Annotated in this window: 56 protein-coding genes, 1 tRNA gene and 1 pseudogene; 26 read left to right on the top strand and 32 right to left on the bottom strand. The window is 60.2% G+C overall.

Going from position 1 to position 80,971, the window contains the following annotated elements; genetic code table 11:
* The 4 genes from HMPREF2894_RS00995 to HMPREF2894_RS00980 form a co-directional block, all read right to left on the bottom strand.
* On the bottom strand, positions 1 to 225 hold a 225-nt coding region (locus tag HMPREF2894_RS00995), incomplete at its 3' end, for a transposase (protein WP_210399392.1).
* 650 nt (positions 226 to 875) lie between these two features.
* Positions 876 to 952: transfer RNA gene (locus HMPREF2894_RS00990), tRNA-Met, on the bottom strand.
* A gap of 370 nt (positions 953 to 1,322) precedes the next feature.
* Positions 1,323 to 4,436 (bottom strand): UPF0182 family membrane protein, encoded by a 3,114-nt coding sequence (locus HMPREF2894_RS00985; RefSeq protein WP_070677459.1) that lies wholly within the window; start codon positions 4,434 to 4,436, stop codon positions 1,323 to 1,325.
* 211 nt (positions 4,437 to 4,647) lie between these two features.
* Positions 4,648 to 5,871, bottom strand: a complete 1,224-nt coding sequence (locus HMPREF2894_RS00980) for a YlbL family protein (RefSeq protein ID WP_070677458.1) — start codon at positions 5,869 to 5,871, stop codon at positions 4,648 to 4,650.
* Between the two features lie 297 nt (positions 5,872 to 6,168).
* On the opposite strand from HMPREF2894_RS00980, the gene HMPREF2894_RS00975 reads away from it, so the two are divergent.
* Positions 6,169 to 7,632 carry a zinc-dependent metalloprotease gene (locus HMPREF2894_RS00975; RefSeq protein ID WP_070677455.1) on the top strand — a complete coding sequence of 488 codons (1,464 nt, stop codon included), beginning with the start codon at positions 6,169 to 6,171 and terminating at the stop codon, positions 7,630 to 7,632.
* Positions 7,633 to 7,811: 179 nt separating this feature from the next.
* On the opposite strand, the gene HMPREF2894_RS00970 is transcribed toward HMPREF2894_RS00975, so the two are convergent.
* The gene (locus HMPREF2894_RS00970) at positions 7,812 to 8,444 is read right to left on the bottom strand and encodes a M48 metallopeptidase family protein (RefSeq protein ID WP_049341880.1); all 633 of its coding nucleotides are present in this window, start codon (positions 8,442 to 8,444) and stop codon (positions 7,812 to 7,814) included.
* Complete coding sequence (locus tag HMPREF2894_RS00965) at positions 8,428 to 10,407, bottom strand: ATP-dependent helicase (RefSeq protein WP_070677454.1); 1,980 nt, start codon at positions 10,405 to 10,407, stop codon at positions 8,428 to 8,430. Before HMPREF2894_RS00965 ends, HMPREF2894_RS00970 begins: the two co-directional genes overlap by 17 nt.
* A 362-nt stretch (positions 10,408 to 10,769) precedes the next feature.
* Here HMPREF2894_RS00965 and HMPREF2894_RS00960 point away from each other — a divergent pair, with 362 nt between their 5' ends.
* Positions 10,770 to 11,726 (top strand): phosphotransferase, encoded by a 957-nt coding sequence (locus HMPREF2894_RS00960; protein ID WP_246826993.1) that lies wholly within the window; start codon positions 10,770 to 10,772, stop codon positions 11,724 to 11,726.
* Between the two features lie 1,016 nt (positions 11,727 to 12,742).
* Here HMPREF2894_RS00960 and HMPREF2894_RS00955 read toward each other — a convergent pair.
* The 4 genes from HMPREF2894_RS00955 to HMPREF2894_RS00945 all read right to left on the bottom strand — a co-directional run bounded on the left by HMPREF2894_RS00955 (position 12,743) and on the right by HMPREF2894_RS00945 (position 23,758).
* Positions 12,743 to 17,494, bottom strand: a complete 4,752-nt coding sequence (locus HMPREF2894_RS00955) for an ATP-dependent DNA helicase (protein ID WP_070677450.1) — start codon at positions 17,492 to 17,494, stop codon at positions 12,743 to 12,745.
* A gap of 79 nt (positions 17,495 to 17,573) precedes the next feature.
* On the bottom strand, positions 17,574 to 21,464 hold the full coding sequence (locus HMPREF2894_RS00950; protein ID WP_070677448.1) for a UrvD/REP family ATP-dependent DNA helicase: 3,891 nt from the start codon (positions 21,462 to 21,464) through the stop codon (positions 17,574 to 17,576).
* Between the two features lie 69 nt (positions 21,465 to 21,533).
* Complete coding sequence (locus HMPREF2894_RS08990) at positions 21,534 to 22,232, bottom strand: hypothetical protein (protein ID WP_141754518.1); 699 nt, start codon at positions 22,230 to 22,232, stop codon at positions 21,534 to 21,536.
* Entirely contained in the window at positions 22,229 to 23,758 is a 1,530-nt protein-coding gene (locus HMPREF2894_RS00945) for an AAA family ATPase (RefSeq protein WP_070677446.1), read from the bottom strand. Before HMPREF2894_RS00945 ends, HMPREF2894_RS08990 begins: the two co-directional genes overlap by 4 nt.
* A gap of 360 nt (positions 23,759 to 24,118) precedes the next feature.
* On the opposite strand from HMPREF2894_RS00945, the gene HMPREF2894_RS00940 reads away from it, so the two are divergent.
* The 7 genes from HMPREF2894_RS00940 (at position 24,119) to HMPREF2894_RS00910 (ending at position 33,434) form a co-directional block, all read left to right on the top strand.
* Positions 24,119 to 24,814 (top strand): 3'-5' exonuclease, encoded by a 696-nt coding sequence (locus HMPREF2894_RS00940; RefSeq protein WP_049353292.1) that lies wholly within the window; start codon positions 24,119 to 24,121, stop codon positions 24,812 to 24,814.
* Between the two features lie 151 nt (positions 24,815 to 24,965).
* On the top strand, positions 24,966 to 26,333 hold the full coding sequence (locus HMPREF2894_RS00935; protein WP_049327652.1) for a threonine/serine exporter family protein: 1,368 nt from the start codon (positions 24,966 to 24,968) through the stop codon (positions 26,331 to 26,333).
* Positions 26,334 to 26,543: 210 nt separating this feature from the next.
* Positions 26,544 to 27,893 (top strand): glutamate-1-semialdehyde 2,1-aminomutase, encoded by a 1,350-nt coding sequence (gene hemL, locus HMPREF2894_RS00930; protein ID WP_070677444.1) that lies wholly within the window; start codon positions 26,544 to 26,546, stop codon positions 27,891 to 27,893.
* Positions 27,894 to 27,924: 31 nt separating this feature from the next.
* On the top strand, positions 27,925 to 29,106 hold the full coding sequence (locus tag HMPREF2894_RS00925) for a sugar dehydrogenase (RefSeq protein ID WP_070677442.1): 1,182 nt from the start codon (positions 27,925 to 27,927) through the stop codon (positions 29,104 to 29,106).
* A 156-nt stretch (positions 29,107 to 29,262) separates the two neighbouring features.
* Positions 29,263 to 30,432 carry a transcriptional regulator gene (locus HMPREF2894_RS00920; RefSeq protein WP_246826992.1) on the top strand — a complete coding sequence of 390 codons (1,170 nt, stop codon included), beginning with the start codon at positions 29,263 to 29,265 and terminating at the stop codon, positions 30,430 to 30,432.
* Between the two features lie 196 nt (positions 30,433 to 30,628).
* Complete coding sequence (locus HMPREF2894_RS08890; RefSeq protein ID WP_168165465.1) at positions 30,629 to 32,251, top strand: ATP-dependent nuclease; 1,623 nt, start codon at positions 30,629 to 30,631, stop codon at positions 32,249 to 32,251.
* Positions 32,244 to 33,434 (top strand): hypothetical protein, encoded by a 1,191-nt coding sequence (locus HMPREF2894_RS00910; protein ID WP_168165464.1) that lies wholly within the window; start codon positions 32,244 to 32,246, stop codon positions 33,432 to 33,434. Before HMPREF2894_RS08890 ends, HMPREF2894_RS00910 begins: the two co-directional genes overlap by 8 nt.
* 229 nt (positions 33,435 to 33,663) lie before the next feature.
* Here HMPREF2894_RS00910 and hemB read toward each other — a convergent pair whose 3' ends face one another.
* The 7 genes from hemB to hemE all read right to left on the bottom strand — a co-directional run bounded on the left by hemB (position 33,664) and on the right by hemE (position 42,177).
* Positions 33,664 to 34,665 carry a porphobilinogen synthase gene (hemB, locus tag HMPREF2894_RS00905; RefSeq protein WP_070677434.1) on the bottom strand — a complete coding sequence of 334 codons (1,002 nt, stop codon included), beginning with the start codon at positions 34,663 to 34,665 and terminating at the stop codon, positions 33,664 to 33,666.
* A gap of 55 nt (positions 34,666 to 34,720) precedes the next feature.
* The gene (locus HMPREF2894_RS00900; RefSeq protein ID WP_083309896.1) at positions 34,721 to 35,602 is read right to left on the bottom strand and encodes a uroporphyrinogen-III synthase; all 882 of its coding nucleotides are present in this window, start codon (positions 35,600 to 35,602) and stop codon (positions 34,721 to 34,723) included.
* A 5-nt stretch (positions 35,603 to 35,607) separates the two neighbouring features.
* Positions 35,608 to 36,744 carry a hydroxymethylbilane synthase gene (locus HMPREF2894_RS00895; protein WP_070677432.1) on the bottom strand — a complete coding sequence of 379 codons (1,137 nt, stop codon included), beginning with the start codon at positions 36,742 to 36,744 and terminating at the stop codon, positions 35,608 to 35,610.
* Between the two features lie 143 nt (positions 36,745 to 36,887).
* Positions 36,888 to 38,336: a ferrochelatase gene (locus tag HMPREF2894_RS00890; protein ID WP_070677429.1), complete on the bottom strand. Its 1,449-nt coding sequence runs from the start codon at positions 38,334 to 38,336 to the stop codon at positions 36,888 to 36,890.
* Positions 38,333 to 39,154 (bottom strand): hydrogen peroxide-dependent heme synthase, encoded by an 822-nt coding sequence (gene hemQ, locus HMPREF2894_RS00885; RefSeq protein WP_070677426.1) that lies wholly within the window; start codon positions 39,152 to 39,154, stop codon positions 38,333 to 38,335. Before hemQ ends, HMPREF2894_RS00890 begins: the two co-directional genes overlap by 4 nt.
* A 134-nt stretch (positions 39,155 to 39,288) precedes the next feature.
* Positions 39,289 to 40,839 carry a protoporphyrinogen oxidase gene (hemG, locus tag HMPREF2894_RS00880; protein WP_049337884.1) on the bottom strand — a complete coding sequence of 517 codons (1,551 nt, stop codon included), beginning with the start codon at positions 40,837 to 40,839 and terminating at the stop codon, positions 39,289 to 39,291.
* Positions 40,840 to 40,977: 138 nt separating this feature from the next.
* Entirely contained in the window at positions 40,978 to 42,177 is a 1,200-nt protein-coding gene (gene hemE, locus HMPREF2894_RS00875; protein WP_070677424.1) for a uroporphyrinogen decarboxylase, read from the bottom strand.
* Between the two features lie 222 nt (positions 42,178 to 42,399).
* On the opposite strand from hemE, the gene HMPREF2894_RS00870 reads away from it, so the two are divergent.
* The 4 genes from HMPREF2894_RS00870 (at position 42,400) to HMPREF2894_RS00855 (ending at position 47,561) form a co-directional block, all read left to right on the top strand.
* Positions 42,400 to 43,662: a glutamyl-tRNA reductase gene (locus tag HMPREF2894_RS00870; protein ID WP_070677421.1), complete on the top strand. Its 1,263-nt coding sequence runs from the start codon at positions 42,400 to 42,402 to the stop codon at positions 43,660 to 43,662.
* A gap of 200 nt (positions 43,663 to 43,862) precedes the next feature.
* The gene (locus HMPREF2894_RS00865) at positions 43,863 to 44,090 is read left to right on the top strand and encodes a DUF3107 domain-containing protein (RefSeq protein ID WP_005505268.1); all 228 of its coding nucleotides are present in this window, start codon (positions 43,863 to 43,865) and stop codon (positions 44,088 to 44,090) included.
* 475 nt (positions 44,091 to 44,565) lie between these two features.
* A complete protein-coding gene (locus HMPREF2894_RS00860; protein ID WP_070677419.1) occupies positions 44,566 to 46,281 on the top strand; it encodes a DEAD/DEAH box helicase in 1,716 nt (571 codons plus the stop codon).
* Between the two features lie 8 nt (positions 46,282 to 46,289).
* Positions 46,290 to 47,561 (top strand): DNA-methyltransferase, encoded by a 1,272-nt coding sequence (locus HMPREF2894_RS00855; RefSeq protein WP_070675758.1) that lies wholly within the window; start codon positions 46,290 to 46,292, stop codon positions 47,559 to 47,561.
* 90 nt (positions 47,562 to 47,651) lie between these two features.
* Here HMPREF2894_RS00855 and HMPREF2894_RS00850 read toward each other — a convergent pair whose 3' ends face one another.
* Positions 47,652 to 48,620 (bottom strand): PHP domain-containing protein, encoded by a 969-nt coding sequence (locus HMPREF2894_RS00850; protein WP_083309894.1) that lies wholly within the window; start codon positions 48,618 to 48,620, stop codon positions 47,652 to 47,654.
* Between the two features lie 215 nt (positions 48,621 to 48,835).
* On the opposite strand from HMPREF2894_RS00850, the gene HMPREF2894_RS00845 reads away from it, so the two are divergent.
* Positions 48,836 to 50,365 carry an aminopeptidase P family protein gene (locus HMPREF2894_RS00845; RefSeq protein ID WP_005508501.1) on the top strand — a complete coding sequence of 510 codons (1,530 nt, stop codon included), beginning with the start codon at positions 48,836 to 48,838 and terminating at the stop codon, positions 50,363 to 50,365.
* A gap of 147 nt (positions 50,366 to 50,512) precedes the next feature.
* Here the strand turns inward: HMPREF2894_RS00845 and HMPREF2894_RS00840 are convergent, their stop codons facing one another.
* Positions 50,513 to 51,529 carry a hypothetical protein gene (locus HMPREF2894_RS00840; protein WP_005505251.1) on the bottom strand — a complete coding sequence of 339 codons (1,017 nt, stop codon included), beginning with the start codon at positions 51,527 to 51,529 and terminating at the stop codon, positions 50,513 to 50,515.
* Between the two features lie 130 nt (positions 51,530 to 51,659).
* Between HMPREF2894_RS00840 and HMPREF2894_RS00835 the strand changes: the two genes are divergently transcribed.
* From HMPREF2894_RS00835 to HMPREF2894_RS00825, 3 genes are read left to right on the top strand one after another with little or no spacing between them, the layout of a single operon-like run.
* Positions 51,660 to 52,988 (top strand): magnesium transporter MgtE N-terminal domain-containing protein, encoded by a 1,329-nt coding sequence (locus tag HMPREF2894_RS00835; RefSeq protein WP_005508498.1) that lies wholly within the window; start codon positions 51,660 to 51,662, stop codon positions 52,986 to 52,988.
* A complete protein-coding gene (locus HMPREF2894_RS00830) occupies positions 52,981 to 53,913 on the top strand; it encodes a DUF1003 domain-containing protein (RefSeq protein ID WP_070677416.1) in 933 nt (310 codons plus the stop codon). Before HMPREF2894_RS00835 ends, HMPREF2894_RS00830 begins: the two co-directional genes overlap by 8 nt.
* Complete coding sequence (locus tag HMPREF2894_RS00825; protein ID WP_070677413.1) at positions 53,903 to 55,105, top strand: P-loop NTPase; 1,203 nt, start codon at positions 53,903 to 53,905, stop codon at positions 55,103 to 55,105. The genes HMPREF2894_RS00830 and HMPREF2894_RS00825 overlap by 11 nt, the downstream gene beginning before the upstream one ends.
* A gap of 90 nt (positions 55,106 to 55,195) precedes the next feature.
* On the opposite strand, the gene HMPREF2894_RS00820 is transcribed toward HMPREF2894_RS00825, so the two are convergent.
* The 4 genes from HMPREF2894_RS00820 to dapE form a co-directional block, all read right to left on the bottom strand.
* Positions 55,196 to 55,573, bottom strand: coding sequence for a twin-arginine translocase TatA/TatE family subunit (locus tag HMPREF2894_RS00820; RefSeq protein WP_005505243.1), 378 nt, complete (start codon positions 55,571 to 55,573; stop codon positions 55,196 to 55,198).
* Between the two features lie 401 nt (positions 55,574 to 55,974).
* Entirely contained in the window at positions 55,975 to 57,345 is a 1,371-nt protein-coding gene (locus tag HMPREF2894_RS00815) for a hypothetical protein (protein ID WP_070677411.1), read from the bottom strand.
* A gap of 5 nt (positions 57,346 to 57,350) precedes the next feature.
* Positions 57,351 to 57,758: a taurine ABC transporter substrate-binding protein gene (locus tag HMPREF2894_RS00810; RefSeq protein WP_070677408.1), complete on the bottom strand. Its 408-nt coding sequence runs from the start codon at positions 57,756 to 57,758 to the stop codon at positions 57,351 to 57,353.
* A gap of 104 nt (positions 57,759 to 57,862) precedes the next feature.
* The gene (gene dapE / locus HMPREF2894_RS00805) at positions 57,863 to 59,041 is read right to left on the bottom strand and encodes a succinyl-diaminopimelate desuccinylase (RefSeq protein WP_070677406.1); all 1,179 of its coding nucleotides are present in this window, start codon (positions 59,039 to 59,041) and stop codon (positions 57,863 to 57,865) included.
* Between the two features lie 101 nt (positions 59,042 to 59,142).
* On the opposite strand from dapE, the gene dapD reads away from it, so the two are divergent.
* The 7 genes from dapD to HMPREF2894_RS00770 all read left to right on the top strand — a co-directional run bounded on the left by dapD (position 59,143) and on the right by HMPREF2894_RS00770 (position 66,111).
* The gene (dapD, locus tag HMPREF2894_RS00800; RefSeq protein WP_070677403.1) at positions 59,143 to 60,108 is read left to right on the top strand and encodes a 2,3,4,5-tetrahydropyridine-2,6-dicarboxylate N-succinyltransferase; all 966 of its coding nucleotides are present in this window, start codon (positions 59,143 to 59,145) and stop codon (positions 60,106 to 60,108) included.
* Between the two features lie 278 nt (positions 60,109 to 60,386).
* Positions 60,387 to 61,271 (top strand): DUF4253 domain-containing protein, encoded by an 885-nt coding sequence (locus HMPREF2894_RS00795; protein WP_070677400.1) that lies wholly within the window; start codon positions 60,387 to 60,389, stop codon positions 61,269 to 61,271.
* A gap of 201 nt (positions 61,272 to 61,472) precedes the next feature.
* Positions 61,473 to 62,486: a UDP-glucose 4-epimerase GalE gene (gene galE / locus HMPREF2894_RS00790; RefSeq protein ID WP_049346894.1), complete on the top strand. Its 1,014-nt coding sequence runs from the start codon at positions 61,473 to 61,475 to the stop codon at positions 62,484 to 62,486.
* Positions 62,487 to 62,861: 375 nt separating this feature from the next.
* Positions 62,862 to 63,626, top strand: a complete 765-nt coding sequence (locus tag HMPREF2894_RS00785; RefSeq protein ID WP_049337287.1) for an amino acid ABC transporter ATP-binding protein — start codon at positions 62,862 to 62,864, stop codon at positions 63,624 to 63,626.
* Positions 63,627 to 63,641: 15 nt separating this feature from the next.
* A complete protein-coding gene (locus HMPREF2894_RS00780; protein ID WP_070633829.1) occupies positions 63,642 to 64,472 on the top strand; it encodes a glutamate ABC transporter substrate-binding protein in 831 nt (276 codons plus the stop codon).
* A 20-nt stretch (positions 64,473 to 64,492) separates the two neighbouring features.
* Positions 64,493 to 65,176, top strand: coding sequence for an amino acid ABC transporter permease (locus HMPREF2894_RS00775; RefSeq protein WP_049327621.1), 684 nt, complete (start codon positions 64,493 to 64,495; stop codon positions 65,174 to 65,176).
* Complete coding sequence (locus tag HMPREF2894_RS00770; RefSeq protein WP_005508486.1) at positions 65,173 to 66,111, top strand: amino acid ABC transporter permease; 939 nt, start codon at positions 65,173 to 65,175, stop codon at positions 66,109 to 66,111. The genes HMPREF2894_RS00775 and HMPREF2894_RS00770 overlap by 4 nt, the downstream gene beginning before the upstream one ends.
* A gap of 119 nt (positions 66,112 to 66,230) precedes the next feature.
* On the opposite strand, the gene dapC is transcribed toward HMPREF2894_RS00770, so the two are convergent.
* From dapC to HMPREF2894_RS00740, 6 genes are all read right to left on the bottom strand, one after another.
* A complete protein-coding gene (gene dapC, locus HMPREF2894_RS00765; protein ID WP_070677397.1) occupies positions 66,231 to 67,370 on the bottom strand; it encodes a succinyldiaminopimelate transaminase in 1,140 nt (379 codons plus the stop codon).
* 195 nt (positions 67,371 to 67,565) lie between these two features.
* Positions 67,566 to 67,886 carry a ferredoxin gene (gene fdxA, locus HMPREF2894_RS00760; protein ID WP_005505213.1) on the bottom strand — a complete coding sequence of 107 codons (321 nt, stop codon included), beginning with the start codon at positions 67,884 to 67,886 and terminating at the stop codon, positions 67,566 to 67,568.
* Between the two features lie 500 nt (positions 67,887 to 68,386).
* Positions 68,387 to 69,736 (bottom strand): PIG-L family deacetylase, encoded by a 1,350-nt coding sequence (locus HMPREF2894_RS00755; protein WP_070677393.1) that lies wholly within the window; start codon positions 69,734 to 69,736, stop codon positions 68,387 to 68,389.
* A 341-nt stretch (positions 69,737 to 70,077) separates the two neighbouring features.
* Positions 70,078 to 71,991, bottom strand: a complete 1,914-nt coding sequence (gene typA, locus HMPREF2894_RS00750; RefSeq protein WP_070677390.1) for a translational GTPase TypA — start codon at positions 71,989 to 71,991, stop codon at positions 70,078 to 70,080.
* A gap of 210 nt (positions 71,992 to 72,201) precedes the next feature.
* A complete protein-coding gene (locus tag HMPREF2894_RS00745; protein WP_070677387.1) occupies positions 72,202 to 73,134 on the bottom strand; it encodes an NAD(+) diphosphatase in 933 nt (310 codons plus the stop codon).
* Between the two features lie 219 nt (positions 73,135 to 73,353).
* A complete protein-coding gene (locus tag HMPREF2894_RS00740) occupies positions 73,354 to 75,525 on the bottom strand; it encodes an acyltransferase family protein (RefSeq protein ID WP_070593660.1) in 2,172 nt (723 codons plus the stop codon).
* 395 nt (positions 75,526 to 75,920) lie between these two features.
* On the opposite strand from HMPREF2894_RS00740, the gene pgi reads away from it, so the two are divergent.
* Positions 75,921 to 77,597, top strand: a complete 1,677-nt coding sequence (gene pgi / locus HMPREF2894_RS00735; RefSeq protein ID WP_070677384.1) for a glucose-6-phosphate isomerase — start codon at positions 75,921 to 75,923, stop codon at positions 77,595 to 77,597.
* A 127-nt stretch (positions 77,598 to 77,724) separates the two neighbouring features.
* Here pgi and HMPREF2894_RS00730 read toward each other — a convergent pair whose 3' ends face one another.
* The 3 genes from HMPREF2894_RS00730 to HMPREF2894_RS00720 form a co-directional block, all read right to left on the bottom strand.
* Positions 77,725 to 78,429, bottom strand: a complete 705-nt coding sequence (locus tag HMPREF2894_RS00730; protein ID WP_070677381.1) for a pyroglutamyl-peptidase I — start codon at positions 78,427 to 78,429, stop codon at positions 77,725 to 77,727.
* 42 nt (positions 78,430 to 78,471) lie between these two features.
* Positions 78,472 to 79,074 carry an LOG family protein gene (locus HMPREF2894_RS00725; RefSeq protein WP_049341841.1) on the bottom strand — a complete coding sequence of 201 codons (603 nt, stop codon included), beginning with the start codon at positions 79,072 to 79,074 and terminating at the stop codon, positions 78,472 to 78,474.
* Between the two features lie 150 nt (positions 79,075 to 79,224).
* The gene (locus HMPREF2894_RS00720) at positions 79,225 to 79,773 is read right to left on the bottom strand and encodes an NUDIX hydrolase (protein WP_210399391.1); all 549 of its coding nucleotides are present in this window, start codon (positions 79,771 to 79,773) and stop codon (positions 79,225 to 79,227) included.
* Between the two features lie 251 nt (positions 79,774 to 80,024).
* Here HMPREF2894_RS00720 and HMPREF2894_RS00715 point away from each other — a divergent pair.
* A pseudogene (locus HMPREF2894_RS00715) lies at positions 80,025 to 80,971 on the top strand (hypothetical protein); the annotation flags it as partial.

Genomic DNA, 80,971 nt, shown 5'->3' with positions numbered 1-80,971 from the left:
AATGGTGCCGACCCTGGTGTCCAGGGGCCGGTAGCGATACCCGTTGCGCCTGGTGTGACGCTGCGGATCTTGTTGACCCCACTGGGCCCCGCACACCGCATCAGCGTCCGCTGATAGCAACGCGTTAATGACGTGCTGGAGCAAGGAACGCATCAAATCTGGGGATGCCTGGGACAACGCCTCGCCAAGCATGCCAGCAGGGTCGATAATATGAGGAGCGGTCATCGTTGTGCCTCCAAATCATTTCGAGTCAGAAGTAGAAGAGCTTTCTCGAAGGATCACACGGTGACCGCACCCATCACAAGCAACGGGCCGATCACCACACGGTTACACCACTATGCGGGACGCTACTCTTTCAAACCGCTTAGTTACCGCCTGTTTGAGGCTAAGCGGTATATCGAAAACGTTGGTATATCAGTCAAAACATGGTGTGTTGCCGCCTCTACCGCCTAATTTCTAAAAAGTGTACACGCGAGTGTTCATCTTCCTACATATGCGTGTGTATATATAAAAGTTTTCGGTTTTAGGCGGTGAAGGCGGTAAAGGGTTGGGATTCGGTTGAGATACGAGGGAAAATGCTATACCGCTTTTGCATTTTCAGGCGGTAAACAGCCGGTATCAACGCCGATTAGGCGGTGAAAATCCTCCTCTGCAACCTCCCTCCCACGAGATCATGCACGAGCGAAGATAGTCATACGCCCCGAAGGGGCGTTGGATGATAGTCCTCGATGTTGGGTGATAGTCCCCCCTCCCCCCACCTCGACGACGGGCCTGAGTTTGGCTGAAAGGTAGGGAATAACATAGGGATTCGGTCTCGTCAGGGCAAAACAAAACCCGGTATCTCAGCGACTTTTCGTTGAGATACCGGGTTTTTCTGGTTGCGGGGACAGGATTTGAACCTGCGACCTCCGGGTTATGAGCCCGGCGAGCTACCGAACTGCTCCACCCCGCGGCGACTCATATAACTATACAGACCCGAAACCGGGCGCGCAAGCCAAAAGCACACTTTGTAACCAAGCACACAAAAACAGGGGTTGCGGGGCCGGACTCGAGGCTTAGAAGCCGCCGGGCTTTAGAAGGTGTCGGAGTTAGAAAGCATCAGGGGGCAGAACGCGCAAGAACGGGGCGGAAGCCTAATGCTTCCACCCCGTTCCATCTGAAACAGCCGGAGGGAGGTAGCCAATACCGCAGACAGCAGGAGCCACGCCCTGCGAGCGCCTGTGCTAGTTTCCGGGTCTAGAGCGAGGACGCTAGACCCGGAAACCCGAACGACCGGTATGCGCTACTCCCCCGCTGCCTCGTGCTGCTTAGCCTTCTTAGGATTAGCGAGAAGCCGAGGCGCTAGGCTTCGCGCTTGCGGGGGCACTCGCAGAAGAGCTAGCCGCTGCGCTCGGAGCTGCAGAAGCACTCGGGGTTGCCGAGCCCTTACTCTGCGCCTCCTCAGCCTCCAGCGCCTTCTTTACGGCAGCTTCCAGGCGCTTCTGAGCCTCACCATAGGCGGCCCAGTCGCCCTTCTTCATTGCCGCATCAGCATCGGTCATTGCCTTCGAGGCATCCGTCAGAGCCTGCTTCAGTTCCGAAGACTGCGAAGCCGACGAGCCGCCGGTCGAAGAGCTAGACGAGCCGGAGGCAGACGCCGAAGGAGCCGGCGAAGCCGTAGCCGAGCCGTCCAACTTAGCACCCGAAGAGCCACCGAACACCTGGTTCAGCGCCTCCTCCAGAGTCGGAGCGAAGCCGACCTTATCGCCGAAGCTCACCAGCACACGCTGCAGACGCGGGTACTTAGCGTCACCGCTCGACTGCACGTACACCGGCTGAACGTACAGCATGCCGCCGCCCACCGGCAGAGTCAGCATATTGCCGTTAATCACCTCGGAAGAGCCGCGGCGCAGCAGGTTCAGCTGGTTCGACACCTCAGCATCAGAGTTGAAAATGTTCTGAGCCTGACCAGGGCCGGGAACCACCGAAGAACGCGGCAACTCCAGCAGACGTAGCTTGCCGTAATCGGGGCTACGCTCGCCATCCTTACCGGTACCGGCATCGCCGTTAGCCGCCAGGAAGCCGTACATCACGTTACGAGAGTTCGAATCGCTCTGCTGCGGAATGAATGTGGTCGTCAACGAGAAGTGCGCACGAGAATCGCCGGGCATCTGCAGGGACAGGTAGTAGGGCGAAATCGGCTGGTTACGATCATTGGTCGGGTCATTCGGAATCGACCAGACATCGTCACCGGCGTAGAAGCTATTCGCGTTCGTCACGTGGTACTTATTCAGCATGGTGCGCTGAATATTGAACATGTCAGTCGGGTAACGCACGTGGCTCATCAGCGAAGCGTTCATCTCACGGTAGCTCTTCACCGTGCCAGGGAAAACGCCCTGCCACGCCTTCAGCACCGGATCCTCCTCATCCCACGCGTACAGGGTCACCGAACCGTCGTACGCGTCCACGGTAGCCTTCACCGAGTTACGGATGTAGTTCACCGAGTTAGAACGCTGAGCACCCGCAGCGGTTGCCGCATCCTGGGAGCTACCCTGCGCGTAGGGGAACTGATCGCTCGTGGTGTAAGCATCCACAATCCACTGCACGCGATTATTCACAATCGCCGGGTACGGCTTAGAATCCACGCTCAGGTACGGCGCCACCTTACGCACACGATCCAGCGGGTTACGTTCGTACAGAATCTGCGAGCCCTCACGCACCGCATCCGACAGCAGAATGTCAGAGGACTGGAACTTAATCGCGTAGGACAGGCGAGCCAGCAGCGAATCAACGCGAGGACCACCGTAACCGGTGAAGGTGTACTTCGCATCGGAGGCGTTGGTTTCGTCAGCAGAAAGCGGACGGTCCAGCTCCAGGGTGTCACCCTTACCGCCCACAATCGAATACTCCGGCGAGCTCGTGCCGAAGTAAATACGCGGCTCGTAATCCTCGCTCAGGGTACCGGTCGCCTTAATACCGGACTGCAAGAACTTCGGGTTACCCGCAGAATCCACCTGGTTACCATAGGCGGCAATCACACCGTAACCGTGGGTGTACACCACGTGGCGGTTATACCAAGAATCGCCGCTGGTCTGCGCCGGGTTCAGCTCACGAGCCGCCAGCACCGTATCCTGCGTGGTGTTACCCACCGAATAGCGGTCCACCGACAGCTGCGAATCAAAACGGTAGTACGGGCGGAACTGCTGCATCTGAGCAAACGCCGAGGACACAACATTCGGATCCAACAGACGGATATTCGCAATGGTCGCGCTCGAAGAGCTCAACGCACCGGCACGGGTATCAATCGTCGCGTCATACGGAGTGGTCTCAATCTTGTCCAGACCGTACGCGTAACGGGTCGCATCAATATTGCGCTGAATAAACTTCGACTGAGCACCCTGCTCATTCGGAACCACCTGGAAACGCTGAACAATCCACGGGTACAGGCCGCCAGCAACCACGGCAACAATCACCAGCATCGCGGTGCTAATCAGCGGCAGACGCCAACGATTTATCGAAGCCGCCACCACAAACATGATCGCCACCAGCAAAGCAGAAATCGCCAAAATAGCGTTCACCGGGATCGACGAGTTCACATCCGTGTACATTGCGCCAGCCCAGCGGCCCACCTGCTGCTGAGTCGAGGAATAACGATCCAGCCAGAAGCTCACCGCACGAGTCAGCAAAAACACAGCCACCACAATCGCAGCGTGACGGCGGAATGCCGACGTGGTACTCACACCACCGGGCTGAACCTTAATACCGCCGTAGAAGTAGTGCATGAACAGACCCGCGAGCGCCGACAGCACCACAGCGGAGGTCACCAGAGTCACCACCATGCGGAAGAACGGCAACGCAAACAGGAAGAACCCGTAATCCAGACCGAACTCGGGGTCAGTCTTACCGAAGGACTGCTGGTTGAAGAACAGCGCGACGGTGCTCCACTGAGTCATCGTCGCCGAAGCAATGAACAGGCCCAGCAGTAGCGGAACCGCAATCAGCAGAACCTTACGCGCCTTATCCACGCTCTCGTGGTAGCGGCGCATGCTCTCCTCAGCACGCTGCTGACCAAATACGTCACGAAGCATCTGCTCGGCAGCATCCGTGCCGCTGGTCGGTACGCTCTGATTCGGGTTCGGCGCCTCCTGCGGCTCCTTCTCGGACGCCGGCACTACATCAGCATGACGGACCGCGTAGGACATCGAAGCCCACAGCGGCACAGCAATCACCACGGCAGCCACCACAAACACGGCTGCCTTCAACAAAATCTGGGTAGTGAACACGGTGCTATAACCCAGCTGATCAAACCACAGCCAGTCCGTGTACACCTGGGACGCACCCACAAAAGCAGCAATAAGCACCGCCACCACAGCAATCGTTGCCTTCAGGGGGCTACGGCGCTTGGGGGCAGGCTTCGTCGGCTTGGGATGCGCGGTGTTATTGGTCGACTCAGACACAATTCCTCGCTCATCATACGTTCAGAGAAAATAACTGCCTTTAAGTATCTCAGAGGTCAAGCAGAAGGGCAGAACCTCGTAGAAGCTCGGGGCGAAATACGGCAGATAAAAGAGGTAAGGAGGGCGCAGAACAGCCCCGGTACCGTAAAATACCGGGGCTGACTTCTACGTTAGATAGGGGTCTGGGAGCGCACGATTAGGAACCACGCGATTAGGAACCGCAGCGGGGCAGGGAATCATCCGGGGTGCCAGACTTAATTGCCTCGACCGTCTTCACCGCCTCATCCAGGGTCGACACCGGCACAACCACCATCGTGCCGCGCACCTGACCGGCGTGATAGTAGTTGAACAGGTCGGGGTCCTGCGCCTGCATCTTCACAATCGAATCGCAGTTCTCCTTCGGTGCCAAGAAGTAGCGCGCACCGTAACGGCCCGTCGCAAGAATCTTGTACTTAATACCGCCAATCGCGCCGACCTTACCATTCGCATCAATCGTGCCGGTACCCGAAATGTAGCTGCGGTACGGATCGCCTCCAGCGTCCTCATCGGCGAGTAGGGTACCCTCGCTCAGCTTATCCACCGTACCCAGCGCCAGCATCAGACCGGCGCTCGGGCCGCCCACACCGTCCAGGTTGTACTGCACGTGCGCCGGCAGGTCATAGCTCTGCTTCAAACCCGCGCCCAGAATCCAGCGGCTATTGTCGCTGGAACGAACCGGGGTCAGCTTAAAGGTCTGCTGCTTGCCGTCACGTTCCACGGTCACATCAATCGGCGAGCCGTTCGAAGCGTTCACCGCCTTCGGAACATCGGTGAGAGTCTCAATCTGCTTCTCCCCCACCTTCACGATGCGGTCATCAGCCTTCAGCGCGCTTGCCGCCGGGGAACCCTCCACCGTGGAAAGCACCTGAACCTTCTCGGTCACCGCCATCTTCAGCTGGCGCATCGCCGCGACCTTCGCCTGAGTCTGCGAATCAGCCATCTGCGCGCCGGTCGCCGCCGTCGCCTGCTCGTGGCTCACATGCGGGTACAGGGCATCGGTCGGCACCACGAGGCTGCGGTTACCGTCAAACGCCAACCAGCCGTAGAACGCCTCCGCACCGGACAGCTCCGTGTACGGGCCACCCGAAACCGACACCGTGGTCATGTTCATCTTGCCGAACGTCTTATAGCTCGGCGCACCCGAGACCTCAATGACGTCCTTCTCCTGATAGGTTCCGAGCACGTCAAAGAGCGGGCCGGGTCCCTCCTTCACATAGGAACTGGGCAGAACAAAAGCACCAGCCAGCAGGGCGCACGTCGCCACAGCACTCACCGAACGCAAGTTCACGCGGCGCGGCGCAAAACGCGAACGGCGCTTAGCCGCCTTCTCATTACTCTTCACGCTCGCGGAGGCGGCGTTCGGCTGCTGCTCAGCATCGGGGGTGGACTTAGTCATGGTTTCTACAGTACCGGATAAACCTGCTTTTCAACACGCGCGCGGGCACCGTCGCCCCGCTAAAAATAGAGCAACCAGGAGGCGTTCACGCTCTGACCCGCGCTGCGCTGTGTCAGCACCCGACGGTGACAGCGGCACGAAAAAGCTCCCAAACCCCGGCGACAGAGACAAGCTTGTGAGCCCTCAGCTGATTAAGCCGCATCCACAGCGGTGGCGCGGGAAATTCTCAGCAAAAATCGGTAGGCTGGACAGCGAGCGGGCCAGCTACGCCCACCCCCGGATTACGAAAGGCTTCACATGTCTGAGAACCCCACCGGCGGCGCCTCCAACGAGCGCGACCCCCTCGAAGAATTCATTAAGAAGATGCAGGAGCAGGGCTTCGACCCCTCCGCAGGGGCAACCGGCCAGGGCGGCAAGGGCACCTCCTCCAACGCACAGAACCCCTTCGGCGCGCTCTTCGGCGAAGGCGGTCAGAACCCCTTCGGCATCAGCATCGACCCCGAAGACCTGAAGAACATGGGCATGGGCTTCGACCCCGCCATGATGCAGAGCATGTTCGCGCAGGTACAGGCAATGTTCTCCGGCGCGGGCGCATCCGACAGCCCCAGCGGCGTGAACTGGGATAACGTGAAGAACCAGACCCGCCAGATGCTCGCATCCATGGGTGAAGACCCCTCCGTACCCGAAAACCTCAAGCGCGCCGTAGAAGACGCGGCGAACCTCGCCGACCTCTGGCTGGACGCGGTGACCACCGTTGAGCGCCACAACTATCCGGTGCAGGCGTGGTCCAAGGCGGAATGGGTGGAGCATTCCTTCGATTCCTGGCGCGAAATGGTCGAGCCGGTCGCAGCCGAAGTCACCCAGTCCATGGTCATGCCCGGCGCACCCGAAGACGTGCCCGAAGAGATCTCTCAGATCCTTAACAGCGGCTTCTTGAACAACATTGGTTCCGTAATTTTTGGTGCGCAGATGGCTCAGGCGCTCGCGCAGCTCGCCGGTGAAGTGTACTCATCCACCGACGTGGGCTTCCCCCTCGCACCCGGCTCCTCCGCGCTGTTGCCCAACGGCTACCAGCAGCTCGCCGACAGTATCGAGGTTCCCCCGCAGGAGGTCCTGCTCTACCTTGCCGTGCGTGAATCCGCGCTGATCCGCCTGCACAAGGCAAACCCCTGGCTGCGCGAAGACCTGGTCCAGCTCGTGGCGCGCTACGCCCGCGGCATCCGCGTGGACATGAACCGTATGCAGGACGCCGCATCCCAGGTGGACATGAGCAACCCCGACGCCGTGCAGGAAGCATTCGAAGGCGGCATGTTCAGCCCCCAGCGCACCGAAGACCAGGAACTGGCGGTACAGCGTCTGGAGGGTCTGCTCGCCCTCATCGAAGGCTGGGTATCCGTCGTAACCGAGGACGCGACCCGCAACCTGCCCAAGGCACCGCAGCTGACCGAAATCATGGCGCGCCGCCGCATCGACGGCGGCCCCAGCGAGCAGGTCTTCGAGAACCTGGTCGGCTTGGAACTGCGCCCGCGCCTGGTGCGTGAAGCACAGCAGTTCTGGCGCTGGTACGAAAACGCCCACGGCATTGAGGCACGCGACGGCCTCTGGGACACCCCGGAGACCCTGCCCACCCCCGCCGAGCTGGAAGACTTCACCGCATACGATGCGCGCATGAACGAAATCAGCCTGGACGACGTGGACTTCGACTCGGAGCTGCAGAAGCTGCTGGACGGCGGCTTCGGCGACGCGCCCGAAGAGAAGTAAAGCTGAGCAAAGTAAAGCTGAGCGAAGTAACGCTGAGCGGCAAAAGTAAATAGCTGACACCTCGAGCGGGGGTGGCTTGTGTATTCACAAGCTACCCCCGCTCGAGTGTTTCGTTTGGTTTTTGCTTCTTTGATTTTCGGGAAGCGCTTTAGCCAGCTGGATTTTAGCCGGAGAGATTTTTAGCCGGCGCTGTTTTCGCCGTGCTCGCCCCGTTCGCCCTCAGCCCGCGAGCGCCCCAGCGCGTACCCCTCCAGGTAGGCCTGCGCCCGCAGCAGCTGCGGGTAACGCGCCTCCAGGGCACGGAACGCCGCCGAATGATTCGGCTGCTGCAGGTGGCAGAGCTCGTGGTGAATCACCGAATCCAGCACGTACTCGGGCACGCCCTGCAGCTCCGAGGAGATGCGGATCTGTGTGTTCGCGTAGGTTGCCGAGCCCCAGCGCTGACGCTGGTTGCTCACCCAGCGAATCGACAGCTTCTCGAGCCTGCCCGAGGCAACCAGCTCCGGCAGGTTCTTCTGCGCCAGGTGCAGAGCGCGGGAACGCAGGTACTCGTCCGTGACCGTCAGCTGCGTGGCACGCTCACGGCGCGCGGCACGACGCTGAATGCGCGGCAGCAGGCGGGCAATATGCTCGTCAATCTCTTCGCTCGTACTCGCGGCGGGAATGAGCAGGCGGTAGGCGGGGTTGCCGTGCTCATCCACACCGTCACGCTGCATGCTGATGGTGCGGGTGCGGCGCGCCGAGCGGACCAGCTCAATCTGCGGGCGGTCCTCGGTGGCGGGCAGAATCTCACGCTTAAAACGCTGAGCCATAATCTCCTCTTCCCTTCGACGAACGGCGGGGCTGTGCGGCACGGGGCTGAGTCGAACGAGGCTGAGCCGAACGATCCTGCGCCGAGCGAGCCTGTGTTGAGCGTGCCTGGCTATACGAGGAGCCGGCGCTCTCAGCCCTGCGGCGGCGCTTCGCCGGATCAATATCGTCCAAGAAACGCGAACGCTTACGCTGACCGCGACCGCCCACGGTGCGGGTCATCGTCCAGGTCAGCCACAGGTACTTGCGGGCGCGCGTAATGCCCACGTACAGCAGGCGGCGCTCCTCATCCACCTCGTCCGGGGTGGTCGCAAAAGTGATGGGCATGAGGCCCTCGTTCAGGCCGCACAGGAACACGGCGTCCCACTCCAGGCCCTTAGCCGCGTGCAGGGAGGCGAGGGTGACGCCGTTGACCTGCGGTGCGTCATTGAATTCGCTGCGGTGGTTCAGGGTCGCCACGACCTCGTGCATGGTCAGCGGCAGCGGCTCGGGCACGCCCGGACGCGGGTTCGCGCGGTGCTCCTGAAGCTGCTCTTCACGGTTCTGCGCCATCATGTCCACCATGTGCACCAGGGCGGCGAGGGACTCCCACTTCTGGCGGGTGGCGCCTCCCGAAAGGGGGCCTTCCTCCTTATACCCGAGGCCGCCGAGCACATCGCGGGTGTAGCGGGTGACGTCCTCGGTACCGTCCGTGGACTTCGCCGAACCGCGCAGGGCAAGCATCGCCTGCTTGACCTCGGGGCGTTCAAAGAAACGCTCCGCGCCGCGCAACTGGTACGGAATATGGGCGGTAGCCAGCGCCGACTCAATCGCCGCCGATTGCGCGTTCGTGCGGAAGAGCACCGCAATCTCCGCAGGCGGCACACCGTCCTTCTCAATCAGGTCGCGGATATCCTCGGCAATACCGGCCGCCTCCTGTTCATCATCCGCGTAGCCGAACCACTCCACGTCCACGCCGGGGCCGCGCTGAGACATCAGCTCCAGCGGCGGCGCCCACGAATGAGGGCTCGAATCGGGGTGCGGGCGACGCGCCGCCAACAAACGGTTCGCCAACTCCACCACCTGCGAATGGGAGCGGTAGTCGCGGGTCAGCTTCACCGTGTGCGCGCCACGGTACCGGCGCGGAAAATCCAGCAGGTAACGGCTGGTTGCACCGGTGAAAGAGTAAATCGTCTGGGAGGCATCGCCCACCACGCAAATATCGTTGCGGCCGCCCAGCCATACATCCAGCAGGCGCTGCTGTAGCGGGGAGACGTCCTGGTACTCGTCCACCACAAAGTGGCGGTACTGGTTGCGGACGGTCGCGGCGAGCTTCTCGTTCTCCTCCAGCATGGCAATGGTCAGCAGTAGAACGTCCTCAAAGTCGATGAGGTTACGCTCATCCTTCAAATCCTCGTACGCCTGGAAAATACGTTGCATATTCTGCGGGGTAATCGCCGAGGGCAGCTGCTTCTCGCTCAGGCGCTGCATGATGGTGTCCGGGGTGAGCAGCTGGACTTTCGCCCACTCAATCAGCGACGCCAAATCACGCAGCAGGGAACGGTCCGTGCTGATGCGCAGACGGTTCGCCGCCTCCGTAATGAGCGTTGCCTTATTCTGCACGATGGACGGGAACGTACCGCCCACCACCTGCGGCCAGAAATACGCCAGCTGACGCAGCGCCGCCGAGTGGAAGGTACGCGCCTGCACGCCGTGCGCACCCAGCTGGTGCAGGCGGGTGCGCATCTCCTCCGCAGCACGCAAGGTAAAAGTCAGGGCGAGTACGCGCGGGCCCTGGTAGCGGCCAATCGCAATACCGTAGGCGATGCGGTGCGTAATCGCGCGAGTCTTACCGGTACCCGCACCCGCCAGCACGCGCATGGGGCCGTCCAGCTCGGTAGCGACCGCACGCTGATCCGGGTCAAGCCCGGCAAGAATATCGTCTGCGGAGATCATATGCTGAGGCTGCTGAGGTGTGGCGGTCATAATGCTCCATCAGTAAGGCGGGCGGTACGGGCAGGTGGCAGGCGCTCGCGCTAGCACGTGAACATACGGACGTGCGGGCGCGCGAGGCGGTGATAGCCGGTCTTCCATTGTATTCTCCCAGACCTCACCACGACCTCTTAGCTGTTGTTTCTTTCATTCAGGGCGTGAGGCGACAGGCAGATAGCGGAACCACCGGGAGCCGGACGCAGACAACCGCCACCGAGTGCATTTAGGCTTGTCCACAAGTATCTTCACCACTTGGCATAAAGATCCCAAAAACTACTAAACGGCACACATTGGTTTGGTAACCTTAACCCGTGACTTTATCTCCCCTTCAGCTAGCAGCCATTGTCTCCGCCGGAGTGCCCGGGATCTACCCCGTCGGCGCCGAACCGGTCCGCGAAGACAGCGACGACTTCGACTCGGCAATCATCGCCGACTCCACCGGTCGCCGCTGGCGAGTCTGCGCCCCGCGCCGCCCCGACGCCAGCATGCGCCTCGAAGCTGAACACCTCATCCTGCAGTCGTTCAGCCCCGGCCTGCGTGCCCGACTGCCCTTCGCCGTGCCCACCGTCGCCGGCACCGTACCGTACGCTGGCGGCAACGTGTTCGTGTACACGCATATCCCCGGCACCATCTACGACGTAGACCAGCTCGCCAAGCTGAGCCGCCGCGAAGTTGCGGCGAACCGCCCCTCCCTGGCATCCATCATCGCCAAGGACATCGCGACCCTGCACGTGATGCCCGAAGACATCATTTACGAAGCCGACCTGCCCTCCTACTCTTCGGAGCAGATTCGCCTGCGCAAGAACGCCGAGCTCGAGCGTGCCGCCGCAACCGGCAAGGTGCCCGCCGACCTGCTCGCGCACTGGCGTACCGTGCTTTCCCCCGGACCCATGTGGCAGTTCCGCCCCCGCGTGGTCCACGGCGACATGGGCACAGAGAACCTCGTACTGCACGTGACTCCTACGGAGGCGCGCATCGTGGAGGTCACCGGCTGGTCCGATGTGCACGTGGGCGACCCCGCGCAGGACTTCGCTTGGCTGTACTCCTGCCAGGACATCGACTTCACCGACGAGGCAATCGAGGTGTACCGCCAGCAGATGCCTCAGCTGCCCGACGCCTACCTGGCGCAACGCGCGAACTTCTACGCGGAGTTCGCAATCGCCCAGTGGCTCACTCACACCGTGGAGGTTGGTGACCGCGACGGCGCAACCCACGCAGTGTCCATGCTCCTGGACATTCAGGACGACCTGCGTGCCTCCGGCGAACTGCTCGGACAGGAGGAGGTCGGCCCGCTAGTCGGCCCCACCGAGTAGGTATTGGGTCGGGTAGCTGTTAGGTTGCTACTTACCGCATAGGTTTTCGGTTCAGCTAGATTTTCAGTTCAGCCCCGCAGTACTGCGCTGCGGGGCTGAACTGTATCCGCTGGGTTTTATATCCACTGGCTCGCGCCCGGCGAAATCAGCTCTACTGAGTGTCTGTCAAACCGGCGGAATGATGCTTATAAGGGCTAGTGGAGGGGCTTTTGACGGCTTTTTATCAAAATTTCTTTAAGTGTTTCCCCTCACCTTTTGAGCACCGGTTTTGCATTTTTGTGCATGAATGACTCAGATTAAGGCTGAGACTTGAAGGTGCGCTAAAGGTGCCATTCACAATATTTCCCTGGTGCAATTACACCACAAACCCACAAAAACCAACTTTTGGTTTTGAGAGTCCACAGAGCCTCAACTTCACCTTGAACTATGCTCAAAATAGTGCATTTTAGGGTAAAAACTTTGCCCGTAGATTTTTTCAAAAACTCCTGGAATACTTTTGCTGTGCCGCGAGAATACCAGCGGACACACTCCCCATAGCGCACTGACCAGCGCTGATATCGTGGCAGCGATAAATTGGGGAGACAGATTGGACGGGACCCTGACCGGTCATGTCAGACCCGAGCCGGATTCATGCACCGCGCAACCAATCACCGATGGCAGAAATCTATAGAGTTACTTTCGAGGTTGTGTTTGAGAGTAAAGACGCACGCAAACCCCACGGGGCGCCGGCGGCGCGAGTGAGGTCGCGAGAGCGGCAGTCGTTCGGCGCGATTCTTTCCCGGAGCGTGCGAGGGCACGAAGTACCTCTATAGTTCTTCAGCGGCTGAGGACGCCTCTTACCCTAATGCAGTGGGGTAACGAGGCGTCCTCTGCCGTTAACACGAAAAGTCCACACAGAAAAGCAGCTCACGAGACGTAATGCCTCCGTGAGCTGCTTTTCTATATGCGGTTAATAGCTCAAGCTAACGCGCGAGCGCATGTCTCCGCCGCCTAGCCTTGCCGCTTAGCCTTGTTGCTTAGCCCTTACGCGCCTCACGAATCACCTTCGCCAGCTGCGCCTCCGTGGGCAGGCCGCCGCGAATCTGGTGATCCCACACCTCCGCAACGCCCTTGCCGCCCAGGTACACGAACACGGTGCTGATACGCTCCGGGTCCACGCCCATGATGCGGGAGAACGCGATACGGTACAGGCCAAGCTGGAAACGTCGAGACTGCATGGTCGCCATCTTCGGGCGGGAACCGCTCTTCCAGTCCACCAGCACCCAGCGTTCGCCGTCCTCGTCCTCGGTACGGAACACCGCGTCGATACGGCCGCGCAGGCTTACACCCTCGATGTGGGTTTCGACCGGGTACTCGACCGCCCAGATGCGCTCCTTCCACTCATCGCTGCCCCACTCGCTGGTGGCGAAGCGCTCCCAGAGGCGCTGAACGGAGGCGTCCAGTTCGCTCTCGGACTCCTCGAAATCATCCTCGAAGGTGAACTCGCCTTGTTCCTGCAGGTCAGCCGGATCTACAGAATCAGCAGGCGGGGCGGAGGCGGCAGCGGAACCAGGCAGGTCAACGCCCACCGTGTCCTCCGCGTCGGGTGCCTCCAGCGGGTCGGCGCTCGGCGCCACCCCGAAGTGCTCCTCAATTAGCGCGTGCACCGCAGTACCAATCGTTGCCGCACGCGAGGGACGCTGAGGCACCGGGCGCATCAGCTGATGCACCGTGCCCTGTGGGTCCTCGCTCAGGCGAATGAACGTGGACGCGGACAGGTGTCCGGGCAGCTGATCGGTCAGCACCGGGTCGGTCTGGCCCATCATGAGCAGTAGCAGGTCGGCTTCGCGTTCCCAGTCCACCGCCTGCTGGCGCAGGGATTCGGGAATGGCGGACTCGCCGTGTACAGCGAGTACGGCGGGTGCAGGGTGGTTTGCGCTCTCCCCCGCTACATCCCCGCTCTGGTGCAGGTCATCCTCCCCCGCGCCGACAGCGAGCTCCACCGCCAGGGCGGCACGCTCCACCGCCTCGCGACGGCTCGAGGAGTTAATCGCAATCTCACGTTCCAGCTGCTCATGCTGGCCGCGGCGAAGCACCGCCTCCGTGCCCCGGTTGAGGGCATCGTCAGAAGCCCAACGCCAAATCACGGGGCGCTCCAGCGGGTCAAAAGGCCACATGGCGGTCAGCACCGCACCCAGGTTCGGGTTCCTGTCCTCGTAGTTCTTCTGGGCGAACTGGCCGCGCACCTCAATCGGCAGCGCCGCCGCCACCGTGGGCGAGAAACCGGGCTGAGGCGGTTGCGCCTCACGCCATTTCTCCCGCTCGGTGGCTGCGATAATCCATTCGGGCACCGGCAGGTTCAGGCGGGTACAGTTCTCCGCCACGGTGCGTGCTCGTGCGGAAGGAGCCGCCAGCTGCCAATCCTGCGCGAGGGCGGGAGCCATGGCCTCAACCAGCGCCCATGCGTAGCGTTGCACCTGCTCGGCGTAGGTTGCCCGAGCGTTCGCGCTCGCCTCCGCCTGTGCGGGGGTGAGCTCGTCGGCGTCTACGGGGTAGAGTTCCAGAGCCTCCAGCAGTGCCGCCTCATCGGGGGCAGGCGACAGGTTCGAGGGATCCACGACCGTACCGTGCACCAGGGTCACCGGCTCCACCAGACGGTACTTCGACTCAGCCAGCTGCTCAGCCCAGCGGCGCACATGGTTCAGGTGCACCTTCTTGCGCTTATCGGCGGGGTTCGGCATCGTGTACGACAGGCCCATACCCACCAGCTGCGGCGCCGCCCAGGGGGTATCCATCGTCTCTTCGAAACGCACAGAGGGCGCGTCTACCGTGGGGGTGCCCATGTCGAAGAGCGACTTGAAAAGCATCTCCATCAGCTCCTCCCAGAAGGGCTGCACCGGCAGGGGGAGCATAGCGGCGCTCTTCCAGCGGTAGGCGCTCAACGCCAACAGGTTGCGGGCACGGGTCATCGCCACGTACATGAGGCGGCGGTCCTCCATGCCGGCATGCTCGGCGGCATCATCCTTATGCTCGGCCAGGTAGTCTTCCAGGTCCTTCGCCTTCTCGAAGGCGGTAATCTCCTCCGGGGTCTCAAGGATCGACGGAAGGTACTCGCGGTCGCCACGCAGCGGCCAGGGCAGAGCCGTGCTAGCCGACACCTGCCACAGGTTCGGGGTCTGCCCGCCGGTCGCGCTACCGCACAGGCCCGGCAGAAGCACATGATCCCACTCCAGGCCCTTCGCCGCGTGCATGGTCATCAGCTGCACCGCGTTCGGGTCAGGTTCCACAGCGCCCAGCGCCAGGCCCTTCTCCTCGTCATCGGCACGTTCAAGCCACGCGAGGAAGCCCATCACGTAGCTCACGCCGCCCGAAGACAGCAGGAAGCGGCGCGCACCCGGGTCGCCCTCCTCCGCGCTCACGCCGTCAGAGCCGGCGTAAATCATCGCGTTAATACGCGGCGCCGACATACCGTAGGCGGCGGCAACCTCGTGAAAAGCGTCCAGGTTCGCGCGTGAACCCAGCGGGTCGGTACCCGGGCGGACCGCCAGCTCAATATCCAGCAGCATGGTCCGCTCAATTTCGTACAGAAGCGTGCCCAAATCCTCGCTCAAACCGGCACGCAACACGCGCATCTGCTCAGCAAAAGCACGCAGACGCTCCAGCGCCGCCGGGGAGAAACGGCGGCCGCGGTACTGCTCACCGTAGAGAGGTTCGCCGTCCGCGCCGTCCTGCGGTAGGTTCTCCACCGCCTCAATCAGGGAGGCGTAGCCGGAGGAATCCTCCACCGCACCCTTGAGAGTTTCGTCCAGGCGTTCCTGGGCGGCACGCAGGTGCTCTGCCTGCAGGTTGATAGCAGCAGCGTCGTCGGCGTCTTCAGCCTCCGCGAGCATACGCAACGCCATCTGCTCACGCAGGGCACGCTCACGCTCACGCACCAGCGACTGCGCCCAATCACCCAGCGCCAACATATCCGCCGCACCCAGGCGCCACCGTGCACCCGTCAGCAGGCGCGCCAGGGCATCCGAACGGTTCGGATCAGCCAGCACACGCAACGCCGACACCAAATCCACAACCTCCGGTTGGGAAAGCAAACCGCCCAAACCCACCTGCTGCACCGGAATACCCAGACGCTCACATTCCACACGAATCGGGTCCAGCTGACCGTGCACACGCGCCAACACCGCAATCTCAGGCATCTTCAGACGCGGACGCACCGAACCGTCACCGGAACGATGCGCCGCGTAGGCGCGCTCATACTCACGCACCGCCTGCGCGCGCATCGCTACAATACGCTCGGCAATAGCCACAGCCTCCTCGCGGTCAGAGTCGTGGTAGGTCAAATCCACGCGACCCACCATGCCCGCGGCAGCCTGCTCGAAGGCGGGCGAACCGGGCTCCCCCACCAGGGCGCAGCGCGGGCGCAGGTCAGGCACCTGAGCGGCGGTAATATCGCCGTCGGCGGCACGCACCCACTCGGGTACTTCCTTCAGCTTCTCCGCCACGTGGTTCGCCGCGTTCAACACCGAAATGTCGTTACGCCACGCAATGGACAGGAACAGCGGCTGCGCGTGCTCGGTCGGGAAATGACGATAGAAGCTGAACATCTGGCCGTCCGAAGCGCCACGGAAACCGTAAATCGACTGCTTCGGGTCGCCCACAGCCATCACCGGATGCGCCGGAATACCCGCCGCCTCATCGGCACCGTAAATCGAGGAGAACAAGCTCATCTGCGCGTGCGAAGTGTCCTGGAACTCGTCCAGCAGAACCACCTTGAAACGGGCACGCTCACCCTCGCGAATCGCCGGGTCAGTCTCCGCAATGCGGGCGGCAAAACGCATCAGGTCACCAAAATCCAGCACCTGCATGCGCGCCTTCACGCGGGCGTAGCTCATCGCCATGCGCGCGTACACTCGGCGGTTACGCAGCAGACGCTGAACCTTCTGAATGTCCCTCTCAGTCTTCGTCTCACGGCGAGGCTCGGGCACCGCCGCGTACGCCGCCAACTGCTCGGTGCAGAAGTCAATAACCTGTTGCGGCTCCACCAGGTGCTCCGCGCACTCGTCAGAAAGCTGCAGCATCTGGTTAATCATGGTCGCCGCAGACACCGGCACGCCGTCCTTATCGAGGGGAAGCTCTCCCTCCCAGTACTGCACAATCTGCGCGGCAAGCTGCCATTTCTGTGCATCGCCAAGCATCTGCGCGTCCTGCTCCACGCCCAGGCGCAGACCGTACTCCTTGACGAGGTTATTCGCGTAAGAGTGGTAGGTGAGCACGGTCGGGTCAGCGATGCCCTCGCGTAGCTCCTCATCACTCGGGGCGACGCGGCGGCTACGGCGCAGCGTGTTCAGACCGGCACGCATACGGCTGCGCAGCTCGGTTGCCGCCTTGCGGGTGAAGGTCACGCCAAGCACCTCTTCAGGGCGCACAAAACCGTTATCGACCAGCCAAATCACGCGGTCAACCATGGTCGCGGTCTTACCCGAGCCAGCACCGGCAATGACGAGGGTCGGGGCGGGACCCGCCTCAATCATGCGGACCTGCTCGGGGGTCGGCTTCTTACCGTCGGGACCGTTGAGCATCTCGGCAATGTCAAGGGCGCTGCGGTAGTCGGCAGGCTTCAGCGCGGGATCGTTCGCGGCGGCTTCAGCAGAGAAGAGCACGCCGTTGGGCAGCTGCCAGCTATTGTGCTCGCACCACTGGGCGGGGGTGAGCATGCCGGTGCCAGGACCGGGGTTAGTACCGGGGCGTGCGCCGGGGTGAGTAGCGCCATATGCGCCAGAGTCAGTCATGATTCCTCTTCCTCATGGATCATTCTCATGGGAGGTTCGGGGTGAGTGATATCAAAAGTAAACGTAGGGTACGCGGCTACTAGGGCTGCGTCACCTGACGGCCGCGCGTACAAATCGGGCAGATCTCCGGCAGACGGCACCCATAGCCGCCCTCACGGTGACGAGCCTGCACCTGCGAGCCAGCAATCAGCTCCGCGGCGTGCTGCACCAGCTCAGCCGCCCACGAATCGTGCTCCGTCAGGGCCGGCTGAACCTGCAGGCGAGTCTTGCTCTCGTCGTTCACGCCCGAGGCGCCCAACTGCACGAGCGCCGCGCCTGCAGAATGACCCGTGTAGCCGGTGTACTCCAGCTCCTGGGGGCGGGCATCCGGTAGCGGTTCGCCCGCCTCCAGGGCGGCGGCTTCGGCACGGTAACGCTCCTCCAGCTGCTCACCCGCGCCAGCCTCCACTGCGATCTGGTAGGCGGCAAGCTGCGGATGCGTCTCCATCTCCGAGCCGGTCGGCTTAGACTTACCTGTTTTCAGGTCAACAATGGCGTAGCGGCGGGTGCCGTCCTCCGCCGGGGCGGTACCCTCGAGACGGTCCACACGACCGGTGAGCAGCGCATCCAGCTCGCCAACCTCACCGGCGGGGTCGAAGGGTACGGGCACACGCACCGCGAAGGAGCCTTCAACACCGAGGTTCTGCCAGCCGGCGTCACCCATGTGCTGACGGTAGTAGTAGCTCAGGCGCAGAATCATGCGCTTGGCGCGCTCGTAGAGGGCGTAGGATTCCCAGGGCACGCGCTCGCGGTACTTTTCGTCGGTTTCGTCCTCCTTGCGGGCGGGCACGCCGAGGGAGCTAATGCGCTCGTCGAGGGCGGTTTGGAGCTCTTCGAGAGTGCCGGTCGGGTACTCCTCGGCGATGGCGTGAACGAGCGTACCGAGGGAGCGGGACAGGTCGGTCTGGGCCTCGGCACGGGCGGCGGAAACCAGCCAGTCCAGCGGGGAGCTGTGGATGGTTTCCAGGCGTGAGGGCGAAAGCGTAATCGTGCGGCGGCCAGGGTTTTCGGGAGGGTTTTCGGGAGGGTTTTCAGCCTGTTCTTCGCCGTCTTCACCGCGGTTTTCGTCCAGCTCAGCGTGATCTGCCGGGCGGTGCGCAAAGAGCAGCTCCGTGCTAGAAAGCGGCAGCAGACCCCACCACTCGTCGGGTGCGGCGCCGGGTGCCTGGGCGTTCGCCAGGCGCGCCAGAGTGCGGGAGGCTGCGTCGAGTCGGTACGCGGAAGCCTCCGGGGTGAGCGTATCTTCCTCCGGTGCGTTGTGCATCTGCGCGCCGTTCTGCTGTGTGTCCTCCTGCTGGGCGTCTTCGGCACGCATCGCGTTCATCGATTCCTCAACGAGGGTGCGGCGAAGCTCCGCCACGAGGGAACGCAGGGTCGCGGGGCGGCGCACGCGGGTGATGGGCACGTCCGTGGACTCGCCGACCGCGTCGGTGGGTAGCACGAAGTCGAAGAACTCGCCGGGTGCCTGATCGTCGTTGCGTACGGCGGTGAGCACGAGGCGGGTGCTGGCTCGGGTGGCGGCAACGGCGAACATGCGTAGCTCGTCGTGGCGGGTGTCGCGCACGCGTTCGGGGTAGCTGCGGATGCGGGCGGGCGGCACCGGCTGTTCCCCCGCTTGCTGCTGTGCGCGCTGGCGGATGCGCGCATCGCACAGGTCCACGAGGTCGCCGGTAGCCAGCAGGGAGCCGCGCACGGTGGTGTTGGGCCAGGTGCCTTCCTGCAGACCGCATACATATACGGTGCGCCAGGACTGACCGGCGGCAAGCGCGGGGGTGAGAATTTCGACCGCGTCTTGGCGTACGCCGCGGGCGGCGAGGGTGTCCATGGGCAGGTCCTGCGCGTCGATGAAGTCGAGGAACTGTTCGGCACCGGCGCCGCGCATCTGCTCGTCGAAGCGGTCGGCGGCTTCGAAGAGGCCGACCATGGCGTCAAGGTTGCGGTGGGCGGCATCGGCGTCGGGGCCTGCGTTACGCGTCTGGGCGACCCAGACCTTTTCGAGGCCGCTGGCTTCCCAGAGTGCCCAGAGCACTTCGGTGCTGGTGGATTCGGGGCGCGCGAGTGCCTTGCGTCCCGCGGAAAGCACGGCGGCGATGCGGTGCACGGCGCGCCCTACGCCCTCTTCGGGGAGGGTTTCGGGGTGTAGCAGGGCGCCGAGGAGCAGGTCGTCGCTGGGTCGGTGGCCGCCGCTTTGCAGTTCGATGGAGCGCAGCTGCTGGCGGAGTCGTCGCACGTCCATGCTGGATGCGCCACCGAGTCGGGAGGTGAGCAGGGTGATGGCGCTCTGCGCGCCGCCGAGGGGGTTGGCGCGGCTTTCTTCGGCGATGACGTCGTTGAGGCTTCGGCGCATGAGCTCTTCAGCTTCGGTGGCGCTGAGGGTTTCGTAACCGCCGTGTTCCCCCACCTCTGTACCTTCTCCAGCAGGCATGTGCACGGCGGGGTTCAGCGCCTTCTCGCCGCGCTTGCGGGCGTAGACGAGCAGGCTGAGCGCATCGAGGAAGGGGCGCACGGCGGGTTCGTCGCGCACCGGCACGAGCGCCGCGGAGGTGCGCGACGGAATACCGTTCGAGGAGAGCACTCGGCGGATGCGCGCCACGTCCGCACCGTTACGCACGATGATGGCGGACTCGCGGTAGGGGTGGTTGCCGTAGATGCGTTCTTCGAGCAGCATTTGGGCGATGAGGTTCGCCTCGTCCTGAGAGCTAGAGAGCGCATACTTATACACGCCGGCGGGTGCGGTGCGGTAGTGTGCGGGGTCGAGGATTTTGCCGTCGGCGCCCAGGTGCAACAGCGGTTCGTCGGCGGCGCCCCAGGTGAGGGCTTCGTCGGCGGGGGTGGTGTTGATGCGTCCAAAGGTTGCGGGCGCACCGTTCTTTACCCCTTCCAGTACACCGTTCTTCGACCCCTCCTGCGCGCCGTTCTTCGCCCTTTCCTGTTCGGCGGTGAGCGGCACGAATCGGGTGTAGCGCGGCAGGCGGCGGCGAATGTCCGCCACGAGCGGCATCATGAGTGCGGGCAGGCGGTATGAGGTGGTGAGCGTGCGGGTGCGCATGCTAGGGAAGCTTGCCTGCAGGGTGGTGACGAGGTCGGGGCGGGCGCCTCGGAAGCCCTGGACGACGGCTTCGTCGCTGTAGGTCATGACAACTTGGGGGCCTTCAGCGAAGAGGTCGGGGTGGGTTTCGGTCAGGTGCGCGGCGTCTGCGGGGGCGACTTCTGCGGCGATGAGGCGTAGCAGTCGGTAGATGGAGGGGCTGAGTTCCTGCACGTCGTCGATGAGGATCAGGTCGTAGCGGCGGCGTTCTTCGGCGAGGAATTCGGGGGCGCGCAGCAGTAGCCGGCAGGCGTCGTTGATGAGTACTGCCGGGTCGTAGGCGTTTTTGGCGCGGAGGGCTCGCACGGCACGGTATTCGGTGTGCAGTTGGGCGAGGGCGTGCCAGGCGGGCTGGTTGTGTTCGGTGGCGAGGGCGTGTACATCCTCGGCGGTGAGGTCGTATTCTGCCATGCGGTCGAAGAAGTCGCGGATTTCGTGGCGGAATCCGCGGGTTGCGAGGGCGTCGCGGAGTACGTCGGGCCAGGCGGGTCCTGGTGCGATGCCTTCGGCGTGGTTGGCGAGTAGTTCGCCGATGATGACGTCTTGTTCGGGGCCGGAGAGGAGTTTGAGGTTGCCTTCTACACCGCTGAGTAGCCCCCGGGTTTGGGCTCGTTTGAGCAGGTCGAAGGCGTATGCGGCCCAGGCGCGGGTGGGCGCTACGGAGAGGCTTCGGTCGCTGGATGCGGCGATGGTGTCTCGCATGCGGGTCGCGGCGGTGCGGGTGGGTGCGAGGATGAGCAGGCGGGCGGGGTCGTTCCCGTCGGCGAGGTAGCGCAGGGCGCGTTCGGTGAGGTGGTGGGTTTTACCGGTTCCGGGGATGCCGGTGAGAAGTTGGGTTGTCATGGTTTCAGTCTATCGGGTGGGCGGCGGGTACGCCCCGCCGCCCGTCATTATTCTCCTCTCGAGAGTCCTCTAGTTGTTATCTCCATACAAAACTTTGGTCCAATAAATCTCCACGCACTCAGAATCACTGCTCAAGAGGAGGTCTGCAGGACCAAACTTTGCAAAATTATCCGGAGTATTTTCAATATTATTAGACTTAACATTCCTATTTCGAGGAGGTCCAACTCTTCGCTTAGGAGCCCCGGCACCCACATATTTATTTTTGCCATTTATACGATTGGGAGCACCAAGACCATAAATGCAAACATATCGAATTTTATATCCATGAGATTCATATTCCTTATCACACCATCGACACGGAGAGCCGCAAGAGTCATCACTTTTACCCGAAACAAAAGTTTTAATTAAAATCTCACAATATTTCAGGAACGCCTCTCCCCCCTTCAGTTGGCTTACAATATCGGGGCGCCTCAGAGTGTTCCAGCTACCCGTTCCTTTTAGTTCAATAACGCAAGCAACGGAATTATCGGGGTCAATAATTAGATAGTCGGGGCGTTTTGCCTGCGAATGACAACTTCCAAAAATAGAATCCACATTAAAGTGTTCGTCTATCCCAATCATATATGCCCTTTTCGATATACCTCTAATCCGAAGAGTATATCCAGGGTAATCCGGACGTGCTGGCTCCTTAAGAAAAAAAATGCCATCAGCACCACTTGGCAAATTAATTACCCCTCTATCGAAAAGATTTTCAAATAGAGTAATCATTCCAATCCCCAGTAGATATAATCTTCCAATTTATTCATTTCATCTATCACATCGTTAAATGAATCCATTTTAATTCCATACTCATTAGTTTCAACCTTGAATAGAGTATTAACTTTAGTCTTCCTCTTATTTCCTGGAACAAGGACACCATTAATTCCCGTAACACAAACATTCACTTCTTTATAATTAAGCAACATGGATTGGTCATACTCTGCGACAAGATCATTATCATGATCCATCTTACCCCACACGGAACGCAGGTGAATTAGATAGTTCAACTCTCGAAGAATATACTCGCTATGAGTTGTAATAAGAACATTAATACCAGCTCGTGAAATCATAGCCAGCAGGCGCGCCATAAAACGTTGGTTCTTGGGATGTAAATTCAATTCGGGCTCATCGATAATCAGCAAATCCCCCTCTTGAGCGTAGTATCGGAGAAATAACCACAAATCTGCCAGTGCCCTGACCGAGCTGGAAACTTCATCAATACCAAACTTTTTACGCGGCATTCTAGATGAAAAATAACCAATAGATGAACCAGAATATTTATACTCACCCTCACTAATCTTCAAAAAATATTGAAGAATATTTTCATGTTCTTGCTTAATGTAGCTATTCTTTTTCACTACAGTTCCAATCTTGGTCATAAAATCAATATTAGCTTGAACCCCAGAAGCGTATTCAAAATCATATTTAGGGTCAACCAATTCATCGTCATTAAACAAGGAGTCAAACAAAACTCTATTTCTGCTATTACCGCGATTTTTTGCTTTTGAAACTATTGAAGTAACAAATTTTTGTCGAGCGAAAACTAAATCCTCCCTGAAAGTCACAATACCAGTCCTCTCGGCACTTGAAATATATGGACGAGGAAAAAGTGCACGAAGGACATGTTGAACAATCATATATGACATACTTCTATTAAACGCATCAATTAATTTTTTTTCATAATTGGAAAGGATCGGTAATCCGGCACCCGAGATGTCTCCAAAGTTAAAATAAACACCGAAATCACTCTTCCTTTTTTCAACAAGAACAGGCATAAATTGAACGCCGCTATTTTCATTATTCAGAGAGGTAGGAATACCGACGGTAAAGCTCCACTCCGAATCAAAGATTTTCTTAACATCTACTTCATCTATTTGAATAGATAGAGAGCTGTTGGCAAATTTTGATTCTTCGGCCGCATATATAGCACCCAAGTTTTTTGAATAAACATCACATAGATTATTCAAAACGTCCTGAAGAATTGTTACTCCATCCGATAACTCTCCATAGTAGAGATTCAAATCAATTTTTAATTCTTCAGACTCTATAAGATCATTTAAATTAATTGGGGTTTTCTCTACTTCAGGGTGGTGTAGCATAGATTCAAAGATTTCCTCCCACCCACTCAGGAAACCAAATAAACTATATGTAATATACGTCTTTCCAGTATTATTCATTCCACACACAACATTGAATGAATCAAGAGAATATTCAGCATATCGGATGGGCCCCATATTCTCAATAAAATATTTCACAACTTCCTCCTTGAAATAACTGCATAAATTCATATTTAAAAATACTATAAAATGAAGATTTAGTATAAGTGTTAGAGATGGAACCTTCACGTTCCAGAAGATGAGTGACTAAAGGATATAACATCCCTATGCTACATGATATTTCACTGTTATTCTCTTATATTCACCCTCTAGCCCTGTCTTCCAGTCTCAAAATGAATACAAATATTTTATGGGTTCTACCAAGAATCTGTTCTGATTCAGGTTCGTTACAGCTAAAAACGTAGCCGATATCTACGACAACGACCTCTCCTCTAACTATGGTTTAGCCGCGTGACCACCGGGCGCGCGCCTGCACCGCCGCTGGGTTAGTCTTATAGCATGACCTGGATGAACGGCCTGCGCGCCACTTTTGACCTTGAAACCACCGGTGTGGACGTCACCACCGCCCGCATCGTGACTGCTTCCCTGATCCTGCTGGACCCTCAGGGTAATGTGGTGCGCCGTGGCGAGTGGCTGGCTGACCCCGGCGTTGAGATTCCTGCCGGTGCCGCCGCCGTGCACGGTATTACGACTGAGTACGCGCGTGAGCATGGCCGTCCCGCCCGTGAGGTCGTGTGGGAGCTTGCCGGCGCGATTGGTGCGCTCAATATTGATGGTGTGCCGATTATTGCGTTCAATGCCGCCTACGATTTTTCGGTGCTGCACCACGAGATGCTGCGCCACAATATTGCCAACGGCGAGCTGCCGCCGGGTGTGGTGCTCGACCCGTATGTTCTGCATAAGCACGTGATTCCGCGTAAGCGCGGCAAGCGCACCCTTGAGGTTCTTGCCGCCGAGTACGGTGTCTCCCTGGAGAATGCGCACACGTCCGCTGATGATGCCCTGGCGGCGGAGCGTCTGCTGGTGAAGCTGACCGAGCAGTTCCCCGAGGTTCTCAACGTGGATGCGCGCCAGCTGCACGAGCAGCAGATTCAGTGGGCGGCGGAGCAGGCGGCGAGCTTCCAGGCGTGGTTGCGAACGCAGCCGGGTAAGGAATCTGAGGTCATTGACGGCCGCTGGCCGGTGCGCCGATAAAACTGCGCCGCTAAAAACCTAGGCAGCATCCCCAAACACCTCTCCTTTACTGACGGGCTGACACTATCCCCGCAGGGGCTTCTCCCCTATGCTAGAAGGTAACCGCACCTACACGAATAGCACGTGAATAGCACGACCCGGAAGGCCTCTCATGGATGATCAGCCCCGCACTACCGAGCCGTACCCTGACACTAATACGCGCAGTATTTATCTGGGGTCTACCCGTCTGGCTCATGAGCACCTGGTGGCGCAGTCGCAGGTGGTGCTCCGCCTGGGCCGCATCCTGATGAAGTCGGGTGCGAGCGCATACCGTATTAAGGCGTCGATGGCGCGTTTGGCAAAGGCTGTGGGTCTGAAGGAGCACCACGCGCAGGTGACCTTCACCGAGATTTCGACCTCTTCGTACACGGAGGGTAACTTCCGCACCGAAGTGGCCGAGCAGCGCACCATGGGCATTAACGCTCATAAGCTGGATCAGTTGGGTAAGTTCATTTCTGAGCTTCCTGAAAAGATTACTCCGGCGGAGGCGAACGCCGAGCTGGACCTTATTGATTCGGCGAAGCCTCTGTACACCCGCTGGATGTTGGCGCTGGCGTCGGCGGTGGCGTGTGCCGGGTTCGCGTTCCTGAACCGTGGCGGTCTGGTGGAGTGCACGGTGGTGTTCTTCGCGGCGGGTGCCGGCCAGTTTTTGCGTTCGACTCTGCTCAAGCGCGGGGTGAGCCATTTGGCAACGTGGATGGCGTGCGGCTTCCTGGCGGCGGGCCTGTACATTGCGCTTGTTAATGTGCTGGTCGCGGCGGGTTGGATTAGCCCGAACCATATGATTGGTTTTATTTCGTCGGTACTGTTCTTGGTGCCCGGTTTCCCGATGGTGACGGGTATGCTCGATATTTCCCGCATGGACTTTTTGGCGGGTATTTCGCGTCTAACCTATGTGGGTTTGTTGTTGCTGAGTGCGTCGTTTGCGGTGTGGGTTTTGGGTTCGCTCTTCCACCTGCCGTTGGCGGCTCCTGCGCCTCTTAACCTGGATCCGACCCTGTATTTGGTGTTGCAGGTGCTTTCCTCGGGTGTTGCGGCGGCTGGCTTCGCGATGCTTTTTGCCGCTTCCCCGGTGGCGTGTGTGTGGGGTGGCGTGATTGCTGCGGTGGCGAACCCCGTCCGTATTCATATGGTGGAGGCGGGCATGCCCGCGCATATGGCAGCGACGATTGCCGTGTTTGGTGTGGGTATTTTGGCTGAGATTGTGGCGCCGCTGCATCAGCGTAAGTACACGCGTATTTCCCTGTCGGTTCCGGCGGTGGTGACGATGGTTCCGGGTGTTCCGTTCTACCGTTCAATGTCGCATTTTGCCAGCGGTGACATGTACTCGGCGGCGAGCGGTTTCGTGCAGTCCCTGCTGATTTTCATGGCGTTGGGTATGGGCCTGGCGTTTGTGCGTCTGCTCTTTGATAAGAACTGGCTGTTCGATCAGGACACTCAGGTGCTCAACCGCCTGGATACTGACCGGCACCTGCGTTAGCGCGTTGCGCATCCTCTCTGTTCTCTAACTTGTCTGTTGTGTTTTATCGTCACCTTTCGGTACGTTCAGGTGCTTGTCACCTGCGGTTCATCTGTAGCGCCTATGATGGTTAGGGTACGGGACGTTAGTAACGTGCGGGCTCTGTCGCCTGCCGTGCGTCGTCCCTTGTAATTCTTTAGTTCGCCGTCTCGTTTGAAAGGCACCGATACGATGACTTCCTCTTCTACTCACCCGCTGCACCACGAAGCCAGCGAGAAGCTGTTTGAGCGTTCTCGCGCGGTGATTCCCGGCGGCGTGAATTCCCCGGTGCGCGCCTTCAATTCTGTGGGCGGCACTCCTGCGTTTGCGGCGAAGGCTAAGGGCGCGTACCTGTACGATGCGGACGGCAACGAGTACGTTGACCTGGTCTGCTCGTGGGGCCCGTCGATTCTGGGTCACGCGCATCCGCAGGTGGTTGAGGCGGTTCAGCAGGCGGCTGAGCGCGGCCTGTCCTTTGGTGCGGCGAGCGCGCCGGAGGCTGAGCTGGCTGAGCTGGTGGTCAACCGTATTAACGCGGTGATTCCTGGCGCGATTGATCAGGTGCGTATGGTGTCCACCGGTACTGAGGCGACCATGACTGCGATTCGTCTGGCGCGCGGTGTGACCGGTCGCGACAAGATTATTAAGTTTGCGGGCTGCTACCACGGTCACGTGGATGCTCTGCTCTCTGAGGCTGGTTCGGGTGTGGCTACCCTGGCGCTGCCGGGTTCGGCTGGCGTGACTGCCGCAACCGCCGCGGAGACCATCGTTCTGCCCTATAACGACCTGGACGCTGTGCGTGAGGCGTTCGCGAACCACGAGGGTCAGATTGCCGCGATTATTACTGAGGCGGCGCCCTGCAACATGGGTGTTGTCACCCCCGAGCCCGGTTTCAACCGTGGCCTGCACGAGATTGCGCACGCGAACGGTGCGCTCGTGATTTTTGATGAGGTGCTGACCGGTTTCCGTGTGTCTTCGGCTGGTTACTGGGGTTACGCGGCTCCCGAGGATGGCGGCTGGGTTCCCGATATTTTCACGTTCGGCAAGGTCATTGGTGGCGGTATGCCCATCGCGGCGCTGGCGGGTAAGCGTGAGGTCATGGAGCACCTGGCGCCGGTCGGCCCGGTCTACCAGGCGGGTACCCTCTCCGGTAACCCGCTGTCCGTCGCGGCGGGCATTACGACCCTGACCCTGGCTGACTCCGCCGTCTACGCGCACCTGGATTCGCGCAGCGCCCAGCTGCAGCAGGCGCTGACCGAGGCGTTCAACGCCGCCGGTGTGGACCACTCCATCCAGAACGCCGGTAACCTCTTCTCGGTCGCGTTCGGCACCTCTCAGGAGGGCGTGCACAACTACGCCGACATCAAGGCCTCGGCAACCAGCCGCTACAACGCGTTCTTCCACTCCATGCTCGAATCCGGCGTGTACCTGCCGCCGAGCGCGTTCGAGGCGTGGTTCGTTTCTGCCGCCCACAATGATGAGGCGATGGACCGTATCATCTCGGCTCTTCCGGCTGCAGCCGCTGCGGCTGCTTCCGCGTAGAGTCCGGGGGAAGTAAGGAGGTGAGCCGCTCATGGATTTGAGCGCTCTGGGACTGCCTATGGAGCAGCTACGCGACGTGTGGCTGATCGCCTTCATGGTGTACCTGGGCTTGTGCCTGCTGGTGGATATCGCCTACCCGGTGCCCATCAAGAAGGAGAAGGCAGCCGAACTGTACCTTGAGGTATCCGGTTCGCCCGTTGATGAGGCGCGCCGCGCCACCGCGGAACGCACCGCGATGGGTGCGCCGCTGAGCTCCTCCCGCAAGGGTAGCGCCACGAAGAAGGCGAAGAAGAAGCTGGATTCCATTGAGGGCGCCGGCGTGTTTGGCGGCTGGTTCCACACGGTCATGTACCTGTGGGGCTGGATTGTGGCGGTCTCCATTTTCACCCTGTACTGGGATATTGTGTACGACGGCGTTGTGCTGCCGGCGTTGCTTCTGCCGTTCCTCATGGTGTACCTGGGTGCGCGTATTGGCCGCCGTCAGTGGCGTGCAGTTCGCGGATACAGCAAAGACGACCGTGTGCTGGGCATGCCGCGCATCTACTCGGCGACGCTGGGTAAGCTGAGCGCCCCGTTCCGTGTGCGCGGCACCGTGCCGGGCGTGGAGCCGATTCGTGACGACCGCACCGTCTACTGGGTGCTCAACGGTATTGCGTTCCTGCTCGCCTCGGTCTTCCTGGTTTCGTTGGCGGGCTGGAGCATCGGTGAGGATTGGGAAGCGATTTATATTGGTAACGCGTCTTGGTTCTTGCTGGCGGCGGGCGTTCTGCTGATTATCATATTGCTGATGCGTAGCCGCGATTACGTGCTGTACAACCCGGATTCGTTCCAGGCTGGGCGTCTGCTCCTTCCGGCGAAGTCCCGCCCCTACTCTGAGGTTCGCGCATTCCGTGTGTACCCGAAGAACCCGGACGCTATCAAGCTGAACCCGAAGGACGCGAGCCAGTGGACGCTGGAGATTCTGCTCCCCGGCGGCCGCAAGCACGACTATTCGCTGAATGAGCACCAGATTGATTGTTTGGTGGCGCAGATTGCGTTCAATATTGAGCAGGGACGCTGGGCGCAGCTGGATTCGCCGGCGGACCGCGAAATGTTGGCGAAGTACTTCGTGGACGGCCGCGTAATCTGCACGACCATGGGGTACAAGCCTGCCGGTAAGCATGCGGAGGAGGCGGCACGCCGCGCGTCCTTCCAGAAGGCGCAGTACAAGTAGGCGGACTGCTCTTAACCGCTCTTATACCGCGAGAAGCCACATGTGTTTCGAGAAGCCACGTTTTATGTTGCTTTTCGAAACTCATGTGGCTTCTCAGCATCGTAGACACACCATCACCGATACCCGTAGAGAGGACAACTCATGGAGCTAAGCGCTTTGGGGATACCCCTAGAGCCGTTGCGCTACATATGGCTCATCGCCTTCCTGCTGTATCTGGTGGTGTGCGTAGCAGTCGATATCGCCTACTCCTCAACCATGAGCAAGGAAGAAGCGAGACGGCTGCACGTTTTCTACAAAGGCTCCCCCGTAGACAAAGCGATGAGGTACGCCGAACGCCACTCCCTGGACGGCGACCCGCTCCCCAAACATAAGCTGCGTTCCAACCTCACCCGCGCCAGGAAAGAACTCGATCGCATTTCTGGCGTATCCAAGTTTGAGGCGTGGATGCACGCCGTCATGTACGTGTGGGCTTGCATTATCGCGCGGTCCATCTTTCTGCTGTACAAGGACATTGCCCGTGACGGCATCCTGCTACCGGCACTAGTGTTGCCGTTCTACATGGTTTATCTGGGTGCGTGCTGGAGCCGCTTCATTTGGCGTAGCTCCCGCTACTTCAACCTCGATAACCACACCGCGGGTATGCCCCAAGTCCTGGGCGAAATGCTGAACCGTATTGACGCGTTCTTTGCTCCGCAGGACGCACATCCCCAAGCCAAACCGGTGCGTTCGACGCCTAGACTCTACCTGGGGCTCTGCGTGACCGTGGTGGTGGCGCTGGTGCTGGCGATTATCGTCTTCATCTACTCCCTGGTCGGCTGGACGATTTTGTACACCCCGCCAATGCCTATTGGTAGCGCCTCAATCATGCTGGCGGTTACTGCCTCAGCGGCGTTAGCGTTGCGTTGGCATTATTTGAAGGTCTACCTGCTGTTCAACCCCGATTCGTTCTACGTTGGGCGGCTTTTCCTGCCCGCGAAGAAGTACAGTTACCCCGACATTGAGGAGTTCTGTGTCTTCCCGAAGAACCCTGAACAAATCAAGCCGACCTTCTACGAGCCCTCGCAATGGCAGATAGAAATCAAGGTGCCGTCCAAAATCCCGCCGAACCTCGCTCAGCGCATGCCGTGGCTGCGCAGGCACATTGTGGCGGTGCACGATGAGCGGGTCGTCTGCCTGACCTCCCAGGTCGCGTTCTGCCTTGAGCAGGAACGCTGGGCGGACCTGCGCTCCCCCGCCGACCGGGAGAAACTCGCGGAATACTTCACCAACGGCAACGTTGTGTGCACCTCCCTCGGGTACAAGCCAGTCAGCGAAGAACAAGCATAAAACGGCGAGAAGCCACATGTGGCTTCTCGGCATTAAATGAGGGGAGGGGTTAGGCGTCCGCCTCACATTTTTAGAACAAAAACATGATAAAATCTATTCCGGATATAAATAATTTATCAATCTAGTAACACTTTTTAAACTAAAACAAAAAATTCACCAGATCTTTCGCATAACGATTAGTCGCAAAGGAGCCACCTTGATTACTAAAGTACACATTAACGGATATAAAAAATTTAAAGATTTTTCTTTCATCCCTAATGAAAGGATAAATATCCTTGTCGGAGCCAATGACTCAGGAAAATCTACCCTACTAGAAGCAATTAAATTATGCATTGAAAAAAAATCTGGCTCAGCAAGGGTACAGGACACTCCCAATCCATACTGGTTCAATGCAGAGGGAGTCCAAGAATTCTTTGATGAATTAAATTCTAAAGAAATTAATGATGCACTTCAGACTCTTCCTTCAATATATATAGAAGTACACTTCGATACACCTAATGGGGCTGACCAAATTTTATCCGGGATGCACAATATTAAACAAGAAGAGTCCACAGGAATTTCCTTAACAATTAAATTCAATAAAGACTACGAACAAGAAATAAAAGAATATTTTTCAAAAGATAAAGAAATCCCACCCGTAATCCCCACTGAATACTATTCAATGAGTTGGCGCGGCTTTAGCGGACGTTCTGTTGGCGGAGTAAAATTGCAAAAAATTTTAAGTATTGATTCAAGTTCGATACACTCCTCCAAAGGGCTTGACCAATACACAAAACAGGTCGTAGATGAAAACCTTAGTTTTCAGGATAAAAATGAAATAGCTTTAGAATATCGCAGACTCCATTATTCCCTTACTAGCAGCGCTTTGACTGAAATTAACAAAAGAGTATCAAAAAATTTACCTCCTAGCACGTCAAAAAAGGGCATAGTCCAACTTCAGATTATGGAGTCAGGGGCAAGTACTTGGAACTCCGTCATAGCACCAAGCATTGATAATTTACCGTTCTCCATGGCCGGTCAAGGCTCTCAGGTAATTGCAAAAGTAAGACTTCTCCTAAATAATCCATCCAATAAAAATGAATATATATTTATTGAAGAACCTGAAAATCATCTATCACATACTCATTTGCGAGAATTTTTGACGATTATAGAAGAAACGACTATTGAACGGCAAGTATTTATTACAACCCATAGTCCTTTTGTTTTAAATCGTCTAGGCCTTGATAAATTTATACTCATTAATGGAGATAATACTCAGGTTTTTGAAAACCTCAAAAAAGATACTATTCAATTTTTTAAGAAGGTGTCTGGATTTGATACACTTCGACTTATTCTCGCAGACAAAATTATTATTGTCGAAGGACCAAGCGATGAAATTATATTCAATAAAATGTTCACAGATATGACTGGAAATTCCCCTGAATCTCAAGGAATTGATGTGATGTCCATTCGTGGAGTTTCTTTTGCTAGATGTTTTGAGCTTGCTCATATAGTAAATCGGCAGCTGTTTGCACTCCGGGATAACGACGGTAAGAATGTAAACCATTGGGAAAACAAAATTAAAGAATACCTAAAGAAAGGTCTGAGAAGTATGTATGTAGGTAAGAAGAATGATGGGGTGACTCTTGAGGATCAGATTTATAAAGTCAATCGAGACATCCTCACCGCCGCAGAATACACACCAGAAAATATGAAAGCATCCAAAACAGATACAGCATTAAAATTATCTGAAATGCCTACCTTAAACCCCCCAAAGTACATTAAGGATGCAATAAATGATTTACAAAACTTGTCTAAAACAGGGGAACCGCATGCATAAATTTTTTCATGGCCCTGCTGGGTCAGGTAAAACTACAGATATTGCTAATTTTACAAAAAATTATAAATCTTACGATGAAATATCTATAATCCATTGCTCTAAGGATGGTGGCCGGGAAATCCTAAATATGTTTAATTTAGATGACTTGCGCCCTCAAGAAGACCCTCCAATTAAAAGCTGGCACAGATTCCTTGTTGATTGCATAATAAGACCTTATAGCCCAGCCATATTCCTGGAGCATATGATTTCTGGCATAGATTATCCCACAGAGGCAGAAAAAGATGAATTTAGAACAGGAAAGCATGACCTTAATTATTATAATTTTAAGGACAATGCTTTCACGCCAGAGGGAAAAGTTAAATACTTATATATTGAAATTATCACCTTGCATATCATATCAGAATTCCCGAATTCTATAGTTAACCTCAGTAAAATGTTTCAGTATATAATAATCGACGATGTGCAGTTAATGAGCAACGAGGGACTGAAAATACTTGGACTTTTACTAAATCAGCAGAATGGATGCAAAATACTTTTGTACGGAGATATTCGCCAGATAGGATTAAGAGAAGACACAAAACCATCAGACAATGAGGATATTTCGGATTTTCAATTCTCAAAATCTTGGTTTAAAAAACAACAAAATCTAGAAACCAAAAAATTTGATACAACATACCGATTCCCTCAAAGCATAGCCACTTTTTCTGACTCAATTTTTAAGCCAGATGAAAAATTTACAAATACTATCTCGGACAAAAACTCAACATTAGATCATACTGGACTATTCTATTTATCTGCAGATAATCTAGGGAAATACATTGAAAAATATGAACCCTATATCGTTAGGTATAACAGAGGCTCAAGAAAAGAGTTTGATGACCTAGAACCTGCGTCTTTCTTTGAAGTCAAGGGAAAGGAGTTCGAAAGGCTAGCAATCTTGGCCTCTGAATCGATAGAAAAATTTATATTCGACAAAAAATACCTTGGAGATAAGTCTGCTTCATTATTGTATCTAGCTGTCACAAGGTCGAAATCGTCGGTGGCTTTTGTAGTTAACAAAATACCAAAAGACTTATTATCTAATAATTACATCCGATTCCAGACTGCCCAAAATACTACTCTGCAAATCAAAAGATGGTCTCCAGAAATTTCATATAATGATGACCCTAACTGCCTATTTTAGAATATTGCACCCATTATATAAATATTCTAATCTACATCCGGGTATCATCACCCAGTCAAAGAATTATATTTTCTCTACATAAATACAGAATATTGTCAGTTATTGTGAAATTTTTTTTATTAAAAATATTTCTTTCTTCTTCCCTTAGCTGATAAAGTTATGGGTTTAAATGGCGAGAAGCCACATGCTGCTCGTACAGCATGTGGCTTCTCAGCGTCTAGAAGGGGATTTAGGCGTCCAGCTCGCGTAGCCAGCCTGCCGCCTCGGTACCGTAATAGGTCAGGATGACATCCGCACCGGCACGATGAATCGAGCGCAGCGACTCCAGCGCCACAGCCTTACGGTCAATCCAGCCGTTCGCCGCAGCAGCCTCAATCATCGCGTACTCACCCGACACCTGATACGCCGCCACCGGCACCGGCGAAAACTCCGCCACCTCACGCACAATATCCAGGTAGCTACCGGCAGGCTTCACCATCACCATATCCGCGCCCTCCTCCAGGTCAGCACGCACCTCCAGCAGCGACTCGCGGCGGTTCGCCGGATCCTGCTGGTAGGTCTTACGGTCGCCCTTGAAGGTCGACTCTACCGCGTCACGGAACGGCCCGAAGAACGCCGAAGCGTACTTCGCCGAATACGCCAGAATCGACACATCCTCAAAGCCTGCCTCGTCCAGGGCGGCACGCATCGCCGCGATCTGGCCGTCCATCATGCCCGACGGGGACACCGTGTGCGCACCCGCACGCGCCTGCGAAACCGCCATCTTGCAGTACAGCTCCACAGTCTGATCGTTATCCACCACGAGGGTGCCGTGGCCGTCATCGACCAGCACGCCGCAGTGGCCGTGGCTCGTGAACTCGTCCAGGCAGGTGTCAGCCATGACCACCAGGTCGTCGCCGAATTCCTCACGGCACACGGCAATCGCGCGGTTCAGGATGCCCTGCGGATCCCAGGCGGTCGAGCCGACCTCGTCCTTATCCTCATCGCGGGGAATACCGAACAGGTCAATGCAACGGATGCCCGCCTCGTAGGCCTCACGCACGGCGGGAATGATGCTCTCCAGGGTGTGCTGGTACTGACCGGGCATCGAACGAATCGGCTGCGGCTCGTCGATGCCGTCGCGAACGAAGAACACCTGAATCAGCTGCGCGGGGCGCAGGGTGGTCTCAGCGACGAGGGAGCGCATAGCTGCGGTGGTGCGCAGGCGGCGCGGGCGGCGGGTGAGGTTCATGATTTCTCCTGAAAATTCTTGCGAAATAATATGAGGTCTTAGATGAGGGATGCGCCTACATGAGGGACGCGGCGGCGCGCGCCAAATCCTGCGGTGACGGTGAGTCAGCCTGCACGTAGCGCAGGTTCAGGGCGCGGCATGCGGAGGCGGTACTCGCCCCAATTGCCACCACCGGCGGCACAGATTCAGGCGATAGCGCGGGTGCGCCGTCGAGTAGGGCGTGCAGGCGGGAGGGGGCGGTCACCACCAGCACATCCGGCGAGGGGGTTTCCGGGGCGGCGGCATCTACGGCATTCCCCTGTACGAGCGCGCGGGCGGTGCTGAGGCTCAGCTCGCCGGGTGCTACCTGCTCGGCGGGCACCATGTCGTAGAGCACGCAGCGGCGGCTGTCCCAGCCCAGGTTTTTGAGGCCTTCGCGCAGGGTCGGGCGGGCGTTGGAGCCTTCCAGAACCAGCACGGCGGCGGGCTCGGTTGCAGGCTTTTCAAACTCCGCGAGCATACCCACGGCACTCTGCACTTGCGGCTGAAAATCCGTGTCCAGCCCCAGTTGACTATGCACGGCGCGGGCGGTTGCCGCACCCACGCAGGCGACGCGCACTCCCCCGCTCGCGCAGGCGCGGGCAAACTCCGCACCCCACAGCTCGGCGCAGGCGCGAACCGTGTTGGCGCTCGTGAAGCTCACCCACGCGTAGCGACCGGAGGCGAGCGCCTCCAGCGCGGCGGCGTGTTCTGCGCCCGGCTTGACGGTGCGTGCCTGCTGTAGGGATGCGAAGAGTACTCGGCACTCCCCCAGGCGGTTCTGGGCACATTCCTCTGTGAGGGCGCGTGCGAAGGCGGCGCCCTGGGCGGCGGAGCGGGTCAGCAGAACCGTGCGCGGGGTATCAATTTCCGGTGACTCAGCTTGCGCGGACTCAGCTTGCGGGCTAGCGGCAGACATGACCCCTACTTCAGGTCCAAACCGGCAAGGGCGGCGGCACCCATCTGCAGCAGGTCTTCTGCCACGCGCACGCCCAGGCGTTCGGCGCCGGGCACATCTAGTTCGGCGGTTGCGGAGGTGTGTCGCAGCATGTCGGTGCCGTCCGGGGACGCCACCACAACGCTAAGCACCAGGTCGCCCTCAACCACCTGCGCGTACGCGCCGATGGGTGCGGCGCATCCGGCTTCGAGACGGCGCAGCAGGGCACGCTCTGCGCTGACGGCGAGGCGGGTTTCGTGGTGGTTCGCGGCAAGCAGGGCGCGGCCGAGGGCACGCACCGGGCGCGCCACCTCGGCGTCGGACAGCACGGCGGGGTCCGGGTTCTCGAACTCGCTTTCGCGCACTTCCAGGGCGAGCGCGCCCTGGCCGGGGGCGGGCAGCATGCGGGTGGGGTCAAGGTACTCGGTGATGAGTTCTTCCTTGCCTAGGCGCTTGAGGCCGGAGACGGCGAGCACCACGGCGTCGCAGTCGCCGCTGCGTTCGGTGCCTACGCCGTGGTCGGCGCGTTCGGAGGTTTCAGCGTTCTGGCGGAGTACGACCTGCTTGCCGGCGTGCTCTTCCAGGCCCTTGACGCGGCCGATGCGGGTGCCCACGTTACCGCGAATGTCCACGATTTCAAGGTCGGGTCGCAGTGCACGCAGCTGAGCGGCGCGGCGGGGTGAGCCGGTGCCCACGCGGGAGCCTTCCGGCAGGGTGTCGATGGTCAGGCCGTCGCGTGCCACGAGGGCGTCGCGGGGGTCTTCACGTTTGAGGGTTGCGGCGATGACCAGGCCGGGGCAGGGTGCGGAGGGCAGGTCCTTGAGGGAGTGTACTGCCATGTCCACGCGGTTTTCTTCGGAGGCGTTCTCGCCGTCGAGCAGACGCTGGCGCAGTGCCGCGGCGAAAACGCCGGTGCCGCCGAGGGTTGCCAGGGGTCCGGTGAGCACGTCGCCTTCGGTCTTGACGGTGCGCAGGATGAAGTCCACGACCTCCGCGGCATCTGCGGTACCGTGGTGCCCCTGATGTTCGGTGTAGAGGGCGGTGACGGTTTCGGCGGCGATACGGCTTTGGGTCAGGGCGAGGGCGGACCCGCGGGTGCCCAAGATGTACTCGTGATGGCTCATATCTCTCCTTGTCGGTGATGTGTGTGATAGCCCGTAGGCGTGTCTTGCCTGTAAGTGTGTGGCTTGTAGGCAGTGCGGCTCCGACCCGCCCCGCTCACCCCGGTTATGGGGCGTTGGGGCGAGCCGGAGCTACAGAGGTGGTGTTAGTGGGAGCAGCATCCGCCGGAGCCGCATCCACCGGAGCGGCTGGCGGGTGCGTTCTCAGAAGCGCTGTCCTCAGCGCCGTCAGCATCGGCTGCGTATTCGGCGATGACCGGCTTCGGGGCACCTCGGCCGGGCTTGCAGCAGCCGGGTTCGCACTCGTCGAACCAGCCGTACTGACCGCTCGCGCTCGGGGCGAGGACGCTCTCACGTTCGGGGCGCAGGTCGGCTGAAACGCCGTTCTCCACGCGCTCCTCAATGAGGCGGCGCAGCGACTCCACGTACGCCGGATGCGTGCCGGGGGTGGGGGTGCGCACGGCGACCACGCCCAGGCGTTCGCAGGTGTCCAGCGCCTCGGTGTCCAGGTCCCACTTGACTTCCATGTGGTCGGAGACGAAGCCGAGGGGCACCAGCACGACGCCTTCCACGGGGGCTTCGCCGTCCTCCGCCGGGTTGGCGGGGGTGGGCAGCGCCTCCAGGGCGTCGTTGACGTCCGGTTCCAGCCACGGCATGGACGGCGGGCCGGAACGGGACTGGTACACCAGCTCCCATTCGACGTTCTGCAGAAGCTGCGGGGCCTCATCGCGAACCAGCGAAAGCACGGCGCGAGCGACCTGCAGGTGCTTCTCCACGTAGGCGGAGCCGCCCTCGTAGTTCACGCCGCGCGGACCTGCCTCGTTCGCCGCGGAGGTCGGCACCGAGTGGGTGCAGAACATGATGCGCAGGCGCGGGTTCAACGAACCGCTATCGCGTGCGGCAAGCTGCTCACGCACCGTGGCGAGGCCGTTCTTCAGCCCGTCAGCGAAAGCGCGGGAGAAGCCGGGCACGTCAAAGAACTGACGGATCTTGCCCACGTGCACGCGACCTTCCAGGCCGAGCTGCTCGATCGCCATGCCGTAGTCCTCACGGTACTGGCGGCAGCTCGAGTAGCCGGGGTAGGCGCTGGTCGCCAGCACGAGCACGTTGCGGTGGCCGTTCTCGTAGGCTTCGGCGAGCACGTCCTTCACGTAGGGCTTCCAGTTGCGGTTCGCCCAGGTGATCGGGATGTGCGGGCCGCGTTCAGCGAGCGCCTGCTGCAACGCGGCGAGCAGGGCACGGTTCTGCTCGTTAATCGGCGAGACGCCGCCGTTGGCGCGGTAGTGGGTGGCGACCTCTTCGAGGCGCTCATCCGGGATGCCGCGGCCAGCGGTCACGTTGCGCAGGAACGGGATGACGTCCTCCTGCCCCTCGGGGCCACCGAAGGAGGAGAGAATCACCAGGTCGTAGGGGCGTGCCTCTTCGGCACGTTCACGGGTGATGCTGCGTTCGCTTCGGTAGTCGCCGAGGATCTGCTCGTTGAGCGCGGCGGGGCCGTTGGAGGCGGTGTTCGCCGGGTCGGTGCGGTTGGGTACCACGTCGTCCGGCAGGAGCGTGCCGTTGAGGGTTACGCCGTTGTTCGGCTGATGGCTCACGCCAGAACCTCTGCTACTTCGTCTGCGCCGATGCGGCGGCCGGTGTAGAAGGGGGTTTCCTCGCGCACGTGCAGGCGTGCTTCGGTGTTGCGGAAGTGGCGCATCATGTCGACGAGGTCAACGAGTTCGGGTGCTTCGAGGGCGAGAACCCACTCGTAGTCGTTCATGCCGAAGGTTGCGACGGTGTTTGCCAGAATCTGCGGGAAGTCGATTGCCTTCATGCCGTGGTTCTTGAGCATTTCTGCGCGGCGTTCGGGGTTCATGTAGTACCAGTCGTAGGAGCGTACGAAGGGGTAGACGCAGACCCATGCTTCGGGTGCCTTGCCGCGTGCGTAGGCGGGTGCATGGTTGCGGGTGAATTCTGCTTCGCGGTGTACACCCATGGTGGACCAGACGATGGTGGTGCCTGCGAAGAGCGCGGTGCGGCGGATCTTGCGGACGGCTGCCTGCAGCTTTTCGGGGGTTGCGCCGTGGGTCCAGATCATGACGTCTGCGTTGTCGCGCATTGCGGAGACGTCGTAGATGCCGCGCAGGGTCACGCCGTCTGCTGCCAGTGCTTCAACGACCTGCTCGAATTCGGCGCGTGCCTCGTCGGTGTTGGACTCTGCGGGGCGTGCGCCGGAGCGTGCGAACACGGTGTACAGGGCGTAGTGCAGGGTTTCGCCTTCTTCGCGGCCGCGGCGGTTCTCGTCAGCTGCGGAGTGCTGGACTGCGTAGCCCTTGGGTGCGCCGCCGTAGCCGTGGCCTGCGTGGGTGTAGCCGCCCTGACCTGCGCCGTGTGCGCCGCCGTGGCCGTGTGCTGCGTGATCGTGAGACATTGTGTGTTCCTTTCTTCAGCGAGGGTTCGCTGTGCTGGAGGCGCGGCTTCCGTAGCTGCGCGTTTTCTCAATTTTTTGGTCTAGTTACTGGCTGAGCTGAGTTATTGGCTGAGCTTCTGCCGCCGCTGCGCCGTCTACTTGGCGGTTGCGGCCTTGGGTGCGGTGACGCCTTCCCAGTCCTGTGCCGCGTGGTAGATGAGGCGGTCCATCTGCTCGTAGGTGTCTTTGACGGTTAAGACCAGGCCGGAGCCTGCCGCCCAGGAGCCGACGGTGCTGAGGGTTCCGAGTTCGCTAGCGCGTTCACGGAATTCCTTGACTCGGTCGCGGTGGCCGGGGGTGGAGGCGGGCAGTACGCCGCGCCAGCGTACGACGTCCGCGTCAACGAGGTTGCTGCGGGTGAGGGCTACATCCATCATGCGGGTGGCGTCGCGCAGGGCGAGGGTGATGAGCTGTTCGTCGGCGAGCGCCACTTCTGAGAAGCGGGCGTCTTCGCCGCCGCGGCCGTAGGAGAGGCGCACGACGTGGCGTCCGGGGCCTGCTGCCTCGGCGACCCACTGCCATTTGGCGGTGGCGTGGGTGAGTGCCTTGGCGCGTACGGCGGTGGCTTCTTCGGAGACGAGCAGGCCGGTGCCGCGGGGGTGCTTGTCCAGGGCGGGGGCATCAACGACGAGGGTGACGAGGGCGACTTCGGGGCCGGGTTCCAGGGCGGGTAGTGCGGTGGAGACGTGCGGTCCGATGAGTCGTGCCACGGTCGGGCCGTCGGTGGCGAGCACCAGGTAGTCGGCGTAGAGGGGGGTGTTTTCGCCGTCGGTGGTGTGGCGCTGGATGATGAACCACTGGCCGGTGGATTCGTCGCGGTCAACGGCGATGACGTCGAATCCGGTGACGATGCGAACGCCGGCGGCGTACAGGTCTTCGACGAGACGCTCGGAGAGCTGGTTCATGCCGCCCACGATACCGGCGACCTGTGAGCCTGCGGGGGCTGCCGAACGGAAAGCGTGCGCTGCGGCGGAGAGGGAGCGGTGCTTGCGGAAGGCTTCGCGCAGACCGGGGATGGTGGCGTCCACGTCGAGCTTGTCGGGGTGGGTGGAGTACACGCCGGAGACTACGGGTGCGACGAGGTTGTCGAGCACTTTCTGGCCCATGCGGATGCGCACGAGCTCACCGAGGGTCTTCGCGTTCTCGCCTGCGGAGACGGGCAGGAACTTGTCCACCTGGGCGCGGCGCAGACCGTTCTTACCGATAACGGGGATCAGCGACTTATCGTTCACATTGCCGGGGATACCCATGATGCCGGTGCTGGGGGTGCGGCGGGCGCCCTGCGGCAGGTACAGCCAGGAGCCGTAGGAGTTGGGGGTGACGATCTGGTCGCCCAGGCCGAGTTCCTTGACGAGGTCGCTGACAATGGGGCTGCGGGTTGCGAAGGATTCTGCGCCGGAGTCCAGCAGAAGGCCGCCAACTTCGTGGGCACCAACGGCACCGCCAAGGTGGTGACGCTGTTCGAGCAGGGTGACGCGCATACCGGCTGCGGCGAGGCGGCGTGCGGAGATCAGGCCGGAGGGGCCGCCGCCGATGACGATGGCGGTGGGTGCCTTCTCGTTGCGGGTGAAAGCTCGTGCGTTCTGGGGCGCGGCGGAGGAACTGACCTGTGCGGTGCGGTGCGGTGCCTGGTTGGTGTGGCCCATGGTGGTTCTCCTTTGGTCTGCGTGCAGTGGAGTTGCCCATTGCGGTAACGGGTGTGGTGGTTGGTTCGGGGTGCAGATGTTCGGTGCAGATGCCGGAGGGTGTCCAGCATCTGCGCTGTCTATTTATCGTTATTTATCCTATGCCTGCGCGGTGCGTTCGTGGATATATGCCACGAGGTCGGTGAGCACCTGCGGGTCGGTGGTCGGGGGTACGCCGTGGCCGAGGTTGACCACGTGCGAGGGGGCGGCGTTGCCTTCTGCGAGGACCTCGTCTACGTGTGCGTAGAGGTTTTCGCTGCCTGCGGCGAGCAGTGCCGGGTCGATGTTGCCCTGCAGGGGTACGGCGCCGTTGAGCAGGGTGTTCGCTGCCGAGAGCGGCAGGCGGTAGTCCACGCCGATGACGTCTGCGCCGGCTTCGTGCATGGCGGGCAGCAGGGCGGTGGTGCCGGTGCCGAAGTGGATGCGCGGCACGCCGTATTCGCGCACCATATCGAGAGCAGTTGCGGAGTGCGCCTGCACGTAGCGGCGGTAGTCGCTTTCGCCGAGGGAACCAGCCCAGGAATCAAAGAGTTGCACGGCGGATGCGCCCGCCTCGATCTGCGCACGGAGGAACTGGCCTGCGGTGCGGGCTGCCCATTCGGCGAGTTCGTGCCAGGCGGCGGGGTCGGCGTGCATCATGGTGCGCGGGCGCAGGTGGTCGCGGGAGGGGCCGCCTTCGACCATGTATGCGGCGACGGTGAAGGGGGCTCCAGCGAAGCCGATGAGCGGGGTGTCGCCGAGCATTTCGACGGTTGCGGCGACGGCTTCGCGGATGGGGTCGAGGTCGCTGTCTTTGAGTTCGGGCAGGGCGCGCACCTCGTCGAGGGTGCGTACGGGCTGGTCGAGGACCGGGCCCCTACCGGGCACGATGTCGACGTTGACGCCCGCGAGCTTCATGGGGATGACGATGTCGGAGAAGAAGATGCCGGCGTCGACCTTGTGGCGGCGGACGGGCTGCACGGTGATTTCTGCGGCGAGCTCGGGGGTGAGGCATGCGTCAAGCATGGGGATGCCTTCGCGTACCTGGCGGTATTCGGGTAGGGAGCGGCCTGCCTGGCGCATGAACCAGACGGGTCGGTGGCTGGAGGGGCGGCCGGTGAGGGCGCGGAGCATGGGCGAGTCGGCGGTAGTGCCTGCGCGCAGGGGGTGGTTGGCGGGTAGGTGTGCGAGCTGCTCGTCGGTGAGCAGGGGTCGCTGGGCGTCAGTGGGGTGTGCGGGCAGGGAAGGTGCCTGTGCGGTGCCCTGTGCCGACGCGGGGCCCTTTTCCGATGCGGGGGTGGTGTGCTGGTTTTCGCTCATAGTCTCTAGTGTGACAGGTTTATGTGGGCGTTTTTGCGACACTATGTCATGGTGACTCTTACCTAATGATGGCTTTCTTAGCGGTGAGGGACGCCTTAGTTCGTGCCTACTCTTCGTGCCCGCATCCCCCACCGCGCAGATTTTCTTGCCCCCTACGATGATGGAACTTAGGTTCTATGAGCTTTACAGGGGCTTAGTCGGCGTGGTTATGATTAGTCTCTAGTGAGTACTTATGCATTTGTGGCATCGCACCACACCGTTGATTTGACCACCGTCGCTGCGTTGAGCGCCGGTGCCTCTGGCGTACCCGATGTTCTGGCGGCGGATATCGCACGTCAACTCGGTGTTAAGGGTGCAGTAGTTCTTGCCACCTGTAACCGTCTTGAAATGTATGTTCAGCTGCACGTCTCTGCGCATGTGCACATGGTTCGTGAGCTGATTGTTAATTCGATTGCGCAAACCTCCGGCCTGGACAAGGAACTGGTCAATTCCAGCTTCGATGTGTACGCAGACGAGGAGGCGGCGCGCCACCTGCTGACGGTCGCCTCCGGCCTGGAGTCTGCCGTGGTTGGCGAGCGTGAAATCGCCGGTCAGGTACGCCGCGCCCTGGCTGCCGCGCAGGCGAAGGCTCAGGAGGAGGGCGTGGCTCTTCCCGGTGAGCTGGTGCAGCTGTTTGAGCATGCGGCGCATACGGCTCGTCAGGTAGGTCAGCACACGGCGCTTGGCGCCCAGGGCCGCTCGATTGTGTCTGTTGCCCTGGATCTTGCGGATGAGGTTGCCGAGAAGGACTGGTCGACCCGACGCGCCCTGATTTTTGGTACGGGCGCTTACGCGGGTGCAACCATTGCGGCGCTGCGCGAGCGCGGTTGCACCGATATTTGGGTCAATTCCCGTTCGGGTCGTGCCGCCGAGTTCGCGGCAAAGCGCGAGGTTTCTGCGGTGCCGGTGGACGGCATGGAGCAGGCCATGGCTTCTGCCGATGTCATTATTGGCTGCTCCGGCGGATCCGACCCGCTGCTTCCCGAGCAGATTCCGGGCGGCCACCACACGATCCTCGACCTGGCGCTTTCGCGTGACTTTGACCCCTCGGTCGCTGACCTGCCGAATGTTGAGCTGATTACCCTCGAGTCGGTGCGCCTTGCCGCCCCCGAGGAGACCGAGGAATCCGTGGCGACGGCTACGCGCATTGTGGAGTCTGAGCTGGCGGCGTTTGTGTCTCGTCAGCGTTCCCGCACGATTGACTCCGCGATTGTTGCGCTGCGTTCGCACACTATGGATGTGCTGGATTCTGAGCTGGAGAAGGTACGTAACCAGTTTGGTTGCGGTGCGGCGACGGAGCAGTTCGAGCTGGCGATGCGCCGCATGGTGAAGTCCCTGCTGCACACCCCGACGGTGCGCGCCAAGAAGCTGGCGTCGGAGGGCCGCGCAGAGGATTACGTGCAGGCGTTGGAGACTCTCTACGGTATTCAGGTGGAGGACTCTTAAGAGCTTCTTCTCCCCCGCTCTTCCCGGCGTTTTCACGTAGGTTTTCGCGCATCCGGCGGCGAGTATTTTATTAGCCCCCGGCGAAGTACCGCCCGTTCACGGTGCCGATGGGCGCATTCACGCTAGAGTAGATGCTAGATAAGACAGTTCCCCTACCCGGCGCACGTTTAGTTGCGCCGGACTATTCTGCGAGGAGACTCATGGAAATCAAGATTGGCATTCGCCACATCGCCCGCGAAATCGTTGTTGAGACCAGTGAGGCTAAGGAAATCCTCATGGAAAAGGTCTCGAAGGCTATTGAGGATGGCTCGCTGCTGCAGATTATGGATGATAAGGGCAACACCACCCTGATTTCTGGCGCTCAGATTGGCTACGTTGAGCTGGGTTCCGACGCTAAGCGTCACGTTGGTTTCGGTATCGGCGCCTAATTAGTTCGGTAGCTGTTTACCCTTTAGCTTGAGCTTTCCCCCGCATCCGTCACGATGCGTAACCGCGCTTTATGCGCCACGTGGTTACGCCGTGCCGAATGCGGGGGTTTGCGTTTTAAACCGCCCGCACAAAAACCTCGCGGTACCCGGTTTTGAGGCGGTATATCGCCCATCACGGGCGCACACCACAACCGGTCGGGGGTGCGCCGAAAGCAAATCCAGGTTAATATTGAGGGGTTAAGTGAATGACCGGTCGTACCCCTTTCAAGACCCCGAGGCTGCACCTCATCATGAATGAACCATGAGTATTAATCATGCGTGCAGGCGGCGTCTCGGTAAGAATTTCCCGTGTAAGAATTTCCCGCGGCCGGCTTTCGACGCCCGCCCGTCACCGCCTCCACCATTGGGGCGCTGGCTGGTACACCCCGTTTCGGGGAGAAACACACCCCGAGCAGGGGTAGAAAGATACGGTCCAGTGACTGAAACGAACACGCAGGAAACCACTCAGACTGCAAAGTCCTTCGCCGACTTCGGCGTTCGCCAGGATATTAGCGACGCCCTCGCGGCGGTTGGCATTACCTCCCCCTTCCCCATCCAGGAGCTGACTCTTCCCGTGGCTCTGTCTGGCCAGGACATCATTGGTCAGGCAAAGACCGGTACCGGTAAGACCCTCGGCTTCGGTCTGCCCACCATTCAGCGTGTGGTCGGCCGCGACGATGAGGGTTGGGCTGATTTGGAGTACCCCGGTGCACCTCAGGCACTGATTCTGGTTCCGACCCGTGAGCTTGCTATTCAGGTGGGTGAGGACCTGGCGATTGCCGCGAAGCTGCGCAACGCCCGCGTCGCCACCCTGTACGGTGGTGTGCCGATTGAGCCTCAGGCTGAGCTGCTGCGCCGCGGCCTGGAGGTTGCGGTGGGCACCCCCGGCCGCATTATCGACCTGTACCAGCAGGGCTTCCTGAACCTGAAGCAGGTTAAGATTGTGGTCCTCGATGAGGCAGACGAGATGCTGGATTTGGGTTTCCAGCCGTCGGTTGAGAAGATCCTCAGCTACCTGCCGGAGGACCGCCAGAGCATGCTGTTCTCCGCAACCATGCCCGGCCCGGTCATTGCAATGGCACGCCAGTACATGACCAAGCCCATGCGCATTAGCGCCGCTGACCCCGAGGACGCCTCGAAGACTAAGGCGTCGATCCGCCAGGTCGTCTACCGTGCGCACCACCTGGACAAGGACGAGATGATTGGCCGCATTCTGCGCGCTACCGGCCGCGGCCGCACCGTCATCTTCACCAAGACCAAGCGTGACGCTGCCCGCGTGGCGGAGGAGCTGGTGAACCGTGGCTTCGCTGCCGCTCCCCTGCACGGTGACCTGAACCAGGTTGCGCGTGAGCAGGCGCTGAAGGCGTTCCGCACCGGCAAGGTCGACATTCTGGTTGCGACCGACGTGGCGGCTCGCGGTATTGACGTTGAAGACGTGACCCACGTGATTAACCACCGCGTGCCCGAGGATGAGAAGACTTACCTGCACCGTACCGGCCGTACCGGTCGTGCCGGCAATGAGGGTACCGCCGTGACCCTGGTTGACTGGGATGACCTGCCGCGCTGGAAGGTCATTAACGACGCCCTGGAGCTGGGTGTTCCTGAGCCGGTTGAGACGTACTCTTCCTCTGAGCACCTGTTCCATGACCTGAACATTCCGGCTGGCACTAAGGGCCGCCTGCCGCGCGAGGAGCGTGTGGCTGAGGGTATGGGCGACGAGTTCTTTGAGAGCGCCCGTGACTCTCGTGATGGCCGTCCGGCTCGTTCTCGCGGTGGCCGCGATGGTGGCCGTTCTGGCGGTCGTGACGGTGAGAAGGGTTCGCGCCGTTCCCGCGGCGGCCGTGACGGTGGCCGTGAGGGTCGTTCCGGTGAGGGCCGCGGCGAGCGCCGTAGCCGCTCCGAGGGCCGCAAGCGCGCTGAGCGTTCTTCTGAGCGTGCGGAGCGTAACGAGCAGGGCGCATCCGAGCGTACCGAACGTTCTTCGGAGCGTTCTGAGCGTGCGCCTCGTCAGCGTCGCCGTACCCGCCGCGTTGAGGGTCAGCCCGTGGAGGGTGAGGGTCGCCGCCGTACCCGCCGCCGCTCTGAGGGCTCGCGTGCTGAGGGTTCTCGCGGTAAGGGCCGTGGCGCTGACCGTGCTGGTTCTGAAGGCTAGGGCCGGGGTTGGGTATTTCAGCATCCCCGGCGCCTGCCGTGCCCTCCCCTGCCGCTGAGGCGAACCGCACGGATTCGACGGTTTTCGATCCGCAGGGCCCCTCGCTGCTGGTGCAGGCAGATAACCTGGAGTATCTGCGTGAGCTGCCCGATGGTGCGTTCACCGTGATTTACATTGACCCGCCGTTCAATACGGGTAAGAAGCAGACGCGCCGCACGTTGAGCGCGGAGGCTTCTGAGAAGGGTGACCGCACCGGTTTTAAGGGCAAGAGCTATTCGAGCACCCTGCAGACTCTGGCGAGCTATAACGACTCGTTCGAGGATTATTGGGCGTTCCTAGCGCCGCGTATTGAGCAGGCGCATCGTCTGCTCGCGCAGGACGGCACCCTGTACCTGCACCTGGATTGGCGTGAGGTTCATTATGTGAAGATTATGTGCGACATGATTTTTGGTCGTGAGAACTTCATTAATGAGCTGATTTGGGCTTACGACTACGGTGCGAAGTCTACGCGCCGCTGGCCGACGAAGCACGACAATATTTTGGTGTACGCGAAGGATCACCGCAGCTATTACTTCAATACTGCGGAGGTTGATCGTGAACCGTATATGGCTCCCGGTTTGGTGACTGAGGAGAAGGCTTCTCGCGGTAAGCTCCCTACTGATGTGTGGTGGCATACTATTGTGTCGCCTACGGGTAAGGAGAAGACGGGTTATCCCACGCAGAAGCCTACGGGTTTGTTGCGTCGCATGATTGCGGCGAGTTCCCGCCCGGGTGATTGGGTGTTGGATTTCTTCGCTGGTTCTGGTTCTACGGGTGCGGCGGCGGCTCAGCTGGGTCGTAAGTTCGTGTGTGTGGATCAGAATCCGCCGGCTATTGAGGTGATGGCTAAGCGCCTGGGTGTGGATCCGGTGTCGTTCGCTGAGTATCGCGGTGTGCCGCGTGGGGCGAGTGTGCTGTTCACGCCGAAGCGTACGGTGGGTGTTCGTGGCGGCACAAGTCGTGATGCGTTGACGGCGGCGAGTCGTCATGCGCTAAAGGCTGTGTTGGATACGCTCACGGAGACTACGCAGCCGGTTGAGGGTGCGTCCTGCCGGTTTGTGCGTCATCGGTCGATGGATGCGGTGGATAAGAAGATGCGTATTGATGGCCGTGATGAGTTGCGTCGTCAGCGTCAGCATCAGGCGCGGGCTAAGGCTCGTGCGGCGCGGGCGGCTGCTCAGATGGATGCGGCGGCTGCGGGTGCGGTGTTGCAGCATCATGCGTCGCGTGAGAGCGTCTAGGCTGTCTTGTCTGCGCGTTCGTGAGAGCACGTGTTAAGAGTGTGGGGCGGGTTCCTTTACCGGGAACCCGCCCCACACTCTTTCGTCTTACTACTGGGCCGCCAGCTGCTCGCGGATACGCGCCACCGTCACCGCATCCGTCGTATTCTCACCCAGCAGGTTCGGCTTACCCGCACCGTGATAATCACTCGAACCCGTCACCAGCACCTCACGGCCCGCCGCACGCTGACGCTCAATGAACTCCAGCAGACGCGCCCGGTCCTCCGGGGAGTTCTCACGGTGATACACCTCCACGCCCGCCAGGCCAGCATCCACCATCAAACCCAGGTACTCCAGGCTCAACGCGGGTCCACGCATCGTACTCATCGGATGCGCAATCACCGGCACGCCCCCAGCCTCACGCACCAGACGCACCGCCTCCAACGGGTCCAGCGCATCCTGCGGCACATAGTAGGGGCTGCCCGTGTACAGCAGCTTCGCAAAAGCCTCAGAACGGTCAGCAACCACACCGGCAGCAACCAGCGCATCAGCAATATGGGGGCGGCCCACCGCCGTGTTCCCCTCCCCCACCTGCGCCAACACATCATCCCAGGTCAGCGGGTAGTCGGCGGCAAGACGGCCCACAATAGCCTGCGCACGGCCCGCACGGCTGGCGCGAATCGCCTCCACACTGCGCGCCAACTCCGAACCCACCGGGTCAAAACCATAAGCGAGCAGATGAATAGTCTTCGTGCGTGCGCGGCCCTCACCGTCGGTGTACCGGTAACGGCAAGAGAACTCGGCACCCGGCAGAAAATCCAGACCGTACTCACCCGCCAGCTGAGCAGCCTGCGCCCAACCAGCCGTCGTATCGTGATCAGTCAGCGCAAACCCAGCCAACCCGGCGCGAGCAATCAGCGGCACCAGCTCGGTCAGACTCTGCGTGCCGTCAGAAATAGCGGAGTGAATATGCAGATCGTAACGCCCGGCACGGTTCAGGTTTTCAGGCGCGCCCGATTCAGCCGGCTGCGGCGCCTGCTGCGCATTAGGTGCACTATTTCGGTGTTCTGTCTGCGTCATATTCTCTCCTTCCCCGCCCCTGCTAGTTCGTCGCCACCTCAGCGGGGTTTTAAGGCATGTCATCTACTCTTCTGATTCAACCCTACCAATATCGGCGGCGCAATATCAGGCACCCGGTCGCAGGTTAAAGATATATTCTGCCCCACCGCGCCCCTCTTATGGTCAAAAGCGCTAAAACACCTGCCCACCTGTGGTGAAGGAGATATGATTAACCCATGACTGAGAACAACGAGAAGAGCACCGAAGCTCAGAAGAACGACCACCGCAGCACCCCTAAGGCGTCTGCGTTCACCGAATTCATTGCTAAGGACTGGGCCAAGGCCGAAGATGACGGCTACACCCGCGAGCCCGTAGCAGACTACGCAGCTGAGCGCCGCGCCAAGATCTCCAAGGCATTCCCCGGCGAGCGCCTCGTCCTGCCTGCAGGCCCGCTGAAGGTCCGCTCCAACGACTGCGACTACCGCTTCCGCCCCCACTCGGCGTTTGCGCACCAGACCGGCCTGGGCATCGACCACGAGCCTGACGCCGTGCTGATCTTCGAGCCCGTCGAAGAGGGTACCGGCGACAACGGCTCCAACCACGAGGTCACCCTGTACTTCCGCCCGCTGGCTGGCCGCGACACCACCGAGTTCTACGCGGATGCACGCTACGGCGAGTTCTGGGTTGGTCCCCGCCCCACCCTGAAGGAATTCTCCGAGCGCTTCGGTCTGCGTACCCGCGACCTGTCCGAGCTTGAGGTTGCTATCACCAAGAACGCCGGTAACCAGGGCCTGGGCGGCGTGAACATCCGCCTGGTCCGCAACGTTGACCCGGCTGTTGACGCGCTGGTTGACACCTCCCGCTACAACACCGGCGTGGAGCTGGAGCAGGCTGACAAGCTGGACTCCGAGCTGGCTGTGGCTCTCTCCGAGGCTCGCCTGATTAAGGACGCTATCGAGGTTGAGAACCTGCAGCGTTCCGTTGACATGACCGTCAAGGGCTTCGAAGAGGTCATTCGTGCACTGCCGAAGGCTAAGGAGCACCACCGCGGTGAGCGCGTCGTTGAGACTGCGTTCTTCTCCGTGGCACGTACCGACGGTAACGACCTGGGCTACGACACCATCGCAGCGTGCGGTAACAACGCAACCATCCTGCACTGGATCCGTAACAACGGCACCGTCGATGACGGCAAGCTGCTGCTGCTGGACGCAGGCGTTGAGGACGACACCCTGTACACCGCAGACGTGACCCGCACCTTCCCCGTGAACGGTAAGTTCACCGAGGTTCAGGCGAAGGTCTACAACGCTGTGCTGGATGCCGCTGACGCCGCATTCGCTGTGGCTAAGCCGGGTACCAAGTTCTACGAGATTCACGAAGCTGCCATGAACGTTCTGGCGCACCGTCTGGAAGAGTGGGGCCTGCTGCCGGTTTCCGCTGATGTTTCGCTCACCGTTGAGGGCGGTCAGCACCGCCGCTGGATGCCGCACGGCACCAGCCACCACCTGGGTCTGGACGTGCACGACTGCGCGCAGGCAAAGGCTGAGCTGTACATGTGGGCTGAGCTGGAGCCGGGCATGGTCTTCACCATTGAGCCGGCCCTGTACTTCAAGGACGAGGACCTGTCGGTTCCCGAGGAGTACCGCGGTATCGGTATCCGCCTGGAGGACGACGTGCTCTGCACCGAGGACGGCAACGTGAACCTCTCCGCTGCACTGCCCCGCACCGTTGAGGGCATTGAGGAGTGGATGGCGAAGCTGGCGAAGTAACGTCTAGCTCCCAGTTACGTTAGTAACGTTTTATAGGGAAAGCCCCTCACCGATTCGTTCGGTGAGGGGCTTTCGCGTGTCTTCTAAGTGCTGTCTTCTATGCCGGTTTCCCGCCGTTGTGGGTGGCTACCGCCATTGCAGGTTCGGTTATTCGGAGTCCTGCGAGGAGTTATCGTGCGAGGACTTATCGTGCAGACCCTGCGGGCGCGGGGTCGGACGCTGCGGCTTGGGCTGAATCAGCTTCGCGTATTCTTCCGGGTCGTCCACGCGCAGACCGTACCGCTGTGCCGGGCGCTTCTGCGGCTCCGACTTCTGTGCATCCGACTTCAGGGCGGTCGCCGGTTCAGTGGTTGCCGGCTCCTGGATAGCAGGCTGAGAAGGCTGAGCGGGCTGAACGGTCTGCGTAGGCTGGGTGGGCGCGGGCATGTTCTGCGCCGCGCTCTGAGCCACCGCGTTCTGCGCGGTCGCATCACGCTCGGGCAGGTTCTGGTTCGGCGCCGGCTGGCTACCCGCCTGCGCACGGTACGAGGGAGCCTTCGGGGCGCCGGTCGGAACCGGTGCGCCATTCATCGAGACGGTACTCTGAGCGGCACGCGCCTGCGAAGCCTCCGGGGCTGCCGCCGCACGAGCAGCCGCAACCGCCGCCGAGAAGCGAGGGTGCGCACCCAGCACGCGGCGCGCATCCTGAGCGTACTCCGGCAGAGCGTACATCACGGTACGCGAGGGGATCGCCTCGGTACGCATCGGGTAACGAACACCGCGATTACGACGAAGAATATACATCTGCCACAGCACAAACACAGCCACCGACAGCGGCACGTACCTTAGCGCCACCGACGTAAAAGAGTCACCGGTCAGAGTCAACAGCACCGAAAACACCAGGCCCATCGACGCGCCCTGAATCGCCGCAGAAATCAGGGCACGACCATAACCGGGCTGTACCGGGTACTCCACCTGGCGGATACCGTCATTGACCAGGTACAGCGCCGTGACCGGGTAATCCTGCTCGCTGAGCACATCGAAAGCGGCGAGCGCATCATCGTGACGAACGAAGGAGGCGATCGCCTCACCGGCGGGCAGGGGCTTGCCCTGAGCCTGCGCCAGGCGCGAGGCCAAGTACGAAGAAGGCGGGGTCGAGGGAATATTCGGCAGGTTAGAAGTCATGGCTCCTATTCTACCGCCCGCCCTAACCCTGGACCCGGTGGGCAGTCAGCTCCTCTACAGGCGTAGCGAACACCTGTTCAATTAGGCTTCTCAAAGTGCGAATCCCCGCGGTGGAGCGTACCCTAGAGAGGTGAGCAATTCGAAGTTCAGCACCCCCAGCAAGATTTACATTGCCCGCCTTCTGGGCCTCGACGTTTTTGACCCCTTCGGTGACCGCCTCGGCCGTCTCCGAGATGTCGTCGTGCTCAAACGCGGCCTGGGCGCCTCCATTGCGGGCGCCCGCCCCGCCAAGGGCAGCGAACCCATTGTTGTCGGCATCATCGTTGAGGTGCTCGGCAAGAAACGCGTATTCATGCCTATGACCCGTGTGCGAAGTATCGACGCTTCACAGATTATTTCGACCGGCCTGGTGAACCTGCGCCGCTTTGAACAGCGCAACTCTGAGACTCTCATCGTGGGTGAGCTCTTTGACCGCCGCGTGCGTCTGCTCGACGGCAGCGGCGACGCCGTCATTGAGGACGTCGCCATTGAGCAGCGCCGCAACGGCGACTGGGGCGTGACCGAGCTGTTCGTTTCCCGCGTCAGCTCCTCCTCCAGCACGTGGCGCCGCCGCTCTAAGGAGACCCTCATCGTCGACTGGGACGAGGCGGTGCTCTCCACCGACGTGGAACCGCAGGCGGCAACCGCGTTCGTGGCGAACCACGAGAACTCCAAGCCCGCCGACCTTGCGGACGCTATCCACGAGATGAGCGATAAGCGCATGGTCGAAATCGCCGCCGAGCTGCAGGATGAACGCCTCGCGGACGTTCTGCAGGAGCTGCCCGCCGAGGACCAGGTGCAGATTCTGTCGCACCTGGACGACGAGCGTGCCGCGCAGGTCCTCGAAGAGATGGAACCGGACGACGCCGCCGACCTTCTCATCGAGCTGGACGACGCCCAGCGTGAAAAGCTGCTCGAACTCATGGAACCCGACGAAGCAGACGACGTGCGTCGACTGCTCGAATATGACGAGGGTACCGCTGGTTCGCTCATGAACCCGGTGCCGATCATCCTCTCCCCGGAGGCGACCGTTGCGGAGGCGCTCGCGCACATCCGCGCCGAGGAGATCCCTCCGGCGATGGCGGCTGCCGTCATGGTGACCCGCCCGCCCCTGGAAACGCCGACCGGCAAGTACCTGGGTCTGGTGCACATGCAGAAGTTGCTGCGTGTGCCGCCGAGTGAGCCGATTGGTCACATCCTCGATACCGACACTGAGCCTGTCTCTGACCAGGCAAGTTTGGAAGAGCTGGCACGCGTGCTGGCGACCTATGACCTGACCATCGTTCCCATTGTGAACGAATCGCACCGCCTGGTAGGCGCAGTGACCATCGACGACGTGCTCGATGCGCTCCTGCCCGAAGACTGGCGCACTTACGATGATGGAACTCCCGTACGAAAGGTAGGACGACGCTTTGCCTGATTCGAACCGCCGCGACGCAAACCGTACCGAAGAGAACCCCCGCATCGATAAGGCGCGCATCCTCAAGGACCGCCTGGAGAAGAAGTACGCTGAACGCAACCGCGAGCGCGGCGACTCCCGCCCGCAGCGTAGCGACTCGCAGCTGAGCACCCCCGGCACCCGCAAGCCGAAGCTGTTCTCAAGCCCCAACCCGGACGCTTTCGGCCGCATGACCGAGGGTTTTGCGCGCTACATGGGTACCCCGCAGTTCCTGATGTGGATGACCATTTTCTGTGGCGTGTGGCTGGCGTGGAACTCCCTGGCGCCGGAGGAGATGCAGTTCGACCCGCGTAGCCTGAACTTCACCCTGCTGACCCTGATGCTGTCCCTGCAGGCTTCTTACGCTGCTCCCCTGCTGCTGTTGGCGCAGAACCGTCAGGATGACCGCGACCGCGTGGTGGCCTCTGAGGACCGTAAGCGTGACCAGCAGAACCTGGAGGAGACCCAGTACCTGACCCGCGAGATTGCTTCGCTGCGTATTGCTCTGCGTGAGGTTGCGACCCGTGACTTCGTTCGTAGCGAGCTGCGTGACATTCTTGAGGAGCTGCAGAACATTGCGCAGGAGCAGGAGCGTCACGCCGAGCAGCTGCAGGACATCAGTGAGGACATTGAGGACCTGGAGGAGGCTATCGACGATATCGATATCTCCGAGGGCGAGGAAAAGGACGCTGAGGAGCAGGAGGCTGAGGAGCAGGGCACTGAGGGAAAGAGCTCTGAAGGCACCGAGAACGGTACCGAGAAGTCTTCTGACAAGGCTGAACGCTCTGCGAAGGACTCCCCACAGGATTCCCACCGAGGCGATTTGAGCCAGCCTCAGAGCCGCGAATCCCAGCAGGCACAGCAGCAGGCAGAGCGCACCCGTGAGGGAGGCGCCCGTGACCGCTAATTCACCCCTGCAGGATGCGCTCTACGCGGCACTCGCCCGCGTCGAGGACCCCGAACTGCGCCGCCCCATTACGGAGCTGGGCATGGTGGAGACTGCGCTCGTGCATCCTGAACTGGATGAGCACGGTGAGCCGATTCCCGGCCGTCACTGGGCTGAGGTCACGGTGCTACTCACCATTGAGGGTTGCCCGCTGAAGAACACCATCGAGCAGCAGGTTCGTGACGCCGCCGCCACCGTTGAGGGTATTGAGCGTGTGCAGCTGCAGGTGGGTGCGATGAACCCGCAGCAGCGTTCCGCCCTGCGTTCGATGCTCAAGCCGGAGCGTTCCAACCCGTTTACCGCGCCCGGTTCGCTGACCCGCGTGTTCGGCGTGGTGTCCGGTAAGGGCGGTGTGGGTAAGTCCTCCATGACCGCGAACCTTGCCGCCGCGTTCGCTTCGCGCGGGCTTGCGGTGGGCATTATTGACGCGGATGTGCACGGCTTCTCCATTCCGGGTCTGCTGGGTATTACCGACGCCCCGACCCGCCTGGATGACCTGATTCTTCCGCCGACCGTGGATGTGCCCGCCCCCGCCCAGCGTTGGGGTGAGCAGAAGGTCAGCGGCGGCTTTATTCGCGTGATTTCTATCGGTATGTTCCTCAAGGGCAACGAGCCGGTGGCGTGGCGCGGCCCCATGCTGCACCGTGCCCTGGAGCAGTTCATCATGGACGTGCACTTCGGCGCCCTGGATGTGCTGCTGCTCGATTTGCCGCCCGGCACCGGCGATATTGCCATCTCCATGGCTCAGCTGCTACCGAATGCGGAGCTGGTACTCATTTCCACCCCGCAGCACGCCGCGGTGGATGTGGCGGAGCGTGCCGGTACCCTGAGCTTGCAGACCGGTCAGAAGGTCGTGGGTGTGGTGGAGAACATGGCTGCCATGACTCTGCCGGACGGTACCGTGCTCGACATGTTCGGTTCTGGCGGCGGTCAGGTGCTCGCTGAGCGTCTTTCGGAGGCGCTCTCCTACCCGGTACCGCTGCTCGGTTCCGTCCCGCTGGATGTGAACCTGCGTACCGGCGGTGACGATGGCATGCCTGTCGTGTGGGGTTACCCCGACTCCGCCACCGCCGAAGAGATTCAGTCCATCGCCTCGCAGCTGTTGCAGTCGGGCGAGTCGCGGGCGGGTCAAAGCCTGCCGCTCTTCGTATAGAGATCTAGCCGTCTAGAAGCTGACGGCAAAAGCTGAGAACAGAAAGAACCCCGCACCATCACGGTGCGGGGTTCTTATCTATTCAAAATCTTAGGTTGCGTCCACGTCGAAGGGGGCGTATGCGCCTCGCGGAAGAGCACGGCTCTCCGACTTTTCCTTCTCCTTCAGCAGCGCCTCTTCACGTTCCTTCGCCTCACGCTCACGCTCGGCGTCATCCTCAGCGAACGCCTGCTTCACAATCACGCGCGGATCGTACTGGCGGGGGTCGTACTGGCGCCAGTTAATATCTTCCAGACCCGTCTCGCCCAGGGCTTCCTTGAAGTCGTCCTTCGCGTCGAACGCCATACGGCGCACGGTCTTGACGAATTCACGAATCTGGCGGGCGTATTCGGGCATGCGTTCGGGACCAATCACCACAAACGTGATGATGGCCAAAATAATCAACTCGGTGCCACTAATACCAAACACAGAATATAGATTATCAGTTCCGAGCCAGCACCGCCGAACCCGCGGCGCTTTCTGGACGTGTCTTTAAGCTCTGGACAAGCAGAAGGCGTACGCTACAGCACCGCGGAGGAGCATTGCGCTCACGGCTAAGAACACCACATCAGCGGTTTACGGCGGGTAGTCTCCGCCGCCGGGTTAAAACGCTACGGCTCCAACCGCAGGCACGCCCGCCTCCCGAACGCAAAAGACCGCCGGCAGCACACCGGCGGTCTCCAGTCACAATATTCGGTTTACGGCGGGTAATCTCCACCGCCGGGTTAAAACGCTGCGGCTCCAACCGCAAACACGCCCGCCTCCCGAACGCAAAAGACCGCCGGCAGCGCACCGGCGGTCTCAAACATCCGTTGAATAGATTCAGCGGTTTACGGCGGATAATCTCCACCGCCGGGTAGCTGCTTCCAATGCCACAGCCAGCCCACCCAGCCCCACTGCGCACACGCACCCGCCACCAGCAGCGCCCAACGATACGCCCGCGAACGGCTCGCCGCCGCCACCACAAGCACCAGCGGGAACAACGGCAACAACAGGCGGAACGTCGAGGACTGCGGATTCAAAAACAGAATCAAATACGCAAAATAACTCAGGCACCACAGGTTCAACGGAGCCGCCAAAACCCTACGCGCCAACGGGCTCAAACACAGAGCAATAAATCCCAAAATCAGCAGGGTCAGCAGCACCGGAGCCGCATACCCAAAGTACAGGTAACCCTGCGACAGCCACGGCTGAATCGGTGCCAAATGGGTACCGCGCCACGCCGTCTCCGTGGCGGTGTACGCATCCACACGGCCCGTAGCCCACCACACAATCGCAGGCCACACCAGCGCACACGCACACACCACCAAGGCGCTGACCAGCTGCCCCAGATGACGCACAAACGCCGTACCCATCCCCGACTGGCGGCTCGAACGCACCCAGCACGCAAACCACCACAGGCCGGCAGCCGCGCCCAGGGGTACACCCACCGGACGGGACAGACACGCCAAAGCCGCCACAGGAACCAGCAGACCGTAGCGTCCCTGAACCAGGCACAGCAGCGCACCGACAAGGAACACCAGGTTCAGCGACTCCGCATACGGAACCTGAAGCACCGGCGCCACCGGCAAGAACGACACCAACGCCACAGCCCACATAGACAGGGCAGAAGGCGACTCCTCACTCTTGAAACCGGTTGCCTTCAACGACGCCTCAAACAGCAGGTAAATCACCCACGCCGCCGCGAAACCGGCAATCAGAGCAACCGTCGCCGCTACCGGGTAGTACCCGATGCCCGTCGCACGACTAATAGCACCGGAAAGCTGCGGGAAAATCGGGTAAAAAGCCCACTGATTCTGCTGAACCACACCCGCCGCGTTCACCGGCAGCTCACTCGGGTAGCCCTGTACCGCAATCTGCTCATACCAGCCGGCATCCCAGATGCTAATGAACGACAGGTAATCCAGGTGCTGACCCCACGGGCTGCGCAGCTGCTGCTGACCGACCACGGCAAACACGATGAAACCCCACACGCGGGACAGACCGTAAATCAGCAGTACCGACAGCCACGCGGGCAGGGCACGCAGACGCTCCCCCACCCTGCGCAAACGCTCACCGGTAGCGGTATACGCCCAGGTCAGAAGCTCATCAAAGGACTCACCCTGCTCTTCCTTCGCGGAGGAGGTGCGAGGTGCCGAGTCAGCGGCGGAGTTAGCGCGGGCGGGCGGAACAGGGCTAGTGTGCGCAGAAGGAACACTCACCGGCGTTAGCTCCCTTCAGCCGGAGTAGCCGCCTGACCAGAGGAAGCCGCCGGGACGTTCTTTCGCTTCTCCACAAAGTCATGGGCGCTCAAGGTGCTCTCCGCATCATCAGCCAGCGGAACCGCGACGCGACGCACGGGCTCAGCAGCACCCTCAGCGGATTCTGCGGCTGCTTCGGCAGAAGCATCACTGGATGCTGACTCACTCGCCGACACCTTTTCGTCCTCGGGATTGCCGAAGAAACGAACCGAGGTAGTCAAATCCTCCACACGGTCGAAAGTTCCTAAACCGTCACGGCCCACGCCGCTGAAGAACGCGGCGCCGGGTACGGCACGCTCACCTCCGAGCGCCACAACGGAGAGCACCGCGATGCCCGAAATCAGCAGGGCAAGCAGAATCAGAAGAAAGTTCATGTCAATCTCATATCATGCAGGACCGTCAACCCCTGACGGTCACCTAAATTCAAATAGTAGCGCCAGCACCGACAGAATCAGCACCAACAGAGTTAGCGCCGCGGCTAGTCCTCGTCGCGGTCGCTGAGCAGCCAGGCACGCAAATCTGCGTGGCAGCGGGTCAGCTGGCTAAAGCTCACGTGTTCGTTATCGGTGTGAGCCAGCAGAGCGTCACCGGGGCCGAAGTTCACCGCGGGAATACCGATCTCGCTCAGGCGCGCCACGTCCGTCCAACCGTACTTCGGCTGAGGTTCCTGCCCCACAGCCTCAATCAGGGAAGCCGCCAGCGGGGTGTCCAGTCCGGGGCGTGCCGCCGGGGAAAGATCCACAAAGTCCAGCTCGTATCCGGCGAAGACCTCACGCACGTGGGCGACCGCCTCATCCAGGGTCTTATCCGGGGCAAACCGGTAGTTCACGTGCATTGCCGCCGCATCAGGAATCACGTTACCGGCAACGCCACCAGAAATCTGCACCGCATTCAGACCCTCACGATAGTCCAGGCCCTCCACCGCGATGGTCTTCGGCTCGTAGGAGGCGAGCGCCGCCAACGCCGGTGCCAGGGCGTGAATTGCGTTCTCGCCACGCCATGCACGCCCCGAGTGGGCGGCGAGGCCGCGGGTGCGCACGAAGAAACGCATGGTGCCGTTGCAGCCGCCCTCAATGGTGCCGTTGGTCGGTTCAAGTAGCACACCGAAGTCTGCGTCAGTGATGAGCTCGCCGTGGTTGCGGATCAGGCGCGCCAGCCCGGAGAGTTCGCTGGCGACTTCTTCGTTGTCGTAGAAGATGTAGGTCAGGTTGTAGTCGGTATCCTGCGCGGTCAGTTCGGCGGCGAGCTTCAGCTGAACCGCCACGCCGCCCTTCATATCCGTTGCGCCGCGACCGTACAGCACGCTGTGCCCGTCCTCTTCACGCACCGTGGACGGCACGGTACCCAGCGAGCCCTGAACGGTGGGCAGGGGCACGGTGTCCAGGTGACCGGCAAGAATAATGCGGGTGCGTTCCCCCTCAGCGCCGGGCAGCGGCGGGAATTCGGTGCGGGCGATAATGGCGTCCCCGTCACGGGTCAGCTGCAGGTGCGGGCAGAACGACAGCGCCGTGTGCACGGCGTCAGCAATTGGCTGCTCATTGCCGGAAACCGACTTGTAATCCAACAGGGCACGGGTCAGCTCGGGCATGGACACGTCCAGGTTCAGGGGCGGCTGCGGTACAGGGTGACGCTCAGAATTCTTGGGGGAAACGCTCATCCTTCCACCTTACAGGTTCGCCCGCGCCCACACCCACGCCCTCAACGCCGATATCGAGCATATGAGACGGTCTTGAAGGGGCTCTAACCCCCAAAACTATAATGGGAAGCATGTCTGAAAACACTCCCCGTTACGCCTCCGGCGTTGCACTGGTCAATGTTGTTGTCTCTGGCGAGCACGCCGGCACCGTCCTGGATGCATGGTTCCCCGCCCCCTCCCTCACCCAGACCCCCGACCTGTCCATCGCGGACGAGCTGGAGGACCTGGCCGTTGAGCACCCTGCGCGCAACGCCCGTACCGAGGTGCGTACCGCCTCCATCAACCTGGATGAGGCACCCGAAGACGCAGTCGACGCGTACCTGCGTCTGCACCTGCTCTCCCACACTCTGGTTCGCCCCAACGAGCTGAACCTGGACGGCCTGTTCGGCACCCTGGCGAATGTTGCGTGGACTAACCACGGCCCGGTGCTTGCCGCCGAATTCCAGAAGCTGGCGATTGGTCTGCGCAAGCTGGGCAACCTGAGCGTGAGCCACATTGATAAGTTCCCGCGCCTGGTGGATTATGTGGTTCCCGCCGGCGTGCGCATTGGCGACGGTGACCGTCTGCGCCTGGGTGCGCACCTGGCGTCCGGCACGACCGTGATGCACGAGGGCTTCGTGAACTTCAACGCCGGAACCCTGGGCACCTCCATGGTTGAGGGCCGTATTTCTCAGGGCGTTGTGGTGGGCGACGGCTCGGATGTGGGTGGCGGCGCCTCCACGATGGGTACCCTCTCCGGTGGCGGCACTCAGCGCGTGTCTATTGGTGAGCGTTCTCTGCTGGGTGCGGAGTCCGGTATCGGTATTGCCCTGGGTGATGACTGCGTGGTTGAGGCTGGCCTGTACGTGACCGCCGGTTCGCGCGTGAGTGTTCTGCTGCCCGGTCAGGAGGCGCGTGTGGTGAAGGCTGCGGAGCTGTCCGGCGTGTCGAATCTGCTGTTCCGCCGCAATTCGATCAGCGGCGCGATTGAGGTTCTGCCGCGTGCGAAGAACACCGTGGAGCTGAACGAGGCGCTGCACCTGAACTAGTCTGTAGCTGAACTAGCGCTGGTTGCCCTTGCAAACGTTGGGGGTCGGCCCGCGAACTTTAGGGATCGGCTTTAGGGGTCGGGATGTGTGAAGCATCCCGGCCCCTTTTCTGTGTCCTGTGTTCCTTCTTCTGCCGCTCTCACAGGCTGGGCTCGAATCCGCGGCGGCTACGATGACCGTTTTCAGGGCGGGATGCTCGGGCTTTCGCTAGGCTGGTAGTACCGGGTACAGCGCACCCGCCATGACTGACCACTTGTACAGTTCAGAGAGGAACTCAGATGTCTGAATCAACTAAGTCAGAGTCGACGATGAGCGAAACCTACCGGCACTTTACGCGCCTTTTCCCCTACCCGCACGAGCGTATTCCAATGGGTGCTCCTGCCGCTGATGCCATGGCTCGTTACGATGAGCTGGCTAAGCTGGGGCGCGCGCAGGGGTTCGTCCCCTTCTTCCTGAACCTGAACGATACGGTACTTGAAAGCATGGTTATCGCGGTGTCCCTTGAGCACGACATCATTGACGATGTTGAGACTCTGACCCCCGAGCAGGTGAGCGCCTACACTCGTGCCGTCCTGCAGCGTTACCGTACCGCCCGGGGTGGTGCCTCCGCCGAAGAGTATGGCAGCGCAGTCATTGCCCAGCAGCTGCGCCGGGTTGCCGACGATGGCGAAGAGACTCACGAGGACAACCCGGACGACTTCAACCTCAACGAGCTTATTGACGAGTTTATGAGCTCCGATCTTCTGCCCGATGAGGAGCCCGAAGATGACGCCCCGACTCTTTCCGCCCTGCTCTGCTACGAGCTTTTGGATGAAGAAGAGAAAGGCGAGATGCTCCTGCTGCAGATTCCGACCGATGACCCCGCCGATATTCCCGCGTACCTGCCCTTCGGCGGCTGGAATGACTGCCCAGGCGCTGAAACTCAGCTGGCGTTCACCCACTATTGGCGTGAAAAGTACGGTGCCATCCCGGCGGCTCTTGACGGTGCTGACTGCCTAGAGTTTCTGGTGGAACGCCCCGTCACCGACCCGGTGGAGGCGAAGAAGGTGGCGGTCGAACAGTTCGCGTTTTGTTCTGATCTTCCGTTCCAGGTGTTTGAGGATTTTGAGCAGCTGACGGAGTTTATTCACCAGAGCCGCCAGTGGTATTTCTGGTGGGATTAGACGCAAGCTATACAGCGAGGTGGGGGCGAGTGTCGACACACCTCAATAACGCCTCCCACGTGCTCACATCAGAGTGCACAAGCGCACAGTGTTCCGCAGTACTTACACCGCATGCACGGCTGTACCATTAGATACAGCTCAACAGCTTTTGTCCCCCATCCGGAGCACTTTTTCCGGATATATAAAGCCCGAAAGGACATCATGAAGGTACTCGTTACCGGCGGCGCCGGCTACATCGGCTCCCACACTGTACTTGAACTGCTCAAGGCAGGCCACGACGTCGTCGTCATGGATAACCTCGCGAACTCTTCCGAGGAGTCCCTCAAGCGCGTCGCTGAACTCGCTGGCCGCGCCCCCGAGTTCCACAAGGTTGACCTGCTCGACCTCGAAGGTATGAAGGCTCTCTTCAAGCAGGTTCGCCCCGACGCTGTGATTCACTTTGCGGGTCTGAAGGCTGTGGGCGAGTCCGCAGAGAAGCCGCTGTGGTACTACCAGACCAACGTGGCTGGCACCCTGAACCTGCTGTACGCAATGGATGAGGCTGACTGCCACTCCATCGTGTTCTCCTCCTCCGCTACCGTGTACGGTGAGCCCGAGTCCATGCCTCTGATTGAGAAGATGAACATGGATGCGCAGTCCTGCTACGGCCGCACCAAGGAGCACATTGAGGATATGCTGGTTGACCTGGCTGCTTCCGACTCCAAGTGGAACATTGCTCTGCTGCGTTACTTCAACCCCGTTGGTGCGCACGAGTCCGGCCGTATCGGTGAGGACCCGGCGGGCATCCCGAACAACCTGGTGCCCTTCATCGCGCAGGTTGCTGTGGGTCGCCGCGAGCACCTGAACGTCTTCGGTAACGACTACCCGACCGTTGACGGTACCGGCGTGCGCGACTACATCCACGTGGTTGACCTGGCTGACGGTCACCTGAAGGCGCTGAACTACATTACTGAGCACGGCGGCCTGCACACCTGGAACCTGGGTACCGGTAACGGCTACTCGGTTCTGCAGGTTCTGCACGCGTTCGAGGAGGCGTGCGGTAAGGAGCTGCCGTACAAGATTGTGGATCGTCGCCCCGGTGACGTTGCGGTCTCTTACGCTGATCCTTCCTCTGCTCTGGCGGATCTGGGTTGGAGCGCTAGCCGCGACATTAAGACCATGGTTCGCGACCACTGGAACTGGCAGAAGAACAACCCCAACGGTTACGAAGCCTAAGCTGTTTTAGCCCCTTGTGAGGGGTGTTGAAGAGTGCCCGATAGGTGTTATCTCACCTATCGGGCACTTTTTTGCGCTTTTTTCGAAATTTTTACCAAGTCGTGACTACCTCCCCAAAGGCGTTTGACACCTCGTGAGTGCGTAGAGAAAGGGAAGAATATATTCCCTAGTCAGAGCCTTTTGTGAAGATGGGGTGTTTTTTACCCATATTTTTACGTCAAAAATACTATAACTATGCATTCATGCTTAAAAATTCACATTGCTTACCCAGTAAAGTGAATATTTTGCAGACAGGAAACCGTCTGAGGCGTAAGCTGAAAACTCAGCATACAGACAACCCGCATCATAGACGCACCTCACGTGAAAGGGTTCAAAATGTCCGCACAGGCAGCTCCCGAAGCGCAGAAAAACCTCATCGAAATCGCCAACGTCAACAAGTACTACGGCACCAACCACGTTCTGAAGAACATCAATCTTTCCGTGGGAAAAGGTGAGGTCGTCGTCCTCCTCGGCCCCTCCGGTTCCGGCAAATCCACCCTCTGCCGAACCATCAACCGCCTCGAAACTATCACCAGCGGATCCATCACCATTGACGGACAAGAACTACCCGAAGAAGGCCGCGCACTCGCCAAGCTCCGCGCCGAAGTCGGCATGGTTTTCCAGTCCTACAACCTCTTCGCGCACAAGAACATCCTCGATAACGTAACCCTTGGGCCCCGCCGAATCCGCAAAATGTCCAAGTCAGAGGCAGAAGCAGAAGCCATGAACCTGCTCGCGAAGGTCGGTGTGGATTCCCAGGTGCACAAGATGCCCGCAGAGCTTTCCGGCGGTCAGCAGCAGCGCGTCGCCATCGCCCGTGCACTCGCCATGAAGCCCAAGGTCATGCTCTTCGACGAACCCACCAGCGCGCTCGACCCCGAAATGGTCAACGAGGTGCTCGACACCATGGTCTCCCTCGCGAGGGAAGGCATGACCATGATCGTGGTGACCCACGAGATGGGTTTTGCCCGCAAGGCGGCAGACCGCATCGTCTTCCTTGCCGACGGCGAGATCATCGAAGAGGCGCACCCGGACGAGTTCTTCACCAACCCGAAGAGCGAGCGCGCCAAGGACTTCCTGTCCAAGATCATCAACCACTAAAGCAGAGGGACCGACATGCAAAAATATTCACGTAGGCTCGCGGCACTCGCCGCAGCAGTATCCCTCGCTCTGACCGGCGTCCTCGCCGGATGCTCCAGCGCAGACAGCGACCATAAGATCCGCATCGGCATCAAAGTAGACCAGCCCGGCCTCGGTTACCAGGACGGCAACACCTACACCGGTTTCGACGTGGAGGTGGCACGCTACGTCGCCGGCAAGCTCGGCTACTCCGAAGAGCAGATTGAGTTCGTCGAATCCCCCGCCGCTAACCGCGAAAACATGCTCAACACCGGTCAGGTAGACATGATTTTTGCGACCTACTCCATCTCTGAAAGCCGCAAGAAGACCGTGGACTTCGCAGGCCCCTACTACACCGCAGGTCAGGACCTGCTCGTGCGTGCCGACAACACCGACATCAAGGGACCGGACGACCTCAACGGCAAGAACCTCTGCTCCGTCACCGGCTCCACCAGCGCCCAGAAGGTGCAGGACAAGTTCGCCAAGAACGTGAACCTGGTCAAGCAGAACAGCTACTCCGACTGCGTGGTCGCCCTCAACGGCGGCGTGGTGGACGCCGTCACCACCGACGACATTACCCTCGCCGGTCTGGCAGCCACCAAAGCGAACAAGGGCAAGCTGAGAGTGGTCGGCTCCCCCTTCACGACCGAACGCTACGGCGTGGGTCTGCCCAAGGGCACCGACAAGTGCGAAGCCGTGAACAACGCCATCAACGAGATGGTTGCCGACGGTACCTGGGAGAAACTCATCACCAAGTACACCGAAGGCACCGGCTACCACTACAACACCGAAACCAACCCGCCGCACCTGGGCACCTCCTGCGCCTAGGTCTCTAGAGAGGTTCACGAATGTCATTCTTTGACCAACTCGGCACCCTCCTGTCCAAGTACGATGTGGTTGGCGCCTTCATGACCAATATTCAGCTGACCTTCTGGGCGGCTCTTGGCTCGTTCGTTCTCGGTACTGTGCTGGCGCTCATGCGCATCAGCCCCGTCCCGTCCCTGCGCTGGGTGGGCACCGCCTATGTGCATACTGTCCGTAATACTCCGCTCACCATCATGATGACTTTCGCCATTTTGGGTGTGTGGACGCAGTTCCAGCTCTCCTTCTCGCACGATTTCGACACGAACTTCTTCGTGTACGCGGTCATTGCCCTGTCGATTTACCATTCGGCGTTTATCTGCGAGGCGATCCGTTCGGGTGTGAACACCGTGCCGAAGGGTCAGGCTGAGGCGGCACGCGCTATCGGTCTGGGTTTCTTCGACACCGCCCGCCTGGTGATTTTCCCTCAGGCTCTACGCGGCGCCATTACCCCGCTCGGCAATACTCTGATTGCGTTGACGAAGAACAGCACTGTCGCCTCGGTCGCGTCGGTGGCGGAGGCCTCCGGGCTGATGAAATCCATGATTGAGTTCGACGCGAACATGGTGCTTGCTATCTTCATCATGTTTGCGATGGGCTTTGTCATCATTGTTGTTCCCATTGGTGCGTTGACCACCTGGTCATCCCGTAAGCTGGCGGTGAAGCGATGAAAAACCCTTTTATCAGTAATGACACCCGCGCCGCTTCTTCGGTGCTTTTCGACGAGCCGGGTCCTATCGCGCAGCGTCGTATCCGCATCTTCAACATTGCTGCGGTAGTCCTTTTTGCACTATTTGCGGTGTATGTGCTGACCGTGATGGGTCAGAAGGGGCAGCTGGAGGCAGAAAAGTGGACTGACCTGTTCACCGCCCGCGCCTGGAGCTCCTACTACCTGCCGGGCCTTGCCTCGACCCTGTCGGCGGCAGCGGTTTCGGTGGTTACCTCGGTTGCGTTCGGTGTGGTCTTCGGTATTGCTCGACTCTCCCAGTACCGCGTTATCCGCTGGTTCGGCACCGTGGTGGTAGAGTTCTTCCGCGCCGTGCCGGTGCTGATCATGATGATCTTCTTCTGGCTGTTCTTGGGCAAGTACAGCGGCCTTCCGCCGGCTCAGCTGCCCTTCATCGCCGTGGTGATTGGTCTGACCCTGTACAACGGCTCGGTGATTGCTGAGCTACTGCGTTCGGGCGTGAAGCAACTTCCTCGCGGTCAGGGCGAGGCGGGTCTTGCGATTGGTCTGACCCCGACCCAGACGCTGATTCGGATCCTGCTTCCGCAGGCGTTCACCGCGATGATGCCCTCAATGCTCAGCCAGTTCGTTGTGATTCTGAAGGACACCGCCCTCGGTTACATCATCTCCTACCCCGAGCTGCTCGCTTCGGCGCGCCGCATCGGTTCCGGTGACGGCAACGTGCTGCAGACCCTGATTCTGGCGGCGGCACTCTTCGTGACGGTGAACTTCGTGCTGACGGCTGTAGCAACCGGCATTACGGACAGGCTGGCGTCGCGCACCTCCGCAAAGGTGACCCGAAACCTGATTCCGGACGCTCTGGATAACCCGAACCCGCCGACCGTTCAGATGTTCGTTCTGCCCGGCGACCGCAAGTAACCCTTCTCGTTCGGGCTCCTCAGCCAACGATTATCAGCAGATACGGCAAAGCCCCAGCACTCCCCTTTCGGGAGGGTGCGGGGGCTTTCTGCTATGCGGGCTAGTTAGACCCGTCGGGGCTACTTAGCGGCCGATGCCTTCAGACGCTCAGCAGCCTTCGCCACCGCCTCATCAGAAGCGGTCAGGGCAATACGCACGTAGCCTTCGCCGTCCTCGCCGTAGAACACGCCGGGGCCAGCAATAATACCCAGCTCCGCCAGGCGACCAATGGAATCCCAGGTGGACTCACCGAAAGTGGTCCACAGGTACAGGCCAGCCTCAGAGTCCTCAATGCGGCCACCGGCGGCGGTAATCGCCTCCTCCAGCACCTCGCGGCGGGCACGGTACAGGTCCTTCTGCGCCGCCACGTGCGCCTCATCAGCCAACGCAACCATCATCGCAGCCTGCACGGGTGCGGGCACAATCATGCCGGCGTGCTTGCGGCTATTAATCAGGTTCGGCATCAGCTCGGGGGCACCGGCAATGAACGCGGCACGGTAACCGGCGAGGTTCGACTGCTTCGACAGCGAGTACACCGCGAACAGGCCGGTGAAGTCGCCGTCGCACACACGCGGATCCAGGATGGACGGCACCGGCTGACCGCCGCGCGCCTCATCCCAAGCACCCCAGCCAAGCTCCGCATAGCATTCATCGGATGCCACCACGGCACCGATTTCACGCGCCTGCGCCACAATCTCACGCAGCTGCTCCACGGTACGGACCGTGCCGTTCGGGTTCGCCGGGGAGTTCACCCAAATCAGCTTCACACGGCTGCGGGTGTCAGCGTCCAGCTCATCCAAGCTATCGGCGGGCACAGACTCGGCGCGGGCGAAGCGGGCACCCATATCGTAGGTGGGGTACGCAACGCGCGGGTACACGACCACATCGCCCGGGCCCAGGCCCAGCAGGAACGGCAGCCACGCCACGAGCTCCTTCGAACCGACCGTGGGCATGATCGCGTCCGGGCTCAGACCGGTCACGCCGCGGCGGCGCGCAAACCACTCAGCAATAGCCTCACGCAGGGCGGGGGTGCCGTGGGTGGTCGGGTAGCCGGGAGCGTCAGAGGCAGCCGCCAGTGCCTCGCGAATGTTCTGCGGGGTCGGGTCAACCGGGGTGCCGATGGACAGGTCCACCGGGCCGTCCGGGTGGGCGGCCGCGGTTGCGCGGTAGGGGGCGAGCGCCTCCCAGGGGTATTCGGGCAGGTTCAGGCCGTAAGTCATTGTGTCACCTGGTTGCTTGGGAATAGTTTTCGTCATTTTAGTCTAGCGTCCGTGCGCTGGCGTGCCTACAGCAAGAGCCTCCATTCCAGCGCCTAGACGGTGCGTGGGCACCGGGTGCTGTGATGGAGGCTCTTGGCACCCGTTAGCGGGTGCGGTCAGTCTATGCGGTTATACCGTAATTACTCGCCGCAGGGATTACTCGCCACGAGGGGGCAGCGCCGCGATGAAGGGCACGTCCTTGCCTGTGGGGCCGAGCTTTGCTGCGCCGCCGGGGGAACCCAGGTCGTCGAAGAAGTCTGCGTTGGCGCTGACGTATTCGCTCCACTCTTCGGGGACGTCGTCTTCGTAGTAGATTGCTTCTACGGGGCAGACGGGCTCGCAGGCGCCGCAGTCCACGCACTCATCCGGGTGGATGTACAGGGTGCGTTCGCCTTCGTAGATGCAGTCGACGGGGCATTCTTCAACGCATGCGCGGTCTTTGACATCCACGCAGGGAAGCGCGATTACGTAGGTCATTGGTGTGCCTTTCTAGAAGCTGTTCGCCCCGTGCCCGCCGTTCTGCGGGTCGTCTGCTGCAGGGCAGAATCTACAGAGTAAACCGCCGAGTGGTTGGTACCCGGCGGGGAAGTCTGTGTATAGTCTATCGCGCGCTGACTGTTTAACAGTATTTTCGTGGTGTATCAGACAGTGGGTCATTGGGTTTGTGGGGGTATTTTTTAGGCTAGGCTGACCTGGTATTTATTTGCATTACGACTAGTCGGCTGGCTTTTAAAAATAGATTAAGCCAAAAATGAAATCTTCGTCACATGAATTTTTTGATGAAGTTGCCATTATTTCCACCTCCGCTAAATTCACCGAATAACGCATAAATTTTCTTCCCTATTGTCCTCTACCTGAGCCTCTATCCGGCGGGTGCAGAAGACAGCAGCGGTGCAGCGCCCAAAAACAGCAGGAGGGGCGTCCCTGCTAACCGGAACGCCCCTCCCCCACGTTATGACATAGTAATAGCCTTCAAGCTACTTCTTAGCGCGCGCACGCTGATGCGCCGCACGCGGCGAGAAATACTGCGCGTCCTTCACGCGAGCGCGCGTGTACACGAGCATGCCCAGCATCGCCGCGACCGGGGCGCCGAACCACCACAGGGCACCGTAGAAGCCAATCGCCGAATGGCCCGGGTTCACCAGAACAAACGGCGAATCGGGGCGACCGTAACCGAGCACGTACACGGTCACGAACACTGCAACAGCCACGACCGCCGCCGCGTAGCCGCGACGCAACGACAGGGCGCACCACAGGGCGGTAAAGAAAACCGTCAGGTACGCCACCAGCAGGCCCAGCGGTAGGGCGGTATCGCCCGCGTACACGACCCAGGCATGGTAAATCGAGCCGGCGATACCGGCAAAAATGCCCAGAATCGAGCCGGTCAGAACGCCCGCCACCAGACCAGCCTCCTGCGGCTTCGGGTGCACGGTCGCGGTCGGGTCACCGTCGAGCACACGGAAAGTCTCCACGGCAGAAATCTTCTGCGGCACCTTATTCGAGTACTCAAAAGTCTTCTCGTCCACCACCGTGATCTGGGTGCGGTGCGCCTCCATTGCCTTACGCTTGGCGGTGCCATCACCGTAAATAGCAGCTTGCAGACGCTGATCCGCCGTATCGAACTCCCCCTCAATGCCCCAGGTGAGAATCGGGCGGTCCTCGTCATCTTCAAGAATCTGCAGGGCGCGGTGCACGATCTCGTACACGCGCACGTGGTCGGGGTGGCCGTAGCCGCCGTCCGAATCGTAGGTGACCAGAACATCCGGGGTGAGGGCGCGGATAGCGGCAACCAGCGCCTGAGCCTGCGGTTCCAGCGGCTGCGCGGTCAACGAATCAGCCGCCGCCACCGGGTTGGCGACGGGCTTACCCTCCGGGCCCCACGCCATGCCGGAGTCACGGTATAGCGGCAACGTGCCCTCCGCAACGGCGGGTTCCTGCCCCAGGAAGAACTGCTTCTTCACGCCCAGCGCCTTGATAGCGCCGGCAAGCTCACCGGTGCGATACTCGCCCAACGCCTCACCGTTATCACGGCAGCCGGGCTTACCGACCTCCAGGTGATGTAGCTCCTCGGGGATGACCTCGCCCAGCTCGCCGCGGGTAGCGGTCAGCAGGTACACCTCCGCGCCCTTCTGCGCATAGTACGCCATGGTTGCGCCGGTCGAGGAGGTTTCGTCGTCCGGGTGTGCATGCACAAACAGGATGCGTGCCTTCTTCGCATCGTAGTTATTCGGCAGCAGGTCACGGCGCGATCCGGGGGCGATGCGCTCACCCTGCGTGGGATAGCTAGGGGTCGCAGAATCAGGCTGAGTGTTCTCGGTTTCAGACACAGGCTTTCCCTCTCATACGCAGGGTTGGGTTTCTTAGACGGTCAAAGCGCGCCGGCAATTTACATCGTTGAGTAGCAGACGTTGAGTAGCTGACGGGTGCCACCACCGTGCAGGCGCATTATTTTATCTTACACACTCGCATGCACAGCGCGGGGTGTTCGGGCTTTTCGGAGGCGGTTTTAGGCAGCGCGCAGAAGCACAATTCCGCCCCCATACCTCTCCCCCGCCGATATTTTCCGAAGGCGTTCGAGGGTTAAACAGAACCGCCGCCACCTTCCATACAGAAGGTAGCGGCGGCTCTATGCGACAGTTACAACCACTAGGAAGTAACTTCGGCAGTATTAGTCGTTCGCACGGGCGCGGCGGCGGAACTCGCGGACACGCTCGTTGGAATCCAGGATAACCTTGCGGATACGAATCGCCTCGGGGGTCACCTCAACGCACTCGTCTTCACGAGCGAACTCCAGGCACTCTTCCAGGGTCAGCTTCTTCGGCGGGGTCAGGTTTTCGAAGTTGTCCGCGGTCGAAGAACGCATGTTGGTCAGCTTCTTTTCCTTGGTGATGTTAACTTCCATGTCGTCTGCACGGGAGTTCATACCAACGATCATGCCCTCGTACACCTCAGAGGTGGGCTCCACGAAGAAGGTGCCACGCTCCTGCAGGTTGATCATCGCGTAGGGGGTCACCACGCCGGCACGGTCAGCGATCAGCGAACCGTTGGTGCGGTACTCAATGTCGCCAGCCCACGGCTCGTGCTCAATCGAGTAGGAGGAAGAAATACCGGCACCGCGGGTCTCAGTCAGGAACTGAGTACGGAAACCAATCAGACCACGTGCGGGAACAGCGAACTCCATACGGACCCAACCGGTACCGTGGTTCGACATGTTCTCCATGCGGCCCTTACGTGCAGCCATCAGCTGGGTGACAGCACCCAGGTGTTCCTCGGGCACGTCAATGATCATGTGCTCCATGGGCTCGTAGACCTTGCCGTCGATGGTCTTGGTAACCACCTGGGGCTTACCCACGGTCAGTTCGAAGCCTTCGCGGCGCATCTGCTCCACGAGGATAGCCAGGGCGAGCTCGCCACGACCCTGAACCTCCCACGCGTCCGGACGCTGGGTGGGCAGAACCTTGATGGACACGTTACCGATCAGCTCGCGGTCCAGGCGGTCCTTCACCTGACGTGCGGTGACCTTTGCGCCCTTGACTCGGCCAGCCAGCGGGGAGGTGTTAATACCGATGGTCATGGAGATCGCGGGATCGTCCACCTTAATCAGCGGCAGGGGCTTGGGGTTCTCAGCGTCGGTGAGGGTTTCACCAATGGTGATGTCCTCGATACCAGCCACTGCGACGATCTCGCCGGGACCAGCGGACTCTGCGGGAACGCGCTCGAGAGCCTTAGTCGCCAGCAGCTCGGAGATGCGGACGTTCTTGATTTCACCGTCGTGACGTGCCCACGCAACGGTCTGGCCCTTCTTCAGGGTGCCGTTGAAGATACGGACCAGTGCCAGACGACCCAGGAACGGGGAGGAGTCCAGGTTGGTCACGTGTGCCTGCAGAACCTCGTCCGGGTTGTAGGTGGGGGCGGGCACGTGCTCGATGATGGTCTTGAACAGCGGCTCAAGGTCGTCGTTGTCGGGCAGCTGGCCGTCTGCGGGCTGGTTCAGGGATGCAGCACCAGCCTTACCGGATGCGTACACCACCGGAACGTTCAGCACAGCGTCCAGGTCCAGGTCGGGAACCTCGTCCGCCAGGTCGGATGCCAGGCCAAGCAGCAGGTCCATGGACTCGCCAACGACCTCGTCGATACGGGAGTCGGGGCGGTCCACCTTGTTCACCACGAGGATCACGGGCAGCTTAGCAGCCAGTGCCTTACGCAGCACGAAGCGGGTCTGGGGCAGCGGACCTTCGGATGCGTCCACGAGCAGCACAACGCCGTCAACCATGGACAGGCCGCGCTCCACCTCGCCACCGAAGTCGGCGTGGCCGGGGGTGTCAATAACGTTAATGGTGATGGTCTCACCGTTGGCGGAAGGGCCGTTGTAGAACACGGTGGTGTTCTTCGCCAGAATGGTGATGCCCTTTTCCTTTTCGAGGTCGCCGGAGTCCATGACTCGGTCTTCAACATCTGCGTGGGCAGAGAAGGCGTGGGTCTGCTGCAGCATCGCGTCGACGATGGTGGTCTTGCCGTGGTCAACGTGTGCCACGATAGCCACATTGCGAAGGTCGGGGCGCGAAGCGGTGTTTTCAGACATGCGTTAAGTTTCTCGCTTAAATCTAGGGGATAGTCTTGCCAACGGGTGCGCTCTAGACAGCGCAGGGGGTCACAGGGCAGTACCCACAGATAGGTATCTGGTGGTCGTTGCCGGTTTGGGTGTTTGCCGATGGACCCGCTCTGCGATGAGAACGTTTCCGGGCACGCCAAAACGGACCCCCCTCCGTTGGGCTTAGCTACCAGTGTATCACTAGGGCTTTTCTGCGAGCCACTCATCAATCATGCGGCGAGCGACGGCGTTCGTGCCGGGCAGCTCCAGCTTGGCGGGGTCATCCTCGTCACTGTTGCCACGTTCCTCCGAAATAGCAATCGCCTCACGCAGCTCAGCGGCGGTGAACCAGCGTGCGGCACGAATCTCACCGTCGTGGTGGATGATGGTTTCGTTCTCATCCACGCGCACCCGGTAGCAAATCATGAGCGAACGCGGGAAAGGCCACACATCGCTCATACGGTACTCGGTGCTGAGGGCGTGCAGGCCGGTTTCTTCGTAGACTTCGCGGGCGATTGCCTCTTCGAGGTTCTCGCCAGGGTCAACGAAACCGGCAATGAGGGCGAAGCGGTTGGGGTGCCACTGGCGGTTATTCGCCAGCAGTACGCGCTCGCCGTCGCGGCTGGTCACCAGCGCCATGACGGCGGGTTCGATGCGGGGGAATACCATCTCGCCGGAGGCGGTGCGGCGGATACCCTTAGAACCGAGGGGCGCCTCCTCGCCGCTGTATGCGGAGTAGCGCATGTCGATGAGGTAGTCGCGGCGTGCCAGGGCGGTGGCGTAGTGGGCGCGGCCTTCCGGATCCTCGTGGACCGGGTAGTAGCGGAAACCACTGGCGGAGGCGCGCACCCGAGGGTTATTCAGGTCGGTAGCGACCTGCGCGAGGGTTTCGTCCTCGCAGTAGAGCACGTGCACCTCTGCTTCACTATCCTTCTGGGCGTCGGCACCGTAGGCGGCGGGGCGAATCACGCTACGCGCAAGGATGGCCTCTTCGGTCAGCGGCTCGGCAGCATCGTTACCGGTCAGGTAGTGCAGGGTTCCGTCATTGTTGAGGAGGGTTTCCCCTTCGCGGGAAATGAGCAGGTAGCGCGGTGCGTGAGTGTCAGCGGGCGTGTGTTCAGGTGAAGAAGTCATAGGTTTTACTCTACTCCGCTCACCTCCATTCCGTTCAAACAGCCCGCGCGCGTGGCAACCGTTTGCCTGGCAAAACCAAAAGCCGACTCCCCTCCCAACTAAACTACCCTCGTTACCCAACAGTCCACGAGGTGTAGAAAAGCCGACAAAGCACAGCAAAGCCCCCTCCCGCACGCAACGGAAGGGGGCACTGCACTCTTCACAATCTTATCAGGTGCGTTACTTTGCGGTGGTTCCCTTCGGGTCCCAACCAGCGGCAAGGGCACGCTCGTAGATAATATCGGTCAGGGTTGCCTCATAGACATTCGTCAGGTGGTTCGAGTCAGCGTACATGTAGACGTTGCCCTGAATCACGGAGCACTTGCCGTCGGGGCAGTACACATCCTTCAGATCGATCTGGTAGGCGCCACGATCAGCGTACTTGGCGAAAATCGGGGCGGCAGGATCATCACCGTACTTTGCTTCCACCGGTTCAGAGCAGTCATCGATATTCTTCGCTTTCATAGCACACATGTACATGTCAGAGGCGAAACGCGGGTTATCGCGAATACCAATAACCTGAATACCTGCGTCGGTTAGCTTGCGCAAAGTCTCGTCTAGACCGGGGTCTACGGTTTCGCCCTCAGCGGTTGCTGCTGTGGTGGTCGAAATAATAAATACAGTAGAGGGCTTGGCCGCCAGAATTTCAGCGGTCGCATTCTCACTGAACGGGATGCAACGCTTCATGAACCCATTCACCGTATTCGCAGGCTGGGTGAAAGGATACGGGCAGCCGGTTAGCAACAGGTTCAGCTGATTAGCACCCACCTGCTTAGAAATGCCTTTCAGAGCTTCTGTCTTCTGCAGGGCATGAGAGCTGCCCACCACGGCGAAGAGAGGCGCATCATCGGAAGCGTTCTTCGTATAGCCGCAGCTAATGTCCAATTGTTCATTAATCAGAACATAAGAGCCCTTACAGCCGGTATCCCAGGGGACGAATAGACTAGTAATAGTCGCATTCTTCGGTATAGGATCAGCCTCAACGAGTTCCTTATCGGGTGAGAGCGCACGCGCACCGGGGTAGGTGTCGACATCATTCTGGACGCTAGCCATCGCATTGCTGATGACCTGCGCGTCACGCTGCTCAGCCAGTGCGCGGGTACCGAGCACGGTCGGTGCGACCAGGGCAAGAATTGCTGCGACGAACGCAATATTGCCAGCCCACGCTGCGTAGGAGGTCACGGGGCGCTTGAACTTCAGCTTGGAGGCGAGTGCCGGTAGGAAGTTATCGGATGCCGAGCGCAGGGGCTTCTCCACGAAGCGGTTCAGAACCCACGCCAGGCCAATCGATGCAGCAATCAGTACGGTGCCTTCGAGGAAGGAGACGCGCGGCTTACCCACGGCGGCGCTGTACAGCACGAGCATGGGCCAGTGCACCAGGTACAGGGCGTAGGAAATGTTGCCCAGGTTCAGCAGCGGCTTGGACACCAGCAGGCGGTCAATTGCGAACTTGTGGTCGGTGCGGCCGGCAATAATGAGCAGCGCGCCGGAGAGAATCGGCCACAGCGCCAGGAAGCCGGGGAATGCCTTCTCCACGGGCAGCACGGCACCGCAGGTAATCAGACCGATGATACCGATCCAGCCCATGGCCACGCGGGTGCCCATGTGCGCGGGCTTCCACTTGAGGGTCATGATGGCGAGCAGGGTACCGACCGCGAACTCCCAGAGGCGGGTGCGGGTGTCAAAGTAGGCGTATGCCGCGAAGTTCTTGGTCTCCCAGACGGAGAACGCGAAGGATGCGCAGAAGACTAGGCCGAAGACCAGCACGGCAGCGGGTACCGGCTTGATACGAGTCTTCTTCACCAGCAGAGCGGCGATTGCGAAGAGCACCGGCCACAGCAGGAAGATCTGACCCTGAATGGACAGGGACCAGAAGTGCAGGAAGGGCGACTTGCCGCCGGTGTTAGAGGCAAAGTAATTCACCGAGTTATTCGCCAGGTTCCAGTTCTGCCAGTAGAACAGGGACGCCTGCGCGTCCACGGCACGTGCGCTCCAGATGGTCGGCGAGAGCACCAGGAAGCTACCGGCGAGGGTCAGCAGAATCACGACCGACGCTGCGGGCAGCAGACGGGTGAACACGTGGGTCCAGTAGTTCAGGAGCTTGAGGGGCTTACCCTCATTGATTTTCCGCATGAAGGAAAGCGAAAGCAGGAATGCGGAAATGAAGAGAAAGACATCCACTCCGCCGGACACCTTACCCACCCACACATGGTAGATCACGACAAGCAGTACTGCGAACGCACGAAGACCCTGGATTTCAGGGCGGAAGCCGCGACTTTCCAGGAAAGATTCGTAGGGAGGATTCTGGTCGGTTTTGGACACACGAATCCCCTTGAAAAGATTAAATGCCATGTTTGGTTGTCCTGAGTGTTAAAGGCTTAGCCTCTACCCCAAAAGTCGTACCGGGTAGAACGCTGTATATGAGCATCTAGTGGATATTTCTTGGGGTGTTTCATGACCCCAGATACTTTGAGCCCTGGTCTAAGATTCTTTGAACTATATAGTCTAATGTTCTTTAAAGTGAAACTTCAAAGATTGTGGGCTTTCTCCCAGTCCCTCTGCGGCTCATTCCCTCTGCCGGTGGATACACACCCGACAAGGCATGTCACCATCTTCGATTTCTTCGAATTGCTCACTTCTTTTCTGTGCCGCTCACAGCAGTGCCAGGTTTCGATTTTTTCGCCGTATCGTTCCATATCACCTTCGAAAGAGATGACAGAGGCACCCGAAAATAAGAGAATGGAACCATGACTACTTCTATTGACCCTACGACCACCTCCGCATGGTCCGCTCTGTCTGCTCACCACAAGTCCCTCACTCCGAACCTGCGCGAATGGTTTGCCGCTGACCCGGAACGCGCGCAGATGCTCAGCTTCACCGCCGACGAACTGCACGTCGACCTGTCCAAGAACCTGATTACCCCCGAAACCGTCGAGCTGCTGGTCAAGCTCGCTGAAGAGGTCAAGCTGGAGCAGGCTCGCGAGGCAATGTTCTCTGGCGAGCACATTAACGTCACCGAGGACCGCGCCGTACTGCACACCGCACTGCGCCGCCCCGAGGGTTACACCCCCGCGCTGACCGTTGACGGCCAGGACGTAGACGCAGACGTTCACGCCGTGCTGAAGAAGATCTACGCATTCGCTGAGCGCGTGCGCAACGGCGAGTGGACCGGTATCACCGGCAAGCGCATCGAGACCGTTGTGAACATCGGTATCGGTGGCTCCGACCTGGGCCCGGTCATGGTGTACGAGGCTCTCAAGCCCTACGCTGATGCAGGCATCACCGCACGCTTCATCTCCAACATTGACCCCACCGACGTGGCTGAGAAGGTCTCCGGCCTGGATCCCGAGACCACCCTGTTCATCGTCGCATCCAAGACCTTCGGCACCCTCGAGACCCTCACCAACGCGCGCGTGGCACGCGAGTGGCTGCTGTCCGCACTGGCTGAGGCTGGCGCTCTGGAAGGCAAGGAAGCATCCGAGGCTGTGGCAAAGCACTTCGTGGCTGTCTCCACCGCGCTCGACAAGGTTGCAGCATTCGGCATTGACCCCGAGAACGCTTTCGGCTTCTGGGACTGGGTTGGCGGCCGCTACTCCGTAGACTCCGCTATCGGTACCTCCCTGGCTATCGTGCTGGGCCCGAAGGTCTTCGCTGACTTCCTCGCCGGCTTCCACGCTATGGATGAGCACTTCCGCACCGCTCCCTTCGAGAAGAACGTCCCCGTTCTGATGGGTCTGCTGAACATCTGGAACGTGAACTTCCTCGGTGCTGAGACCCACGCGGTTCTGCCCTACGACCAGTACCTGCACCGCTTCCCCGCATACCTGCAGCAGCTGACCATGGAGTCCAACGGCAAGTCCGTGCGCGCCGACGGTTCCTTCGTCAACTACGCAACCGGTGAAGTGTTCTGGGGCGAGCCCGGCACCAACGGCCAGCACGCCTTCTACCAGCTGATTCACCAGGGCACCCGCCTGATTCCCGCGGACTTCCTGGCCTTCGCCAACCCGGTCCACCCGACCAAGGACGGCGAGCAGGACGTTCACGAGCTGTTCCTGGCTAACTTCTTCGCACAGTCTCAGGCTCTGGCGTTCGGCAAGACCGAGGAAGAGGTTCGCGCAGAGGGCACCGCGGAGCACGTGGTCAACGCACGTATCTTCAGCGGCAACCGCCCCTCCACCTCCATCATGGCACCGCGCCTGACCCCGCGCGTTCTGGGCTCCCTGATTGCCCTGTACGAGCACATCACCTTCGTTCAGGGTGTTGTTTGGGGCATTGACTCCTTCGACCAGTGGGGTGTTGAGCTCGGTAAGAAGCTGGCGCTGGACCTGGTTCCCGCTATTGAGGGTGACCGCGAGGTTCTGGCTCGTCAGGATTCTTCGACTGCTTCGCTGATTGACTACTACCTGAAGAACCGCACCAAGTAGTAGTTCGAACCTATCCCCGAGGGTTTTATAGCCTGCGGGTATAGGATGCAAAACCGCCGGATAGGCTCCCAGTTAGGGAGGCTATCCGGCGGTTTTGTTATAGGGGTTCTAGCTCAGTACCGTGCTGCTAGTTCACGGCGGGCAGGGTGTCGGAGGCAACCTCAGCAATAATGCGCACCACGGTGGATTCGGGTAGCTGCGGGATGCCCTGCTCGTCACGTACTACGCCACCGGCGTCACGGTGAGCGGTCATGCCGGCGCCTTCGGTGGCCTCTGCACCGTCGGCGCAGGTTGCGGGCACGTGCACGAATCCTGCGGGGATGCTCAAGCCCAGTTCACGGCTGATGCGCTGGCCCTCGTAGAACACGTGGTTGCACACGTAGGTTCCGGCGGTGTACGAAATCTCGACCGGCTCCCCCGCCGCACGCAGGCGCTCAAAGCTGGCACGCACCGGTAGGGAGGAGAAGTACGCCTCCTGACCGCCGGGGGCGATCGGCTCATCGCAGCGCTTGTCGCCGTCGTTATCTTCAATACCGGCAGAATCCAGGTTGATAGCGACCTGCTCCAGGCTGACCACGTCGCGGCCAACCGCCACGCCCAAGCTGATGAGCGCGTCGGGCTGCACCTGTTGCAGGGCGGTGCGCAGGGCGGTGCTGGAACCGTCGTAACTGACGGGCAGCTCGCGGGTGATGACGGTCAAATCCGGGCGCATCCGGGCCAGCAGACGCTGAGCGCCTTCGGCGAGCGCTACGGTGGGGTTCACGGGCACGCCGGGAAACGGGCCGAAGAAGGTCAGCAACAGGGTGCGTGCCTGGTTGGGGGTGGTTGCCATAGTCGTTCTCGTTTTCTGCGTTGGTTTTATGCAGTGTTGGTTTTATTCGGCAGTGTTCTTTTCGGCGGCGTTCTTTTCGGCGGCGCGGCGCTCCAGGTCCTTGGCGAGCGCCTCCAGCAGCTCTTCGGGGGTGGTGACGATGATGAGCTCGTCCAGGTAGCGTTCGTTGAGCAGGCCGGTGGACGCCATGTAGTGCATGGCGTCGATGAGCTTGTCCCAGTAGCCGTTGACGTTCAGCAGCGCGACCGGCTTGGAGTGAATATCGAGGAACTGCCAGCTGAAAACTTCAAAGAACTCTTCGAGGGTGCCAGGGCCGCCGGGCATGGCGACAAACGCGTCAGCCTTGTCAATCATGGCGATTTTGCGCTGGTGCATGGTGTCCACAATGTCGAGGGTGGTCTGGCCGGGGTACACGCCCTCCAGGCCAACCAGCTTGTGGGTGACCACGCCGTAAACTACGCCGCCGGCGTCCAGGGTTGCGCCCGCAACGGTGCCCATGAGGCCGGTGCGGCCGCCGCCGTACACCACGCCAATATTGTTCTGGGCGCAGAGGGTGCCGAGCTCCTGGGCGCGGGTGGTGAAGAGCGGGTCGTTGCCGGAGCGTGCCCCGCAGTAGACGGCGAGGTTGTAGTCAGTCTTCTTCATGGTTCTCCTTGGGGTGTATGGGGGTTTCCGGGGTGGAGCGCCTCTATGCGTTCTACCCGTGATAGATGCTGCTATGTTGAGGGTACCGGATGCACCTGTGTACCTCATGTGTGCCACCCGCCGGTTCAGGGGGCACGTCAGGGGCGGGGGTTACGGTAGCGGGGTGCGTGCCAGCAGCGGGAAAATCTGCTCGGTATTCAGCGGTGCCTGCGATGCAGAATCGAAGGGGCTGCTCATGGCGGGGTTGACCCAGCGCAGCTCAGCGATTTCTGCCTGCGGCACCAGTGAAGCCAATAGCTCGTGTTGTTCGTCGGTGGGTGCGTATTCGTAGGTTTCGGCGCGTACCGTAAAGCCTGCCTCGTTCAGTGCCGCCGCTTCCAGGAGTCCGCGGTGGTGCATCCGGGCGGGGTCGGGGGTGAGCCCGATTTCTTCGTTCACTTCGCGGCAGGCGGTCTGTAGCGGGGTCTCCCCCGGTTCGGGTTTGCCGCCGGGCATCATGAACCCGTCGCTTCCTTGTTTGCGCACGGTGAGTACGAGCCCGTCCCGGTTGCGGATTGCTACGGCGCATACGTTCACGACGCGGTGCGTGCTGTCGATGGCGCTGTGCTCAGTAGCGCTGTGCTCAGTAGCGTTGGGTTCGGCGGGCGGGGAGGGCTGGGCTGCTTCTACTCGGTTCTGCGGGTTCTTCTGCGTGGGCATCTTTCTACCCTAGCATTTCCGTATCCTCCACCCGGCGCTGTGCGTGTTTGTCTTATTCATCCGCCCTATTGTGCGCCCTGTAGGCATTGGTTTTACGTAATATTTCGGCGAGTTATCTTATGTCCGGTTTATGCGTTTAGGTGCGTGTTACGGTGTAATTAACCGCGATGTCGCGGTACCGTATACGCACTCGACTTGGCGCGATACAGGAAGAGTGCGGATCACTCAATCACCCATGTAGAAGGAACTTCATGATGGCTAACTCTTCTCGTTCCCGCCGCTACGGTAGCGCCGGCGCTTCTGTTCTTCTTGCCGCTTCCTTGAGCTTGTGCGCTCTGCCTTCTGTTGCGGCAGCGAATACCCCGAATCCGGATAACCCACCGGTTATTACGGTCTACAACTACAAGGTTGAGACCAATACTCGTAAGTTGAAGACCGCCCTGCGTCTGAACAAGATTACGTTCAAGGCGTCGAAACTGCCCGCGAAAACTACCGCTTTCGCCCCGGCATTGCACGAGGCAAACCATAGGGGTTTCCCGTTTCTGAACCCGATTCAGACGGTGCGCGTTGAGGGCCCGTTCAAGGACGGCACGGCGACTGCGACCCATTACGTTCCCGGTAGCCTGATTGACCCGGCGAAGAACTACAGCTTCGTCGCTAATATCATCGTTGATGGTTACGGTGGCGGTCAGGTTCTGCGCATGGACGTTGTGAAGGATAGCGCCGCACCGGTTCTGTACGTGGATTCGCCGCGTCTGAACACCAAGGGTGAGACTGTGTTGAAGGTGCGCGGTACCGGCTACACGGGTGAGGCGACCCCGCACGGTGTGCGCGTGGTGGTGTCTGATACGAATGTGTGGGTTCCCGGTCGTTTTCCTCAGACGGGTATGCGCTTCGTGGCTGAGGTGACCGTACCTGCTTCGCAGATTCACAACGGTGCTTTTGAGACGGAGGTGAAGGTCCCGGCGGATGTTGCGGCGACGCTGAATACCTCTCACAAGTACATTGCGGGCACTATGGCGGCTGGCGTTCAGGGTGCTGAGTACGGCTCGTTTGATGCTCAGAAGCCTCTTGAGCTTTTCGCGCAGGAGCCCGTGGTGTCTGCGGTTCCGACCTATGCTCCGACGGTGGCTCCTCTGCCGGAAGCAACCGTGGGCGTGAACCCCACCGACGCACCCACCGTAGCGCCCTTGCCGGA

The organism is Rothia sp. HMSC066G02, assembly GCF_001813145.1.
Taxonomy (GTDB): Bacteria; Actinomycetota; Actinomycetes; order Actinomycetales; family Micrococcaceae; genus Rothia.
Note: the sequence above shows the minus strand (reverse complement) of the source record. Positions and strands in the feature narration are given on the sequence as shown.

Bases quoted from the DNA above. Each gene is read 5' to 3' on its own strand.
- HMPREF2894_RS00980 (WP_070677458.1), bottom strand. From the start codon at position 5,871: ATGACTAAGTCCACCCCCGATGCTGAGCAGCAGCCGAACGCCGCCTCC.
- HMPREF2894_RS00975 (WP_070677455.1), top strand. From the start codon at position 6,169: ATGTCTGAGAACCCCACCGGCGGCGCCTCCAACGAGCGCGACCCCCTC.
- HMPREF2894_RS00970 (WP_049341880.1), bottom strand. From the start codon at position 8,444: ATGGCTCAGCGTTTTAAGCGTGAGATTCTGCCCGCCACCGAGGACCGC.
- HMPREF2894_RS00965 (WP_070677454.1), bottom strand. From the start codon at position 10,407: ATGACCGCCACACCTCAGCAGCCTCAGCATATGATCTCCGCAGACGAT.
- HMPREF2894_RS00955 (WP_070677450.1), bottom strand. From the start codon at position 17,494: ATGACTGACTCTGGCGCATATGGCGCTACTCACCCCGGCGCACGCCCC.
- HMPREF2894_RS00950 (WP_070677448.1), bottom strand. From the start codon at position 21,464: ATGACAACCCAACTTCTCACCGGCATCCCCGGAACCGGTAAAACCCAC.
- HMPREF2894_RS08990 (WP_141754518.1), bottom strand. From the start codon at position 22,232: ATGATTACTCTATTTGAAAATCTTTTCGATAGAGGGGTAATTAATTTG.
- HMPREF2894_RS00940 (WP_049353292.1), top strand. From the start codon at position 24,119: ATGACCTGGATGAACGGCCTGCGCGCCACTTTTGACCTTGAAACCACC.
- HMPREF2894_RS00935 (WP_049327652.1), top strand. From the start codon at position 24,966: ATGGATGATCAGCCCCGCACTACCGAGCCGTACCCTGACACTAATACG.
- hemL (WP_070677444.1), top strand. From the start codon at position 26,544: ATGACTTCCTCTTCTACTCACCCGCTGCACCACGAAGCCAGCGAGAAG.
- HMPREF2894_RS00925 (WP_070677442.1), top strand. From the start codon at position 27,925: ATGGATTTGAGCGCTCTGGGACTGCCTATGGAGCAGCTACGCGACGTG.
- HMPREF2894_RS00910 (WP_168165464.1), top strand. From the start codon at position 32,244: ATGCATAAATTTTTTCATGGCCCTGCTGGGTCAGGTAAAACTACAGAT.
- hemB (WP_070677434.1), bottom strand. From the start codon at position 34,665: ATGAACCTCACCCGCCGCCCGCGCCGCCTGCGCACCACCGCAGCTATG.
- HMPREF2894_RS00900 (WP_083309896.1), bottom strand. From the start codon at position 35,602: ATGTCTGCCGCTAGCCCGCAAGCTGAGTCCGCGCAAGCTGAGTCACCG.
- HMPREF2894_RS00895 (WP_070677432.1), bottom strand. From the start codon at position 36,744: ATGAGCCATCACGAGTACATCTTGGGCACCCGCGGGTCCGCCCTCGCC.
- hemQ (WP_070677426.1), bottom strand. From the start codon at position 39,154: ATGTCTCACGATCACGCAGCACACGGCCACGGCGGCGCACACGGCGCA.
- hemG (WP_049337884.1), bottom strand. From the start codon at position 40,839: ATGGGCCACACCAACCAGGCACCGCACCGCACCGCACAGGTCAGTTCC.
- hemE (WP_070677424.1), bottom strand. From the start codon at position 42,177: ATGAGCGAAAACCAGCACACCACCCCCGCATCGGAAAAGGGCCCCGCG.
- HMPREF2894_RS00865 (WP_005505268.1), top strand. From the start codon at position 43,863: ATGGAAATCAAGATTGGCATTCGCCACATCGCCCGCGAAATCGTTGTT.
- HMPREF2894_RS00850 (WP_083309894.1), bottom strand. From the start codon at position 48,620: ATGACGCAGACAGAACACCGAAATAGTGCACCTAATGCGCAGCAGGCG.
- HMPREF2894_RS00845 (WP_005508501.1), top strand. From the start codon at position 48,836: ATGACTGAGAACAACGAGAAGAGCACCGAAGCTCAGAAGAACGACCAC.
- HMPREF2894_RS00840 (WP_005505251.1), bottom strand. From the start codon at position 51,529: ATGACTTCTAACCTGCCGAATATTCCCTCGACCCCGCCTTCTTCGTAC.
- HMPREF2894_RS00810 (WP_070677408.1), bottom strand. From the start codon at position 57,758: ATGAACTTTCTTCTGATTCTGCTTGCCCTGCTGATTTCGGGCATCGCG.
- dapE (WP_070677406.1), bottom strand. From the start codon at position 59,041: ATGAGCGTTTCCCCCAAGAATTCTGAGCGTCACCCTGTACCGCAGCCG.
- dapD (WP_070677403.1), top strand. From the start codon at position 59,143: ATGGGAAGCATGTCTGAAAACACTCCCCGTTACGCCTCCGGCGTTGCA.
- HMPREF2894_RS00795 (WP_070677400.1), top strand. From the start codon at position 60,387: ATGTCTGAATCAACTAAGTCAGAGTCGACGATGAGCGAAACCTACCGG.
- galE (WP_049346894.1), top strand. From the start codon at position 61,473: ATGAAGGTACTCGTTACCGGCGGCGCCGGCTACATCGGCTCCCACACT.
- HMPREF2894_RS00785 (WP_049337287.1), top strand. From the start codon at position 62,862: ATGTCCGCACAGGCAGCTCCCGAAGCGCAGAAAAACCTCATCGAAATC.
- HMPREF2894_RS00780 (WP_070633829.1), top strand. From the start codon at position 63,642: ATGCAAAAATATTCACGTAGGCTCGCGGCACTCGCCGCAGCAGTATCC.
- HMPREF2894_RS00775 (WP_049327621.1), top strand. From the start codon at position 64,493: ATGTCATTCTTTGACCAACTCGGCACCCTCCTGTCCAAGTACGATGTG.
- HMPREF2894_RS00770 (WP_005508486.1), top strand. From the start codon at position 65,173: ATGAAAAACCCTTTTATCAGTAATGACACCCGCGCCGCTTCTTCGGTG.
- dapC (WP_070677397.1), bottom strand. From the start codon at position 67,370: ATGACTTACGGCCTGAACCTGCCCGAATACCCCTGGGAGGCGCTCGCC.
- fdxA (WP_005505213.1), bottom strand. From the start codon at position 67,886: ATGACCTACGTAATCGCGCTTCCCTGCGTGGATGTCAAAGACCGCGCA.
- typA (WP_070677390.1), bottom strand. From the start codon at position 71,991: ATGTCTGAAAACACCGCTTCGCGCCCCGACCTTCGCAATGTGGCTATC.
- HMPREF2894_RS00745 (WP_070677387.1), bottom strand. From the start codon at position 73,134: ATGACTTCTTCACCTGAACACACGCCCGCTGACACTCACGCACCGCGC.
- HMPREF2894_RS00740 (WP_070593660.1), bottom strand. From the start codon at position 75,525: ATGGCATTTAATCTTTTCAAGGGGATTCGTGTGTCCAAAACCGACCAG.
- pgi (WP_070677384.1), top strand. From the start codon at position 75,921: ATGACTACTTCTATTGACCCTACGACCACCTCCGCATGGTCCGCTCTG.
- HMPREF2894_RS00730 (WP_070677381.1), bottom strand. From the start codon at position 78,429: ATGGCAACCACCCCCAACCAGGCACGCACCCTGTTGCTGACCTTCTTC.
- HMPREF2894_RS00725 (WP_049341841.1), bottom strand. From the start codon at position 79,074: ATGAAGAAGACTGACTACAACCTCGCCGTCTACTGCGGGGCACGCTCC.
- HMPREF2894_RS00720 (WP_210399391.1), bottom strand. From the start codon at position 79,773: ATGCCCACGCAGAAGAACCCGCAGAACCGAGTAGAAGCAGCCCAGCCC.